Annotated in this window: 92 protein-coding genes and 4 pseudogenes (2 of these 96 running past the window's edge); 45 read left to right on the top strand and 51 right to left on the bottom strand. The window is 68.5% G+C overall.

Annotation, left to right across the window (positions count from 1 at the left end; translation table 11 throughout):
• The 8 genes from HNR40_RS05925 to HNR40_RS05890 form a co-directional block, all read left to right on the top strand.
• A protein-coding gene (locus HNR40_RS05925; RefSeq protein WP_184958901.1) for a glycosyltransferase crosses the window boundary here: on the top strand, window positions 1–104 show its end. 985 nt of this gene lie to the left of the window's left edge; only the last 104 of its 1089 coding nucleotides appear in the window; the start codon falls outside the window, past its left edge; the stop codon is at window positions 102–104.
• 49 nt (window positions 105–153) lie between these two features.
• Window positions 154–1950, top strand: coding sequence for a DUF4434 domain-containing protein (locus HNR40_RS05920; RefSeq protein WP_184958900.1), 1797 nt, complete (start codon window positions 154–156; stop codon window positions 1948–1950).
• Between the two features lie 10 nt (window positions 1951–1960).
• On the top strand, window positions 1961–2617 hold the full coding sequence (locus tag HNR40_RS05915; RefSeq protein WP_184958899.1) for an NUDIX hydrolase: 657 nt from the start codon (window positions 1961–1963) through the stop codon (window positions 2615–2617).
• 461 nt (window positions 2618–3078) lie between these two features.
• Window positions 3079–4350, top strand: a complete 1272-nt coding sequence (locus tag HNR40_RS05910; protein WP_184958898.1) for an AAA family ATPase — start codon at window positions 3079–3081, stop codon at window positions 4348–4350.
• Window positions 4350–4970: an RloB family protein gene (locus tag HNR40_RS05905; protein WP_184958897.1), complete on the top strand. Its 621-nt coding sequence runs from the start codon at window positions 4350–4352 to the stop codon at window positions 4968–4970. Before HNR40_RS05910 ends, HNR40_RS05905 begins: the two co-directional genes overlap by 1 nt.
• A gap of 53 nt (window positions 4971–5023) precedes the next feature.
• The gene (locus HNR40_RS05900; protein ID WP_184958896.1) at window positions 5024–5479 is read left to right on the top strand and encodes a GNAT family N-acetyltransferase; all 456 of its coding nucleotides are present in this window, start codon (window positions 5024–5026) and stop codon (window positions 5477–5479) included.
• Window positions 5480–5502: 23 nt separating this feature from the next.
• The gene (locus HNR40_RS05895) at window positions 5503–5793 is read left to right on the top strand and encodes a hypothetical protein (protein WP_184958895.1); all 291 of its coding nucleotides are present in this window, start codon (window positions 5503–5505) and stop codon (window positions 5791–5793) included.
• Entirely contained in the window at window positions 5790–6593 is an 804-nt protein-coding gene (locus HNR40_RS05890) for a phosphotransferase family protein (protein ID WP_184958894.1), read from the top strand. The genes HNR40_RS05895 and HNR40_RS05890 overlap by 4 nt, the downstream gene beginning before the upstream one ends.
• A 154-nt stretch (window positions 6594–6747) precedes the next feature.
• On the opposite strand, the gene HNR40_RS05885 is transcribed toward HNR40_RS05890, so the two are convergent.
• The 3 genes from HNR40_RS05885 to HNR40_RS54240 are packed head-to-tail and all read right to left on the bottom strand — an operon-like array spanning window position 6748 to window position 11694.
• Window positions 6748–8481 (bottom strand): ABC transporter ATP-binding protein, encoded by a 1734-nt coding sequence (locus HNR40_RS05885; RefSeq protein WP_184958893.1) that lies wholly within the window; start codon window positions 8479–8481, stop codon window positions 6748–6750.
• The gene (locus HNR40_RS05880; protein ID WP_184958892.1) at window positions 8478–11006 is read right to left on the bottom strand and encodes an ABC transporter ATP-binding protein/permease; all 2529 of its coding nucleotides are present in this window, start codon (window positions 11004–11006) and stop codon (window positions 8478–8480) included. The genes HNR40_RS05885 and HNR40_RS05880 overlap by 4 nt, the downstream gene beginning before the upstream one ends.
• Before the next feature lies 1 nt (window position 11007).
• Window positions 11008–11694, bottom strand: a complete 687-nt coding sequence (locus tag HNR40_RS54240; protein WP_184958891.1) for a TetR/AcrR family transcriptional regulator — start codon at window positions 11692–11694, stop codon at window positions 11008–11010.
• Window positions 11695–11795: 101 nt separating this feature from the next.
• Between HNR40_RS54240 and hisC the strand changes: the two genes are divergently transcribed.
• Window positions 11796–12851 carry a histidinol-phosphate transaminase gene (gene hisC, locus HNR40_RS05870; protein WP_184958890.1) on the top strand — a complete coding sequence of 352 codons (1056 nt, stop codon included), beginning with the start codon at window positions 11796–11798 and terminating at the stop codon, window positions 12849–12851.
• Window positions 12852–13131: 280 nt separating this feature from the next.
• Here the strand turns inward: hisC and HNR40_RS05865 are convergent, their stop codons facing one another.
• Both HNR40_RS05865 and HNR40_RS05860 read right to left on the bottom strand, forming a co-directional pair.
• Entirely contained in the window at window positions 13132–13605 is a 474-nt protein-coding gene (locus HNR40_RS05865; RefSeq protein ID WP_184958889.1) for an NUDIX hydrolase, read from the bottom strand.
• 10 nt (window positions 13606–13615) lie between these two features.
• Window positions 13616–14341: a DUF5919 domain-containing protein gene (locus HNR40_RS05860; protein WP_184958888.1), complete on the bottom strand. Its 726-nt coding sequence runs from the start codon at window positions 14339–14341 to the stop codon at window positions 13616–13618.
• A 121-nt stretch (window positions 14342–14462) separates the two neighbouring features.
• On the opposite strand from HNR40_RS05860, the gene HNR40_RS05855 reads away from it, so the two are divergent.
• Both HNR40_RS05855 and HNR40_RS05850 read left to right on the top strand, forming a co-directional pair.
• The gene (locus HNR40_RS05855) at window positions 14463–14732 is read left to right on the top strand and encodes a hypothetical protein (protein WP_184958887.1); all 270 of its coding nucleotides are present in this window, start codon (window positions 14463–14465) and stop codon (window positions 14730–14732) included.
• Between the two features lie 216 nt (window positions 14733–14948).
• Window positions 14949–15641: a hypothetical protein gene (locus HNR40_RS05850; protein WP_184958886.1), complete on the top strand. Its 693-nt coding sequence runs from the start codon at window positions 14949–14951 to the stop codon at window positions 15639–15641.
• 175 nt (window positions 15642–15816) lie between these two features.
• Here HNR40_RS05850 and HNR40_RS05845 read toward each other — a convergent pair whose 3' ends face one another.
• Genes HNR40_RS05845 through HNR40_RS05825 form a run of 5 tightly spaced genes read right to left on the bottom strand, consistent with a single transcriptional unit; the run spans window position 15817 to window position 22034 of the window.
• On the bottom strand, window positions 15817–17310 hold the full coding sequence (locus HNR40_RS05845) for a hypothetical protein (protein ID WP_184958885.1): 1494 nt from the start codon (window positions 17308–17310) through the stop codon (window positions 15817–15819).
• Entirely contained in the window at window positions 17310–18860 is a 1551-nt protein-coding gene (locus HNR40_RS05840; RefSeq protein ID WP_184958884.1) for an AGE family epimerase/isomerase, read from the bottom strand. The genes HNR40_RS05845 and HNR40_RS05840 overlap by 1 nt, the downstream gene beginning before the upstream one ends.
• Window positions 18860–20353 (bottom strand): hypothetical protein, encoded by a 1494-nt coding sequence (locus HNR40_RS05835; RefSeq protein WP_184958883.1) that lies wholly within the window; start codon window positions 20351–20353, stop codon window positions 18860–18862. Before HNR40_RS05835 ends, HNR40_RS05840 begins: the two co-directional genes overlap by 1 nt.
• Before the next feature lie 5 nt (window positions 20354–20358).
• Entirely contained in the window at window positions 20359–21174 is an 816-nt protein-coding gene (locus tag HNR40_RS05830; protein WP_312896195.1) for a carbohydrate ABC transporter permease, read from the bottom strand.
• Complete coding sequence (locus HNR40_RS05825) at window positions 21171–22034, bottom strand: carbohydrate ABC transporter permease (protein WP_184958882.1); 864 nt, start codon at window positions 22032–22034, stop codon at window positions 21171–21173. The genes HNR40_RS05830 and HNR40_RS05825 overlap by 4 nt, the downstream gene beginning before the upstream one ends.
• A gap of 164 nt (window positions 22035–22198) precedes the next feature.
• Between HNR40_RS05825 and HNR40_RS05820 the strand changes: the two genes are divergently transcribed.
• The 6 genes from HNR40_RS05820 to HNR40_RS05795 are packed head-to-tail and all read left to right on the top strand — an operon-like array spanning window position 22199 to window position 28812.
• The gene (locus HNR40_RS05820) at window positions 22199–23431 is read left to right on the top strand and encodes an extracellular solute-binding protein (RefSeq protein ID WP_184958881.1); all 1233 of its coding nucleotides are present in this window, start codon (window positions 22199–22201) and stop codon (window positions 23429–23431) included.
• Window positions 23415–24407 (top strand): Gfo/Idh/MocA family protein, encoded by a 993-nt coding sequence (locus HNR40_RS05815; RefSeq protein WP_184958880.1) that lies wholly within the window; start codon window positions 23415–23417, stop codon window positions 24405–24407. The genes HNR40_RS05820 and HNR40_RS05815 overlap by 17 nt, the downstream gene beginning before the upstream one ends.
• Window positions 24404–25969, top strand: coding sequence for a heparinase II/III family protein (locus tag HNR40_RS05810; RefSeq protein WP_184958879.1), 1566 nt, complete (start codon window positions 24404–24406; stop codon window positions 25967–25969). The genes HNR40_RS05815 and HNR40_RS05810 overlap by 4 nt, the downstream gene beginning before the upstream one ends.
• Window positions 25953–26687, top strand: a complete 735-nt coding sequence (locus HNR40_RS05805; RefSeq protein WP_184958878.1) for an amidohydrolase family protein — start codon at window positions 25953–25955, stop codon at window positions 26685–26687. The genes HNR40_RS05810 and HNR40_RS05805 overlap by 17 nt, the downstream gene beginning before the upstream one ends.
• On the top strand, window positions 26684–27490 hold the full coding sequence (locus tag HNR40_RS05800) for an amidohydrolase family protein (RefSeq protein WP_184958877.1): 807 nt from the start codon (window positions 26684–26686) through the stop codon (window positions 27488–27490). Before HNR40_RS05805 ends, HNR40_RS05800 begins: the two co-directional genes overlap by 4 nt.
• A 5-nt stretch (window positions 27491–27495) precedes the next feature.
• Window positions 27496–28812 carry a GTP cyclohydrolase IIa gene (locus HNR40_RS05795; RefSeq protein ID WP_184958876.1) on the top strand — a complete coding sequence of 439 codons (1317 nt, stop codon included), beginning with the start codon at window positions 27496–27498 and terminating at the stop codon, window positions 28810–28812.
• A 267-nt stretch (window positions 28813–29079) separates the two neighbouring features.
• On the opposite strand, the gene HNR40_RS05790 is transcribed toward HNR40_RS05795, so the two are convergent.
• The 3 genes and pseudogenes from HNR40_RS05790 to map all read right to left on the bottom strand — a co-directional run bounded on the left by HNR40_RS05790 (window position 29080) and on the right by map (window position 32110).
• Entirely contained in the window at window positions 29080–29601 is a 522-nt protein-coding gene (locus tag HNR40_RS05790) for a hypothetical protein (RefSeq protein WP_184958875.1), read from the bottom strand.
• 106 nt (window positions 29602–29707) lie between these two features.
• Window positions 29708–31114, bottom strand: a complete 1407-nt coding sequence (locus HNR40_RS05785; RefSeq protein WP_184958874.1) for an AAA family ATPase — start codon at window positions 31112–31114, stop codon at window positions 29708–29710.
• A gap of 284 nt (window positions 31115–31398) precedes the next feature.
• A pseudogene (gene map / locus HNR40_RS54235) lies at window positions 31399–32110 on the bottom strand (type I methionyl aminopeptidase).
• Window positions 32111–32279: 169 nt separating this feature from the next.
• On the opposite strand from map, the gene HNR40_RS54230 reads away from it, so the two are divergent.
• Window positions 32280–32417: a hypothetical protein gene (locus HNR40_RS54230; protein WP_246508353.1), complete on the top strand. Its 138-nt coding sequence runs from the start codon at window positions 32280–32282 to the stop codon at window positions 32415–32417.
• A 126-nt stretch (window positions 32418–32543) separates the two neighbouring features.
• Window positions 32544–33483: pseudogene (locus HNR40_RS05770) on the top strand (IS5 family transposase).
• Here HNR40_RS05770 and HNR40_RS57805 read toward each other — a convergent pair.
• From HNR40_RS57805 to HNR40_RS05740, 6 genes are read right to left on the bottom strand one after another with little or no spacing between them, the layout of a single operon-like run.
• Window positions 33426–33872 carry a hypothetical protein gene (locus HNR40_RS57805; RefSeq protein WP_376773455.1) on the bottom strand — a complete coding sequence of 149 codons (447 nt, stop codon included), beginning with the start codon at window positions 33870–33872 and terminating at the stop codon, window positions 33426–33428. The pseudogene HNR40_RS05770 and the gene HNR40_RS57805 overlap by 58 nt on opposite strands.
• A 29-nt stretch (window positions 33873–33901) precedes the next feature.
• Window positions 33902–34642 (bottom strand): sugar isomerase domain-containing protein, encoded by a 741-nt coding sequence (locus HNR40_RS57070; RefSeq protein WP_184958871.1) that lies wholly within the window; start codon window positions 34640–34642, stop codon window positions 33902–33904.
• Window positions 34639–36141 carry a hypothetical protein gene (locus tag HNR40_RS57065; RefSeq protein ID WP_184958870.1) on the bottom strand — a complete coding sequence of 501 codons (1503 nt, stop codon included), beginning with the start codon at window positions 36139–36141 and terminating at the stop codon, window positions 34639–34641. Before HNR40_RS57065 ends, HNR40_RS57070 begins: the two co-directional genes overlap by 4 nt.
• Window positions 36138–37043, bottom strand: coding sequence for an N-acetylglucosamine kinase (locus HNR40_RS05750; RefSeq protein WP_184958869.1), 906 nt, complete (start codon window positions 37041–37043; stop codon window positions 36138–36140). The genes HNR40_RS57065 and HNR40_RS05750 overlap by 4 nt, the downstream gene beginning before the upstream one ends.
• 15 nt (window positions 37044–37058) lie before the next feature.
• Complete coding sequence (locus HNR40_RS05745) at window positions 37059–38141, bottom strand: helix-turn-helix transcriptional regulator (RefSeq protein ID WP_184958868.1); 1083 nt, start codon at window positions 38139–38141, stop codon at window positions 37059–37061.
• A gap of 9 nt (window positions 38142–38150) precedes the next feature.
• Window positions 38151–38993 carry a fumarylacetoacetate hydrolase family protein gene (locus tag HNR40_RS05740; protein ID WP_221339924.1) on the bottom strand — a complete coding sequence of 281 codons (843 nt, stop codon included), beginning with the start codon at window positions 38991–38993 and terminating at the stop codon, window positions 38151–38153.
• 106 nt (window positions 38994–39099) lie between these two features.
• On the opposite strand from HNR40_RS05740, the pseudogene HNR40_RS05735 reads away from it, so the two are divergent.
• Window positions 39100–40338, top strand: a pseudogene (locus tag HNR40_RS05735) (aspartate aminotransferase family protein); the annotation flags it as partial.
• On the opposite strand, the gene HNR40_RS05730 reads toward HNR40_RS05735, so the two are convergent.
• Window positions 40273–41292, bottom strand: a complete 1020-nt coding sequence (locus HNR40_RS05730; RefSeq protein ID WP_246508352.1) for an EamA family transporter — start codon at window positions 41290–41292, stop codon at window positions 40273–40275. The pseudogene HNR40_RS05735 and the gene HNR40_RS05730 overlap by 66 nt on opposite strands.
• Before the next feature lie 138 nt (window positions 41293–41430).
• On the opposite strand from HNR40_RS05730, the gene HNR40_RS05725 reads away from it, so the two are divergent.
• Window positions 41431–41889, top strand: a complete 459-nt coding sequence (locus HNR40_RS05725) for a rhodanese-like domain-containing protein (RefSeq protein ID WP_184958866.1) — start codon at window positions 41431–41433, stop codon at window positions 41887–41889.
• Between the two features lie 1082 nt (window positions 41890–42971).
• Here HNR40_RS05725 and HNR40_RS05720 read toward each other — a convergent pair.
• The 4 genes from HNR40_RS05720 to purD all read right to left on the bottom strand — a co-directional run bounded on the left by HNR40_RS05720 (window position 42972) and on the right by purD (window position 47864).
• Window positions 42972–44261, bottom strand: a complete 1290-nt coding sequence (locus tag HNR40_RS05720; protein WP_184958865.1) for a transcriptional regulator — start codon at window positions 44259–44261, stop codon at window positions 42972–42974.
• 201 nt (window positions 44262–44462) lie between these two features.
• Window positions 44463–45731 (bottom strand): UDP-N-acetylglucosamine 1-carboxyvinyltransferase, encoded by a 1269-nt coding sequence (murA, locus tag HNR40_RS05715; RefSeq protein WP_184958864.1) that lies wholly within the window; start codon window positions 45729–45731, stop codon window positions 44463–44465.
• A gap of 79 nt (window positions 45732–45810) precedes the next feature.
• Window positions 45811–46647 carry a phosphoribosylaminoimidazolesuccinocarboxamide synthase gene (locus tag HNR40_RS05710; protein WP_184958863.1) on the bottom strand — a complete coding sequence of 279 codons (837 nt, stop codon included), beginning with the start codon at window positions 46645–46647 and terminating at the stop codon, window positions 45811–45813.
• Entirely contained in the window at window positions 46644–47864 is a 1221-nt protein-coding gene (gene purD, locus HNR40_RS05705) for a phosphoribosylamine--glycine ligase (protein WP_184958862.1), read from the bottom strand. The genes HNR40_RS05710 and purD overlap by 4 nt, the downstream gene beginning before the upstream one ends.
• A 350-nt stretch (window positions 47865–48214) precedes the next feature.
• On the opposite strand from purD, the gene corA reads away from it, so the two are divergent.
• Window positions 48215–49321: a magnesium/cobalt transporter CorA gene (corA, locus tag HNR40_RS05700; RefSeq protein ID WP_184958861.1), complete on the top strand. Its 1107-nt coding sequence runs from the start codon at window positions 48215–48217 to the stop codon at window positions 49319–49321.
• 16 nt (window positions 49322–49337) lie between these two features.
• On the top strand, window positions 49338–50489 hold the full coding sequence (locus tag HNR40_RS05695) for a hypothetical protein (RefSeq protein WP_184958860.1): 1152 nt from the start codon (window positions 49338–49340) through the stop codon (window positions 50487–50489).
• Window positions 50490–50497: 8 nt separating this feature from the next.
• On the opposite strand, the gene HNR40_RS05690 is transcribed toward HNR40_RS05695, so the two are convergent.
• Window positions 50498–51418: a glycerophosphodiester phosphodiesterase family protein gene (locus HNR40_RS05690; RefSeq protein WP_184958859.1), complete on the bottom strand. Its 921-nt coding sequence runs from the start codon at window positions 51416–51418 to the stop codon at window positions 50498–50500.
• Window positions 51419–51526: 108 nt separating this feature from the next.
• Between HNR40_RS05690 and HNR40_RS05685 the strand changes: the two genes are divergently transcribed.
• On the top strand, window positions 51527–52153 hold the full coding sequence (locus tag HNR40_RS05685; RefSeq protein ID WP_184958858.1) for a GNAT family N-acetyltransferase: 627 nt from the start codon (window positions 51527–51529) through the stop codon (window positions 52151–52153).
• Here HNR40_RS05685 and HNR40_RS05680 read toward each other — a convergent pair.
• Together HNR40_RS05680 and HNR40_RS53480 are read right to left on the bottom strand one after the other, a co-directional pair.
• Window positions 52143–53138: an NADP-dependent oxidoreductase gene (locus HNR40_RS05680; protein ID WP_221340107.1), complete on the bottom strand. Its 996-nt coding sequence runs from the start codon at window positions 53136–53138 to the stop codon at window positions 52143–52145. The two genes, HNR40_RS05685 and HNR40_RS05680, sit on opposite strands and share 11 nt — an antisense overlap.
• Before the next feature lie 81 nt (window positions 53139–53219).
• Window positions 53220–53624, bottom strand: a pseudogene (locus HNR40_RS53480) (NADPH-dependent FMN reductase); the annotation flags it as partial.
• A 90-nt stretch (window positions 53625–53714) separates the two neighbouring features.
• On the opposite strand from HNR40_RS53480, the gene HNR40_RS05675 reads away from it, so the two are divergent.
• A complete protein-coding gene (locus HNR40_RS05675; RefSeq protein ID WP_184958856.1) occupies window positions 53715–56813 on the top strand; it encodes an AfsR/SARP family transcriptional regulator in 3099 nt (1032 codons plus the stop codon).
• A 73-nt stretch (window positions 56814–56886) separates the two neighbouring features.
• Here the strand turns inward: HNR40_RS05675 and HNR40_RS05670 are convergent, their stop codons facing one another.
• The 3 genes from HNR40_RS05670 to fbaA all read right to left on the bottom strand — a co-directional run bounded on the left by HNR40_RS05670 (window position 56887) and on the right by fbaA (window position 59781).
• A complete protein-coding gene (locus tag HNR40_RS05670; RefSeq protein ID WP_184958855.1) occupies window positions 56887–58170 on the bottom strand; it encodes an adenylosuccinate synthase in 1284 nt (427 codons plus the stop codon).
• A gap of 146 nt (window positions 58171–58316) precedes the next feature.
• A complete protein-coding gene (locus tag HNR40_RS05665; RefSeq protein ID WP_184958854.1) occupies window positions 58317–58724 on the bottom strand; it encodes a DUF3151 domain-containing protein in 408 nt (135 codons plus the stop codon).
• A 34-nt stretch (window positions 58725–58758) separates the two neighbouring features.
• A complete protein-coding gene (fbaA, locus tag HNR40_RS05660; protein ID WP_184958853.1) occupies window positions 58759–59781 on the bottom strand; it encodes a class II fructose-bisphosphate aldolase in 1023 nt (340 codons plus the stop codon).
• A gap of 92 nt (window positions 59782–59873) precedes the next feature.
• Here fbaA and HNR40_RS05655 point away from each other — a divergent pair, with 92 nt between their 5' ends.
• Both HNR40_RS05655 and HNR40_RS05650 read left to right on the top strand, forming a co-directional pair.
• Window positions 59874–60575: a DedA family protein gene (locus HNR40_RS05655; protein WP_184958852.1), complete on the top strand. Its 702-nt coding sequence runs from the start codon at window positions 59874–59876 to the stop codon at window positions 60573–60575.
• A gap of 115 nt (window positions 60576–60690) precedes the next feature.
• The gene (locus HNR40_RS05650; RefSeq protein ID WP_184958851.1) at window positions 60691–61086 is read left to right on the top strand and encodes a hypothetical protein; all 396 of its coding nucleotides are present in this window, start codon (window positions 60691–60693) and stop codon (window positions 61084–61086) included.
• Between the two features lies 1 nt (window position 61087).
• Here HNR40_RS05650 and HNR40_RS05645 read toward each other — a convergent pair whose 3' ends face one another.
• Both HNR40_RS05645 and HNR40_RS05640 read right to left on the bottom strand, forming a co-directional pair.
• The gene (locus tag HNR40_RS05645; RefSeq protein ID WP_184958850.1) at window positions 61088–61621 is read right to left on the bottom strand and encodes an orotate phosphoribosyltransferase; all 534 of its coding nucleotides are present in this window, start codon (window positions 61619–61621) and stop codon (window positions 61088–61090) included.
• Entirely contained in the window at window positions 61618–62304 is a 687-nt protein-coding gene (locus HNR40_RS05640; protein WP_184958849.1) for a hypothetical protein, read from the bottom strand. The genes HNR40_RS05645 and HNR40_RS05640 overlap by 4 nt, the downstream gene beginning before the upstream one ends.
• Window positions 62305–62410: 106 nt before the next feature.
• On the opposite strand from HNR40_RS05640, the gene HNR40_RS05635 reads away from it, so the two are divergent.
• Together HNR40_RS05635 and HNR40_RS05630 are read left to right on the top strand one after the other, a co-directional pair.
• Complete coding sequence (locus HNR40_RS05635) at window positions 62411–64774, top strand: sigma-70 family RNA polymerase sigma factor (RefSeq protein ID WP_184958848.1); 2364 nt, start codon at window positions 62411–62413, stop codon at window positions 64772–64774.
• A gap of 185 nt (window positions 64775–64959) precedes the next feature.
• Window positions 64960–66120 carry an NYN domain-containing protein gene (locus HNR40_RS05630; RefSeq protein ID WP_184958847.1) on the top strand — a complete coding sequence of 387 codons (1161 nt, stop codon included), beginning with the start codon at window positions 64960–64962 and terminating at the stop codon, window positions 66118–66120.
• 290 nt (window positions 66121–66410) lie between these two features.
• Here HNR40_RS05630 and HNR40_RS05625 read toward each other — a convergent pair whose 3' ends face one another.
• Window positions 66411–66878: a MarR family winged helix-turn-helix transcriptional regulator gene (locus HNR40_RS05625; RefSeq protein WP_184958846.1), complete on the bottom strand. Its 468-nt coding sequence runs from the start codon at window positions 66876–66878 to the stop codon at window positions 66411–66413.
• Window positions 66879–67047: 169 nt separating this feature from the next.
• Between HNR40_RS05625 and HNR40_RS05620 the strand changes: the two genes are divergently transcribed.
• On the top strand, window positions 67048–67695 hold the full coding sequence (locus tag HNR40_RS05620; RefSeq protein WP_184958845.1) for a TMEM175 family protein: 648 nt from the start codon (window positions 67048–67050) through the stop codon (window positions 67693–67695).
• 62 nt (window positions 67696–67757) lie between these two features.
• The gene (locus HNR40_RS05615; protein WP_184958844.1) at window positions 67758–68651 is read left to right on the top strand and encodes an aminoglycoside phosphotransferase family protein; all 894 of its coding nucleotides are present in this window, start codon (window positions 67758–67760) and stop codon (window positions 68649–68651) included.
• Window positions 68652–69021: 370 nt separating this feature from the next.
• Here HNR40_RS05615 and HNR40_RS05610 read toward each other — a convergent pair whose 3' ends face one another.
• The 3 genes from HNR40_RS05610 to HNR40_RS05600 form a co-directional block, all read right to left on the bottom strand.
• Complete coding sequence (locus tag HNR40_RS05610; protein WP_184958843.1) at window positions 69022–70170, bottom strand: VLRF1 family aeRF1-type release factor; 1149 nt, start codon at window positions 70168–70170, stop codon at window positions 69022–69024.
• Between the two features lie 614 nt (window positions 70171–70784).
• A complete protein-coding gene (locus HNR40_RS05605; protein WP_184958841.1) occupies window positions 70785–71414 on the bottom strand; it encodes a response regulator in 630 nt (209 codons plus the stop codon).
• 4 nt (window positions 71415–71418) lie between these two features.
• On the bottom strand, window positions 71419–75585 hold the full coding sequence (locus tag HNR40_RS05600) for a HAMP domain-containing protein (protein WP_184958840.1): 4167 nt from the start codon (window positions 75583–75585) through the stop codon (window positions 71419–71421).
• Window positions 75586–75705: 120 nt separating this feature from the next.
• On the opposite strand from HNR40_RS05600, the gene HNR40_RS05595 reads away from it, so the two are divergent.
• Window positions 75706–77247 (top strand): PP2C family protein-serine/threonine phosphatase, encoded by a 1542-nt coding sequence (locus HNR40_RS05595; RefSeq protein ID WP_246508350.1) that lies wholly within the window; start codon window positions 75706–75708, stop codon window positions 77245–77247.
• Between the two features lie 16 nt (window positions 77248–77263).
• Here HNR40_RS05595 and HNR40_RS05590 read toward each other — a convergent pair whose 3' ends face one another.
• The 3 genes from HNR40_RS05590 to rho form a co-directional block, all read right to left on the bottom strand.
• Window positions 77264–79027: a S9 family peptidase gene (locus HNR40_RS05590; protein WP_184958839.1), complete on the bottom strand. Its 1764-nt coding sequence runs from the start codon at window positions 79025–79027 to the stop codon at window positions 77264–77266.
• Window positions 79028–79171: 144 nt separating this feature from the next.
• A complete protein-coding gene (locus HNR40_RS05585) occupies window positions 79172–80023 on the bottom strand; it encodes a putative RNA methyltransferase (RefSeq protein WP_184958838.1) in 852 nt (283 codons plus the stop codon).
• Between the two features lie 16 nt (window positions 80024–80039).
• On the bottom strand, window positions 80040–81122 hold the full coding sequence (gene rho / locus HNR40_RS05580; RefSeq protein WP_184958837.1) for a transcription termination factor Rho: 1083 nt from the start codon (window positions 81120–81122) through the stop codon (window positions 80040–80042).
• 313 nt (window positions 81123–81435) lie between these two features.
• On the opposite strand from rho, the gene HNR40_RS05575 reads away from it, so the two are divergent.
• A complete protein-coding gene (locus HNR40_RS05575) occupies window positions 81436–81576 on the top strand; it encodes a hypothetical protein (RefSeq protein WP_184958836.1) in 141 nt (46 codons plus the stop codon).
• 15 nt (window positions 81577–81591) lie between these two features.
• Entirely contained in the window at window positions 81592–82332 is a 741-nt protein-coding gene (locus tag HNR40_RS05570) for an MBL fold metallo-hydrolase (RefSeq protein ID WP_184958835.1), read from the top strand.
• Window positions 82333–82409: 77 nt separating this feature from the next.
• Here the strand turns inward: HNR40_RS05570 and HNR40_RS05565 are convergent, their stop codons facing one another.
• Together HNR40_RS05565 and HNR40_RS05560 are read right to left on the bottom strand one after the other, a co-directional pair.
• On the bottom strand, window positions 82410–84314 hold the full coding sequence (locus HNR40_RS05565) for a sensor histidine kinase (protein WP_184958834.1): 1905 nt from the start codon (window positions 84312–84314) through the stop codon (window positions 82410–82412).
• Between the two features lie 75 nt (window positions 84315–84389).
• Window positions 84390–84764 carry a hypothetical protein gene (locus HNR40_RS05560; protein WP_184958833.1) on the bottom strand — a complete coding sequence of 125 codons (375 nt, stop codon included), beginning with the start codon at window positions 84762–84764 and terminating at the stop codon, window positions 84390–84392.
• A gap of 103 nt (window positions 84765–84867) precedes the next feature.
• Here HNR40_RS05560 and HNR40_RS05555 point away from each other — a divergent pair, with 103 nt between their 5' ends.
• The gene (locus tag HNR40_RS05555; RefSeq protein ID WP_184958832.1) at window positions 84868–85395 is read left to right on the top strand and encodes a DUF6886 family protein; all 528 of its coding nucleotides are present in this window, start codon (window positions 84868–84870) and stop codon (window positions 85393–85395) included.
• Here the strand turns inward: HNR40_RS05555 and HNR40_RS05550 are convergent.
• Both HNR40_RS05550 and HNR40_RS05545 read right to left on the bottom strand, forming a co-directional pair.
• Window positions 85361–86329 (bottom strand): ketopantoate reductase family protein, encoded by a 969-nt coding sequence (locus HNR40_RS05550; RefSeq protein ID WP_184958831.1) that lies wholly within the window; start codon window positions 86327–86329, stop codon window positions 85361–85363. The genes HNR40_RS05555 and HNR40_RS05550 overlap by 35 nt on opposite strands.
• Window positions 86314–87042 (bottom strand): glycosyltransferase family 2 protein, encoded by a 729-nt coding sequence (locus tag HNR40_RS05545; protein WP_184958830.1) that lies wholly within the window; start codon window positions 87040–87042, stop codon window positions 86314–86316. Before HNR40_RS05545 ends, HNR40_RS05550 begins: the two co-directional genes overlap by 16 nt.
• Window positions 87043–87119: 77 nt before the next feature.
• On the opposite strand from HNR40_RS05545, the gene HNR40_RS05540 reads away from it, so the two are divergent.
• The 4 genes from HNR40_RS05540 to HNR40_RS05525 are packed head-to-tail and all read left to right on the top strand — an operon-like array spanning window position 87120 to window position 91002.
• Window positions 87120–87470, top strand: a complete 351-nt coding sequence (locus tag HNR40_RS05540) for a YybH family protein (RefSeq protein WP_184958829.1) — start codon at window positions 87120–87122, stop codon at window positions 87468–87470.
• A gap of 9 nt (window positions 87471–87479) precedes the next feature.
• Entirely contained in the window at window positions 87480–88886 is a 1407-nt protein-coding gene (locus tag HNR40_RS05535; RefSeq protein ID WP_184958828.1) for a purine-cytosine permease family protein, read from the top strand.
• On the top strand, window positions 88883–90475 hold the full coding sequence (gene lysS / locus HNR40_RS05530; protein ID WP_184958827.1) for a lysine--tRNA ligase: 1593 nt from the start codon (window positions 88883–88885) through the stop codon (window positions 90473–90475). The genes HNR40_RS05535 and lysS overlap by 4 nt, the downstream gene beginning before the upstream one ends.
• Window positions 90472–91002: an AAA family ATPase gene (locus tag HNR40_RS05525; RefSeq protein ID WP_184958825.1), complete on the top strand. Its 531-nt coding sequence runs from the start codon at window positions 90472–90474 to the stop codon at window positions 91000–91002. The genes lysS and HNR40_RS05525 overlap by 4 nt, the downstream gene beginning before the upstream one ends.
• 50 nt (window positions 91003–91052) lie before the next feature.
• Here the strand turns inward: HNR40_RS05525 and HNR40_RS05520 are convergent, their stop codons facing one another.
• On the bottom strand, window positions 91053–92579 hold the full coding sequence (locus tag HNR40_RS05520; RefSeq protein WP_184958824.1) for an MFS transporter: 1527 nt from the start codon (window positions 92577–92579) through the stop codon (window positions 91053–91055).
• Window positions 92576–92950 carry an NADPH-dependent FMN reductase family protein gene (locus HNR40_RS05515; protein ID WP_184958823.1) on the bottom strand — a complete coding sequence of 125 codons (375 nt, stop codon included), beginning with the start codon at window positions 92948–92950 and terminating at the stop codon, window positions 92576–92578. The genes HNR40_RS05520 and HNR40_RS05515 overlap by 4 nt, the downstream gene beginning before the upstream one ends.
• Before the next feature lie 119 nt (window positions 92951–93069).
• Between HNR40_RS05515 and HNR40_RS05510 the strand changes: the two genes are divergently transcribed.
• Window positions 93070–96123: an AfsR/SARP family transcriptional regulator gene (locus tag HNR40_RS05510; protein ID WP_312896194.1), complete on the top strand. Its 3054-nt coding sequence runs from the start codon at window positions 93070–93072 to the stop codon at window positions 96121–96123.
• Between the two features lie 9 nt (window positions 96124–96132).
• On the opposite strand, the gene HNR40_RS05505 is transcribed toward HNR40_RS05510, so the two are convergent.
• Window positions 96133–96519: a RidA family protein gene (locus tag HNR40_RS05505; protein WP_184958819.1), complete on the bottom strand. Its 387-nt coding sequence runs from the start codon at window positions 96517–96519 to the stop codon at window positions 96133–96135.
• Window positions 96520–97098: 579 nt separating this feature from the next.
• Here HNR40_RS05505 and HNR40_RS05500 point away from each other — a divergent pair.
• Window positions 97099–97365 (top strand): hypothetical protein, encoded by a 267-nt coding sequence (locus HNR40_RS05500; protein ID WP_184958818.1) that lies wholly within the window; start codon window positions 97099–97101, stop codon window positions 97363–97365.
• A 528-nt stretch (window positions 97366–97893) separates the two neighbouring features.
• On the opposite strand, the gene HNR40_RS05495 is transcribed toward HNR40_RS05500, so the two are convergent.
• The 5 genes from HNR40_RS05495 to HNR40_RS05475 are packed head-to-tail and all read right to left on the bottom strand — an operon-like array spanning window position 97894 to window position 103842.
• Window positions 97894–98946: a DNA cytosine methyltransferase gene (locus HNR40_RS05495; RefSeq protein ID WP_184958816.1), complete on the bottom strand. Its 1053-nt coding sequence runs from the start codon at window positions 98944–98946 to the stop codon at window positions 97894–97896.
• A 10-nt stretch (window positions 98947–98956) separates the two neighbouring features.
• Entirely contained in the window at window positions 98957–99934 is a 978-nt protein-coding gene (locus HNR40_RS05490) for a DNA cytosine methyltransferase (protein WP_184958814.1), read from the bottom strand.
• 49 nt (window positions 99935–99983) lie between these two features.
• Window positions 99984–100826 carry a DUF6339 family protein gene (locus tag HNR40_RS05485; protein WP_184958812.1) on the bottom strand — a complete coding sequence of 281 codons (843 nt, stop codon included), beginning with the start codon at window positions 100824–100826 and terminating at the stop codon, window positions 99984–99986.
• On the bottom strand, window positions 100823–101755 hold the full coding sequence (locus HNR40_RS05480; protein ID WP_184958810.1) for a hypothetical protein: 933 nt from the start codon (window positions 101753–101755) through the stop codon (window positions 100823–100825). The genes HNR40_RS05485 and HNR40_RS05480 overlap by 4 nt, the downstream gene beginning before the upstream one ends.
• On the bottom strand, window positions 101752–103842 hold the full coding sequence (locus HNR40_RS05475) for a helix-turn-helix transcriptional regulator (protein ID WP_184958808.1): 2091 nt from the start codon (window positions 103840–103842) through the stop codon (window positions 101752–101754). The genes HNR40_RS05480 and HNR40_RS05475 overlap by 4 nt, the downstream gene beginning before the upstream one ends.
• 448 nt (window positions 103843–104290) lie before the next feature.
• Between HNR40_RS05475 and HNR40_RS05470 the strand changes: the two genes are divergently transcribed.
• The 4 genes in view from HNR40_RS05470 to drmB are tightly spaced (at most 2 nt apart) and all read left to right on the top strand, a layout consistent with a single transcriptional unit that may run on beyond the window.
• A complete protein-coding gene (locus HNR40_RS05470) occupies window positions 104291–108985 on the top strand; it encodes a DEAD/DEAH box helicase (protein ID WP_184958807.1) in 4695 nt (1564 codons plus the stop codon).
• Entirely contained in the window at window positions 108982–110856 is a 1875-nt protein-coding gene (locus HNR40_RS05465; RefSeq protein ID WP_184958805.1) for a UvrD-helicase domain-containing protein, read from the top strand. Before HNR40_RS05470 ends, HNR40_RS05465 begins: the two co-directional genes overlap by 4 nt.
• Window positions 110840–114040, top strand: coding sequence for a helicase-related protein (locus HNR40_RS05460; RefSeq protein ID WP_184958803.1), 3201 nt, complete (start codon window positions 110840–110842; stop codon window positions 114038–114040). Before HNR40_RS05465 ends, HNR40_RS05460 begins: the two co-directional genes overlap by 17 nt.
• A 2-nt stretch (window positions 114041–114042) precedes the next feature.
• Window positions 114043–115343 carry the 5' portion of an MrfA Zn-binding domain-containing protein gene (gene drmB, locus HNR40_RS05455; protein WP_184958801.1) on the top strand. The gene runs 565 nt beyond the window's last position, so only the first 1301 of its 1866 coding nucleotides appear in the window; it begins with the start codon at window positions 114043–114045; the stop codon falls past the right edge of the window.

Raw genomic sequence — 115343 nt, 5'->3', positions numbered from 1 at the left:
AGGGCGCCCGAGGCTACGCGGCGGCCCGCGCCAACCACCACTGGCCGAACTCCGCCAAGCGGTTCGTCGCCCAGCTTGAGGCGTGGGCCGGGGTGAAGAAGTAGCTCTGGCTGTTTATTTCCGGCACATCACGAGGGCGGTAGGTTCCTGAACGTGCGCTGGCTCCTCGTACTCCTGGGCGTAGCGATACTCGCCGCTGTCGCGGCTGTGGTCATCGTGCTGCCCTCCTCCTCGGAGAAACCGATCAAGACCAGCAGCAAGCCGGTCGCGAGCCCCACCAAGGAGCAGCCGACCCCACAGGTCTCCGAGTTCAGCGACCCGTGCGGCACCTTCGACACCGACGAGAAGTACACCTACGCCGTCACCGGCTACTGGATCATGCCGAAGTCGAACCCGTGCACCTGGCGCCACCAGTTCCAGGAGATCCACCGGGTCGGCGGCGACACCGTCATCAGGATCGGGTACGGCATGCAGTACCGGCCGATCGACGACCAGGGCCGCATCCTGCGCCGCGACAACAACCAGGTCGACGACCTCTACGCCGGATGCGTCGAGAACGGCAGGACCTGCCGCCAGGCGGCGGAGGACGACCTCAAGAAGTTCAACCCGGGCAACCGGATCGCCAGGACCTTCGTCTACCGGACCGACGAGTCGTACAGCACCAGCATTTTCCGCTGCACCGACGTGGAACGGACCATCGAGGTCGACAAGCGCGTCTACTTCCGCCTCATCGCGCCCATGGACGGCTCCGACGACGCGAGCTGCAACTTCGACGGGGCGGGCAAGTACGACCTGATCCTCGTCGCAGCGTCGAAGATGGACAGCCTCACCCAGCTGCTCAAGCTGGGCGACCAGTTCGGCGTCCGCGTCTTCCCCGCGCTGCCGCTGGCCCCGCGCGACCAGAAGACCCCGACCAGGGCCAACCCCGCCCACATCGGCGCACTGACCACGCTCACCCGCCGCATCCTGCAGGACTACGGCGCCCGCTTCGAGGGCCGCGCCGCGCTCGGCGGCGTCTACCAGCCCTTCGAAGTGCAGATGGGCGCCACGCTGACCAGCAACCCCACGCTCCACGTCTACGCCGACCAGCACGAGATCGTCGAACAGGAGCTTCCCGACAAGCCCATCCTGATCAGCCCCTACCTGGACGCCAGAAAGCGGGTCGGCTTCGGCCAGACACCGCTGCAGGTGGCCGAGGCGTTCAAGGCGCTGGCCAGGACCGGCGTCGGCATCATCGCCCCGCAGGACAGCCGGGGCACCGGCAAGGTCGGCCTCTTCTGGCCCGACCAGCGCGACGACGACGTCGACCCCCGCCTGCGGTCGCTCGTGGGCGAGAGCACGTACGGCGACGCCTACCACGGCTCCACCCGCGACTACTACCGCGAGATGTCCATCGCCCGCGAGCAGATGCTCGCGGAAGGCTTCAAAGTGGACCTCTGGGCCAACGTCGAAGCCTTCGAACCCTCCGGCGACCAGCCCTGCACCCCGCAGGGCACCCGCGGCAAGACCGACAAGAAGCGCCTCGACCAGGCCGTGACGATGGCCGGCCGCTACGTGCAGAAAGTCGTCTCCTACATGTGGAGCGACTACATGACCTGCGGCGACCCGTCCCTGGAGAAGGAGATCATCAAGGACTACGCCCGCCCCATCGCCGTGGACGCCATCCGCCGCAACCGCGACATCCAGGACGGCATGGAAATACGCGGCTACAACCTCGAAGGCGGCAGCATCACCGTCGAATGGAGCGGCGGCACCAAGGACCTCGACATCGCGGGCGTGGGCTGGCTGGACAAGGCCCCCCAGGACGCCAGCCTCGCCGAAGGCCTGCAGACCGCATGGGTGCCCTTCGACTGGTCACAGGTGCCGCCCGGGGAATGGATCCGCATCGGGGTGAAGCTCCCCTCTGGACAGGCGGCGACGGAACCGCTTCGGGTCCGGATCAGCGTGTAACGTGCGGAGCATGGTGCCGAGCGTCCCGGTGAGCGTGGACCTGGTCGTGCTCACGGTGCGCTGCCAGGCACTGAGCGCGCTGGTCTGGCGCCGGGACAACCCGCCGTTTCTCCGGCGATGGTCGCTGTCGGGTGGCTTCATCCAGCTGGACGAGGACCTGCCGGACGCGGCCCGCCGGATCTTGGCCGAACGAGCGGGCTTGCCGGGCGCGCCCGTGCACTTGGAGCAGTTGCAGACGTACGGTTACCCGGATCGTGACCCGAGGCAACGCGTGCTGAGCGTGGCCTATTTGGGATTGGCCCCTGATTTGCCGGCGTCGGAGAAGGCGCACATGGCGTGGATCCCGGCGGCGGAACTGACCGTGATGGCCTTCGACCACAGACGCATCATGCTGGATGCCATCGAACGGGCACGGGCGAAGCTGGAGTACACGTCACTGGGCGCCGCCTTCTGCCCACCGGAGTTCACGGTGGCGGATTTGAGGCGGGTGTACGAGATCGTGTGGGGCAGACTCCTGGACCCCCGCAACTTCCACAGAAAGGTAACGAAGGCAGAGGGCTTCCTGGTGGAAACCGGAGCCACCACCACCCGGGACGGCGGCCGCCCAGCCAAACTCTACAAACGCGGCCCCGCCGAACTCCTCCACCCCCCGATGCTCCGCTCCTAAGGGCAAGGACTTCGCTGTCGCTCAGACGTTTTTCCACGACCCACCCGTTGCCCGGTTGGAGTGTTAGCCAGCTGATGCCCACCCCGCCACAAAGGACTTCGCTCCGCTCAGGCGCCCTCCCAGGCCCACCCGTTGCCCAGTTGGGGTGTTAACCAGCTGATGCCCACCCCGCCACAGATGTGGTCGCTTCGCTCCCGCGCTTCTCCAGTCGGGCCGAGGGCCCGACCCCTGTAGGGCTTCGCTCCGCTCAGGCGCCTCCCCCAAGGGGCAAGCCCAGGCACAGCCGGAGGGGTCGCCGAACCTCGACACCCCAGCCACGTGTATCCACCATCCAAGTCCTCAAAAAAGAGGTCAGCCAACCAAGTAAACTGCAGCAAGCCTGCCAACTGAGCCACGTTTTCGTGAGATCCTTACGATTCCGGCCCTGTGTCGAAGCCAATGACGCAAGGTAAGGTCTGAACGTGTTGATCAGGTTCTCGGCTGCCAACTACCGTTCGATCAGCGAACCCATCGAGCTCTCCATGGTCGCGATCGATCGTGATCGAGAGGAGGCACGTCCGGTCTCCCTGCTCGGAGAGAGCCTTCTGCCGATAGCGGCGATCTACGGCCCGAATGCCTCAGGTAAGTCGAACGTGATCGACGCGCTGGTCTGGTTGCGCGATGCCGTACGGCACTCTCTACGCATCTGGGATGACGAGATCCCCATCGAGCCTTTCGCTTTCGGAGACGGCCCGGCCACCCCGAGCAGCTTCAGCGTCGAGATCGCGATCAAGGGTGTGCGATTCGAGTACTTGCTTGAACTGGATCGTGAACAGGTCGTCTACGAAGGGCTCTTCCACTACCCGGAGAAGAAGCGGCGGAGAGTCTTCGAGCGAGAGGAATTGGAGCTGAAGCTCCAGCGTGGACTCGGGGGTCTGTCCGGCACGCGGGAACTGATGACGCAACGCACCTTGGCGCTCTCGGTCGCGCGGAGGTTCGACGAGCCGCTCGTGACGGACTTCACCACGAGCCTCATGAGAATGCACGTGCTTGGGCAAACGGCCAAGCGCCGAATGCGTGGCATGCCACCCGGTGCGGCTCCGCTCTCGACCCTTCGCTGGTTCGAGCAGCCGGGGGATCAGCTCTCGTTGTTCGGGGAGAGCGAGCTTGACGTCGGCGTCATCGGGGGCCGCGAACAAGCGCTGTCGCTGCTGCGGCTCGCCGATCTCGGCATCGAGGACGTGATCATAGAGGACCAGGACTATTCCGACGCCGGTGGCCGAGCTCGACGCCGGTTTCGCCTGCTCCACAAAACGCTGAATGAAACCATGCCGTTCGAATGGAACGCCGAATCAGAAGGAACCAGGACATGGTTCGCACTCATCGGTCCGGTTCTGACCGCGCTCAGGGCGGGCACTGCCGTTCTGTTTGACGAACTGGATGCGAGTCTGCATCCGACCTTGTCTGCCGAGTTGCTCCGCATCTTCCACAGCCCGGTGACCAATCCGCGCGGCGCCCAGCTTGTCTTCACGTCCCATGATGCCAGCCTGTTGAATTCTCTCAACAGAGACGAGGTATGGCTGACGGAAAAACGCCCGGACGGTTCCACTCGTCTCGGCGCGCTGGCCGACTTCGCGGGAGAGCGGGTCCGGAAGTCGCAGAACCTGGAAAATGCCTATCTTCATGGCAGGTTTGGCGCGCTTCCCCAAGTGGAACAGCACGCGCTGTTGCGGGCGCTCGGGCTGGTCGGCTGATGGCCGCGAAGGGCCGCCAAAGGGGTGGCAGGCCACTGCGGCGGCAGGCGGAAAAGCGCCTTGAGCTCCGCACCATCGTGGTCTTCTGCGAAGGCCGGAACTCGGAGCCCGACTACATCAATGGGCTGAAGAAGCTGGCGCACATAGCCGAGAACACCGCGCTGAGCATCCACATCCATCCCGATCACGGCGTTCCGCTCACGCTGGTTCGCAGAGCCGTAGAGTACAACAAGGATCCGGAGGTGGATGAAATGCTGGTGCCTTTTGATGTTGAGTGGCCACTGAATCATCCGAACCTCGCGCAGGCGGTCAATCTCGCGCAGTCCAACGACACCAACCTCGCGATATCCAACCCGTGCTTCGAGATCTGGTTAATGCTGCACCATCAGGCTTGCGGCGCCTTCATGGACACCGAGTCGGCGGAACGGTTATCGCGCAGGTTGGATGGGAGACCCGGCAAGAGTATCGACGCCGAAACGTACATGCCCATGCGGAAGAAGGCGGCGCGTCATGCCGAGAGACTCGACGTCCGGCATGATCAGAACGGAACAGTCTTTCCTCACGACAATCCGTCTTCTGGGATGTACACGTTCCTGTGGAGCCTGGAGGGCAAGGGCTGAGATGTCATCCGCCGAAATCCTGGTGTAACGGGGCGGTCGTACAGTGGGGTGGCATGAGGATTGTGGTGGATGATCTGTCTGGGGTGCGGATCGCCGAGTTTCTTGAGGAGCATGTGCGGCAGTTGCGGGCCATTTCGCCGCCGGAGAGTACGCATGCTCTTGATCTTGATGGGCTTCGTCGGCCGGGGATCACCTTTTGGTCCATGCTCGACGGTGAAACCGTGGTCGGGTGTGGGGCGGTCAAGAGGTTGGACGCCGGGCATGCCGAGTTGAAGTCGATGCGGACCGCGGTGGATCGGCAGCGTGGTGGCATCGCGTCTCGGTTGCTGGAGCACATTCTTGGCGAGGCCAGGGGCATGGGGTTCGGGAGGGTGAGCCTGGAGACGGGGTCGGAGGAGTTCTTTCTGCCGGCGCGCAGGCTCTACGAGCGGTTCGGATTCGGCTATTGTGATCCGTTCGGTGGTTACCGGCCTGATCCCAACAGCGTGTTCATGACCAGGCTTCTCTGAGGAATGATCGGGGAGGGCGGTGTATGAGACAGCGAACGCCGCAGGAGAAGAAGCTGCTGAGCTACGCCAAGGACCGGCGCAACGCTTATGGCGAGAATGACAAGAGTTCTCGCAAGAACATCCGGCGCAACAAGCGCGTCCCGCACCGCGCCAACAGGCACCGGGCGCACCAGATCCTGGAAGCCGCCATCGGTGTTGTGGACGAGGCGGTGGAGGAGCAGGTCGAGCAGTGGGTCGGGCGGCGGCGTCCCAAGCGGTGGCGGAAGGTGGCGGACGTTCCGCTGGGGGAGATCGTGCGGGCCAAGCTGTCGTGAGGAGTACGCACGCGATCGAGCTGGGGCCTGGCGTGGTCGTCAAGCGCTACCGGTCCGTCGAGCACGGGCAGCCGGAGCGGGAGTGGCGGGCGCTGGGGTTGCTCGATCGGTACGCGCCTGGGCTGGCGCCCGCGCCGGTGAGCGCCGATCTGGACGGCGAACCGCCGAGTGTGGTGATGTCGCGAGTCGCGGGCTCGCCTGTGGACGAAGCTGTCCAAGGTGTTCTGGCTGACGCGGTGGCTGAGGCTGTGGACAGGGTGCAGCGGTCGGTGCCGCGGGCCGTACTGGAGAAGATGCCCGCGCGGGCGGGTGATCCGGGCGCGTTGCTTGAGCAGGTGCGGGGCTGGTTCGCGAAAGGCCAGGAAGAGGGGACAGCCGCGGACGGGCTTCACCAAGTGGGCGCGGACGGGCTCCGCCAAGGGGTCGCGGGCGCGCTTCATCAAGCGGGCGCGTGGGCGGGGCAGCAGGGCTTGGCGGAACGGCTGGCGCGGCCGGGCACCCCGGTGTTCGGCACCGGTGACGGAAACCTGGCCAACTACCTCTGGGATGGACGCCGCATCCGTCTGGTCGACTTCGAGTACGCGGGACGCAGTGACCGGGCCTTCGAGCTGGCCGAGGTGCTGGAGCACATCTCGGTCTGGCGCGACGACTCCAACGGGATGGGTGCTGTTCTGGAGCGGTTGGAGCTGACGGCCGAGGAGACCGCCAGGCTCACCGAGTGCCGTCGGCTACTTGCGCTGTTCTGGCTGCTGCGCACGCGCGCGGCAGCGCCGGCGGAGCGGATGCTCGCCCTGCTGTAACAACACCGGACAGGCCCTGCTCTGAGAACAAGAACACCTGACAGGCCCCGCTCTAACAACACCGGACAGGCTCTGCTCTGAGAAACATCTGACAGAAGGACCTCCCTCACCTCTACGAAGAGGTGGGAGGACGCTAGAGGTTCGAAGCGGCGGGTCAGGGGACGAGGGTCCAGCCGGCCGCCTGTTCGCGTTGGCGCCAGTAGCCGGCGAAGCGGCCGTTCAGGGCCAGGAGTTCGGGCAGGGTGCCGGACTCCACCACGCGGCCCGCCTCCAGGAACACGATCTGGTCGGCGCGGGCGATCGTGCTGAGGCGGTGGGCGATGATGAGCGTCGCGCGGTCCTGGCCGGTGGATTCCAGGGCCCCGATGATGGCGCGTTCGTTGTTGGTGTCCAGGGCGGCGGTGGCCTCATCCAGCAGGAGCAGGGGGGCGTTCTTGAGGAGGGCGCGGGCGATGCTGACGCGCTGGCGTTCGCCGCCGGACAGGGAGGTGCCGCGTTCGCCGACGCGGGTTTCCCAGCCGTTCGGGAGGCGGACGATGATCTCGTCGAGCTGGGCGGCCGTGGCGGCGGCGCGGATCTCGTCCTCGGTGGCGGCGGGGTTGCCGAGGCGGACGTTGTCGTACAGGCTCGCGTCGAACAGGTACACGTCCTGGAAGACGATGCCCAACTGGCCCATCAGCACGGCGGGGTCGTAGTGGCGGACGTCGTGGCCGCGGACGTGGACGGCGCCGGCGGCCACGTCGTGGAAGCGGGCGATGAGCGCCAGCAGGGTGCTCTTGCCGGCGCCGGAGGGGCCGACCACCGCGGTGGTGGTGCCGCGTTCGACGGTGAGGGAGACGCCAGCGATGGTGTCGTGGCCGGGCTCGTAGCCGAAGTGGACGTCGCGCAGTTCCAGTGCGGCGGCGTCTCGGCGGGGGAGGATCTCCTCGTCGCCTTGGGCGGGGTCCAGGGCGGGGGCGTCGAGGATGGCGTGGACGCGGGCGAGGGTGCCGCGCATGTTCTGCAGCGCGGGGGACAGGTCGGCCAGCGTCGTGAACGGTTCGATGAACCGGACGATCACGATGATCACCGCGACCACCTCGGCCGCGTTCAGCTCGCCGGAGACGCCCAGGGTGACGGCGGTGGCGGCCAGCCCGAGGAGCGCCGCCTGGGTGGCGAATCCGAAGACCAGCTGGCCGGGGATGCCCAGTCCGATCAGGCGCAGCGCGGCCTTGCGCTGGCGGGTGAGTGCCCGTCCGATCGCGGTTCCTTCCACGCCGGTACGGCCGGCCGTACGCAATGCCGGTTGTGACTGCGCCAGCTCGATGACGCGCTGAGCGAGCTCACCGGAGGCGGCGTCGTAGGAGGAGTCGGCGGCGCGCAGCCAGCGCCCGCTCAGCCACAGCGCTCCCAGCAGCAGCGGGACGGCGGCCAGCGCGACCAGACCCAGCGGCCATGCGACGAACAGCAGTCCGGCCCCGATCAGCGCCGGCAGGGCGAGGGCGTTGACGGTCGGGGTGAGCAGGTGCGTGATGCCCTGGCAGAGTTCGCGGCCGGAGGAGGTGAGGGTGCGCTGCGCGCCGGTGCGGCGCTCGCTGGTGAACCAGCCCAGCGGGATGCGCTGCAGCCGGTCCACGATCTGCGTTTCCAGGTTGTTGAGCAGGCCGAAGCCGATGGCGAAACCGGCCCCGGTGACGGCGTAGTCGCTTGCCCATCCGGCGGCGACTAGCGCGGCCAGGACGGCGATCCACGGGAGCGCGTCGGCGGGGGTCGCGGAGAACAGGGCGGACAGCAGCGGCACCAGGCTCAGCATGGCGCCGGCCCGCAGGATGGTGCTCAGCGTGAGCAAGCTGGCGTAGCGGACGGCGGCGCCACGGTCGCCGGCCAGGCGGAGGGTCTGGAAGATCATGCGGAGGCCTTCGGCTGCTCGATGATGGATGTGGCCTGCCACAGCTCGCGGTAGAGCCCGGGTTCGGTGATGAGGCGCGCGTGCGCGCCCTGCTGGACGATCCGCCCGCCGTCCAGCACGACGATGGTGTCGGCGCCGGCCACGGTGTGCAGACGGTGCGCGATCACCAGCACGGTACGGCCGGCCACCAGGTGACTCAGCGCCTCCTGAACCTGGTGCTCCGATTCCGGGTCGGCGTAGGCGGTGGCCTCGTCGAGCACGAGCACGCCCGGGTCGGCCAGCAGCGCCCGCGCGATCGTGAGGCGTTGCGCCTCGCCGCCGGACAGCCGGGCCTCGTCGCCGAGCATGGTGTCGTACCCGCTGGGCAGCCGGATGATCCGGTCGTGGATCTGGGCGGCGCGGGCCACCCGTTCCACTTCCTCGCGGGTGGCGTCGGGGCGGGCGAGCGCGATGTTGTCGTGGACGCTGCCGCGGATCAGCGCGACGTCCTGGAAGACGAAGCCGACCGTCCGGTACAGGTCGGTGAGGGGGAGTTCGCGCAGGTCCACGCCGTCGATGGTGATACGGCCGGCCGTGACGTCGTGGAAGCGGGCCAGCAGCGCGGCGAGCGTGGACTTCCCGGCGCCGCTCGGGCCGACGAGGGCGGTGACGGTGCCCGGCCGGAGTTCGAGGTCGATGCCGGACAGGACCTCGTGTTCCGGGGTGTAGCCGAACGAGACGCCGGAGAAGCGCACCGGGCGGCCTTCGCCGGCCGGGAGTGGCCGGGGCGCGTCGGGTTCGGGGAGCTCGGGCTCGTCGAGGAGCAGTCCGATCCGCTGGGCGGCGTCGAGGGCCTCGCGGGCCGAGCCGAGCCCGTACCCCGCGGCGAGGAGTTGCGCCCCGAACGTGACCCCCAGCAGCAGGAACGGCAGCAGATCCGCGGCGCTCAGCACCCCGCCGGCCACCATCAGGCCGCCCGTCACGATGATCAGCAGGAGCGATGTCAGCGGCCTGGTGACCAGGTCGACCACGGTTTTGCGGCCGCCGAGCGGGCGTTGCCACGCGTCGAGGAAGCGGGCGCGCTCCTCCAGCGTGGCGCGGAAGCCGCCGGCGGGCCCGGCGTCGTAGGCGCGCACGACGGCCAGCCCGTCCACGTACGCGACCGCCTCCGAGGCGACCCGCGTCTCCCAGACCGAGAACTTCGGCAGCGCCGCGCTGGAGGCGGCCACCATGCGCCCGGTCAGGACGCCGTAGAAGGCCAGCGGCACCAGCAGGATCGCGGCCAGCCCCGCCGAGACGGTGAACAGGTAGCCCAGCACGGCCAGCGGCGTGACCACCGCCGCCACGATGTCGAGCACCGCGTGCGTGACCAGGTAGTGCACGCTGGCCGCGTCGTCCTGCACGGCCTGCTTGATCTTGCCGGAGGTGCGGTCGGTGAACCAGCCCAGCGGCACCCGGGCGAGCTTGCGCACCACGCTCGCCCTGACGTGGTGGCCGAACCCGGCGTCGAGCACGTGCATGGCCGCCACCAGCACCCCGGCCAGCGTCGTGCCCACGCCGAGCAGTACCACCGCGAGCAGCCCGAGCTCCGTCACGCCCGCGGCCACCGCGCCGCCGGCCAGCAGGCGGCGGCACAGCTCGGCCAGGATGAGGTACGGCGCGAGCTGCAGCAGCGAGACCACGGCCTGGAAGACACCGGCCAGGATGAGCCGCGACTTCAGCGGCGCCAGCAGCCGGGCGCCGGCCCGCGAACGCCACTGCCCGGTCCGCTTGGGGGTCTCCGGCCGCTCCTCGCTCTCGGTGGGGCGGTCCACGCCCATGGCCTTGCCCTTGATCCAGTACGCCCGCGACTTCACGTCCGCCTTCGGGAAGCCGAGCTCCTTCAGCCGTTCGCGCACCCGCTTGGTGGCGGCGGACTCGGCGGTCACCCACGCGTACCAGTCGGACCAGTCGCGATCCTCCACCGCGCGGGCGAGCACGGAGTCGTCGCCGGTCGCCGGCACCCACGTGACCCGGGCGCGGGGGTGGGCGGTGAGCGGGATGTGCAGGTCGTCGTCGTGGAAGCGCTCCAGGATGACCTCGACCGGGGTCGTCTCTGGCACCGCCGCCAGGATCGCGTTGATCCCGGGCAGCGCGGCCGCGTCGCCGACCAGGAGGTATCCGTCGGGCTCCGGTGTGGGTGCGGTGAACTGGCCGGATGACCACCGGCTCACCTGGACGGTGTCGCCGACCTTCACCCCGCGCGCCCAGATGCAGGCGGGACCGGCCGGCTCGTGCAGGACGAACTCCAGGCTGACCTCGCACGCGTCACTGTCCGGGGCGACCAGGGTGTAGCCGCGCTGGTGCTCGCGGCCTGCGCGTTCCGGGTCGGGGGCCCACATGCGTACCCAGCTCGCCGGCTCGATCGGCGGGCCGTCGAACAACGTCGGCGCGTGGAAGGTGATGCGCCGGAAGTGCGGGGTGATGTCGGTGTACGACACGACGGTGAGCGTGTGCTCGTCGGCGCCGAACGCCTTCATCACCACCCCGCCGTAGCCGCGGGCCATCTCAGTGTTCCTCTCGTAGTGCGGCGGCCAGGTCGGCCACGTCGCGCCCGGGCGGGAGCTTGGCCACCAGCCCTTCGGCGAGCGAGGTCAGGACCAGCTCGAAGTAGTCGTCGGCGGTGTGGGCGGGGATGCCCAGGCTGGCTGCCTGCACCAGCGGCGAACCGGCCATCGCGGCCAGGGCCTCGCGGGTGTTCTCCTCGGCGCCGGGAGGGTCGATCCGGGCCTGGGCGTCCTGAGCCTGTTCGGCGGCGACGATCCCGATGGTGACCGTGGCCACGGCGGAGCTAAGCACGGTGGCGGCCGCGGGGGCGTACCCGCGCCCGGCCAGGGTCCTGATCTGCGTTTCGAGCAGCCGGACGCCGGACGGGCCGCGTGGGAACAGCCGCTGCAGGTATTGGGCGGTGCCCGGATGGGCGAGCGTGAACCGCCGCAACTGGCGGCCGAACGCCACGAGGTGCGCGGCGGTGGGGTGCTCCGGGTCGTCGTGGAGCGTGAGCTCGTTCAGGATGGCTTCGCCGACCAGGGTCTCCAGCGCCGCGCGGCTCGGCACGTGCCGGTAGACGGCGGTGGGGGTGACGCCGAGCGCATCCGCGACCGCCTGGACCGTCAGGTCCTGCAGCCCGATGCGTACGCCCGCGGCGACCACGTCCTCGTGGCTGAACGTGGCTGTCCGCCCACCAGTCCGCACCGCTCGCTCCTATAGGTAAGGCTAACCTTAGTTATGGCCCATAACTTAGGAGACGGGCGGGCGTAGCGCAAGAGGCGCGGACCGGGGATTACAGTGTGGCCATGCCTCGTTTCCGCGCCATTTTGGACACCATGCCCGCGTACAAGGCGGGCAAGGCCGTCGTCAGCGCCGACGGCCGGTCCCACAAGCTGTCCTCGAACGAATCCCCCTATGACCCGCTGCCTTCGGTCGTCGAGGCGATCGCGGAAGGCGCGCGGCAGATCAACCGCTACCCCGACCCGGCATCAGTGCGGCTCACCGAGGCGCTAGCCGCCCGCTTCGGCGTGCCCGCCGAGCACGTCGCCCTGGGACCGGGCTCGGTGACGGTGGCGCAGCAACTGTTCGAGACCGTGAGCGAACCGGGCGCCGAGGTGATCTACGCCTGGCGTTCGTTCGAGGCCTACCCGCTGCTGGCCGACCTGGCCGGTGCGGTCTCGGTACGGGTGCCGCTGGTGAACGAGGAACACGACCTGGACGCGATGGCCGACGCCATCACCGACCGGACCCGGATGATCTTCGTCTGCACCCCGAACAATCCCACAGGCGTGCCCATTGGGCGGGACCGGCTCACGGCATTCCTGGACCGGGTGCCCGCCAACGTGCTCGTGGTGCTCGACGAGGCCTACCGCGAGTACGTGCGCGACGAAGACGTCCCCGACGGCCTCGACATCTATCGCGAGCGCCCCAACGTCTGCGTGCTGCGCACCTTCTCCAAGGCGTACGGCCTGGCCGGGCTGCGGGTCGGCTACCTGATCGGACACGAGCCGGTGGCCGCGGCCGTGCGCAAGGTCACCATCCCCTTCGCCGTCAACAGCCTCGCCCAGATCGCCGCCCTCGCCTCGCTGGAGGCGGAGGACGAGTTGCTGGCCAGGGTGGATGCCGTAGTCAAGGAACGCACGCGGGTCCGGGAGGCGCTCATCGCCCAGGGATGGGAGGTGCCGCCCACCGAGGCGAACTTCGTCTGGCTGCGGCTGGGGGACCGTACGTTGGAGTTCGCTTCTGCGTGTGGGATGGAGGGCGTGGCCGTGCGTCCCTTCGCCGGTGAGGGGGCACGCGTGTCCATCGGCGACCCCGAGGCCAACGACACCTTCCTCAAGGCGGCCGCCGCGTTCCGCTAAAGGCTAAGGCGCTTCGCGCGTCTTTTGGGGCCCGCCCGTTGCCCAGCTAAGTGGTTGGGCAGTTGGAGCCTGCCCGGGATGCGAGGTGCTCCGCTTCGCTCCGCGCGTGTCTCCAGCCGGGCCGTGGCTCCGGCCCCTGGAGGTCATCGCTCCGCTCGGGCCGCCTGCCTTTGCGTGCGCCTCCGGCACACGGCTTGCGCTGTGCGGAGAGCGATTGCTGGGCGGGGAGCGACTCCGGTTGGCCGGGGCGGCCCCGGTTCATTGGCCGGGCGGCCACGTTTCAGCCGATGTAGGGTTCCCGCCGCTCTGGATCGAGGGCATGCTCCAGCCGTAGCCGCTGCGTCGGATGAAGGGCCAGCTCGTCGAGTTCGCCGCGGGTGACCCAGCGGACCTCTCGCGCCTCGTCGGTGGCCTGCGGCGTACCGCTCACCGGCCGGGCGCTGAAGCACACGTTGAACTGCTGACGTACCTCACCGTCGCTGTAGGCGATCACATGCCGGGGGTCGCTGTAGATGCCGACGAGGCCCGTGATCTGGACCGCAATCCCCGTTTCCTCCAGGACCTCGCGCACCACTGCGGCAGCGATCGTCTCGCCGACATCCATCACGCCGCTCGGTAGTGACCACAGCCCGCTGTCGCGCCGTTCATGCAGAAGCACACGGCCCTTTTCGTCGACGACGACCGCCGAGCCACCGGGCACGATCGAGTTCGGGGCCGGCGCTGCTGGGTCGTTGTAGTAATCGGTGCGCGCCACGCCGACGGCCCTACCCCGCCGTGACGGACTCCAGTCTCTTGGTTGTGCCCCAGATCTGCTCGAACTGGTCGGCGTATCGTGTGAAGACGCCATGCGGAGAAAGCTCACGGAGGTGGAGGGCCGGGTGCTGGTAGCCGCGGGCCCGGTAAAGATACGGGGTGACGATCATCTCGCAGTCGAACCGGTAGATTGCCGAGTAGAGGTGCACTTGATGGAGGCCAATGTGCACGCCGGGCACCTCGCGCAACTCTCGGATGTGGTTGAGGGCGTTGCGGATACGGCCGGGCAGAGTGCCGCCGAGCTGCTCGAGTTCGTCCCGCTCCCGGACGTGCTCGTAATCGGGGTCGGCGAGAGCGATCCGAACTCGGGCACCCGCCGCGCATTTCGCGGCGATGAGCTTCGGGAGGTCGATGTGCTGCTCCCAGATGAACAGGAAGCAATAACCCACGATATCGATGGTCTCGTGGGCACCGACCAGGAGGGATTCCCAGAGCGAAGCGGGAACATCGACGCGATGCGCGTAGGCGCCGACGACTTCGCTTGTCACCACACCGCCGGGGGTTTGGTCCGACCGGGTCATGGGCCACAACGTGGCTTCATCCTCATTGACGGTCGCTGCGATGGCGAGCCGATTGGCGCGATGGGGAACGCGGCCGTTCATCCATCTGGTCACCGTCTTGACGTCGACACCTGCGGCGTCGGCGAGAGCGGCTCTGGTCACGCCTGATCGCAGCATTGCGGTATGTAGTCGGTCGTTCGCTGGGAGAGGCATGGGGCCTTTATACGACTCCAGGACGTCCCTGTAATGTCCTTCTGGACGTTCCGGCGTCCCCTCGCTCTTTCGCACCATGTATGACATGCGTTCAGACATGGATGGCTTGTACGCCTGGTACGTCGGGAACGGCGATAGCTGCGCATCGCTTGGTATCACCGACGAGTTCCAGCGTGCCGATGCGCATATGGCCGAGGCGATCGAGAGCCTGCCCGGTAAATCGATTGTTGGGGTCATCCGGCAGGCTTGGCTCAACAGCGCGGCGCTCAACTCCTCGTATGTGTACGGCAGAGTGTTGGTCCAATTCCGGCGCGACAGAGAGACCGGCGTCGCGCGCGGGGTCGCTGATGCGTAGCGAGCCGACGAATGGGCGTGGCGGTTGCACCGCTGCCCCTGTGGCCGTCCTCGCGCCGCCGTCCCCGGCGTCCGCAGTCAAGCAGGCGCATGTGGAATCGGCTGTGGTGTGGGCGTCGCGGTCCCGCCGGTCGGGGTGCCGTCCAGGAGTTGCATCGCCCGTCCAGCACCTGCGACGGGCATGGACCGGTAAGCCGTGCGGGGCTGGTGATCCGGGATGAGCCACCGTGCGCCTCCCGAATGGGAAGTCAGGCGGACGATGCGGACCAGGCGCGGCCTGCGCATACCCGATCAGAACCTTTGGACGGGCGAGCTCCATGCCTTGCCGCTGGTGTTCGGCTGGGATCCTGCGGTAGGGGACATCCGCTTGTCCTACCTTGATCCCTCTGACGATGACTTTGAGCACGGCGTTGTGTGGGTTCGCCACAAGCAAGACAGATCAGGGCTATATCGGTGGAAGGCGATCAACACACCGCGCACCCGTGTCATGCTGCGCGAGCACCTGTGCATGGTGGACTCCGCACCGTGTGTCCGCGACGACGGCCGGATCTCGTGGCTCTTCCGGGACAATCCTGTGCTCTCACCGGACGGCACACCCATCACGAATCTGCCGCCGACGTGCCTGGACTGCATTCCGGAGGCGCTGAAGACGTGCCCACGGTTGGTGGATCGCTTCCACAGCGTCACCGTGGCCGCCACTAAGCCGTACGCCGTGACCGCGGACCTGTACATGCCCGGTGAACTGGACGCGACGCCGGTGAAGTTCGCCCACGAGGTCAGCATCCCGTACGGCCACGGCCACGATCGGCTGCTGCGACTGGCCCTGGGCAAGCAGCCCTGGGTGCGGCTGATCGACATGCGTGATGAAGAGTTCGGCTTCCCGAGTCAGGGGACTGGGCGTGAGGGGTAGCGCCCTTCACGGTAGAGCGCTGGGTTGGCGAATCGTCAGGGCATTCCGGCCCAAGTTGAAGCGAGGGTGGGGAAGGGCTGCACGACGGGCAGGGTGGGCTCCAACTGCTCAACCACTTAGCCGGGTAAGGGGTGGGGCCGCAGGAGGAACGCCCCGGAGGGAGGACCTTGCCTGTTCACTCCCACTTCAGCAAGCGGGACAACGTGATCAGGTGCGAGGAATTGGCGGACGTGAAGTTGGTGTACTTGGCCGCCACCAGGGCCTTGATCTGCGCGTCCCACTCCGCGAGCTCGATCCACGAGTGCAGGTAGTAGTCGGTCCCGTTGGCCGCACCGGTCCCGTCCACGCGGAGGCTGAACATGGGGGCGGTGGCGGAGCCGTTCCACATCTTGAGTTTGAGGGTGTTCTTGAGGGCGATCATGTCGGCGGCGGTCATCACCTGCCCGCGCCGGTACGACTCCAGGAACGCCGACAGGTCCACGTTCGCGTGGGAGAGGTCCTCCTTCATGGTGGTGTAGGTGCCGTAGTTCCAGATGTAGGCCCCGCCGGAGTTGACCAGGTTCGACTTGGCCCACTGGGTGACGGAGTTCGCTCGGGACAGGTACGTGGTGTCGCCGTTGAGGCCGTGCAGGACCGTCAGGAGGTTGGCCATGCCGAGGGCCATGTTGAAGGGCAGGTCGTTGGTGGTGCCGGTGTGGGAGAGGGTGTCGATGTTCGGGGGCTGGCGGTAGGTGGTGCCGTTCCACGTGTTGCCGAGGTAGGTGCTCTGCTCCCAGCGGGGCACGATCTCGGTCTCCAGAAAGCTGCGATACGCCGCCGCTTTCGCGCTATATCCGGATAAAGCGGGGGTCTGGGCGACAAGTCGCGAGAACTCGGCCATCGGGATGCCGATCATCGCGTCGTGCACCATGTACGGGAAGCGGCCGCTCAGCTTCACCTCGTCGAACGACGCCGATCCGGCCACCGTGTAGGAGGCGTGCTCCAGCCACACCCGAAGCTGCGGTCCACCGGTCGGCAGCTTGCACTCGACCTGTTTGAACGTCCAGCTCGTCGAGGTGTAGTCGAGCGCGCAGATCGTCGTGGACCCGTTGCGCAGCACGATCCGCCCGGTCACCGACCCGGCCTTCTTGCCCCATCCGCGCAGAACGTAGGTGGATCCGCCCTCGTAGGCGCTGTTGACGTTCTGGTAGAGCTTCTTCCACTTGGTCTGATCGGAGACCACCCGCACCGACTGGGTCCCCTCGACCGTGTCGGTCGTGCGATGGACGTGGCTGCCGGTGTCCTGAAAGCGAGTCCACGAAGCGGGCAGGGTGGCGTCCCCGGAGGTCGAGCTCTCGAAGCCCGTGTTGGCGATCTCGACCGGCGAGTACCTCTCGGTGCTCCACCCGAGGAACCCGTCACCGTCCACGTCGTCGGCGTTGGCGATCACCGTGTCGGCGTGGGTGACGAGCTTGTCCAGCCAGGCGGTGTCCTGGGTGACCTGGTAGACGTCGAGGTAGCTGCGCATGATGTAGCTCTCGCCCCAGGCGAGGGTCGCGCTGCTGCGGTCGTTGTAGACGGAAGCGCCGATCTGCGCCTCAAGCGCCCTGTACTTGGCGAGCCAGGGGCTGTCCAGGGAGTGCGCGCCGCCAAGCGCCAGTGCCCCGGCGACGACCAGGTTGAGTAACACTACGACCCCCTTCGGGCATGCCAGTTGAGATAGGCCACAGAGCCCAGATAAGACCCGAGCTGCGGTTGTACGGCGCGGCCGTCATAGATGGCCCGCGAGTGTGTGAACACGGTCTCGTCCCACTGCGCCACGGCCATCCACCGCGGCGCCTGCAAATACTGCCCGGCGGTGGTGGTGCTGCCGGTGCCGTCGACGCGCTGGTAGGCGGTGGCGATGCCGTCCGCGCCGGGCGGCGCCACGAGGTTCTTGCTGTAGGTACGCGCGAAGCGCGCCAGGTCCACGCCCTTGTAGAACAGCCGGTTGCGGAAGACGGCGGCGGCGAACTCCACGTCGATCGCCCCATGGCTGAGGTCCTCGATCTGCCGCGCGGGCCCGCCGGAAGGCGTGAACTCCGAGACGCCGTCGGCCTTGGCGAACCCGTTGTAGGTCCGCCCGAACGCCGGCCAGTACGACCACACGTAGGCGTCGTCGGCGTCGGCCCTGACCTCGCGCAGGAAGGTCCTGGCCATGCGCCGCGCCCGGTCGGCGTAGAAGGGGTCGCCGGTGGCCGCGGCGAGTTCGGCGTAGGTCTGGCCGAGCGCGAGGCTCTGGTTCGTGGGCTGCTCGGTGCCGTCGTAGGCGAGCGGTGTGCCCTTGTTCCACACGAAATACCCGTGGCCGTCCTCGGTCTGCCGCCACTCGTCGTCGTGGATGGCCGCCGCCTCCCGCGCCGCCTTCAGGTACTCCACCGCCTTGTGCCGATATTTCGGTACGGCCCGCAGCCGCGGACTCCGCAGCACGAGCTTGGCGAACGACGCCATCGGATAAGTGATCATGCCGGTGTGCACCGTGAAGATCACCGGCTGGGACACGAACGGCGTGGCCCCGAGCGCGGGCACGGCGTTCCCCGAGGGCGCGGCCCGCAGTTCCCGCGCCGTCACCAGCGTCGGCGTCGGATAGGCGTCGAGGATCCGGCTGACCGCGTAGTCGGGCGCCGCCGGGTCCAGCGACAGGTCGGTGAAGGTCGCCACCAGGTTCGTCCGGTTGTTGCGCACCTCCAGCGTGAACCGGTCGGCCGAACTGCCCGCCCGCACGGTCGCCACCGCGTTGTCGGCGTAGGTGAGGGCGGTGCGGATCTCGACCAGCGCCTTCCCGCCCGCGTCCTTCAGCGTCACCAGGCCGACGGTGTAGGGCGCCATGGCCCGCCAGCCGGGCAGCGAGCGGCCCCGGTGGTCGGTGACGCCGCGGGCCGAGTCGCGTCCGGCCAGCACCAGGTCGATGTTGTGGATGAGCCGGTCGAGGTAGTGGGTGTCCTTGTACGCCTCATACATCCGGATGAACCCGGCCAGCACGTACGACTGGCCCCAGGCCAGGCCGCCGTGCTCGTTGGTGTCGGTCGGCTGGCCGGCGCTGCCGCTGTCGTGGAAGATCCGGTCGAACAGGTCGAAGGTCTCGCGGGCGGTGTAGTCGTGGGCGGTGGCGGCGCGTGCCGTGCCGGAAAAGACAGGGAGGGCAGCCGTGCCGGAGAGGGCGAGGGCGCCGAGCGTGAACTGGCGGCGGGACAGACGCATCAGGACCTCCGGGCGAACCAGTTGAGATAGGCGACGTTCAGCAGCGTGGAGCCCGCCTGGGACTCCACGGCGTGGTCGTCGTAGACCTTGCGGGCGTGCGTGAAGAGGTCGGGGTCCCACGGCGCGACGGGCATGAAGCGGGGCGCCTGCAGATATTGCCCGGCCGGGGCGAGGCCGCCGCCGCCGTCGACGTAGAGGAAGGTGGTGGCGACGCCGTTGTCGCTGGTGGCGAGGTTGCGGGTGTAGGTGCGGGCGAGGCGGGCCATGTCGTGGCCGCGGAATCCGAGTCCGGCGCGGCGGGCGGCGGCGGCGAACTCGACGTCGATTCCGGCGTGGCTGAGGTCCTCCATCTGCTGCGCGCCCACGGGCGGCCGGCCGTACGACGGCGTCCATTCCGAGACGTCGTCGGCCTTGGTGTAACCGCGGTACATCACCCCCGAGGATGGCCAGTAGGGCCAGACGTAGGCGTCCTTGTCGTTGGCGCGCAGGTCACGGCCGAATGCGCCGGCCATGGCCCGGGTGCGCTCGCGGTAACGGCGCTCGCCGGTGGCGACGGCGAGCTCCGCGTAGGTCTGGCCGAGTCCGAGCGACTGGTTGTGGGGCTGCTCGGTGCCGTCGTAGGGGACCGGCATGTGCTTGGGCCAGATGAAGTAGCCGTCGTCGTGCCACTCGCGGTCGTGGATGGCCGCGGCCTCGCGGACGGCCTGCAGGTACTCACGCGCCTTGTCCCGATATTTCGGGATGCGTTGGAGTCTGGGGCTCTGACGGACGAGGCGGACGAAGGCGGCCATCGGGTAGGTGATCATGCCGGTGTGCACGGAGAAGTGCACCGGCGCCGCCGCCATCGGGAACGTGCCGTGCGCGGGCGCGCCGGCGGCGAGCCGTTTGGCGGTGACCATGTTGGGGGTGGGGTAGGCGGCCAGGACGCGCTCGACGGCGTTGTCCACGGTGTCGTCCACGGTCAGGTCGGTGAAGGTGGAGACGCGCTTCTTCTTCGGGTTGTCCACCACGATCGTGAAACGTTCGGCCGAACTGCCCGCCTTCACCGTGACGACGGCGTCGCTGACGTTGGTGAGCGCGCTGCGCACCTCCAGCACCGGCGTGCCGGCGGCGTCGAGCAGGGTCACCCCGCCCGCGGTGTAGCTGGTGTTGCGCCAGCCCGGCAGCGACAGCCCCCGGTAGTCCGTCACGCCGCGCACCGAGTCGCGCCCGGCCAGCACCAGGTCGGCGTTGTGGATGAGCCGGTCGAGGTAGTGGGTGTCCTTGTAGGCCTCATACATCCGGACGAACGCCCACAACACGTAGGACTGGCCCCAGCCGAGGGCGCCCAGCTCGTTCGTGTGCGTGGGCTGCCCGGTCAGCCCGCTGTCGTGGAAGACCTTGTCGAACAGGTCGAACGTCTCCCGGGTGGTGTAGTCGTAGCCTGCCGGGCGGACGCTGAGGGGTAACCCCAGCGCGATCGCGCCCATACCGAACTGCCTGCGGGTCAACATCGCGGTCAGCCTTTCACTGCGCCTCGCATGCCTTCGAGGACGTGGCGTTGCATGAGCATGAAAACGACGACCACCGGGATGATCGAGATGATCGTCCCGGCGGCGAGTGTCCTGACGTCGGTGCCGGTGATTCCGGCCAGGTAGGCGATCCCGAGCGCGATCGGGTACTTGGCCGAGTCCTTGAGCACGACCAGCGGCCAGATGAAGCTGTTCCAGACCGAGATGAAGCCGAAGATGGCGAGGATGGCCAGCGTGGGCCGGGCGGCGGGCAGCATCACGTGCCAGAAGATGCGCAGCTCGTGGCAGCCGTCGGTGCGGGCGGCGTCCACGATCTCGCGCGGCACCCCGGCGAACGTCTGCCGCAGCAGGAAGATCCCGAACGCCGACAGCAGGCCGGGCAGGATCACCCCGGCATAGGTGTCGGCCAGGCCGAGCTGCGAGACCACGAGGAACCGAGGGATGAGCATCACTTCGCCCGGCAGGAACATCGTGGACAGGATCGCCAGGAAGATCAGGTTCCGGCCGCGGAAGCGCAGCCGCGCCAGCGGGTACGCGCACAGCGCCGAGACCAGCACGTAAGCCGGAACCATCGCCCCCACGTAGATGACCGAGTTGAGCAGATAGCGGGGGAACGGGATCGCCGTCCACGCCTCCTTCACCCAGTCCAGGACCGGCGGCCGAGGGATGATGTCCGGCGGAAACGCGAAGACCGCCTGGTCGGAGGGTTTCAGCCCCGACGACAGCAGGATGAGGAACGGGCCGACGAAGACCAGGGCGATCGTGGTGAGCAGGACGTACATCCCGATGTTGCGTGTTCTCACGACTTCCCCCTGGTGAGGCGGTGGTTGAGTATCGCCAGCGCGATCATGACCACCCAGAGCACGAGGCCGATGGCGCTGGCGTAGCCCATCTCGTAGTGCTCGAAGCCGGCCGACCAGATGTAGTAGCCGAGGGTCAGCGTCGCGTCCTGCGGTCCGCCCCGGGTCATCACGTACACCGAGGTGAAGGCCTGCATCGCGTCGAGCATCTCCATCGTGAACGCGACCGCGATGTACGGGATCATGAGCGGCACGGTGATGCGCCGCAGCCGGTCCCAGGCGGTGGCGCCGTCGACGCGGGCCGCCTCGTAGAGCGAGGTGTCGATGGTCTGCAGCCCCGCGAGGTAGATCATCATGTAGAAGCCCATGCTCTTCCAGCCCTCGACCACGATGAGCGCGGGCAGCGCCCAGAACGGGTCGAGCAGGTACTGGATCGGCTGGTCCAGCAGGCCGGCGCCGGTGAGGATCCAGTTGAGCACGCCCTGCTGGTTGAAGACGTACTCCCAGGCCACGGCCACCGCGACCATCGAGGTGACCACCGGCAAGTAGTAGAGCATCCGGAAGGTCCTGATCCCCGGCAGCTTCTGGTTCACGAGTACGGCCAGCAGCAGCGGCAGCACGACCAGCAGCGGGAACAGCCCGATCAGGAACAGCACCGAGTTGAGCGTCGCGGTCCAGAACTTCTCGTCGCCCAGGAGGCGCACGAAGTTGTCCAGCCCGACGAAGGCCGGCGGCGAGACCACGTCGTACTTCATGAACGACAGCTGGATCGCGGTGACCGCGGGCCAGACGAAGAAGACCCCGAACAAGGCCAGGGCCGGGAGGGCGAAGAGGTAGGGGGTGTACCACCGCTGTCCGGGCATTGGTAGTCCTAAAGATGGATAACGGCGGGCCAGAATTTTCTGCAGCGTACATAGCCCAGGGATTGACGGCAAGAGCGCCTGATGTCATTGTGCCGAAAGTAGCGATTAAGGACGGCCACATGTCAAGCAGAAGCTTCTTAGTAGCGGCTCTCGCGTTCTCCCTCTTGGCGACCGGCTGCGTAGCCGGCACTTCCGGAGCGGCGGAAGGCGGCAACGACAAGCCCTTCGAGGGTGAGGTCGAGTTCTGGACGATCAACCTGAAGAAGAACTACAGCGACTACATCAACGGCCTGATCGCCGACTACCAGAAGCAGCACCCGCAGATCACGGTCAAGTGGGTCGACGTGCCCGGCCAGGAGAGCGCCACGAAGCTGCTGGCCGCCGTGGCCAGCGGCGAGGTGCCGGACGCGGTCAACGTCAGCTCGATCGAGCTGGGCCGGTTCACGCCGTCGCTCGAACCGCTCGACGCCTACTTCACCCAGGGCGACCTGGCCGACTTCCAGCCGAACCTGGTCGAGCCGCTGCGTACCGGCGGAAAGCTCTACGCCGTGCCCTGGTACAACGGCGGCGCGCCCGTCGCCATGTACCGCAAGTCGGTGATGGACAAGGTCGGCTTCGACCCCGCCAAGCCTCCGGCCAGCTACGACGAGGCGCTCGCGCTGGCCGACAAGGTCTTCGGCAAGACCAAGGTCAACGGGTTCAACGCCATCCCCGACCACAACACGCTGCGCTACTACGGCATCGAGCTGCTCAGCCCCGACAAGAAGAAGGCCGTGTTCAACACGCCGCAGGCCGTCGAGGTGCTGGAGAAGTTCAAGAAGAGCTACGCGGCCAAGGGCATCGCGCCCGGCGCCGTCTCCAAGGACATCCGCAACCTCCCCCAGACGCTGGAGAACGGCCAGGTCGCCTTCAAGGCGCACGCGAACGCCGCCGAGCTGCTCAACGTGCAGAAGAACGCGCCCGACGTCTACAAGGACCTGCAGGTCACCGCGCCCGTCCAGATGAGCACCGGTGGCAACCTGCTGCTGGCGCAGCAGGCCTTCTCCATCCCCAAGGCGTCCACGAACAAGAAGGCCGCCGCGGAGTTCATCAAGTACTTCACCAACGGCGCCAACCAGCTGGCCTTCTGCAAGATCGTGCCGATCTATCCCTCGACGGTCTCCTCGACCAAGGACGCGTTCTTCACCGACGTCTCCGGCGACGACCCGATGGCCGCGGCCAGGAGCGTGATCGTGAAGGGGCTGCCGCAGCTGAAGTACACCCCGATCGGCACCAACAAGGACGCGGAGCTGGGCGAGCTGCTCTCCGAAGAGGTGAGGGCCTTCCTCACGGGTACCAAGAGCGCGAAGGAAGCGCTCGACACTGCAGAGAAGCGATGGAATGACGCACTTGCCTAAGCTCAGAGTAGGGATCATCGGCGCCGGGATCATGGGCCGGGGGCACGCCGAGGTGCTCACCGCCCACCCGGACGTCGAGCTCACCGCGGTCTCCCGCAGCCCCCTGGGAGAGGCGGCCGTCTACTCCGACTACCGCGACCTGATCGCCTCCGGCACGGTCGACGCCGTCTCGATCACCACGCCCGACCACCTGCACGCCGACATGATGGTCGCCGCCGCGCGGGCCGGGCTGCACATCCTGGTCGAGAAGCCGTTCACGACCACGGTCGCCGACGCCGACCGCGCGGTCGCCGCCATCCGCGAGGCGGGCGTGATCGCGATGTGCCTGTTCAACCACCGCTGGGTGCCCGCGTACGCGCAGGCCAAGCAGCAGATGGAGCTGGTCGGCGAGCCCGTCGTCGGGTACGCCCGCAAGGACGACACCATCTACGTGCCCACCGAGATGATCCGCTGGGCCGACCAGACCAGCTGCGCCTGGTTCCTGTCCAGCCACGACATCGACCTGCTCAGCTGGCTCTACGACGACCGCGTGGTGGAGGTCTTCGCCACCGCCCGCCACGGCAAGCTGCGCGGCATGGGCATCGAGACCCCCGACGCGATGCAGATCCAGGCCCGCTTCAGCCGGGGCGCCGTCGCCACCTTCGAGTCGGCCTGGATCTACCCGAACACCTTCCCGACCATGGTCGACAGCTACGTCACCGTGGTCGGCGAGGACGGCGTCATCCAGCTCGACCGCCAGAAGGAGAACATCCAGGTGGCCACCGCCAAGGGCTACGCCTACCCGCGCAACATGCTCCAGCGCGTCGTGCACGGCGTGCCCGCCGGGGCCTACCGCGACGCCATCCACCACTTCGTCGACTGCGCGCGCACCGGGACCGAGCCGCTGATCAGCGTCGAGAGCTCGCGCGACGTGACCGCCGTGCTGGCCGCCGCGCACGAGTCGGCCCGCACCGGGCTTCCGGTGAGGCTCGCATGACCGCCTATGTGGAGAAGCCGCCGCATGTGCACCCGACCCGGATGCGCCACATTCCCGACGAGGATCTCCCGGAGCTGGGCCGTACCTGGAGATGGCGGGCGCCCGTCCCCGCGGGCATGCCCGCGGACGCCGCGGACGACCTGATCGGCATCGAGGTCGACTTCCTGGACAAGGGCCACGGCCGCTCCCGCCTGTACGGTTTCCACTACCTGCGCTGGATGACCCCGCTGATCGCCGCCTACTCCGAGACCGGCGACCAGCGCTACGCCGACACCTGGGAACGCCTGTTCCTGCAGTGGTACGCCGACCGCGACCGGGTGGAGGGCGACTGGCCCGGCCTCGACGTGGTCTGGTACTCGCTCGGCGTGTGCGCCCGCGGCATGTACGTCACCCACGCCCTGCACGTCTTCGGCACCGCTCTGGGCGAGCAGTGCCGCAGGGAGATGCTGAAGACCGTCATCGGCGGCGCGCGCTGGTCGGCCGAGGAGCACGACGAGTTCCGCCACGGCAACTGGCAGTTCGCGACCGTCTGCGAGCTCCTGCACCTGGCCCGCGTCTTCGCCGACCTGCCGGAGGCCGGATCCTGGGCCGAGGTCGCGCTGGCCCGCATCCACGAGCATCTGGAGCGCGACGTACGCGCCGACGGCGGCCACCACGAGCGCTCGCCCGGCTATCACGGCATGTGCCTGGACGCGCTCAAGCGGGCCGCCGCGGTCGAGCCGACGCTGGCCGCCCACCCCCGCTACCCGCTCATGCACGACTGGCTGGCCGCGCTGACCACGTCGGGCGGATGGGTGCCGCACCTGCAGGACAGCGGTGTGGTCTGGCCGGTGGACGTCGAGCCGCTGACGGGCCCGGTCAACCTGGAGGCCAGCGGATACGCGGTGCTGCGGGGCGGCGGCTTCCACACGGTAATCAACTATGGGCCGTATGTCGGGCACGAGCTGGAGCCGCACAGCCATCACGCGGCGCTCGACTTCGTGATCGAGGGGTGGGGGGTGCCGCTGGCGTGGGAGGGCGGCGGGCCGCCGTCGTACGACGACCCGGGCTACTACGACTGGTTCCAGGCGACCAGGGCGCACAACACGTTGCTGGTTCCGGGCCAGGAGTATGTAGAGGATCGGAGGGCTTCATGCGACTTGTTCCAGATTTTTCCCGATAAGCAGGTCTTTGAGGGACATCATCATGGCTACGAGCAGCGCCACGACCGGCGGATCGTCTTCGTGCCCGACCCCGGCTACTGGGTGATCTCCGACCGCATCGGCACCGAGGCGATCTGGCAGCTCCACGGCCTGTCGCCCTGGCGCCGCCACGGGGACGGGTTCGTGACGGAGAAGGGTCCCGGGCTGCTGGCCGTACCCCTGGAGGCGCCCGACGAGGTCCTGCACGGGAACGGTCCCGCGCGCATCCCCGACCCCGAGGCCAGAACCGCCGAGTACGGCGAGATCCACACCCTCGGACTGCGCCGCGCCGACGGCCGGTTCACCGTCGGCCTCTTCCCCTTCCGCGACCAGCCCCCCACGATCCCCGACGGATGGACGGTTCATGCTGATCGACGCTGACGCCATGCTCGGCCGGCACCCCCGCAGGGACGTCGGCCAGGGCACGGTCACGCAGGCGCTGGCCAGAATGGACCGCTTCGGCATCGCCGAGGCGCTGGTGAGCCACAGCTGGTCGTGGCTGCACGACCCGCACCAGGGAAATCTCAAGATCATCAGGCTGACGGAGGGACAGCCCAGGCTGCGTCCCTGCTGGGTGATGCTTCCCGACACCTGCGACGAGACCGCGAGCTTCGTCACCTCCGCCCTGGACAACGGCGTCGCCGCCGTCCGCGCCTACCCCGCCGACCACGGCTACGACCTCGCCGGCAAGGACACCGCCCGCCTGCTCGACGCCGTCGCCGAGGCCGGGCTGCCGCTCCTGCTCGACGCGCCGCAGATCGGCTGGCCCGCCGTCGAAGCCATCGCCGCCGCCCGCCCCAGCCTCGCCGTCGTCGTCGGCGGCCTCGGATACCGCCTGCTCAGGCAGGCCGCGGGCGTGCTCGCCCGCACCCCCAACATCCATCTCGGGCTGGCCAACCTCTCCTCCCACTGCGGCCTCGAATGGCTCGTCGAGAGGTACGGCCCGCGCCGCCTCCTCTTCGGCACCGGCGCCCCAGCCAGAGACCCCGCCGAGGCGCTCACCCGGCTCCTCTGGTCGGAGCTGGACGACGAGAGCGTGGCCGCCATCGGCTCCGGCAACGTGCTGGGCCTGCTGCGCCAGGAAGCGAGGGCCGCGTGAGCATCGAGACCGCCGTGTGGAGCCGCCGCCCCCAGACAGGGGTACGGATCGTGGACGCGCACGCGCACGCCGGGCCGTACAGCCTGTTCTTCATCCCCGAGGCCGGACCCGAGGCGATGGTACGCGTCATGGACCGGTGCGGCGTCGCGCACGCCGTCCTGTCCAGCCACCTCGCCATCCAGCTCGACGCCACCGAGGGCAACGCGCAGACCGCCGAGATCGTCCGCGGCGCGCCCGACCGGTTCACCGGGTACCTGACCGTCAACCCGTGGCAGGACCCCGTCGGCGAGCTGGGGCGATGGGGGGACGATCCGTGCTTCGGGGGCATCAAGCTCCATCCTGACCTGCACGACTATCCGCTCACCGGGCGGAGGTACGCGCCGGTGTGGGAGTTCGCGCAGAGGACCGGGTGCCCGGTGCTGACGCACAGCTATGACGGCTCGCCGTACAACGACCTCGCGCAGGTGGAGGAAGTGGCCGTCCGGCACCCCGGGGCGACCATCCTCGCCGGACACGCCGGAGCCACGCCACTCGGCTTCGACCTCGCGATCGAGGCGGCACAGCGACAGCCCGGACTCATGCTGGAAGTCTGCGGTTCCTTCAACACCGGGCCCGACATCGTCAGAATGGTGACGGAGGTCGGAGCGGGCCGGGTCGTCTACGGCTCCGACTTCCCGTTCATCGATCTTCGCATGTCGCTCGGCCGGGTAATCTTCAGTGGCCTCGCCGAGGAGGACCGTGCGGCGGTCCTCGGCGGGACGATGACGCGACTCCTGCAGTGGCGATCCGGACTGGAGAGATAACGATCATGGATCGGTTGCGATCCGAAACACGGTCGAGGGTGGCCATCGGGGTCGTCGGGCCGCCCGACCTGGTCGAGCAGATCATGATGATCGGCGCCGACCTGCCCGCCGCGGCCGACTGGCGGCTGGTGGGCGCGCCGTTGGCCGGCGAGCACGAGACCTACGAGAAGTTCTCCAAGATCGCCGAGAGTATTGACGTGGCTTTGTTTACCGGGCCGCTTCAGTACGACCTTGCTCGGCAGGGTGGCGAGTTTCCCATGCCTGCCACCTTCGTGCCGATGAGTGGGGCCAGTCTTTATGCGGCTCTGTTGCGTGGGGTGCTTGCCGACGGTATTGATCCGGCCCGGGTCAGTATTGACTCCTTGCCTGCGGCTGATGTCGACGAGGCTTATGGGGAGATCGGGGTCGGTACCGCTGGGGTGCATCTTTCCGAGTACGACCAGCCTGAGTCTGCTCGTGGGTTCATCGGCTTTCATGAGCAGCTTTATCGGCAGGGGGCTACTACTGCTGCGCTCACCACGATAAGGAGTGTGGCCAAGGCGCTTACCTCCGCCGGGGTGCCGGTGTTGCGGATGCTGCCTACCTCGCATACTTTGCGGCTGGCGCTGAACACCGCTGCTCTGCTTGGGACGGGGAGCCGGCTGGAAGAGGGGCAGATTGCCATTGCCGTTGTTGAGCTGGCCGCTTCTGCTCGGCCCAGTTATTCGGGGCCCGGTAACTATTGGCAGCAGGAGTTGAAGCTCTCCCTTCACCAGTCGCTTCTGGCTGATGCCCGGGTGATGGGGGCCACTGTGGTGGCGCGTGATGAGAACAGTTATGTGGTTACCGCTACGGTGGGGGCGCTTGCGCAGGCCACTGACGGGTTTCGGGTCGCGCCGTTCATGGATCGGGTGCGGTCGGAGGCTGGGGTGCCTGTTGAGGTGGGGATCGGGCTCGGTACCACTGCTCGGGATGCTGACGCCAATGCGCTGGTTGCCGTCGAAAAGGCGCGGAATGCTGGGGCGGCGGCGGCCTACATGGTCAGTGGGGATGGGACCGTGCTTTCCCTGCCGCTGCGTCAGCGTCGACGTGCCGAGAGCGAGCCGGTGACGGCCACCAAGGGGGCCAAGCTCCTGGAACGGCTGGTCGCCGGGCTGGGTGATGGGCCGGAGGCATTGGTGGTGGATGCGGAGATCGTGGCCGACGTGCTGGCTGTGGCGCCCCGATCAGCGCGCCGGGTTCTGCAGAGCTTGGCGGAAGAGGGGCTGGCTTGGCCGATGCCCCCGGTAAAGGGCTCACAGGCCGGCCGCCCCCGCCAGCCGTACCGGTTGGTCCGCCCCTAAAGGCAGGGATCTCGCTGTCGCCCGGGCGTCCTGCCTGGGCCCACCCGTTGCCCGTTTGGGTGGTCAGCCAGCTGGATCCCACCCCGGACAAAGGTCCTCGCTTCGCTCGGGCGCCTTTGATCGAGCGCGCCTTCGGCGCGCGGCTTGCGCGTTCTGTTGAGCACGGGAGCTTGAGGCGTGGCCTCGGCCGAAATCCGGCTGACTCTCCCCGACCGAACCACCATGGGGTCCACGAGTGGTCAACATTACCGCCATTGGCATAACGCTCTAGCTGGAGACCTTGCGTAGTCCGGAAAGCAGGTCTTCGTTGAAGTCCTTCCAGGAAGAAACTTCGCAAATAGGTCCCAGGGGGTTAATGCGGTCGAGCAGTTGTCGCCGGTGCTCAGGAAATCGTTTCTTGAATTTATCCAGCTTGCGGCCAGAGAGGCCCGAGGCGAGAGCGAGCTTCTCAGCGAGAGCCGCCTTGGGGTCCGGAATCGACTCGACAGCCTTCGGTTTGGGCAGTCCCAGGTCTGTTCGGCCATTGGGATTTCCTGCCACCACTCGCAGGTTTTGCTCGTCCAGCATTAGCCATGCTTCCGTCATACGGATCGGAATCACGCCGACGAAGGACACGCTGGGCATGACAGCGGTGACAGCGCCATCTATCTCTTGTAGGCGGGACCCCCGGCCGTCTCGGTCGGCATCGCGATGGACCACGACAAGCTCGTATTCTCCACCAAGCTCCTTGATGGCTTCAAGCCTCGACTTGATGGTCTTCTGGCGAGACGGGGGCAGCCTTTCGATCATGGGTCGGTGATGACTACGTCGTGCCCATTCTCAATGGCTATACGTCGAATATGGGTTGTGATACCACTATCGCTGGTTCCTTCGCCCAGAAACAGAACACGTAGGATCATATAATGTCCAAGGTGGTTTGAGCCCCTGGTGGCGTTGTGAGGTAGGGGAGGATATCCGCTTTGGTGACCGCTCTACTCCTCGGCCCTTCATCGCGCCATGATCCGGCAAGAGGGCGCAACTGAAGCGCGCGCCTCATGGTGCCGTCGGGGGCTCGACGCATGTCTGCCTCTGCGAAAAGGAGATCTGGCGGATCGACGAGCTGAACCACGGCTGGCGAATGAGTGTTCACGATTATCTGCCGAAATGGGTTGGCAGGGCCTGGAGCATCGTGAGCATCGACCGCCAGGTCCGTGGCCAGTTGGACCATGGCGTTCACGTTGGCGGGATGGATGCCGTTCTCCGGCTCCTCCATGCATAGAAGGCCCTCGACGGTCGGGTCTTCGAGTAGAACGCACAAGGCAAGGAAACGGAGCGTGCCTCCGGACAAACTCCGCGCGGGAAGAGCAAGTCCGCCACTTTCGACAAGTTGCACTGTAAAAAGTTCGCGAACGTCGTCTTGCTCGACTTGGAGTTCTCGCACATCCACGCCCGACAGGTCGGCCAGGCGACCGGCGACGCGCGCATAGACGCGCTCGGGATCGCCGTCCTCGTAAGCGATGCGAAAGAGCGTAGACGCGAGATGGCGGCCGGTTGGATCCATCTGACGCGGGTCGACATATCGATCCGCGGCTCGCAGCGCAGATGGTTCAAGGGCCAGCCGCCGCCAGGACTGCATTTCTCTTCGTGCTGCGAGAACAGTCGGATCGTCACTGCTCGTGACAGTGCTCACAACCGTTGCGGGAGCTCGGGACGCTGCGGCGGGTTTGGGCTGGCCGCGGCTTCCGCCATCCTGATGAATGCTGATGATCGGCTCTCCGCCTGCATCCTTGGTGGTGGAGATGAACGCGACTCCGGCCCGGCGGCCGTGCAGGACGGCATTGCGAAAATGAGCCGAGCTGTGCTTGAAGCGGAGCTTGCTGGGGGCATCGCCCAACTTGATGTGTCGAAGGTTCTCCGCAAGGAGGCTCAGGCGGCCGATCTTTTCTATTCCTCTGGGCGGTACGTATCCCAGTTCAAGCTCGTATCGCAGGAATGTGATCGAGGGAGCCGCTGGGCGCCCGAAGTCGTCTTCGACTTCTCCTGGCACGATCATTTCTGCTGCGAAACGCATGGTATGGGCAGCGCCGGAATGTCCATTCCAAAAGAGATCGCGAGGGTCGCCGAAGCGTTCGCCATGAACTCCGCGGACCTCCTGGGCAGCTTCGATGAGCGATCTGTCAGTCAAAAGGCTGAGAAATTGGATGGCATCAAAAACGTTTGATTTACCGGTTCCGTTGACGCCGGCGATGCAAGTGAAAGGGCCAAGATCCACTTCGAAATTCAGGAGGTTCTTGAACCCGTCAACTTCTAGTCTAGTAAGCATCAGAGCCTTCCCACAGGCACCATCGTAGCGGTGGCGGAAGGATTCTTCCCAGCTTCGGGTTCGGCATGGCGACCGCCAGGTCCTGTTTACGGGGGACCTGGAAGGGCCACCGCGGAAGAGGTTCTGAGCCTGTCGGCATCGAGGTCCCATCTATGCTGCGAAGGCGGAGGTTGTTGCCGCCGCCGTACGACTTCGGCTTGATATTGCTTGCCGATTCTGAGCGGCCGCCCGCATCGTCGAGAGGCCGGAAGCTCTGTGGCTGTCGCCGCGCCAGCTGAAAGCCCCTACTTGGGCAAGGTGAGGATTTCGGCGCTGTCGTCGGTGATGGCGATCGTGTTCGCTGCGCGCCGTACGGCAGCCTGTCACGCTTCGGAGGGTCCAGCCGTCCGCGTCGGTGACGAGTTCGGCGGTGTCGGCCATCACCCACGGCTCCCATGCCTGCAGCAACCCCGGCCGCAGCTTGTAGCCACGGCCGGGCCGTCCTGTGATGGAGATGTGCGGGCTCTGGTGCATCGTCGACCCGATCCCGTGCCCCCGAACTCGGTGTTGATCGAGTACCCCGCCTCGCTGAGCACGGAGCCGATGGCATGAGAGATGCCGCCGATGCGAACTTCGGGGTGGGCGGAGGCTATCCCCCGGGGCGGCGCGCTCGGTCGCGTCGATCACCGGGACACTCTCCGGCGGCTTCGCGTCGCCCACGATGAAGCTGATGGCGGAGTCTGCGGGCCACTCCGCCCTTGGAGACAGCGAGGTCGAGCGTCAGTAGGTCGCCGTTGGTGAGCTTGTAGTCGTTCGGCATCCCGTGAGTGGTGCGTCGTTGACCGCCGTACAGATGCAGTGAGCGAACGGCCCGCGTTCGAAGGACGACGCGTACTCCACGTAGCAAGACTTCGCTCCGGCCTCGACGATCATGGCCTCGGTCTACTGGTCGATGTCCAGGAGGCTCTTGCCTGCCGTGCTCCGGGTCTTCAGCATCTGCAAGGTGTCAGCGACCATGACCCCGGTGTTCTTGGCCCGGGCCACCTCGGTGGGGTTCAGTATCGCGCCTTGTTCGAGGACCAATAACTATACCGGTATTATAATTGGAGCAATGGCTGGGTTGCCGCACTCTCCTGCCGAGGTCGAGCGCGGGCAGTACCTCCGCCGTGCCAGGGGAGAGCGTTCAATGCTCGACACCGTACTGAACACCAGTGTCTTCCCGGAGACCCTTCGGAAGATCGAGCCCGGCCAGGTCGCCACCCCCGCCGTTCCGGCGATCGCCGCGCTCGCCGATGTCCTTGGCCTCTTCCTCAATGAGGTGTAGGTAGAAATCAGCTGGCCCGGCGGCGAGACCAATCCCGGCACCCACGCCCGGTTGGCTTCGTAAGACGTCTAGGAGCTGTTTCTTAGATCTGCTGACCATTCGTGCCTGGCCTATCACGATGAGTGCATGGGTCGAGGTGACTTAACGAACGCGGAGTGGGCGCGGCTCGAGCTGCTGCTACCCGAGGCGGGCCAGCGGGGCGGTCGATGGAATGATCACCGCAGGACGATCAACGGCGTGTTGTATCGGGCCCGCACCGGGTTGCCGTGGCGTGACCTGCCCGAACGATTCGGTCCGTGGATCACGGTCTACAAACGGCATCGCCGCTGGTCGGCCGATGGCACCTGGCAGATGCTGCTGAGTGCGGTCCAGGCCGAGCAAGATGCTGAGGGCCGGGTGGACTGGGACATTGCGGTGGACTCCACCACCGTCCGGGCGCACCAGCACGCTGCCGGCGCGCCCCGCACACCACCCCCGCCGCCCGCACCGGGGCGGCAAAAGGGGGAGGCCGCCGGGACAAACCGGGGCGATCCGGTGCTGGTCGCGCTGGCCGCCCGGCTGGCGGAGGTGGTCAGGCTGGGGAGTGCCTAGGCCGCTCCCGGGGCGGGTTCACCACCAAGATCCACCTGTCCGCGGACGGCCGCTGCCGGGTGTTGTCACTGGTCCTGACACCGGGCCAGCACGGCGACAGTCCACAATTGCAGCCGGTGCTGGGCGCCATCCGGATACCCGACGGGGACCAGGACGTCCGCGCACCCGGCCCGACAGCCTGGCCGCAGACAAGGCCTATTCCTCCCGCGCCAACCGCGCCTACCTGCGCCGTCGCAAGATCCGCCACACCATCCCCACGCCACGTGATCAACACGCCCATCGCCGCCGGCGCGGTTCGGCGGGCGGACGCCCCACCGGCTTCGACGCCGACCGCTACAAGGCACGCAACGTCGTGGAACGGGCGATCAACCGGCTGAAGAACTTCCGAGCCGTGGCCACACGCTATGACAAGCGCGCCTACATCTTCCTCGGCACCGTCACCCTGGCCACCCTGATCATCTGGCTTCGAACCTGATCCAAGAAACAGCTTCCTAGTCGAGCTGGTGGTCGGCCCAGACGTAGCCCGCGGGCAGGAGCTCGGTGATGGGCATTGCCCGCAAGCGGTCCCCGTCGCCGACGATCACCTTGATACCCGGGGAAGTAGTCGAGGAGGACCTGACGGCACCGGCCGCATGGGGGCACGACGCCGCGCTCGCGGTCGCCGACCGCGACGATGGTGTCCAGCTCGTGCGCGCCCTGAGCGGCCGCCGCCCCGATGACGACCAGCTCAGCACACGGTCCGCCGGTGAAGTGGTAGGCGTTCACTGCGGTGATGATCCGGCCGTTCCGGGCACGGGCCGCAGCGGCCATGGTGTGGTTGTCGCCCCGGCAGTGCGTGCGGGCCACGTGCGCGGCGGCCTGGATGAGTTCGTCGTCGATGCCGTGAGTCTAGGTCAGGCGTCGCCTAGGCGGACGCGGGGGCCGTACTTCTGCAGGAGCGCGGCGTTGTGCTCGTCGCCGCCCGGGGTGTTGGCGGAGCGGAAGATCGGGGGAGTCAGTCCGGCGGTCAGGTGGTGGCTGACGACTTCGGCTACCAGCAGCTGGGCGGCCAGTACGCCGGTGAGGTTGGAGATTGGGCAGATCGTGGTGCCGTCGGGCAGGGGGAGGGCGGCGTCGCCGTATGGGGCGCCGTTGTCGATGGTGACGTGTGCGAGGTCGGCGAGGCGCGGGCCGGACGGCACGCGGGACGTGTGCGCGCGGGAGGTGATCGCGATGACCTGGTGCCCGTGGTCCACGGCGAGCTGGGCCATTTCGACGATGGCCGCGTTGCCGCCGGAGTTGGAGATGATGACGAAGACGTCCTCGGGGTGGATGGGGGCGAGGGCCCAGATGCGGGCGGCGAGGCCGGGTTCGCGTTCGATTTTCGGGTCGAGGATGTCGGTGGGGGTGGCGTCGCCGTAATAGGCCACGTCGCGGATGCCGAGCTGGTTGGCGGGGACCAGGCCGCCGGCCCGGCCGACGAGTTCGAGGGCGATGGAGCGGGAGTGGCCGGTGCCGAACGCCTGGAGCACGCCGCCCGCCCTCAGCGACTCGAAGATCAGGGTTCCGGCGCGGGCGATCGCGTCCCGTTCCTTGGTCACCAGTCGTTCGACCGCCGACCTGGCGACCTCCGCGTACGCGTCCTGATCGATCACGCTTCCTCCAAAAGCTGTCGTGCGGTGTCGGCCAATGTCTCGGCGCTGCCGGGGGCGACGGCGCTGACCAGAACCTCGTAGTCCGAACGCTGGTACGCCTCGGCGGTGGGCAGGTAGCCGGGGTAGCCGTTGACGTAGCCGAGCACGGCGATGGGGCCGAGACCGTTCGTGATGCGCTCCGCCACTTCGAGGAACGGCTCGCCCGGTAGGCCGACCAGGCCCAGCGACCCCACTCTGGCCACGCTCACGTCCACAGGGATGGTGTCGGTGAATGGCGGGGTACCGAGGGCTCTGGCGCGTACGCCTTCCAGCCTGCTGCGCGCCAGCCGGGCGGCCACCGGGTCGCCCGTGGCGGTGGCGGTGGCGTAGTCGGCGGCGAGGGAGCCGTGGTCGGCGTCCGTCTGGGCTCGGCGCAGGTCGCGTCGTGCCCGGACTGTCCTGATCTGGTCGGTGCCCGTCCAGGCCCGTTCGCCGGGCTGGGCCAGCAGTTCGACGCAACGGTCGGCGACCAGGCCGCCGAGCCGGTCCAGTTCGGCGGCGTCCTGGCCGAGGCGGGTGAAGCGGGTGCTGACGTTTCCGGCCGCGCCGGTCGCCACCACCGCCCACACACCGTCCCCGAGGCGCGCCCGCAACGCCCTCCGCACCGCCCCCGCCAGGTCCGCGCTGACCAGGAGGTTGCTCGCGGGCAGCACGGTCGGATGCACCGGCAGCACCACGACCACCCCGGCCAGCCCGCTGTCCCCCCACACCGCGACGACGTCCAGCGGCACCGTCCTGGCCGCGTTCGGCCGGCTGCGGTCGGCGCCGACGCCGAGCAACTCACCGCGATGAGCCGTCCCGTCCGCCGCCCGCTCACTATCCACAGCCCTGTGTACGGCGGCGCGCACCGCACCCGAAACCCGCTCCAACCACGGCCCAGGCGTGACCCCACCCCCGGGCACACACCCGGTCTCGGGACCCGCATGGGTATGACTGGCCGCCAGCCACAGCTCACACACCGGTTCGACATCCCCGACCTCTGCAGGGCGCCCCGCGTGTCCGCCCCGCGCCGTGGTCGCGGAGGCGGGCTCGTCCTGTGCCGTCCGTCGTGCGTGCTCGTCCTGCGGCGTGATCGTGGAGGCGGGCTTGGACTCGCCTGCCGTTCGTCCTGCGGGCTCGTCCTGTCCCATCGGCCAGGTCGCGGGCTTGTCCTGGTCTGCGGTTCGTCGTGCGGGCTCGTCCTGCCGCGTCGGCCGGGTCGCTGACGTGCCCTGGTTTGTGGTTCTTGGTGCGTGTTCGTCCAGGTTTACGGCCTGGCGGGCGTACTCGGCCAGGTCGGTGTTGACGCAGATCACGTCGGCCACGGCCAGGGCGAAGCGACGTTCGCCGTCGGACCAGGTGACCGCGCTGACCCGGAGCGGGTCGAGGGTGCCGGTGGAGGGGCCTGGGCGGTCGATGTAGCCGCCCATCGGGGTGCCGTTGGGCACGGGTAGTTCGGCGGAGCCGTATCCCACTCTCACTGAGCTGCCTCGCGGTGGGTCACCGTGGCCAGGGGCGCGTAGAGGCCGAGGTCGGGGGCGGCGGCCAGGCGGGCGGCGCCGGTCAGGCTGTCACCTGCCGCCGGGCATATGCGGGCCTGGGGCAGCCGGGACTTCAGCGCCGACTCGAACCCGGCTCGCAACCGTTCGTCGCGGAGCAGGCGGCCGGTCCAGGCGACGGGTACCTCGCCGGTGAAGTGACGTGCGGCGGCGGCCACGGTGCCCGCCAGCTCCGTGGCCGCCGCGTCTACGATCTCGCCGGCCGCCGCGTCGGTGGCGGCCAGCTCGAACACATGCGGGGCGAAGCGAGCGATCCGCGCCACCGCGTCTTGGGCGAGGTAGAGCCGGTGGGGCAGCGTGGCGAGGTCACCGAAGACCTCCCGCGCCCGCGCCGTCAACGACCCCTCCGGCCCCCGCCCGTCAAAGCCCCGGTAAGCGACATCCAACCCCCGGCGCCCGATCCAGAACCCGCTCCCGGCATCCCCGAACAGAAACCCCCACCCGTCCACCTGAACCGGCGGGGATTCCGCAGCCGCGATGCCGAGGGCGATCGCGCCGGTCCCCGCGGCCAAGACCACGCCGTTCCCGGAAGGAAAGGCGCCCGCGTGCGAGGTGACCACGTCGGTGGTGATGACGACCCGTCGGGTGTGCTCCAGGAGGAGCCGCGCGAGCCGTTCAGGATCGTCGAGGAGCGTGGTGAGTCCGAGGCAGACGGTGTCCACCCCCTTGGGCAACTCCAGGGGGGAAAGCCGCGCGAGCACGGCGTCAGCGGGCGACCCTTCGGCATACGACAGCCCGGCCAACTCTCTGACCTCGCGCACCTGCCCACGAAATGAGAGAGCGACCCGCAGTCCGGTCTGTCCGCCGTCGATCGCCAAGTCCATGACACCCCACCCTAGTTACGGTCCGGGCCGAAATCTAGCCCTGCGATACTCCGTAGGCGAACACCCCACATGCCGCCGAAAAGCGCTACGCAAGGCTTTGGTGCTCGGATACCCGGTATGCGCAGCGATGACATCGACAGGCAGCCCGGAACTGGTCAGCAACCGCCGCGCATGCCGTAGCCGCAACCCGGTCAGATGCCGCAGAAACGTGGTCTGCCGCTCCTCGGCGAACAGATGCGAGATATAGAACGGGCTGGCGCAAACAGCGGCCGCGACGTCAGCCAGCCGCAGCCCGGGATCGGTGTAGTGGTCGGCGAGGTAGGCCTCGGCCAGCCCGAGGATGTCGCGCCTCGGGCTGGAGGGCAGAAGTCGGCCGAGCCGTTCCTTCAGCCAGATGTGCAGGTAGGAGCGCTCGTGGATGTCGCCGACCGTCACGATGTCCTCGATCGGCAGCCGCGCGCTGGCCTCCACCCAGTCGGTCGAGCCGTCGGCCAGCCGCGCCGGCCCCGCCACGTCCACCACGAACAGCAACTGCCCGATGAGCCAGTTGCGCAGAATGCGGGGGTCCACGCCGGGTTCGCGGGCGCACCGGTCGATCCATCCGGCCAGCAGCCCGGCGGCCCCGTCGCGGTCGCCGGCCCGGACGCGGCGGGTGAGCTCCTGCTCGATGCGTACCGGCGGTGTGGGGGCGGTGGGGAGGGCGTGCGCGCCGGGGAGTTCGATGACGCGGTCGCCGCCGAGCACGAGCTTGTAGTCGTTCGCGAGCCTGGCCTCGCGTTCGGCCTCCAGCGGGCCCGATCGGGGCGGGCCGATGCTCACCGTCGCGGTCCAGGCCGTTTCGCGGACGATCCGCGCGCGTACCTCCTCGGCGAGTGTCGCCGCCTCGGACATCAGCGCGGCGGGGTCCGCGCCGGTGAGCAGGACCAGCCACTCCTCAGGTGGCTCCGGGCGCCACGTGACGCCCGGACGGCAGGTCGCCGCCTCGGCCACGGCCCGCGAGGCCCGCCTGAGCTGGCCCTGCGCCCATGGCCGGCCCTGGGCCTGCTCGGAGGCGATGTAGTCGTCGATGTCCACCAGGGCTGCGACGGCGTAGGTCATGCCCCTACTTTAGGCGGACCGAAATTTGACCGTATTGACGAGCGTGCCGACGCCCTCCACCGTGGCCCGCATGGTGTCGCCGTCCTTGAGCGGGGCGATGCCGGCGATCGTTCCGGTGGCGATGAGGTCGCCGGGCATGAGCGTCATCCCGTCCGACAGGTCGGCGATGAGCCGCGGGATGCCGAACACCATCTGCTTGGTGTTGGCCCGCTGCCTGACCTGGCCGTCCACCTCAAGCGTCAGTTCCAGCGCCTGCGGGTCCGGCACCTCGTCCACGGTCGCGAGGTACGGCCCCGCCGGCGCGAACGTGTCGAAGCCCTTGGACTGGTCCCAGGGGACGTTCCTGGAGATGTTGGCCAGCTGGAGGTCACGCGCGGTCATGTCGTTGATCACGGTGTATCCGGCGACCGCCTCCTTCCAGCGCTCCGCGGGCAGGTCGCGGGTCCGGCGGCCGATGACGACGGCCAGCTCCACCTCGTGTTCGAGGTGCCGGGTGCGGGCGGGCGCGATCACCGGCTGGTTGTGCCCGGTCAGCGCGGAGGGCGGCTTCAGGAACAACACCGGCTCCGGCGGCACCTCCATGTTGCTCTCCTCGGCGTGCGCCGCGTAGTTGAGCGCCAGGCAGCAGATCTTGGTGCAGGTGGCCACGGGCGGCTCGAACAGCACGCCGGCCTCGTCCAGGACCGGCCGGCGCCGGGCCACCTCCTCGGTGAGGCGGTCGAGGCCATAGGAGTCCAGGAGCGCGACGGGGTCGTCGGTGCCGAGGTCGGCCAGGCTGATCAGGGCGCCGTCGCGCTGGGCGACCAGCTCGACGGGGGCGGAGGCGGTCCGCCGGATGCGTCCAAGGAACATGGTGTTTACCCCATCAAGCCCGCTGGCCGCCCACAAGAACCGAAATTTGCGGTGACGACCCGCTTCTTGCCCTCTTGCTGGTGGTCCGAGGGAAGTATCCCGTTTGATGGTCGGCATGAGCCGCACCCTGGACGCCAGCCGCGACCTCTACGCCACCGCCCGGAAGTACATCGCCGGAGGTGTCTCCAGCGACGCCCGCCGTACCTCGGGAGTGCCCCTTTACGTCGAGCGCGCGGCCGGCTCGCGGCTGTGGGACGTGGACGGCAACGAGTACGTCGACTACGTCCTCGGCCAGGGCCCCGCCCTGCTCGGCCACTGCCCGCCGGAGGTCGTCGAGGCCGTCAGCGCCCAGGTCGCCCGCGGCATCGTCTACTCCGCGCAGCACGCCGCCGAGGTCCGTGTGGCCGAGCGGCTGTGCGCGATGATCCCCTCGGCCGAGCGCGTCCGCTTCAACACCGTGGGCTCGGAGGCCGCGCACGCCGCCTGGCGCCTGGCGCGCGGCCACACCGGCCGCCGTAAGATCCTCAAGTTCGAGGGCCACTACCACGGCTGGCTGGACCCGGTCCTCTACAGCGTGCACCCCGCCGTGGATCTCGCCGGCCCCGCCGACGCGCCCGTCCCAGTCTCCGGTACGGCAGGCCAGCCCGAAGCCGCGGACCTGGTCATCGCCCCCTGGAACGACCTGGCGACCCTGACCAGGATCATGGAAGCGCACGCCGGCCAGATCGCCGCCGTGGTCTGCGAGCCGGTGCTCTGCAACACCGGCGCCATCGCGCCCGAGCCCGGCTACCTGGAGGCCGTACGCGAGCTGTGCGACCGGCACGGCAGCCTGCTCATCTTCGACGAGATCATCACCGGCTTCCGCCTGGCGCCCGGCGGCGCGCAGGAGTACCTGGGCGTCACCCCCGACCTGTCGGTCTTCGGCAAGGCGATGGCCGGCGGCATGCAGGTCTCCGCGCTGGCCGGGCGCGCCTTCGTCATGGACTCCATCTCCGGCGGCAAGGTCGCGCACGCCGGCACGTTCAACTCCCAGCCCGTCGGCATCGCCGCCGCCGAGGCCACCCTGCGCATCCTGGACGAACGGCGCGAGGAGGTCTACGGCACCTTGTACGCGAGGGGCCGGGCGTTGATGGAGGGCATCCGCGAGGTCGCGGAGAAGGCGGGCGTCCCGCTGCTGGTGGACGGGCCCGGCCCGGTGTTCCAGACGTACTTCACGGACGCGCCGGCCGTACGGGACTATCGCGATTTCGCCCGCACGGACCGCGCCAGAATGGCGCTCCTACACGCGGCGCTGCTCGAGCGGGGGGTCAACATGGTCCCCAGGGGGCTGTGGTTCCTGTCCACCGCGCACACCGAGGCCGACCTCGCCTTCACCGTCGAGGCCTTCGACGGCGCGCTGCGTTCGCTTCCGCTCGGTTGAGATCACCAGCGCGACGCCGACCAGGATGACCAGGCCGCCGATCATGATCTGGGGCGTGATCACCTCGCCCAGCACGAGCGCGCCGAGCGCGACGGCCACGGCCGGGTTGACGTAGGCGTAGGTGGCGACGAGCGAGATCGGCGCGTTGCCCAGCAGCCACGAGAACGCCGTGAACCCGATCAGCGACCCCACCAGGATCAGGTAGACCAGCGCCAGCCACGACCGGGAGCTGACCGCGGTCACGTCGAGCCGCTCGCCGAGCCCGGTGCCGAGGATCGCGAGTCCGACCCCGCCGACGAGCATCTCCACGGTGGAGGTGGCGAAGGCGTTGGCGGGCATCGCGATCCGGCTGGACAGGAACGACCCGATCGCCCACGACACCGAGGCCAGCAGCACGATCACGATGCCGCCCGTGGCGGCCGCCTCGCCGCCGGTCAGCGAGAGCGCCGCCACGCCGCCCAGACCCACGAGCACGCCCGCGAGCGTCAGCGCCTTGGGCCGGTCGCGCACCACGAACCTGAAAACCACCAGCCACAACGGCACAGAAGCGACGAGCAGCGCCGCGAGTCCGGTCGAGATGTACTGCTCGGCCACGGCCAGCATGCCGTTGCCCAGCGTGAGCAGCAGCAGGCCGGCGACCGCGGCGCCGACGAACTCCCGCCCGGTCATCCGGAACGCGCTCTTGCCCTTGCGCAGAAGCAGGAACCCGCCCAGAAGCACCGCAGCGCTGATGAACCGCATGGAGCCGCTCAACATGGGCGGAAGCGACTCGACCGCGATGCCGATGCCGAGGTAGGTGGATCCCCATACCACGTAGACGATCGCGAGTGCGCCCCACACCAGGAGCGAGGCGCGCCGGTCAGTGGCGTTTGCTTGCATAGCTCATGACAATAGCGCCGCCGACCGACATTTCCGGCCTTGGCGGGATATTAGCGGTAGGAGGCATCTACGCCACTCGTCGGGTCGCGCGCTGACCGGCAGGATTTCGGACATCAGCCCGAGAAAGGAACCCCGGAGATGTCCGCCGTCACCAGCGTCGCCCCCGCCCCGAACGCCGCCGCCCTCGCCCACTTCGCCGCCCGCCTGACCTTCGAGACCGACGTCTCCGACGTGGCAGCCGACCTGGAGTCAGACGCCCCGGGAGTAGTGGTGATCGACTCCCGCAGCGGGGAAAGCTGGAACCAGGGCCACATCCACGGCGCCCTCCACCTGCCGACCGCCGAGATCGCCACCCGGGCCCGCACCCTGATCCCGGACGACGCGACGGTCGTGACCTACTGCTGGGGACCCGGCTGCAACGGCGCGACCCGGGCGGCACTGGAGTTCGCCAAGCTCGGTTACCGGGTCAAGGAGATGATCGGCGGCTTCGAGTACTGGTCCCGGGAAGGCTTCCCCGTGGAAACCGCCGATGGGGTGGTCCGCAACCCCATGGACGCACTGACCGCACCGGTCTCGGGCATCGCCTGCGCCTGCTGAGACGGGCGGAGAAAGATTGGTGCCCCCGTCCGAATCAGTCGATCGGGGGCGAAGAAAACATACCCCACCCGGCCGCAATCAACCCCGATCATCCCCTCGGCGAGTCGCCAAAACCCTCCCCCCAACCCCTCAAACCCCACAAGCACCCAAGACCCCACCCCACCCACAGACCAGGCTCCACCCCCGAGACAAGCCCGTGGGCCCGGCTCCGTCCTCTGCCAGCCCTGGGCCAGGCTCCGGCCCTGCCAGGCTTGGACCGGGTTCCGGCCCTGCCAGGCTTGGACCGGGTTCCGGCCCTGCCAGGCTTGGACCGGGTTCCGGCCCTGCCAGCCCTGGACCGGGTTCCGTCTCCCGGCAAGCCCGGCCGGGCTCCGCCTCGTCGCCGACCATGGGCCTGCCTGCGCGTCATGGAAGCGGCGAGGCGCGAGCTCTGCGTCCTGGCATCAGCCGCAGGAGCGGGGATCCGCCTCCCGGCACCGCCAAAGGAGCGGGGCTCTGCCTAGTGGCGTCGGCCGGAGGCCGCGCCAGGCCTCTGCGTCCGGGGAAGCGGCGATGGGCGAGCTGCGCCTCCCGGCAAGCCCGCGGGCCGAGCGCCGTCGCCCGGCAAACCCTGGCTGGGCTCCGCCTCGTCTCCGACCCAGGGCAGGCCGCCGTGTCCCGGGAGTCGCGCCTTACCTCGGGGCGGTGGTCAGAGGTGGGCGAGAGGTAAAGGCGGTCGGAGGTGGGCGAGAGGCAGGGGCGGGGTGTTGTGGGGGTTAAAAGGCCGATCCCGCCTCCTGGCACTTGGGCCGGGAGGCGGGATCGGGTTAGGGCCGGGTCCGCTGGTTGACGGGGGCCGTTGCGGTGGGGACCACGTCCGACGTGAGAAGCGATCCCCCCGATCGGCGCCCGCCGACGTCGGCGGGTGGCGTGGGCGGTGGCGGCGCCGTAACGGAAAAGCCCGTCACGAACAGCACACCGAACGGGCGGCCGCAGCATCACGAGCAGACCGCACCAAACAACACCTCACAGAAGAAAAAGCCACCTCCAGAAGAAGTCGGGGTCCGCCGTCCGCGAAAGGGGAAGGGGGGACGGCGGACCGTTCAGCGGGGACCGAGTTTTTCCACGATCAGCCGATACAGCTGGCGGGGACGGCCAGGCTGTGGAGTGCGGTTGGGCGGGAGCGGCCACGCAAGCCCCTCGTCAACCAACGTGCGCAGCAACCGCCGGGCGGTACGCGGCGTGACGCCGAGCATGCGCCCGGCCCCTTCCGCGTCCACCACTGTGTCCCCGCCCTCCAGCTTGGCCGCCAGCCGCGCCAAGACCTCCACGCCCTTGGGTTTGAGCGTGGTGGATCCCTGCGGCGGCATCCTGGGCGCCGGGATCAGCGCGCGGCCCTCGCGGTCCACGGCGAATCCCTGTGCCTGTTTGCCCGCCTGTGTGCGCGCCAGGGCTGCCCTGGCGTGCGACTCGGCGTCATGCGTGGTGCGCCCCATCCCGACGCCCACCTCGACCGCCAGCCCCAGTTCCTCGCGGATCCTGGAGGCGAACGGCAGCACCCTGAATCCGTCTGTCGCGGCCGTGATCGAGCCTCTGGTGGCAGTCACCAGGTAGGCGTGATCGTCGATCGGCCAGACGGTGGCGTTGATCCGGTTCGCTTCCTGGACCAGCAGCCGGTGCAGTGACAGGCGTAGCTCGTCGCGCCAGTAGCGTGGTGCCGCGCGCCGCACGGGTTCGCGCAGCGTAGGCACCTCCACCAGCACCACGGTCAGTTGCGACTCCTCGAGGCGGTGGTGCGCGCCGAGGAGTGCGGCGGTGTGCAACGCTGTGCGCACCGCGCCCGAGGTGGGCCTGATCCTGATGACCGGGACGCCTGCTGTCTGCAGGCGTTCGGCCACTGTGGGCAGGCAGGTCAGGGCGCCTGTGGTGGCGCCCTGCCGCAGCAGACGCTCGTGGTAGGCCGCGATCGTCCCGGTGGCTCCGGGTTCGTCGCGGCTGTGCACATCTGTGGCCGCGATGCCGAGGTCGGTGTAGGCCTCTTCGACCTCGGCCCGTGAGACCACGTCGATGCTGACCCGTTTGGGGTCGATCCGAGTGTCCAGCGCCGCCTTGGCCAAAGCAGCCACCAACGCGCTGCCGCCAAGCTGCACGTAGGTCGCCGGCATGGTCAACACGCCTGATCGCCGGGCCAGGTCATAAGGGACCGGGCTGGCGAACAGGCAAGCGTCCACACCGGGACCCAGCCGTGTCACCTTGTCGGGCGCCTCCTGCTCATCTCGATAGGCGGCGGCCACAAGGCGGCACGGCAAGGGCGCGGCTGCGTGACCCATCAGCATGACCCGCTCGACCAGATCGTGCGGGCCGACCACGCCAATGGTCAGATCCGGTGTCATGGCGCCCGGGCGTGACACTCGGGGAGTTTCTTCGGCCCTCTCGACCAATGTTCGTCCCATCCTGCCGTCCGTTGCAGTGCTCTCTTTTGGAACGATCGCTCGCGGGGGCCGTAATGTCACGCCCGACTTTTCCGGAAAGCCGTTCTGGTTGACCGCCCGGTGAGCTGTTTTAGCAGCTCACAGCGTATTTCACAGGCTTTTTCAGCGTCCTGAAATCTCTCGCGTAATGTCCGCTCCCAGGGCCCGCATTCGCTCGGCGAGATGGGCGTGGCCGCGGTCGATGAGGTATCCGGACTCGATGACCGTCTCGCCCTTCGCGGCCAGTCCGGCGAGAACCAGAGCGATACCGGAGCGCAAGTCATGGGCGGTCACCTGTGCGCCGGACAGCGGGGTGGCGCCGCGCACGATGGCTCTGCTGCCTTCGACCTCGACGTCGGCGCCCATCTTGTTGAGCTCTCCGGCCAGCGCGAAGCGGCCGTCGAAGATGCGCTCGTGGATGTAGCTGACGCCTTCGGCCAGGCACGCGACGGTCATCATCGGCGACTGCAGGTCGGTCGCGAAGCCCGGGTAGGTGTCGGTGATGATGTTGATCGGCCGCAGCGGCTGGCGGTCGCAGCGCACGTGCAGCACGGCGCCCTGGGTGGCGAACTCGACTCCCATCTGCTCCAGCTTGTAGCGCACGACGCCCAGGTCGAGGCCGGTGCCGACGAGGCTGACGTCGCCGCCGGTGAGCGCGGCGGCCATGGCGAAAACGCCCGCGTCGAGCCGGTCGGGCATGACGGTGTGCTCGACGGCGTGGAGCTCCTCGACGCCTTCGACGGTGATGAAGCCGGTGCCGCCGCCGCTGATCTTCGCGCCCATCTTGGTGAGCATGTCGATGACGTCGAGCACCTCGGGCTCCAGGGCCGCGTTCTCGATCACGGTGGTGCCCTTGGCCAGGGCGGCGGCCATGATGAGGTTCTCGGTGCCGGTGTGCGAGGGCGTGTCGAGGTAGAGGGTGGCGCCGGTCAGGCCGGAGGCCTTGACGTGGATGACGGTCTCGCCCTCGTCCACGATGGCGCCCAGGCGCTTGTAGCCCAGGTAGTGGAAGTCGAGGTTGCGGCTGCCCAGGTTGCAGCCGCCGACGCCCTCCACGATGGCCTCGCCCAGGCGGTGGAGCAGGGCCGGGGTGAACAGCACGGAGCCGCGGAAGCGCCGTGCGATCTCGGCCGGGAGCACCGGGCTGGCCAGGCTGGAGGCGTCGATGACGAGGGTGCGCTCGGACTCGTGCAGCTCGACGTAGGCGCCGATGGCCTCCGCGAGCTCCACGGCCCGGCGTACGTCCTCGATGATCGGCACGTTGCGCAGGACCGTACGGCCCTTGGGGGCGAGAAGAGCCGCACCGATCATCGGCAGCACGGCGTTCTTCGCGCCCTGGATGAAGGCGGTTCCACGCAAAGCGTTGCCACCGCGCACGCGGTATCGGACCATCCGTGCGGCTCCTCGGGAAGTTATGGGTCGGGCTTGAACGGGCCAACAGTAGCCGCTCGCCACGCCTGCCCCGGCCGAATCACCCGCTAAATGGCGTACCAGTGAGCCGCTCGTATGCCTCGAGATAACGCGCTCTGGTGCGATTGACTACTTCGTCCGGCAATGCGGGGGGAGGGTTTCCAGAGGATTTGTCCCAGCTTGAATCGGGTGACGTCAACCAATCACGGACATACTGCTTGTCAAAGGACGGTTGAGGACCACCGGGCTTCCATTCAGAGGCCGGCCAAAACCGCGAGGAATCGGGTGTCAGGACCTCGTCGGCGAGCATGAGAACACCGTCGTGGTCACGGCCGAGCTCGATCTTGGTGTCGGCCACGATGATGCCCCGCTCGCGGGCGATCTCGGCGCCGCGCGTGTAGACGTCGAGCGTGATCCGGCGCAACTCGTGCGCGGTCTCCTCGCCGACCTTCTCCACGACCTGCTCGAAGGTCATCGGCTCGTCGTGCTCGCCGACCGGCGCCTTCGTGGTGGGGGTGAAGATGGGCTCGGGGAGCTTGGAGCCGTCCTCCAGGCCGGGCGGCAGCCGTACGCCGGAGATCTCGCCCGTGCGCTGATAGTCGAGCAGGCCCGAGCCCGTCAGGTAGCCGCGCGCCACGCACTCGACCGGCACCATCTCCAGCGGCCTGCACACCACGCTGCGCGCGTCCGGGCCGTGGGTGACCAGGTGGTTGGGCACGACGTCCTTGAGCTGGTCGAACCACCACAGCGAGAGCTGCGTCAGGATCGCGCCCTTGTCCGGGATCTCGGGTTCGAGTATGTGGTCGTAGGCGGAGATCCGGTCGGAGGCGACCATCATCAGCAGGCCTTCGTCGGTGACGTAGAGGTCGCGTACCTTGCCGGAGTGCACGTGCTTCATCGGGCGATGTCCGTCCTGTAGTGCGAGCCGCGCAGGTTCACCCGCGCGACCAGGTCGTAGGCGTGGGCCCTGGCGCTGGCCTGGTCGGGGCCGGTGCCGACCACGCTGAGCACCCGGCCGCCCGCGGAGACCACGTGGCCGTCGACGAGTTCGGTGCCGGCGTGGATCACGTAGGCGTCGGCCGTCGGCTCCAGCCCGGTGATCACGTCGCCCTTGACCGGGTCGGCGGGGTAGTTCTCGGCGGCGACGACCACGGTCACCGCCGCGCCCTCGCGCCAGGCGAGCTCGCCGGCCGCGCCGAGCCCGCCGGTCGCGCAGCTGAGCAGCAGCCCGCCCAGCGGCGTGGCCAGCCGGTCGAGGATCACCTGGGTCTCCGGGTCGCCGAAGCGCGCGTTGAACTCGATGACCTTCGGCCCCTTGGCCGTCAGGGCCAGACCCACATAAAGCACTCCGATGTACGGCAGGCCGCGCCGCCCCAACTCCGCGATCGTCGGGTGCACCACCTCCCGCATGACCTGCTCGGTGAGGTCGTCGGGCGCCCAGGGCAGCGGCGTGTAGGCGCCCATGCCGCCGGTGTTGGGCCCTTCGTCGCCGTCGTAGGCGCGCTTGAAGTCCTGAGCCGGACGCAAGGCCACCGCGTCGCGCCCGTCGCACAGCGCGAACAGCGAGACCTCGGGCCCGTCGAGGAACTCCTCGATCACCACCCGCTCGCACGAGGCCGCGTGCTCCAGGGCCGCCTCCAGCGAGCCGGTCACCACCACGCCCTTGCCCGCGGCCAGCCCGTCGTCCTTGACCACGTACGGCGCGCCGAACTCGGCCAGCGCGGCGGCCGCCTCCCCGGGCGTGGAGCAGGCGCGCGAGCGGGCCGTGGGCACCCCGGCCGCGGCCATGATCTCCTTGGCGAACGCCTTCGATCCCTCGATCATCGCCGCCTCGCCGGACGGCCCGAAAACGGGGATGCCCGCCGCCCTGACGGCGTCGCCGACGCCCGCGACCAGCGGCGCCTCCGGCCCGATCACGACGAGGTCGGCGCCGAGGCGGACCGCCAGCGCGGTGACGGCCGCCGGATCGGTCGCGGCGACGGGATGGATGGTGGCGACCTGCCCGATGCCCGCGTTGCCGGGGGCACAGTGAAGGTCGCTGACCTGGGGATCGAGGCTGAGTGAGCGGCACAGGGCGTGCTCACGCCCGCCGGAGCCGATGACTAGAACGCGCACGAACCCCATTGTCCCAGGCCCGCGCCGCCCTGACCGCCGAGGGCAGACTTAGGCGGCAGCATGGGGAAGTTTTGTGGAGTTCTGCCGGTTCTCCTGGGCTGTTGGCGAGTATCGTCAGCTGAGTTGACCCCCCTGTGGTAAGTTAGGGCGGCTTTGTGGCGTCTCTTGTGATTGGAGGTGGTCCGGGATGAATCCTGGTGATCCCAGCAGTACGTGCTCGTCCACGTACGCCGTGCATACCCCCGACCACTCCAATCCGGCAGCCTGATCGTGCCACCACGCCATTTCCTTGATTGAGGTGACTCTTCACTACGCGTGGGCAGGCCCAGGTCGGGCGGAAAGGGACTGCCATGCGCTCGTCCACCCTTTTCCGTCGTATCAACCGCCACCCCGTCAAGAAGCCCCACGTAGCGCGCCAGCTCACCAAGCCCGTGCGTGAGGCCTGTGTGCCACCGGTCGACTCCATCGTCGAGTACGGCGCCTACATAGGCGGCGAGAAGGTCGTCGCCCCGGGCATCGTCGAGTCCCTTGAGCTGGTGCGCGAGCACAACAAGACCGGGTCCAGGGCGTTCGTCTGGGTGGGACTGCACGAGCCGGAGGCTCCCGAGGTGGAGTGGCTGGCCGAGGTCTTCGGCCTGCACCCCCTGGCCGTGGAGGACGCCGTCAAGGCGCACCAGCGGCCCAAGGTCGAGCGCTACGGCGACTCGCTGTTCCTGGTGCTCAAGACCATCGCCTACCTCGACCACGACGAGCTGACCGCGACCAGCGAGATCATCGCCACCGGCGAGATCATGGTCTTCCTCGGCGCCGACTTCGTGGTCACCGTCCGCCACGGCGAGCACTGCCCGCTGACCGAGGTACGCGAGAAGCTGGAGAGCCGCCCCGACCTCCTGGACCGCGGCCCGGCCGGTGTGGTGCACGCCATCTCCGACTACGTCGTGGACCGCTACCTGCAGGTGGCCGACCTCATGCAGCTGGAGCTGGAGGAGGTCGAGGCCACGGTCTTCGCCGACGTCAGCTCCCGCGACATCAACCGGATCTACCAGCTCAAGCGGGAGATGCTGGAGATGAAGCGGGCGGTCACCCCGCTGCAGTCGCCCATGGCGGCGCTGCCCCAGCGGCGGGTGATCCCCTCGGAGATGCGCGAGTACTTCCGCGACGTCAGCGACCACCTCGCCCGCGTGTGCGAGCAGGTGGAGTCCTCCAACGAGCTCGCCAACTCCATCCTCCAGGCCGCCCTGGCCCGATCGAACACCCTCGCCAACGAGGACATGCGCAAGATCTCCTCGTGGGTGGCCATACTGACGGTGCCCACGATGATCGCCGGGATCTACGGCATGAACTTCGACTTCCTGCCGGGCTCGGACCAGATCTGGGGCTACCCGGCGATCGTGGCCCTCATGATCACCGTCTGCACGTTCCTCTACCGCGGCTTCCGCCGTAACGGCTGGTTGTAGAGCTACCCTGTTGCCAGTGTCAGTGCAGCGAGTCCAGACCGAGCGCTGGTTCGTCCGCCACGGTGTCCCCACGATGATCGAGGGCTACGCCTTCAGGCGTGACGTGCTGCCGAGGATGGTGCCGCCGCTGGCGTTCGTGGCCCTGGTCTCGCTGCTGTGGCTGGTGCCGCTCAAGAGCATGGGGTCGGGCCTCTGGCTGCTGCTCGGCTGGGTGATCGTCGTGGCGGTGGTCGTACGCCTGGTCGGGGTGGTCTCGGCCAGGAGGCTGACGCTCTTCTCACCCAGGACCACGGTCGTGGTCCTGGTCGTCTACATGCTGATGCCGGTCGCGGTGCCGCTGCTTCAGGTGGCCGTGGACGGCGACGTCACGCCGCCCGCCGGGCGGTGGCTGGGCGTGCTCGGGTTCGTGCTTTTCTTCGCCGCCGCCTTCGCCGCGACCGTGCTGGGCACGACGTACGGCTTCGGCGCGCTGCTGGGCCGGGCGATCCGGCGTACCCTCTCCGACCTGAGCAACAGCGTCCAGTTGCTGGGACGGGCGCTGCCCGCGCTGTTGTTCGTCACGCTGTTCCTGTTCTTCACCGGTGAGCTGTGGCAGGCCGTCAACCGGCTGGAGTGGTGGCGCATCGCCCTGGTCGTCGTCCTGTTCGCCTCGGTCGCGGTGCTCGCGTCCGCCTCACGGCTGCGGGAGGAGATCGGCCGGGTCGAGCAGGACTTCAGCGCGTCCAGGCTGGCGTCGGCCTGCCGGAACACGCCGCTGGCCGGGGCGCCGTTCGAGGAGCTGACGCGGGACGGGCCGCTGCGCGCGGTGCCGCTCAGCGGCCGTCAGGTGCGCAACGTGGCGCTGATGCTGGCCGTCCGCCAGCTCGTGCAGGCGGCGGTGCTGGGCGTGGTGCTGTTCGGCTTCTTTCTCATTCTCGGCCTGCTCATGGTCACCCCGGAGACGGCCGAGCAGTGGATCGGCTCGCGGCCCGTTCCCTCGCCGCTGATTCCCGTGCTGCCGGTGGCGCTGCTGCGGATCGCGACGTTGTTCGCCGGGTTCGGCAGCATGTACTTCGTCGTCACCTCGATGAGCGACCGCGACCACCGCCGGCAGTTCTTCGCGCCGATCATCGACAAGATCGAGCGGGCGCTGGCAGTGCGCGCGGTCTACCTGGCCATCGGCCGCTGAGCTGCTGGTCAGACGGCTACGGGCTTGAGCGGGCGGACCGGCTTCGGCAGGTCCAGGCCGCGCTCGGCCCACAGCTTCCGCATCCTGTCGGGGTAGTCGGTCACCACACCGGCGACCCCCAGGTCGAGCATGCGCGCGGCCAGGGCGGGGTCGTTGACGGTCCAGACTGCCGCGTCGAGTCCGGCGGCGGCGCACTGGGCCATCAGCGCCTCGTCCACCATCACGTGCTCGGGCGAGAGCGTCGTCGCGCCGGCCGCCGCGGCCGCCGCGGGGATGTCGTCGCCCAGGCAGCCGTGCCAGTGGAGCGTGTCGAGTTCGATCAGCGCGAAGCGCCTGGTGTCCCGCGCCTTCTTCGCCGCGTGGGCGATGATGCGCCAGTCGAAGCTCAGGATCGCCGCGTTGTCCAGGCGGCCGTGCCGGTCGAGCTCGTCCAGGACCAGGTCGGTGAACAGCTCGGGGTCGGGGGTCAGCTCGGGGCGCGTCGGGTCGGACTTCAGCTCCACGTGGAGCCGGACGCCGTCGGCCTCGTAGGCGTTGACCAGGCCGAGGACCGCGCCCAGCGTGGGCATCCTGGTGTCGGGGACGGCCACCTGGGTCAGCGCGAAGGGGTCGTCGGGGTGGCGCGGCAGCCGTACTCCGACGTCGAGCATGCGCAGCTGGGCCAGGTTGAGGCCGTTGATGGGCTTGCCCACGTACGGGAAGTCGGGGTCGCCGGCCGTCAGCGGCCGGGTGTCGGCGCTGGTCACGGCGGAGACGGTGAGATCGTGGGTGAGCACCAGCCGCCGGTCGGAGGTGAGCGCCACGTCGAGCTCCAGGGCATGGACCCCGAGCTCCATCGTGCGGCTCAATCCCGGCAGGGTGTTCTCGGGCCAGAGTCCCCTGGCTCCCCGGTGTCCATGAATCTCGACGCGCAGCACACCGGGGACCATACCGTCCGCCCGTGCCGGGCAGGCGGTGCCACGCCGCGCTGGTGAGATTGCTCGCACCCGGATATTCCGAGCCAGAAAAGCGGATATATCAACCTAAGCTGGTCTGTCATGAGCGTAGACATCGTACGGGCCTGGGCACGGGGCTGGGCCGTCTCACGCGCCACGAAGCAGCCGGTCGAGGAGCTCTGGGGTCTCCGCGTCGACGTCGGCCTGCCGGGACACCTCGTACGCCACATCCTCCCGAAAGCCTCACCAGCGGTTCTGCGTCACCTGGCGGGCACACTCGACACGCCCGGCACGTGGCTCAAGGTGTGCGCGCCCGCCGAGCAGGTGGCTCCCTCGCTCACCCCGGCCTGGTCGATCCAGACGCCGGAGTTCATGATGACGGCGCGGCTGCGCCGTACCGAGGTGGCCGCACCCGGCGGCTACACGCTCGCCGTCGTCCAGCGCGGTCAGGTCGTCACCGCCCGGCTGCTGACCGGCGACGGAGAGGTCGCCGCCCGCGGCCAGCTCGCGCTCACCGGCGTCACCGGCGTCGTCGACAAGGTGGAGACCGCGGCCGGCCACCGCCGCCGCGGGCTCGGCAGCGTCGTGATGAAGGCCCTGTCGTCCGCGGGGGCCGAGCGGGGCGCCGCGACGGGCGTCCTGCTGGCCACCGCCGACGGCAGGGCCCTCTACTCCACACTCGGCTGGCGTCTTCACACCGTGGTCACCGCCGCCGTGGTCACAGCCTGACCAGCATCTTGCCGACGTTCCCGCCGCCCAGCACGTCCAGGAACGCCTGCGGAGCCCGCTCGATGCCCTCGGCCACCGTCGACTCGGTACGCAGCGAGCCGTCGGCCAGCCAGCCCGCCGCCTTGCCGATCCACTCGGGGAAACGGTCGAGGTAGTGGCTGACCAGCATGCCGCGCAGCGTCGCGCTCTTGTGCGCCAGGCTGAACAGGTTCGCCGGGCCGGGCACCGGCTCGGTCGCGTTGTAGGCGCTGATGGCGCCCACCATCGCGATCCGGCCGCCGACCTTGAGCGCGTCGATCGCGGCCACGAGGTGGTCGCCGCCGACGTTGTCGAGGTAGACGTCGATGCCGTCGGGCGCGGCCTGCGCCAGCTGCTCCGCCACCGAGCCGGCCCGGTAGTCGATCCCGACGTCGTACCCGAAGTCGGTCACCAGCCGCTTGGCCTTGAACGGCCCGCCCGCCGAGCCGATCACCCTGGCCGCGCCCAGCTTGCGGGCCAGCTGGCCGGCGACGCTGCCCACCGCCCCGGCTGCCGAGGAGATGAAGACGGTGTCGCCGGGCCGTACCGGGGCGACCTCGGTGAGCGAGACGTAGGCGGTCAGGCCCGTGGTGCCCAGCGCGCCCAGGTAGGCCTCCTCAGGGGCCAGGTACGGGTCCACGACCGTCGCCTGCGCGGCGTCGACCACGGCGTATTCACGCCAGCCCAGGAAGTGCACCACGGTGGCGCCCACCGGGATCTCCGGGACGCGTGAGTCCACCACCTCGCCCACGGCCGAGCCGTCCAGCGGCTGCCCGATCTGGAACGGCGGGATGTAGGACTCCACGTCGTCCATGCGGCCCCGCATGTAGGGGTCCACGGACATCCACGTGTTGCGCACCAGGACCTGGCCCTCGCCGATCCGCGGGACGTCGGTCGTGGCCAGCTCGAAGTCACGCAGCTCCGGCTCACCGGAGGGACGGACGGCCAGGCGGATTTCGCGGTTCATGACATTCTCCTCAAGGGTGTCGAGCAGTCGCTCGGCTTCGCTGTCTTCAGGGTTCTCGTGGTTGCGGAAGAGCACCGGCTCACCGGCGCGGACGGCGCCGAGGCAGGCGAACACCGGCTCCAGGTGCTCGACGGCCCGCCGTCCGCCCGACTCGCCGCCGTAGGCCACGAACGCGACGGGCTTGCCCCGCCACTCCTCGCGGTACCAGTCGATGGCGTTCTTGAGCGAGGCGGGATAGCTGTGGTTGTACTCGGGCGTGACGATCACGAACGCTTCCGCCCGTGCGAGCCAAGGCCGCAGATCCCGTACGGCCGGCGGCTCCGGACCCCCTTCCTCGGGCAGCACCGTGGGCAGCCACGCCTCCGCGAGGTCGATCACGTCGACCTCCAGGCCGGACCGCCGCCCGGCGCGCTCCTGGATCCACTTCGCCGCAGTGGGCCCGAACCGGCCCTGCCGCACACTCCCGATGATGATCGTGACCCGCATCCCCGCCTCCTCTCCCGTGGCGCTGTGGGTCCCACTGTGCGCCGGGGCCCGCACGGACGGCTGGGGGTCCGCTGGGGGTACCGTGACCTGGTGCGATTTGGTGTGCTTGGCCCGCTCTCGGTGTGGTCCGACGACGGTGAACCGGTCCGCGTACCCGAGCTGAAGGTGCGCGCGCTCTTGGCCGACCTGCTGGTCCACGAGGGCCGCCCGGTCCCCGCCGACCGCCTGGCCGACGACCTGTGGGGCGAGGACCCGCCCGGCAACCCGGCCAACACCCTGCAGACCAAGGTCTCCCAGCTACGCCGCGTCGTAGGCCGCGACCTCGTCCGGTACGAGCCCGCCGGCTACGTCCTGCCCGCCCGCGACGTGGACGCCCTCGCCTTCGCCCGCCTGCTCACCCGCGCCCGCGCCGAAGACGACCCGCGCGCCCGCGCCGCCCTGCTCGCCGACGCCCTGTCCCTGTGGCGCGGACCCGCCTACGCCGACTTCCGCGACGAGGAGTTCGCCCGCGCCGCCGCCGCCCGCCTCGACGAACAGCGCCTGACCGCCCTGGAAGAGCACGCCGAGGTACGGCTGGCGCTGGGCGAGCACACGCGGCTGGCCGACGAGCTGTCCGAGCCGGTCGCCGACCATCCGCTGCGTGAGCGGCTGCGTGCCGTACACCTGCGTGCCCTGTACCGGGCCGGCCGCCAGACCGAGGCGCTGGCCGGATACACGGCGCTGCGGGAGCGGCTGGCGGACGAGCTGGGCGTGGACCCGGGGCCTGAGCTGGTGGAGCTCTACCAGTCCATCCTCCGCCAGGACCCGTCCCTGGCCCCCGCCCCCACCCCCGCCACGTCCTCAGCCCGCCCCCGCACCAACCTCCCCACCCCCCTCACCCCCCTGATCGGCCGAGAGACAGCCGTGGCCCAGGTCAGAGCCCTCCTCGGCACCGGGTCGTCGTCCGAGGGCGCCGGGTCTCCCGCGCCGCTCGAAGACACCGGCTCCCCTGAAGAGGCCGGGTCCCTTGGAAGCGCCGGGTCCCCTGGACGGGCCGGGTTGCCCGGGAGTGCCGGGTCCTCAGGAGGTGCCGGGTCTTCGGGGCCGCTTGGAGGCGTCGGGTCGTCCGGGGGCGCTGGATCCTCTGGGGGTGCCGGGTCTTCCGGGTCTTCCGGCGGGTCTCGGCTGGTTACGTTGACGGGGCCTGGTGGGGTGGGGAAGACGCGGCTCGCGCTGGCCGCCGCCTCCCTTCTGGAGAACGCCTGGCTGGTGGAGCTGGCCGGGCTGAGCGCCGAGGACGCGGCGACCGTCGCCGAGGTGGTGGCCGACGTGCTGGACGTGCGGGACGAGGCGGTGGCCCGTTCCGGGAGGGCGGCGTTGCCGGAGCGGCTGGCCCATGCCCTGAGCGGGCGTGAGCTTCTCCTGGTCCTGGACAACTGCGAGCACCTCGTCGAGCCGGTGGCGGAGCTGGTGAACCTGCTGCTGCGTACCGCTCCGGGGCTCCGGGTGCTGGCCACCAGCCAGGAGCCGCTGGCCATCCCCGGCGAGGCCGTGTACCCGGTCGCCCCGCTGGCCACGCCCGACGCCCTGAGCCTGTTCGCCGCCCGCGCGGGCGTGACGCTGGACGCGGACGCCATGCCGTGGGCCGAGGCGATCTGCCGCCGTCTGGACGGTCTGCCCCTGGCCCTCGAACTGGCCGCGGCCCGCGTGCGCGCGCTCGGCGTCCAGGGGGTGGCCGAACATCTCGACGACCGGTTCCGGCTGCTCTCGGGGACCACGCGCGGCCTGCCGGTCCGTCAGCGGACCCTGCGCGCGGTGATCGACTGGAGCTGGGAGCAGCTCGCCCCGCCACAGCAGGAGGCGCTGTGCGCGCTGGCCGTCCACCCGGGCGGCTGCACGCTGGAGGCCGCCGGGATCGACGCCGAGCTGGTCGACCAGCTCGTCAACCGGTCGATGGTCGTCGCCGAGCCGCCGCGCTACCGGCTGCTGGAGAGCATCGCCGCCTACTGCCTGGAGCGCCTGGCGCCGGACGACCCGCTGTTCGCGCGGCGCGACGCCTACTACACCGACCTCGCCGACCGCGCCCGCCCCCACCTGTACGGCCACGCCCAGCGCGAATGGCTGGCCAGGCTCGACGAGGAGATGACCAACCTGCGCGCGGTGGACACGGGCGATCGGCTGGCCTGGTACCTGTACCTGCGCGGGCGGCATACCGAGGCCTACCGCCTGACCAGGGGGACCGCCTGGGAGCCGGGGTTCGCGATGCTGCTCGGCCTGCCGTACCAGGAAGTGGACGGCGAGCCGGATGCCCGGTCGCGGTGGTTCATCGCGCACGCCCACCTGCACCTGGGCGACGTGGGCAAGGCCGGGCCGCTGCTCGACGGGGCGCTGGCCGACTTCCGCGCCTCGGGCGACCGGTGGGGTGAGGCCGCGGCGCTGATGGGACGGGCGAAGCAGGCGATCTTCCAGGGGGAGTTCGCGCGGGCTGAGCGCAGTGGCGTGGAGAGCCTGGAGATCTTCACCGAGCTGGGGGACCAGTGGGGCCGGCTTCAAGCCAACGACCAGCTCGGCTATCTGGCCGAGATCGGCGGCGACTACGAACGTGCCGCGGCCCTGCACCGGGAGGGGTTGCGGATCGCCGAGGACCTGCGGTTGTGGACGGACGTGTCCTACCGGCTGTCCAGCTTGGGACGGATCGCGTTGCTGACGGGGGAACTGGAGCGGTCGCGGGAGTTCCACGAGCGGGGGATGCGGCTGGCGGCGGAGCAGTCGAACCGGTTCGCGGAGGAGTTCGCGCGGGTGGGGCTGGGGTTGGTGGCGCGGCGCTCCGGTGACCTGGACGAGGCCGAGAGGCTGTTCCGGGCCTCGCTGGAGTGGAACCGCTGCCTGGAGGCCGACTACGACGTGCCCTTCTACGGGGTGACGCTGATCCTGGCCGAGCTGGGGTTCGCCGCCGAGTCGCGGGGCGCCGCCGTACCGGCGAGGGAGTTGCACGAGGAGGGGCTGCGGGCGGCACGCGCGCTCGGCGACCCGCGCTCGATGGCGCTCGCGCTGGAAGGACTGGCCGGTGTGGCCGTCCTGGAGGGCGACTCCACGCGGGCCCTGGAACTGCTGGACGAGGCGGCGGAACTACGCGCCTCGGTCGGCGCACCACTCCCACCGGCAGAGCGCGGCGACGTGGACCGCATCAGAAAGGCCGCCACGCGCTGACGGAAAGCCGCGTCAGCAAGGCCGCGGGAAAGCGACCGTGAAGGGGGCGCGGGAAGCGCGCCCCCTTGCGGTGTCAGACCAGGGAGCGCAGCGAGATCGTCTGGTCGCGGCCGGGGCCGACGCCGATCGCGGAGATGGGCGCGCCGCTCATCTCCTCCAGCGTGCGCACGTACGCCTGAGCGTTCGGCGGCAGGTCGTCGAACGACTTGGCCCCCGTGATGTCCTCCTGCCAGCCGGGGAACTCCTCGTAGATCGGCTTGGCATGGTGGAAGTCGGTCTGCGTCATCGGGATCTCGTCGTGGCGCTCGCCGTCCACGTCGTAGGCGACGCAGACCGGGATGCGCTCCAGGCCCGACAGCACGTCGAGCTTGGTGAGGAAGAAGTCGGTGACGCCGTTGATGCGGGTGGCGTAGCGGGCGATGACCGCGTCGAACCAGCCGGTGCGGCGGTTGCGGCCGGTGGTGACGCCGTACTCGCCGCCGGTGGTGCGCAGCCAGTCGCCCATCGCGTCCTCGAGCTCGGTCGGGAACGGCCCGGAGCCGACGCGCGTGGTGTACGCCTTGAGGATGCCGATGACCTTGGTCAGGCGCTGCGGCGGGATGCCGGAGCCGGCGCACGCGCCGCCGCTCGTCGGCGAGGAGGAGGTCACGAACGGGTAGGTGCCGTGGTCGATGTCCAGGAGCGTGCCCTGACCGCCCTCCAGCAGCACGAACTTGCCCTCGTCGAGCGCCTTCGACAACACGAGAGAGGTGTCGGCGATGTGCGGCTTGAGGCGCTCGGCGTAACCGAGGTACTCCTCCAGCACCTGCGCGTGGTCGAGCCCGCGCCGGTTGTAGATCTTGGTGAGGATCTGGTTCTTCTCGTTGAGCGCGACCTCGATCTTCGCCGACAGGATGCCCGGGTCGAGCAGGTCCTGGACCCGGATGCCCACCCGGTAGATCTTGTCCCCGTACGCGGGCCCGATGCCGCGGCCGGTCGTGCCGATCTTGGCCTTGCCGAGGTAGCGCTCGCTCACCTTGTCCAGGGCCTTGTGGTGGGGCATGATCAGGTGCGCGTTCGCCGAGATCAGCAGGCGTTCGGCGGACACGCCCCGCTCCGCGAGCGCGTCGATCTCCTGGAGCAGCACTCCCGGGTCGATCACCACGCCGTTGCCGATGACCGGCACCACGTTCGGCGACAGGATGCCCGTGGGCACCAGGTGGAGCGCGTACTTCTGGTCGCCGATGACGATCGTGTGGCCCGCGTTGTTGCCGCCCTGGTAGCGGACGACATACTCAACGGCGTCGCCGAGCAGGTCAGTGGCCTTTCCCTTGCCCTCATCGCCCCACTGGGCGCCCAAGACAACGACAGCCGGCATGGTTCTATCTCCCCAGCACACGGCGATGGATCCGCGGCGCAGGGACTGCGAGCGGGCACGCCAATAGACACGGAAACCCCTGGCGCAAGCGCGACAGGGGCTCTTGCGTAGAGAGACTACCCGATTGGGCTATTCGTCCCCAAGGCTCACTTGGCCAGCGCGTCGTAAGCGGCGGGGTCGCTGTCCTTGAGGAACTGCATGCACCGCTCGGCCTCGTCCTTCTCGCCGATCGACTGGGCGGCACGTGCGAGCGAATACAGGCAGCGCAGGAAGCCCTGGTTGGGCTCATGCTCCCAAGGAATCGGGCCGTGGCCCTTCCAGCCGTTGCGGCGCAACTGGTCGAGACCGCGATGGTAGCCGGTCCTGGCAAAGGCGTAGGAGGTGACCGCGTGACCCTTTGCGAAGTATTCCTCCGCGAGCGCCGCCCATGCCGCCGGGTAGGCGGGGAAACGGGCGGCCACGTCGGCGGCCTTGGCACCGGCCTCGAGTGCCTGCCTGGCCTCGGTCAGATCGGGCAGGAGGGTCGGGGGCGGCCCGGCGAGAAGGTTATCCATACAAACAGTCATACCCGCCGGGCCACTCGTGTGACTAGGCGATCTTCGTGCCGGCGGACTTCAGGTCCTGGCACGCCTGCGCCACCCGGGCCGCCATGGCCGCCTCGGCCGACTTGCCGTAGGAGCGCGGGTCGTAGACCTTCTTGTTGCCGACGTCGCCGTCGACCTTGAGCACGCCGTCGTAGTTGGTGAACATGTGGGCGGCGATCGGGCGGGTGAAGGCGTACTGCGTGTCGGTGTCGATGTTCATCTTCACCACGCCGTAGGTGATCGCCTCGTGGATCTCCTCCAGCGCCGAGCCGGAGCCGCCGTGGAAGACCAGGTCGAACGGCTTGTCCTTGCCGTACTTCGCGCCGACCGCGTCCTGGATGTCCTTCAGCACCGGCGGGCGCAGCTTCACGTGGCCGGGCTTGTAGACGCCGTGGACGTTGCCGAAGGTCGCGGCCAGCATGTAGCGGCCCTGCTCGCCGATGCCGACCGCCTCGGCCGTGGCCAGCGCGTCGTCGGTCGTGGTGTAGAGCTTCTCGTTGATCTCGCCGACGACGCCGTCCTCCTCGCCGCCGACCACGCCGATCTCCATCTCCATGATGATGTTGGCGCGGTGGCACTTGTCGAGGAGCTCCTTGGCGATCTCCAGGTTCTCCTCCAGAGGTACGGCGGAGCCGTCCCACATGTGCGACTGGAACAGCGGGTCCAGGCCCTTGGACACGCGCTCCAGCGAGATGTCGACCAGCGGCCGCATGAAGCCGTCGAGCTTGTCCTTCGGGCAGTGGTCGGTGTGCAGGGCAATCGTCACCGGGTACTTGGCGGCGACCACGCGGGCGTACTCCGCCAGGGCGCTCGCGCCGATGACCATGTCCTTCACGGTGGCGCCGGACAAGAACTCGGCGCCGCCGGTGGACACCTGGACGATGCCGTCGCTCTCCGCCTCGGCGAAGCCGCGCAACGCGGCGTTCAACGTCTGGGAAGAGGTCACATTGATCGCCGGGTAGGCGAATCCGCCTGCTTTGGCCCGGTCGAGCATCTGCGCGTAGACCTCTGGGGTGGCGATGGGCATGATTCATCTCCTAGAACGTTCGGCTTCGCGGTGCCCAGTATCGCGGCTCGCCAACCCCCGTGGTAGTGACACCGCCCGGTAAGCTCCACTGCGTGGACTGGCTTCTCAATCTCCTCGACCCGACATGGTGGCTGACCATTCTCGGGGCGTTCGCCACGGTCGGCGTGCTGGCGATCATTTTCGCCGAGACCGGCCTGCTGCTCGGCTTCTTCCTGCCGGGCGACTCTCTGCTGGTGGCCGCCGGGATCTTCAGCTCAGCCTCCGTGGCCGTGGGGATGGGCATCGAGCCGATCTCGCTGCCGGTCCTGCTGATCGGGACGCCGCTGTGCGCGGTCGCGGGCGCGCAGATCGGCCACTTCCTGGGCATGAAGTTCGGCAGGAAGATGTTCGACAAGCCCAACTCACGGCTCTTCAAGAAGGAGCACGTGCTCAGGGCCGAGGAGTTCTTCGAGAAGTTCGGCCCCGCGAAGGCCGTGGTGCTGGCGCGGTTCGTGCCGATCGTGCGCACGTTCATGAACCCGGTCGCCGGCGTGCTGGAGATGAGCCCCAAGCGGTTCTTCATGTGGAACGTCATCGGCGGCGTCGTCTGGACCGAGGGCCTGATCCTGCTCGGCTACTTCCTGGGCAGCAAGGTCGACCCCAAGCAGATCGACAGGTACATCCTGCCGGGCGTGTTCCTGATCGTCTTCATCTCCCTGATCCCGATCATCGTCGAGTTCGTGAAGGGCCGGCGGGCGGCGAAGGCCCTGCCCACGCCCAACGGCAAGCACCACAGGGTCAACACGAAGCAGTAAGAACACCTGACAAAGGATCTCCCCCACCTCGGTGCGGACGTTAGGTGTTCGGGAGGGCAAGACGAGGTTACCAACGGGTACGCTCCGGTGTGTGGGACGCCACAGGACAGACCCGATGGGCCTCGCGAGGCTCGCGCTCGCCGTGCTCGCGGTCGCGCTCGTGGTGGCGCTGGTCGTGATCGGCGCGCGGGCCCTGATCGGCGCGCTCGACACCCCGGAGCCCGTCTCGGCCGCGTCCGGCACGGCCACGCCCACCGCCAGCGCGCAGGTGCCGACGGTGCGCATCGAGTGCGTGGCCGAGACCTGCCCGCTCGTCACGGTCCGGGTGCCCGGCGGCGACGTGCTCCAGTACCGCGACATGAGCAGGGGCGAAGAGGTCAGCTACTTCGAGCCTGAGCTGTCGGTCGTGCTCTCCGACGCGGGCACCGTACGCGTGGCGGAGAACGGCAAGGCGCGCGCCCCCGGAAAGGCGGGCGAGCGCGAGGCGTTCACCGTCCGCGGCGGCACGTGAGTCAGATGCCGCACTCCGCGGCCGTGTAGGCGTAGCGGTACTCCAGGCCCTCCTGGGCCAGCCGGGGGGCCGCGCCGCGCTCGACGATCGTGACCACGGCCACGACCTCGGCGCCCTCCTCGCGCAGCGCCTCGACCGCGGTCATGACCGAGCCGCCGGTGGTCGAGGTGTCCTCAAGTGCCAGCACCCGCCGGCCCTTGACGTCCGGCCCCTCGACGCGGCGCTGCAGCCCGTGCACCTTCTGCGCCTTGCGCACCACGAACGCGTCCAGCGTGCGTCCCTGCGCGGCGGCGGCGTGCAGCATCGCGGCGGCCACCGGGTCGGCGCCCAGCGTCAGCCCGCCCACGGCGTCGTAGCCGAGGTCCGAGGTCAGCTCCAGCAGCACCCGGCCGACCAGCGGCGCGGCGACGCCGTCGAGCGTGATCCGGCGCAGGTCGAGATAGCTGTCGGCCTCCTGTCCCGACGACAGGATGACCTTGCCGTGCACCACGGCCTTGTTCTTGATCTCGGCAAGCAGCTTCTCGCGATCCGTCATGGGTCCAAGCTTAAGGTTCGCAGCAGGGTGAGAGCCTGCTCGTAACCGTCGGGCAGCCGGTTGACCGAGACCCTGAACACCTCCAGCGGGGTCAGCCGCGGGACCAGCGCGGGCCCCACCCTGGCCAGCGCGCCCACCCGGGCGGGCGCGAGCTGCGCCAGCGTCTCGTCGCCGGCGAAGGCCTGCCGCGCCGCTCCCGCCAGCGCGAGCATCGCCGCCAGCCGTCCCGCCAGATCTCCCGGCCGCTCGTACGGCTCCGCCACCACCAGCCGGTGCTGCGCGGCGAGCGAGCCCCGGTAGACCTCGGCCAGCCGGGTGCGCAGGTAGGTCAGCGTGGCCAGCCCGGTGAACGGGTCCTCGCAGCAGAGCCCGTTCACCGGCGCGAAGCTCGCCTCGGTCCAGCCCACGGCGAAGGATCGCGCGGCGGTGAACGGCGGCTCGCCGAGCCCGAGCGCGGTGAAGAGCGCGGCGAGGTCGTTCATGCCCTCGCCGATGCCCACCCCCGCCCGTGCCCGTGCTCCCCCGAGTGCGGCGCACGCGCGAATCAGGTCGTGGCCCCTGTTCACGGCCTTGATCGCGTGTTCGACCGCCGGCGTCCACCAGTCCTCGGGCAGGGACCAGCCGGCCTCCAGGCTCCTCTTGCGCCAGCGCGAGCGCAGTGATCCTGGAATGTCCTCGTCCATCTGTCCTCCGAAAGGGTTTCAAAGGCAAAGACGAGCTTTCGGGTTAGTCATGACGCGGAATGCGGAATGATTCGCCGGGGCAACCCCGCGTAATCGTGAGGTCACTATGAGTGTCGAATCGCCGCAAAGCGATGCAGATCTACTCGAAGCGGTACGAGGCGGCAACGCCGCCGCCTATGGCGTGCTCTACGAACGCCACGTCGTCGCCGCCCGAGCCCTCGCCCGCCAGCTGGTGCGGGGGGAAACCGACGTCGAGGACGTGGTCGCCGAGTCCTTCACCAAGATCCTCGACTTGGTGGGGCGCGGCGGCGGTCCCGACGCCGGGTTCCGGCCGTACCTGCTGACGGTCGTGCGCCGGACCGTCTACGACCGCGGCCGGGTCGAGAGCCGCCAGGTGACCACCGGCGAGATCGAGCTGTTCGACCCGGGGGTGCCCTTCGTCGACCCCGCCCTCACCGGGCTGGAGAAGTCGCTGATCTCCCGAGCGTTCCTGTCGCTGCCCGACCGCTGGCGCACGGTCCTGTGGCACACCGAGGTGGAAGACTCCAAGGCCGCCGAGGTCGGCCCGCTGCTCGGGCTGTCGGCCAACGGCGTCGCCGCCCTGGCCTACCGGGCCCGCGAGGGGCTACGGCAGGCGTACCTGCAGATGCATCTGGCCGCCTCGCCCCAGCAGGCCTGCCGTCCTGTGCTCGGCAAGATGGGCGCGTACGTCAGGGGAGGCCTGGCCAGGCGCGACTCCAAGTCGGTCGACGACCACGTCAGCGACTGCGCCGAGTGCAACTCGGTGCTGCTGGAGCTCACCGACGTCAACCGCGGGCTGCGCGTCATCGTCGGACCGCTCTTCGTCGGCCCGGTCTTCGCCGGGTACCTGACCGCGCTGGCCAAGGCGAGCGCGGCGGCGGGCGGCGCCGGCGCGGGCGTCATCCACGCGCTCGGCTGGATCCGCCGCGCGCCCAAGAGCCAGCAGGCGGCCGTCGCCGGCACGGTGGCGGCCGGGGTGGCGGTCGCCGCGTTCCTCCTGGTCTCGGGGGAGGAGCCGATCAAGAAGCCCCCGGTGGCCGCCGCGCCGAGCCCCACCCGCCAGGAGCCCCCGGCCGTCGAGCCGCCCAGCGAGAAGCCGGCCAGGAAGCCCGAGCCCAAACCCACCCCCACACCCACGCCGACCACGTCCAAGCCCGGCAAGGCCAGGCTGTCGGCGACCATCGGGGCCCTCGGTTCCCTGGTACGCGCCCAGCCCGGCATCATCGGCATCCGCCTGCGCAACGCCGGCCGGGGACCCAGCGACGAACTCGCCGCCACCGTCGCCCTGCCCGAAGGCGTCACGCTCATCACCGGCGGGAGCAAGGGCAGCTCGGTCGCCGCGGTCAAACCGGTCGGCACGGTCGACGGCTGGTCGTGCAAGGTCGCCCAGCGCGGCGCCCAATGCGTACGGCGGCCGCTCAAGGGCGGTTCGGCGACGGCGGTGTTCCTGCGCGTACGCGTGGCCGCCTCGGCCCCGGAAGGCGCCGGCCCCGCGGTCCGGATCAAGGCGGGCGGCGTGCAGGTGAAGGCGGTCTCGCCGATCGGGGTGCGCGAGGACGGCGCGCCCGCGCGCTTCGCCACCGACGGCAAGGTCGTGGTCAGGGCGGTCGGCAACTCACTGCTCACCTGCCCGCCCACCCGCCAGGGCTGCCCGGAGGCGCTGCGCAGGCAGGGACAGCGGCGCGACAACGACCTGTGGACCATGCAGCCGCTCGACCGCGACCGGGTGGCCAGCACCAAGGCGTCCAGCGCGGCCAGGCTCGACCTGCCCGCGGGCGGGCAGATCGTGTGGGCCGGGCTCTACTGGTCGGCCAGCACCCAGACGGCGGGGCCGATCAAGTTCCGGCCGGCCGGGCGGGACGGTTACGTGAAGATCCGGCCCAACCAGGTCATGGCGCGCGAGTTGCCCGTGGGGCCCGCCTACCAGGCGTTCGCGGACGTGACCGGGCTGGTCAGCAGCAGCAAGAAGAGGGGGATGTGGTGGGCGGCGGACGCACCCATGAAGCCGGGGATCTCGCAGCATGCCGGGTGGAGCCTCGTGGTGATCGCCACCGATCCCGCGCAGCCGTACAGTCAGGCTGTGGTGCTCGACACGGCCACGCAGATCGGCGGGGAGGAGAACGCGGCGGGACGGCTCGACGTGCCTCTCGGCGGACTGATCCCGGCGGCGGCACCCGCGCGGCTGGAACTCGTCACCTGGGAGGGCGACGCGGACCTGTCCGGCGACAAGGTCTCGCTCGGCGGCGCGGCCATGCGGCCGGAGGCGGGCGGACGAGACTCGGGCAACACGTTCGACGGGTCGTCGAACGGGGCGAGCGGGCTCACGTTCGGTGTCGACGTGGACACCTTCAGTGCCGAACTGGGGGAGCGGCCACGGCTGAGCATCGTCTCCAGAAGGGATGCGGTGTTGTTCGGTGTCGCGGCGGTGAGTGTACGCGCACGGTCGTGACCGTTGAACGGGACAAACTGGTACGGTTCGCGTAAATCCTCTGGCGTAACGTCGGGCGAGGGCGGAATCGTCGGGATTAACCCTCGCACGATCATTGGCTTCATTACCCTGGTAAAGGGCCGCCGAGTCCGGCTCTGACGGTGCAGAGCCAGAAGGTCGGGCCACCTAGAAAGGGGCGGTGTCGCGTGGATCGCTGCGCGCTGTTCGTGGACGCTGGCTACTTGCTGGCAGACGGCGCGATGGCCGTTCATGGGACCCGCCATCGCGAAGCGGTCGCCTGGGACTATCCCGGCCTGCTGCAGCTCATGACCAACCTGTCACGCGAGCGCACAGGACTGCCGCTGCTGCGTTGCTATTGGTACGAGGCGACCGTAGAAGGCCGCCGCACGCCCGAGCACGACGCGCTCGCCGACATCCCCGGCCTGAAGCTGCGCCTGTCGCGCATCAGGCCGGGCCGCCGCGAGGGCGTCGACGCGCAGGTCCACCGCGACCTGATGACGCTGGCCCGCAACAGCGCGATCTGCGACGCCGTCGTGGTCAGCGGCGACGAGGACCTCGCGCAGGTCGTCTGCGACGCCCAGGACCTGGGCATCCGGGTGACCGTCGTGCACATCACCGCCGACGGCGGCTGGGCGGTCTCCCGGACGCTGCGCCAGGAGAGCGACGACCTCATCGAGATCGGCGGCGGCCACCTGCGCCCGTACGTCAACCTGGTCACCGGTGCCGCCGAGGCCGCCAACGGCCACCAGCCGGTCAGCAACGGCCAGGCCGCCCACGCCTCCCTGCCCCCGTCCCCGCCCCCGTCGCTCCCCCCGGCCCAGATCCCCGCACAGCCGTCACCCCCGCCGCAGCCCAGCCCGGCCGCGCCCGCCTCACCCGGCAACCGCCCGCCGTCGCTGCCCACCTACACCTACCAGCCCGAACCCCCGTCCCCACCCCAGCAGCCCCCGTCCTCGGCTCCCGTCACCGGCCCCATCCAGGCTCAACCGCCGTCCGCCGGCCAGTACGGAACGCCGTCGTCCTACCAGCCGTCCCAGCTCGGCCCCTACACGGGCCCGCAGCCCGCCCCGACCCCCACCCCGGCCGCGACCGGCGCCGCTACCACGCTGGCCGACGCGGTGAAGGCCGCGCACCGAGAGGGGCACGACTTCGGCGAGTCGGTGGCCAGGGACGCGCCCGCGTTGTGGCTGGAGGCGGTGCTGGCCCGCAAGCCCCGCATGCCGTCCGACCTGGAGGCGCGGCTGCTGCAGGGCTCGTCCCTCCCGATCGACTTCCTGCTGCACGACGAGGTCCGCCACGCACTCCGCCGCGGCTTCTGGGACGCCCTCGAACGCGCCCGCCACTGACTTTTTCCGAACATTCCCGCTCGGCCCTGCCAGCCCCCCGACGCCCGCACTCTCGTGCGGGCCTTTTGCATCTTCGTGCGCCGCTCTCTTCTCCGTGCTGGCCTGGCTTCTTCTTGCTGGTCTTGCTTTTCCGTTACGGCCAGCCCGCCCACGCCACCCACCGACGTGGGCTCGCGCAGGTCGGGGGGATCGCTTCTCACGTCGGACGTGGTCCCCACCGTCACGGCCCATCGTCAGCCCCCTGCCCCGGCAGGCTCACCCGCTACGGTCCGCCTTGGCCGGTCCACCGGCTACTCGGCCTTGCTGGTCTGCCGGTTGGGTCTGCGTGGGCGGGGTTCTCGGTCGGAGGCGAGGAGTTCGGCCAGGCGGAGGGTGTCCTCTAGATAGCGTTCGTAGGGGAAGCCTGCCGCTACCAGCCCGGCGCGCAGCTCGTCGTAGAGCGGTTTCCCGGCTGTGTGGAAGGCCTTCCGGCCGGCGTCGGTGAGGCGGACCAGTCGCCGTCGTGCGTGTTCGGGATCGATGGTGATCCGCACCAGGCCGTCCGCTTCGAGTGGTCGCAGCGCCCGGCTGATCGCCGGGTCGGACACCGACAGCGCCTGCGCGAGCCGATGCTGCGTCACCGGCTCGATCTCCTCCAACGTGCCCAGAAGCCGTATCTGGCTGTACGTCACACCGTCACGGCCGTCGGTGCGCCGCCGGGCCGCCTCGCCCAGCAGCATGACCACGCGGTGCAGCAAGTCTGCGAGTCCGTCATCCACCACGCCACCCTACCTGAGTGTTGACCAGTTAATGTTAACAGGATAAGACTAATGGCATGGATAACGTCTCCTACCTCGCTCAGTCCGCCTTCCCGCTGGTCTGGATCCTGGCGCCGGCCATCGGAGCCATGGGGTTCCGGACGGCCTCGGCGCGGGAGCTGTCCTCACTATGACCACTCATGCCGGCCACACACCTGACCACGAGATCGGCGAGGCACGGGCGGTCGCCGCCGAGCGGCTCAGCATGTTCGTCGACGCGGTGATCGCGATCGCACTCACCTTGCTGGCACTGGATCTCCCCATCCCCACCGGCGACACCACCGAGGCGATGCTGAGTTCGGTGTCGGCCCACGGCCACGAGTACCTGGCCTTCGCGCTCAGCTTCGTGGTGATCGCCGCCCACTGGCGCGCCCACCACGAGATCTTCAGCCACGTCCGCTCGCTGGGCGGCCGACTGACCAGCCTCACCCTGGCGTGGCTGTTCATGCAGGTCCTGATGCCGTTCGCGACCCGGGTGCTCACCGCGGACGGCGCCTTCGCGCCCCGGTTCAGTCTGTACGCGCTCGTGCAGGTCCTGGCGTCCGCGTCGTTCGCGCTGATCATCCGGGAGATCCGGCGCGCACACCTCTACCGGAGCGACGTCCCGCCCCAGGTGTTCGCCGAGAGCCTGGTGCGCAGCATCTGCCTGGCCGCGGTTTTCGCGGTGTCCATTCCGGTGTCGTTCCTGACCACGGGCACCGGCGCGTACCTGTGCTGGCTCACGGCGCCGATCGTGCTCGCCATCGCCCGCCGCGTCCAACGCCGCACCGTCCGGTAGCTGAGGGTCACGGTGATTGTTCAGGTGTCGGCCCGCTTGTCCTGTCGCTACTGTGATTGCGCATGACCGACACTGAGCTCAAGATCACCGCAGACTTGGTCCGGGACTTGCTGCGGGAGCAGCATCCGGACCTCGCAGGGCTGGCCATCCGCGAGGTGGCGGGCGGTTGGGGCAACCAGATGTGGCGCCTCGGGGACGAGTTGGCCGTGCGCATGCAGCGCATGGACCCCACCCCGGAACTCCAGCTCAAGGAGCGGCGATGGCTACCCGTGCTGGCCCCGCGCCTGCCGCTCCCGGTGCCGACCCCGGTGCGGTTCGGCGAACCGTCTGAGCGCTTTCCCAAGCACTGGACCGTGATGACGTGGGTTCCCGGCGAGCCGCTGGACCACGGCTCGATCAGCCGCGGCGCCCACGCCGCCGACACGCTGGCCGCCTTCCTCCAGGCGCTCCACGTGGAGGCGCCCGCCGACGCGCCCCTTTCTATCGACCGCGGAGCCCATCCCCGGGACTGCACGCTCGGCTTCGAACGTTTCCTCCAGGCCGTCGCCCCCGACGACATCGCCGACGTCCGGGACGTCTGGAACGACGCCGTCGCGGCCCCCGCGTGGGAGGGCCCGCCGATGTGGGTGCACGGCGACCTCCACCCCGCGAACGTCGTCGTCTCCGACGGAACACTCTCCGGCATCATCGACTTCGGCGACCTGTTCACCGGCGACCCGGCGTGGGACCTCGCCGCCGCCTGGGTGCTGCTACCCGCCGGCACCGCCACCCGCTTCTTCGACACGTACGGTCGCGCGGACGATGCGTCGATCCGCCGCGCCCGCGGGCTGGCCGCCATGAAGAGCCTCTTCCTGATGCTCATGGGACAGAACGGCGACCGCGGCCTCCCCGGCGGCAAACCCCACTGGGGCCCCGCCGGCCACGCCGCCCTCAACCGCGTCCTCAAGCCCGCCTAACCCACACCCCTCTTCTCCATACGACCCTTGCTTTTCCGTTACGGCCAGCCCCCGCCCACGCCACCCACCGACGTGGGCTGACGCAGGTCGGGGGGATCGCTTCTCACGTCGGACGTGGTCCCCACCGTCACGACCCTTCGTAAGCCCCCTGCCCCGGCAGACCCACCGGCTACCGTCTGCCCCGGCAGACCCACCGGGTACCGTCTGCCACGGCAGACCCACCGGGTACCGTCTGCCACGGCAGGGTCACCGGCTACCCCCGCCCTGGCCGGTCCTCGGCTACGGTCTGCCTCGGCTGGTCCTCGGTTACCGTCTGCCTCGGCCGGTCTACCGGCTACCGCCGCCTCGGCTGGTCCACCGGTTGGCTCTGTTACCAGCGGAGGAGGGCCGCTACTCCGTTGTAGTTGGCCAGGGCTTCGGCGCCGGTTGTTGTGAGGATGGTCAGGGTTACGCCGGTGTTCAGGGCGGCTTCGATCATGCGTTCGCCCAGGTCGGGTTCTGGGTCGGAAGGGACGCCTGCCGGTGCGTGGTCGTACAGGTAGCCGTCCAGGCCCTTGAAGCCCGACCACTTCGCCGACTCCTCCAGCAGCAGGTGGTCCACCCGGCCTTCGTTGAGCAGGGCGAGGGTCTGGTTGAGGCCCAGGGAGCCGCGGCCGCCGGATTTGGCCGCGTCCACGGCCCTGGTCGCCAGGGCGGCGTCGCGGCATTCGCGGGTGGCGGCCAGTTCCGGGGCCACGTGCTTGGCGGCCTCGGCGGGCGGGAGTGTGTCGACGATGGTGTCCACCTGGACGACGTCCAGGGGGTGTACTGCCCCGGCGAGCACCTCCGTCAGTTCCACGTCGCCGATCAGCAGGACGTCCGTCCAGCCGCGGGACCTGGCCTGGCGGGCGATCTCCGGGGCGCTGGCGTGGAGGTTGCGGCGCAGGTGGTCCTCGACGCGGCGTTGGAACCGGTCCGTCTGGGTGGAGCTGGACTGCGCGGTTCCGCCCGGGCCGGGGCCGCGCATGGGGCGCCAGTCCTCGGTGTCGATCTCGTAGGTCTCGTGCTCGATCTCCTCGGCGACGCCGTACCGGAGGTCGATGAGGCGCACGCCGTCCCGTGAGACGAGCACCAGACCGGCGGGCGCGCTCGTGGCCATGGCGGTGAGCAGCGGGCGGACGTAGGTGGTGGATTCGAGCACGGCGCAGTCCTCGATCGGGACCTGCAGCTTGATCGTGCGGACGTCGTCGTCACTGACCGAGGCGAACAGCGCCCGCCCGATCCCGGATTCGGCGGCGTCGAGAAGTTCGAGGATGTCGGGTTCCAGCCCTTCCAGCCGGCGGAACACAGCCTCCCGGCGTTCGCGATCCGGCCAGGTGTTGACGTGATCCCGGATCGCGGACAGCTCATTCCTGAGCCGGATCCCGCGGGCGGGCCGGGTGGAGGCCTCCTCGCGAGGATCGGAGGTGGTGTATAGCGACACCACGCCCACCTCGTCCTTCATGGCGACGAGCTCGCGGAGGAAGGTCTGATCGAACACGGCAGTTCTCCGTTCTCCGGCATCGAATCACTACCGACTCTAAAAACCCCAACCCACCCCAAACCCCACCTCTACCGGATATTTCCCCGCGTTTTACCTCACCAAGATCCCCACCACCCATCACCAACGCGCCCCGGGCACCCGACCAAGGGGACGCCTCCTGGTCCTCGGAGTGGCGCCCCAGCCAAAGCCAGCACCTCAGGCAGCGCCACCAAAGCCGCCACCCCCGGGAAGCGCCTCCAAGCCCACGCCGCGCCCCGCATCAGGACGCGCGGGCCCAGGTGACAACCCCCGGGAGGTTGTGCCTGGGCGGGGCCTCAGGGGCTTGGGGCGTGGGTGGTGCAGGAGTGGCTGCCGCCCACCACTGTGGTGCTGCCCAGGGCGAACCGCTGGCCGAGGCGGGGCCGCGGGAGGGGGCCGGCGAAGGGCCGTGACGGCGGGGACCACGTCCGACGTGAGAAGCGATCCCCCCGATCTGCGCCCGCCCACGTCGGCGGGTGGCGTGGGCGGTGGCGGAGCCGTAACGGAAAGGCGGGGGAAGGGCCGGACAGACGAGAAAGAAGGCGGGGGAAGGGCCGGACGGACGCAAGAAAGGCGAGTTATCCAGAAAGCCTCTACGAGAGGGCGTCAAAGCCCGCGCGCAGGTTGGCGAGGCGTTCGGTGAGGTCGGTGAGGGGGGCGGAGAGAACCGAGTCCTGGGACTTGCGGGCCAGTTCGCGCACTCTGGCCAGTTCGTCCTCCACCGCGGACAGGCGGCGGGAGAGTTCGGGCAGGACCGAGCCCTGGACGGAGGCGCCGGGCGGGAGTTCGGCGGCCATGCGGTCGCGCAGCAGCGACGCCTGCTCGGCCAGCCGCTTGTTCATGTTGTAGAGCTCGGCGAACACCGACACCTTCGCCCGCAGCACCCACGGGTCGAACGGCTTGGTGAGGTAGTCGACGGCGCCGGCCGCATAGCCGCGGAAGGCGTAGTCGGGGGCGCTGTCGACCACGGTCAGGAAGATGATCGGGATGTTCCGGGTACGCTCGCGCCGCTTGATGTGGGCGGCCGTTTCGAAGCCGTCCATGCCGGGCATCCGCACGTCCAGCAGGATGAGCGCGAACTCGGTGTTGAGCAGCGCCTTCAGGGCCTCCTCACCCGATCTGGCCCGCACGGGCACCAGGTCGAGGGAGCTGAGGATGGCCTCCAAGGCGATGAGGTTCTCCTCCCGGTCGTCGACCAGGAGGATCTTCGCTCGGTCCGGCACTCGATCACGATCCTTCTGCTGAGTCGGTCGTGCTCACCCGCCCACGGCTGAGCCAACCGCGCAGCCGTTCGAGCAGGCGGTCCACGTCGACCGGCTTGGGCACGTAGTCGGAGGCACCTGAGGCGATGCTCTTCTCACGATCGCCCCGCATGACCTTAGCGGTCAACGCGATGATCGGCAGGTCTGCGAACTGTGGCATGCGGCGGATGGCCGAGGTCGTGGCCCAACCATCCATCTCGGGCATCATGATGTCCATCAGGACGAGAGCCACATCCTCATTGCGCTCCAGCTGCTCGATGCCCTCGCGGCCGTTCTCGGCGTAGACGACGGTGGAGCCGTAGCGTTCGAGGACGCTGGTCAGGGCGAAGACGTTGCGGATGTCGTCGTCCACGATGAGGATCTTGGCACCGGACAGCGGGTCGTCGCCCTTCCACTTGCTGGTCTCGACCTGCTCCGACAGCTCGGGCAGCTGGAGGTCCATGGGCAGCGGAGGCTCGGGCATCGTCACCGTGGGCTCCTCCACCGGCATCGCCAGCACCTGGCGCCGGGCCGCGCCGCCGTCGCCGGCGGGGAGCGGGCCGTTGTAGGCGGCGGGCAGGTAGAGGGTGAAGGTGCTGCCCCTGCCGAGCTCGCTGTCGACGTGGATCTCGCCGCCGAGCAGGCGGGCGATCTCGCGGCAGATCGACAGGCCGAGGCCGGTGCCGCCGTACTTGCGGCTGGTGGTGCCGTCGGCCTGGCGGAACGCCTCGAAGATGACCTCGCGCTTGTCCGGCGCGATGCCGATGCCGGTGTCGACGACCTCGAAGGCGAGCAGGTCGTGGGCCTGGCGCAGGATCGCGTCGTCGTACTCGACGCCGGACGGCGCGCGCACCACGCGCATCTTGACCTCGCCCTTGGGCGTGAACTTCACCGCGTTGGACAGCAGGTTGCGCAGCACCTGCTGCAGCCGCTGCTCGTCGGTGTGAAGCTCCTGCGGGACGCCCTCGTCGACCTCGACGCTGAAGGCCAGCCCCTTGTCCTGGGCCAGCGGCGCGAACGCCGCGTCGACGTAGTCGACCAGCTTCGGCGTGGAGAGCGTGGCCGGGTGGATGTCCATCCGGCCCGCCTCCACCTTGGACAGGTCGAGCATGTCGTTGATCAGCTGCAGCAGGGCCGAGCCGGCGCCGTGGATCGTGCGGGCGAACTCCACCTGCTGCGAGGTCAGGTTGCCCTCGGCGTTCTCGGTGAGCAGCTTGGCCAGCACGAGCAGACTGTTGAGCGGGGTACGCAGCTCGTGCGACATGTTGGCCAGGAACTCCGACCGGTAGCGGTTGGAGACCGCGAGCTGCTCGGCCCGCTCCTCCAGAGTTCGCCTGGCCTGCTCGATCTGGAAGTTCTGGATCTCGATGGCGCGGTTTTGCTTGGCGAGGAGGCCCGCCTTGTCCTCCAGCTCGGAGTTGGACCTGCGCAGCTCCTCCTGCTGGCGCTGCAGCTCGTCGGAGCGCTCCTGCAGCTCACGGGTGAGGCGCTGGGAGTCGGTGAGGAGGTCCTCGGTGCGGGAGTTGGCGATGATGGTGTTCATCGTGACGCCGATGGTCTCGACGAGCTGGGTGAGGAAGTCGAGGTGGACCTCGCCGAACGGGGTGAAGGAGGCCAGCTCCAGCACGCCCAGCACCCGGCTCTCGAACAGGATCGGCAGCACCACGATCTGCGCTGGCGTGGAGGAGCTCAGGCCGCTGTCGATGGTGATGAAGGCGGCCGGCACGTTGTCGAGGATGATGTGCCTGCCCTCGGCCGCCGCCTGGCCGACCATGCCCTCGCCGATGGCGAACTTCTGCCTCGGGCCGCGGTCGGGGCGGACGCCGTAGCCGCCGATGAGGACGAGGTCGTGCTCGCCTTCCGGGGCGCGGCCGTAGAAGGCGCCGTAGCGGGCGGAGACGAGCGGCGTCAGCTCGCTCATGATCAGCTTGGCCACCTCGAACAGGTCGCGGTGACCCTGCATGAGCCGGGAGATGCGGGCCAGGTTCGACTTGAGCCAGTCCTGCTCCTGGTTGGCCTGGGTGGTCTCGCGGAGGTTGGCCACCATGTAGTTGACGTTGTCCTTGAGCTCGGCCAGCTCGCCCTGCGCCTCGACGGCGATGGAGCGGGTCAGGTCCCCCTGGGCCACGGCGCTGGTCACGGTGGCGATGGCGCGTACCTGCGTGGTGAGGTTCCCGGCCAGCTCGTTCACGGACTCGGTCAGCCGCTTCCAGGTGCCTTCGACGCCTTCGACGCGGGCCTGGCCGCCGAGGCGGCCTTCCGAGCCGACTTCTCGGGCGACTCGGGTGACCTCGGAGGCGAAAGACGAGAGCTGGTCGACCATCCGGTTGATGGTGGTCTTGAGCGCGAGGATCTCGCCCTGGGCGTCCACGTCGATCTTGCGGGTCAGGTCGCCGTTGGCGACGGCGGTGGTGACCTCGGCGATGTTGCGCACCTGGTAGGTCAGGTTGTTGGCCATGAAGTTGACGTTGTCGGTGAGGTCCTTCCACACACCGGACACGCCCTGCACCCGCGCCTGACCGCCCAGCTGGCCCTGCGTGCCGACCTCGCGGGCGACTCGCGTCACCTCGTCGGCGAAGGACGAGAGCTGGTCGACCATCGTGTTGAGGGTGTCCTTGAGCTGGAGGATCTCGCCCTGCGCGTCGACGGTGATCTTCTTGGACAGGTTGCCCTGGGCAACAGCGGAGGAAACGGCGGCGATCTGCCGCACCTGGGAGGTCAGGTTGTTGGCCATGAAGTTGACGTTCTCGGTGAGGTCCTTCCAGACCCCGGACACGCCGCGTACCTGGGCCTGGCCGCCGAGTTGGCCCTCGGTGCCGACTTCTCGGGCGACTCGGGTGACCTCGGAGGCGAAGGACGAGAGCTGGTCGACCATCGTGTTCATGGTCGACTTCAGCTCCAGGATCTCGCCCTGGGCGTCCACGTCGATCTTGCGGGTCAGGTCGCCGTTGGCGACGGCCGTGGTGACCTGGGCGATGTTGCGCACCTGGTAGGTCAGGTTGTTGGCCATCGAGTTGACGTTGTCGGTGAGGTCCTTCCAGACGCCGGAGACGCCCTTGACCTCGGCCCGGCCGCCCAGCTTGCCTTCGGTGCCGACCTCGCGGGCGACTCTGGTCACCTCGTCGGCGAAGGACGAGAGCTGGTCGACCATGGTGTTCATGGTCTCCTTGAGCTCCAGGATCTCGCCCTCGGCGTCGACGGTGATCTTCTTGGACAGGTTGCCCTGCGCCACCGCCGTCGCCACGGTCGCGATGCTGCGGACCTGGGAGGTCAGGTTGTTGGCCATGAAGTTGACGTTGTCCGTGAGGTCCTTCCAGACCCCGGACACGCCGCTCACCTGCGCCTGGCCGCCCAGCTGACCCTCGGTGCCGACCTCGCGGGCGACTCGGGTCACCTCTTCGGCGAACGCCGAGAGCTGGTCGACCATCGTGTTGACGGTGTTCTTCAGCTCGAACATCTCGCCGACCGCGTCGACCGTCACCTTGCGGCTCAGGTCGCCCTTGGCCACCGCGGTGGTCACCACCGCGATGTCGCGCACCTGCGCTGCCACGCGCGAGGACATCGTGTTCACGGCCTCGGTGAGGTCGCGCCAGCTTCCCGACATGCCGCGCAGGTTCGCGCTGCCGCCCAGCCGGCCCTCGGTGCCCGCCTCGCGGGCCACCCTGGTCACCTCGGAGTTGAACAGCGCGAGCTGGTCGACCATGCCGTTGATGGCCTTGCCCAGCCTGCGCACCTCGCCTCTGGCCGAGCGGTCGAGGTCGATGCGCCGCGACAGGTCACCCTTGGCGACGGCGTCGATCACGTCGGCGGCGCCGCTGACCGGGCTCACCAGCGCGTCGATCAGCATGTTGACGGACTCAACGCTCTCGGCCCAGGCCCCGACGCCGGGGCCCGGCGTCAGCCGTTCCCCGAACCGGCCCTCCTTGACCACTTCCTTGCGGACGCGCACGAGCTCGTTGGCCAGATGCTCGCGCCGGTCGGCCACCTCGTTGAGCAGCAGCCGCACCTCACTGAGGATGCCCGCGGGAGCATGCGGGACACGACGTCGGAAGTCGCCGTCGCGCCAGGAGAAGAGGGTCTCCAAGATCGGTACTAGGTCCGACTCGGTGTAGGTCCTCTCCTCCGGATTCGGCGCGATCTTGGCCGTGGTCATGGGGCCTCCTTCACTCCCGGGGTGCCGCCGCGAGTGATTCAAGTCTGTCACGATGAGTAGCTCGTAGTCCTGTCCTTGGATTTACCCCATGTCAACGGTAATTGTGGTAGGCACGGTGGGATGACTTCATCTCCCCACGCGCTGCTCGCCGCGACGTTCGCGCCGGGTGAGTCAGCCGTGCCCGCGGCCAGGAGGTTCACTCTCGAGGTGATGACCGCCTGGGCGGTCGCCGCCGTGCTCCCGGACGCGGAGCAGATCGCCGGTGAGCTGGCAGCTCAGGTCGCGGACGAGCCGTTCGAGGTCATCTGGAAACATTTCGGCGACGCGGTGCAGGTCGAGCTGCGGCAGCGCACGGCTCCCCAGGCCGACCCGAAGGGTCCTTCGGTCGAGGTGGAGGAGTGGGGGATCACCTTCGCGGGCGATTCCCGTATCCATTGGGCAAGGCTCACGCTACCGGGTTCCTCGGAGAGAGTCGCGGCCGAATGGTCGGAGGACACCTCCCGGGGCCCCCACTGGCTGGGTTTCCTGGCCGACGCCAGCGACCTTCTCGCCGGCACGCTCGACCCCGACATGGTGCCCGCGATCATCGCCCAGATCGTCGTGCCGAGATTGGCGAGCTGGTGCGGCGTCTACACCACCGACGGGGCGGTCGGGCCGCTGCGGCTGGCGTACCTGTGGCACGCCGACGAGGCCCGCATCGACGGGCTGCGCGAGGAGCTCGCCGGGATCGGCATCGACGAGGCCGACACGCGCGCCACCTCGACCGTGCACCTCGACGGCTCGCAGGTGCTCGCCGTCCCGCTCACCGCGCGTGGCCGCCAGCTCGGCATGATGTGCCTGGGCCGTTCCGACCGCTTCACCGACGAGGTCGTGCAGTTCGCCGACGACATCGCCCGCCGCGCCGCGCTCGCGATGGACAACGCCCGCCTTTACGCCCAGCAGGCCGCAGCCAACCGGGCCCTGCAGCGCAGCCTCCTGCCGCCCAACGAGCCCGAGGTGCCCGGCCTCGACTACGGCGTCGTCTACGAGCCCGCCGGCGAGGCCAACGAGGTCGGCGGCGACTTCTACGACCTGTTCGCGGCCGAGGACTCCTGGCGCTTCGCCATCGGCGACGTCTGCGGCACCGGCCCCGAGGCGGCAGCGGTCACCGGCCTGGCCCGCCACACGCTGCGCCTGCTCGCCCGCGAAGGCTACGGCGTGGCCGCCGTCCTGGGCCGGCTCAACCAGGCGATCCTGGAGGAGGGGGAGCGGGCCCGCTTCCTCACGCTGCTCCACGGCGACATCTCGCCGACGCCGAGCGGCCTGGAGGTACGCCTGGTCTCGGCCGGCCACCCCGAGGCGCTGCGCCTCAAGCCGAGCGGCGTCGTGGAGTCGGTGACCACGCCGCAGTCGCTGCTAGGCGTCTTCCCCGAGGTGCAGTTCGAGGCCGACCTGATCCACCTCGACCACGGCGACGTGCTGCTGGCGGTCACGGACGGGGTGACGGAGCGCCGCAGCGGCGGACGGCTGCTGGACGACGGCGGCGGGCTGGCCAAGCTGCTGGCGGAGTGCGTGGGGCTGTCGGCGCGGGCGGTGGCCGAGCGCATTCGCCGCGCGGCGGCGGACTACGCCCCGGAGCCCAGCGCCGACGACTTGGCCATCCTGGTCCTGCGTGCGCGCTGACTCTTTTATGTCAGGCCTAATGCTGAGTGTGTTTCCGGGCGAAATCCAACTGGAGTGCCATTTGCGCAATGCGCTCCGACACCACGAGTGAGCCGCGCACCGCGTCATAGGTGTAGATCTCGTGTTCGCGCCCGTGCTCGGCGAGTTTCGCCACGTACTTCTCTATCTGCCGCAAAGGGCAGCGGGTGTCGTTCTCGCCCGCGAGGATCAGCACGGGCCCCTTCACCCGGTCCACGTAGGTGATGGGCGAGCTGGCCGTGTAGCGTTCCGGCTGCTCGTCGGGGGAGCCGCCGAACAGCGAGCGCTGGTAGGCGCGCAGACTCTCCGTCTCGTCCTCGTAGCAGGTCTGGTGGCAGGCGATCGGGACCGCGGCGATGCCGGCCCGCCAGTGGTCGGGCTGGATGCCCATGCCGAGCAGCGCCAGGAAGCCGCCCCACGCGGTGCCGGAGAGCACCAGCCGCTCCGGGTCGGCTACGCCGCGCGTCACCACCCACTCGCGCACGGCCGCGACGTCGGCCAGTTCGATGTGCCCGACGTCGCCGTGCAGGGCGTCGCGCCAGGCGGTGCCGTAGCCGGTGGAGCCGCGGAAGTTGACCCGCACCACCGCGTAGCCCGAGTCCACCCACGCGGCGACCTCGGGCGAGTAGGAGTCGCGGTCCTGCGCGGTCGGGCCGCCGTGCAGAAGGAACACGGTCGGGTACGGCGCGGCGCCGTTCTCCGGGCGGGAGATGAGCGCGTGGATGCGGCCGCCGGGGCCGTCGACGTCGATGTCCTCGACCGGGACGCTGGGCGGCGCGGGAGGACCGGCGGGGTTCATCACGACCTGCCCGTTGCTGGAACGCACCACGGGCGGACGTGAGCCGCTCGACCATGAGTACTCCACGTGGCCGCCGGGGCGCGGTGCCGCCTCGTCGATCACGCCGTGCGGCGTCTCGATCGGGGTGAGCCCGCCGCCGCCCAGGTCGTAGCGGTGGAGGTAGCTGCGGGCGCGTTCCTCGCGGGTGATGAGCAGGGCGCGGCCGTCGGCGTACCACTCGGCGTTGAGGTCGCCCGGGTCCTTGAGCCAGATCTCGCGCTGCTCGCCGGAGGCCGGGTCCCAGACCAGGGGCTCGTGGCGGCTGCGGCGCTCGTGGAGCGTGAGCAGGCGGCGATCGCCCATGATGGGCGCGAACCTGAGGCCGACCACGCCCTTGTCGGGGCCGTCGTAGAGTTCGGCGACCGTGTCGCCGCAGGGGCGCACCACGCGCAGGGCCGGGCGGCGGAAGTCGCCGTACTCGCCGTGGTTGATGGCGATGAGGGAGCCGTCGAGTGAGATGTCGGCGACCCAGCCGGCCTCGGTGTGCTCGTAGAGGAGCGTGGTGGGTTCGCCGGGCTGGACCAGGTGGATGCGGAACGATCCCTCGCCGGCGAGGCTGATGGCGGCGGCGCCGGTGGCCGAGAGCATGATGCCGCCGGGGTGGCCCGCGCGGATGGACGGGTCGACGGGCTCGTCGGGCCCGCCGTTGAACGGCTGCCGCATCCACCCGCCGAGCTCGTCGCCCTCGGGGTCGGCGAACCAGTAGATCCACTGGCCGGTGGGGTCGATGGCGGCGTGGGCGGTGCCTTTGGGCTGCTCGGTGACCTGGCGGGTGACTCCGGCGGTGCGGTCCCAGGCGTAGAGCTCCCAGGTTCCGGTGGCGTTGCTCCTGTAGATCGAGCGGTTCGGGGCCTGGCGCGCCCACGTGGGCAACGTCATTCTCGGCGCCCGGAACCTGGCCTGCCAGCGTTCCTCCGCCTTCATCCGGTGCGTCCCCTCCCTCTGGCACCGCGCGCTTCCCGGGCGCGGTTGGCGTCCAGTATTGCGCCTGTGTCGCGGAAATACTTGAGGAATGTGGGGGAATTTCGGACTAAATACCCCATCAGTAACACGGGTCGCATATGTCCGTCAAGGAACGGCCCTTGATCGTGGTCCTGTCACGAAGATAGACAGTTCAAATGCCACTTGGGTTGACACTTTCCCCAGGTTTTTCTCAGCGAAGAGCCGGGAAATCCTGGCCCGGAGAACATCATCCTCCAGATGCCAGGCACTCGGGCCCATGCGGACGACTTCCGCGACCTCGTCCGGGCCCAGCTCAAGATCGTAGGCGAGCGTGCTCTGTCCGGCCAGAGTGAAATCCGGAAGACTGCGCGCCACCCGCTCGCGCTTGTCCTCGTCGACCGTGAGCAGCCCCAGCTCCTCCACCAGCGGCCGCAGATGCCCGCTCGCCGGTGTCACCACGACCAGCCGGCCGTCCGGGCGCAGGACGCGGGCGAACTCCGGCCCGTTGCGCGGCGCGAACACGTCCAGCACCACGTCGGCGACGCCGTCGGCGATCGGCAGCGGCTGCCACACGTCACCGACGAACGCCCCGGCCCGCTCGTGCGCGCGGGCGGCCCGCTTCACCGCGTGCTTGGAGACGTCGAAGGCGATCCCGATCGCGGAGGGGCCCAGCGCCCGTGCGAGGTAGTAGCCGGTCCCGGCCCCCGCGTCCACGACTACCGAGGCGCCGGAGCAGATCGAGGCCAGTTCGCCGGCGAGCGGCGCGTAGTGGCCCGCGCCCAGGAACGCCTCCCGGGAGGCGACCATCTGGGGCGTGTCGGCGGTGCCCGGCGGCTTCGAGCCGGTCAGCAGGCTCACGTACCCCTGGCGGGCGATGTCGAAGGCGTGACCGGAGGCGCACCGCACCGTGCCCGGCAGCAGTTCGAAGGCGCCCCTGCAGACGGGGCAGACGAGGTACGGGACGGCGTCGGCGAGCATCCGTCCATTGTGGACCTCAGGAGGCGGCGGCCTGGAGGAGGAAGGCCGCGTTGGAGGGCGTCTCGCGGAGCTTGTCGATGAGCAGTTCCGTGCCCTTGCCGCGGTCGAGCGAGGTGAGCATGCGGCGCAGCTTCCACACGATCTGCCGCTCCCGGCCGTCGAGCAGGATCTCCTCGCGGCGTGTGCCGGAGGCGTCGAGGTCGACCGCGGGGAACAGGCGCTTCTCGGCCAGGTCCCTGGTCAGGTGGATCTCGCTGTTGCCGGTGCCCTTGAACTCCTCGTACAGGCTGTCGTCCAGCCTGGAGCCGGTGCCGACCAGGGCGGTGGCGAGGATGGTGAGCGAGCCGCCGTCGAGCACGTTGCGCGCGGCGCCGAAGAAGCGCTTGGGCGGGTAGAGGGCGGCGGCGGCCAGCCCGCCGGTCAGCACGCGCCCGGTGCCGGGCGAGAGGTTGTTGTACGCCCGCCCGAGCCGCGTCAGCGAGTCGAGCAGCACGACCACGTCCCGGCCCTGCTCCACCAGGCGCTTGGCGCGCTCGATGGCGAGTTCGGCCACCGCGGTGTGCTCGCGGTCGGGATGGTCGAAGGTCGAGGAGTAGACCTCGCCGGCGATCGTGGCGCGCATCTCGGTCACCTCTTCCGGGCGCTCGCCGACGAGCAGCACGATGAGGTGGACCTCGGGGTGGTTGGCGGTGACGGCCGCGGCCAGCGCCTGCAGGACCATGGTCTTGCCGGCCTTGGGCGGCGCCACGATGAGCCCGCGCTGCCCCTTGCCGATGGGCGCGAACAGGTCGATGACGCGGGTGGTCAGGGAGTCGGTCTCGATGGCGAGCCGTTCCGTGGGATGGATGGGGGTGAGGTCGGCGAAGTGCGGACGCTCGCGCCAGTCGGCGCGGCCGTTGACGCTCTCGACGGAGGTCAGCTTGCCGCCGGACGACACGGCGACGACCTGGTCACCGTGGCGCAGTCCGAGCTGATGAGCCCGGTCGGCGGCGATGCGCAGATCGCCGATGTGGGCGGTCTTCCCGCGGATGTCGAGCAGGCCGGTGACCTGTCGTGCGGGGGCTTGAGACCGCTGCTGGGGGATGGTTTGAACAGACATGATGACCCTCCTTGAGGGCATGCCGACGCAGGGTCGGCTAAGGTGTTGATAGACGGTGGGCCGGACCCTCAACACGGGCGGGGCCACCGAAAGGGGAGTGCAGCGGAGCCATGAGCTCGACGCTGCTCGAAACGTATCACACGCTTCGGTCCCCAGAACGTCTAGCCCTTCGGTGCTATTCCCGGGGGGTCTTCGCTTGTTCGCCCCCCAGGTGTGAAGCACAACGGCGTAGAACGTGTCAAGCGGGCTGCAGGGCCGCTGCAATCCGCTGAGGCTTACATAGATGTGAGAGAACGTCCTAGGGGGACCCATCATGACCAGCACCCAGTGCCCGAGGTGTCAGACCGAGCTCGACGAGGGCCCGATCATGTACCGCTGCTCCACATGCTGCCGCGCCGTCTACGCCGCGGACCTGGAGAACGACTACGTCACCCGGCACCCGGTGGCCGCTTAGCCCTAATCTGGGCGGATGCCTCACCCATCGACGACCGTGGCAGGCGTCGAGATCACACCGCTGTGCGACGCGATCGGCCCCATGGGCCCGGCTCTCCGCCTGCCGTTCCTGGAGACCTTCCTCGGCGCTCCCGCCGACGAGGGCCTGTGGACCCTGCACTTCCACTGCTACCTGCTGCGTGGGCGGGACGGCAAGCTCACGCTCGTGGACACGGGCATCGGCGCGGCAGACTCGCCCGCCGCGGTCTGGGCGCCGGTGCCCGGCCGCCTGCTTGCCGAACTGTCCGCCGCGGGCGCCGCGCCCGAGGACGTGGACACGGTCGTCATCACGCACCTGCACAGCGACCACTGTGGCGGCTCGGTGAACGGCGGCACGCCCGTCTTCCCCAACGCCCGTCACGTGGTCCAGCGCGCCGAGGTCGAGGCCGTCTCCGACACGATCAGGGCCGCCGTGCTCGATCCGCTCGGTGACGGCCTGCACGTCGTCGACGGCGACACACAGCTCTCACCCGGCCAGTGGGTACGGCTGACGCCCGGCCACACCGCCGGCCACCAGATCGTCGAGACCGAAGGCGTCACCGTGTTCGGCGACATCCTCCACCACCCGGTGCAGCTCGCCGACCCGTCGATCCGCTACGTCTACGACGACGACTCCGACCTGGCGGCCGAGACCCGGCTGGAGCAGGTGGCCCGGGTCCGCGCGGAGCACAGGCTGCTCGCCACGTCGCACTTCCCCGACCCGTTCGTCCAGCTGTGACATCGAACGACGCGAAGACCGGCAGGGCGGCCAAGGTCACCGGCTTGACGCTCCGGGTCAGCGGCTGACGTTCAAGGTCAGCGGCTGACCAGTGGCGCGTGCTCGTGCAGCAGCCCGGAGGGCAGGGCGACGAGGGCGGTCAGGCCGCCGTACGGCGAGGGCCCGAGCCGGACCCTGATGTCGTGCCTGGCCGCCAGCCGAGCCACCACGAACAGCCCGAGCCGGTCGCTCTGCGCCAGGTCGAACTCGGGCGTCTCCTCCAGCCGCGCGTTGAGCTCGTCGATCTCGGCGCGCGGCAGGCCGAGGCCGCGGTCCTCGATCTCGATGGTCAGCCCGTGCGGCGTGGTCGTGCTGCGCAGGTCCACGCGGGTCTGCGGCGGGGAGAAGAGCGTGGCGTTCTCGACCAGTTCGGCGACGAGGTGGGCGACGTCGGTGACCGCGGCGCCGGACAGCGCGAGCGGCGGCGGCTGGAGGATCTCCACCCGCTGGTACTCCTCCACCTCGGCGACGGCGGCGCGCAGCACGTCGAGGATCGGGACCGGGTTGCGCCAGCCGCGTCCCGGCGCCTGTCCCGACAGGATGATCAGGCTCTCGGCGTGCCTGCGCATGCGCGTGGTCAGGTGGTCGAGCTTGAACAGGTCGGCCAGCGCCTCGGGGTCCTCCGCGCCGCGCTCCATGCCGTCGAGCTGGAGGAGCTGGCGGTGCAGCAGCGACTGGTTGCGCCGGGCGAGGTTGACGAAGACCTGGTTGACGCCGTGGCGGAGCCTGGCCTGGCCGACGGCGGCCTCCACCGCGGTGGACTGCACGCTGTTGAACGCCTGCATGATGTCGCGCACCTCTGAGGTGTTGGCCGCGACCTCCAGCGGGATGACCTGGACCGGTTCCGGCGCCTGGGTCGTGGTGGCCTTCAGCCGCTGGACGAGGCCGCGCAGCCGTACCTCTGCCAGCTCCGCGGCGGCGGCGCGGAGGGCGGCGAGCTCGCGCACGAGGCGGCGGCGGAAGCGCAGGGACAGCGCGATGGAGGCGATGACGGCGAGCAGCCCGACGCCGCCGGCGATGCCGATCTTGAGCAGGATGGCGTTGGCGGCCGGGTTGACGCGGGCCACGATGCCCTGGACGGCGAAGGTCTGGTTGCGCTCGACCGCGGCCCACAGGTTGTCGGCGTCTGTGGGCCAGGTGGCCGCGCCCGCCGGCAGGCCGTTGACGGTGGCCTGGCCGCGCAGGAGGTCCTCGAGTTCGAGGAACTCACGGTAGGCGGGGCCCTGGGTCAGGCTCTGGTACGGCAGCCGCAGCCCGGGATCGAGCTGGGCCAGCGCCTGGGTGTAGAGCAGCCGCCGGGTCGCCACCATCCCGGTGAACGCCTCGCGCTCGGCGTCGCCGACCTTGCCGGCGGCCAGGACGACCACGACCATGGCCCGTTCGCGGGCGAGCAGTTCCTTGGCCTCGCCGAGCATGGTGACGGCGTGCGCCTGCCGGTAGAGCGAGGTGTCGGGGACCAGGACCATGGCGTCGTGCAGACGGTAGAGCGCGTCCACGATCCGGTTGTAGCCGATGATCACGTCGAGGGCGCGGGGGGCGCCGCCTGAGGTGATGCGCCGGATGTCGGGCAGCTGCTCCAGCGCGGTGTTGAGGCCGCGCAGCTGGGTGTCCATCTCGGGGGACAGGTCCCGCTGCTCGGCGGCGAGCCGGTGGAAGCGGGTCAGCGCCCGGTCGGTCAGCCCCCGCTGCTTGGCCACCTGCGCGCTCTGCCGTTCGCCCGAGACGTGCTGGACGGAGAGGTGCCGCTCCTGCTGGAGCTGGACGACGACCTGCTCGGCCGGGTCGGACAGGTTGGTGACCAGTTTGTTGATCTCCAGGAGGCGTAGACCGTCGCCACCGGTCAGTCCCGCCGCGAACGCCCACAGGCCCACCAGCGAGATGAGCGGGACGAAAAGCAGGATGAGGAGCTTGAGCGCAATGGGGCGGCCACGCTGGGGGGGCATCCGACCTCCGGGTGCACGATGAGAGCGCCTCGCACGATACACCGAACACCCGGATAAATCCCTGGATAAATGGGGCTATGCCGGACGATCCTCCGGCCTGCGCTGGGCCGGTGCCCCGGCGACCAACTGGTCCTCGGAGCTGCGCTCGCGCTCCAGCTTGCGTTCGAGCTCGCGCTTCTCCTCCTCCAGCCGGACGGCCTCGGAGCGGTTGTGCCGCAGCGCCCTGCGGCGCTTGGCCGCGCGGCGGGAGCCGGAGTTGACCATCGCGATGCCCAGCAGCAGGACGGCCGCGACGGCGGCCCCCGCGACGAACATCTCCAGATGGTTCGGCGCGAAGCCGTAGCCGAAGACGCTGAAGGAGGCGTCGGTGGCGGTCGCGCTCGGCTCCATCGACGCGACCACGATCGCGCCCGTTGCGATCAGGACTAGGACAAGACCCAAAACGATCATGTGAACTCACCTCGACCGTCGCACTGCCCCGACAGGGCGGGGATATGCGGGCCCCCTGCCGTGTCGCGAGGCTTTCGGCCGGTCAGACCATCAGGATGGTTACATGAGACCCGGACCAGGACAGGTGTTGCACTTCTCGGAAGACCCGACAATCAAGCAGTTCGTGCCGCATGTCGCGAAGACCTCGACACAACGGGAGTCATACGTCTGGGCCGTCGGCCCGGAGCGCTGTCCCGACTACTGGTTCCCGCGCGACTGCCCGAGGGCGATGGCGTGGAAGGGCGAGCGCACGACCGAGCGCGACGCCGAGCGGATCATCGGCGTGGGCAGCGGCGATCGGGTGCACGCGATCGAGTACGCCTGGCTCAAGGCGATCATGGAGGTCCGGCTGTTCGCCTACCGCCTGCCCGCCGACCCCTTCCAGCCCATCGGCGACCCGCCGCACGCGGTCGTGGCCCAGGTCCCCGTGTTGCCACTCGGCCCGCCCGAGCCGGTCACCGACCTCATCGACCTGCACGAGGAGGCGGGGATCCAGCTACGCGTGCTGGACAACCTCTGGCCGTTCTGGAACGAGGTCACCGCCAGCACGCTGGAGTTCAGCGGGATACGGCTGCGGAACGCTCGTCGATGAGCGCCTGAAGCTTGGCCACGGGCATCGAGCCGGGCGGCAGCTTCTCGCGGGCCGCCCGGTTGGCCTCGCGCTGCAGCACCTCGTTCACCGGCGCGGGCCGGCCGAGCTCGCGCGCCAGCAGCACGATCTCGCCGTTGAGGTAGTCGGCCTCGATGCTGCCCGCGCCTCTGGCCAGGCTCTGCCACGAGGAGCCGCCGCCTCTGACGACGCCGTCGATCGGGGCGAGGTCCACGAGGTGGCCGCGCAGGCGCCGTTCGTCGTCCTGGGTGGTGAAGGCGATCCCGGCCGCGTCGAGCAGGTCCATCGCCTCGGTCCTGGCCTGCTGCCGGATGTCGCCGAAGCCGCCGGGCTCGCACAGGGCCTCGGCCGCGTTGCCGAGGTTGCCGAGCAGTTTGCCGTGCTTCCAGCGCATCACATCCGGTACGGCCCGCGCCACGAACCCGCTCTGGGTCAGATCGTCGGTCACCCGGGTCGCCAGCTCGTCCACACCCTGTGGATAACGGCCGACGTGCAGCATGCCGGGGTGCGGCGTGCCGTACGAGATGACGACGCCCGGCTCCAGGTGCAGGGCGGGCAGCCAGACGCACATGCCATAAACGTTCTCGAACCTCCGCAGTGCGACAGGTTCGTTGCAGACGCCGTTCTGGGCCAGCACGACCGGCAGGTCGCGCGACCACGGGTCCAGGGCGGCGACGGTGTCCTGCGACTTGGTCGCCAGGACGATCACGTCGTCGTCGCCGGTGGGGACGGGGCCGTCGGACACCGGGATGTTCAGCGTCTCGGAGCCGGACGGGGAGATCAGCTTCATGCCGCTCGCGCGGAGGGACTCGTAGTGGGCGCCGCGGGCGATCAGCAGCACATCATGGCCGCCCTGGAAGAGCTTGGCCCCGATGGTGCCGCCAACGGCGCCGGCGCCGATCACGATATAGCGCATGATCCGAGGCTACTAGGCGCCGGAGCGGCGACCAGACCCCGGTTGCGCTCGCGCAGGATCGTCTTCAGCACGCGCCAGCCGTCGCGCACGGCGTGCAGATTGCTCTCGCCGTGGATGCGGCAGTGCTCGTGGCTCGGCACTTCCTGGATGAGCAGACCGGCCTGGGAGGCCCGCACGTTCATCAGCGTCTCGATCTCGAAACCGTCGCAGTCGAGCGCCATCGCGTCGAGGTGCCTGGCCCAGAACGCGTTGTAGCCGTAGCAGAGGTCGGTGTAGCGCGTTCCATAGAGCATGTTGGTCAGGCCGGTCAGGACCCGGTTGCCGAACGAGCGCACCACGCTGATGTCGCTGGAGCCGCCGCCGGGCACGTAGCGCGAGCCCTTGGCGAAGTCGGCGCCCTCGATCAGGGCCTCGACGAACAGGCCGATCTCGCGGCCGTCGGTCGAGCCATCGGCGTCGATCATGACGATGATGTCGCCCTTGGCGGCGGCGAACCCGGCGATGAGGGCGTTGCCCTTGCCTCGGCCGGTCTGGGTGACGACGTGAAGGTCGGGACGGAGCCTGCGGGCGACCGCGACGGTGTCGTCGGTCGAGTTGCCGTCCACCAGGATGACCTCGTCGATCCAGGAGGGCAGCGTCGCGAAGACGTGGGGCAGGTTCTCGGCTTCGTTCATTGCCGGGACCACGACGGTGATGCTGGCGGAGAGCTTCATGTGAGCAAGGTCTCCCCAGGTGCCTGCAGGCGGCTTGACATTGCCTTGCACGTGCAAAGGATCTATAACCTTAGATCATGATTTCTGCCCAGAAAACGATAGAAGCGCACCTGGCAGCCATCGCCGGCCGTGATCTGGAGGCATACGCGGAGACCCTGCACGACGACGTGATCGTGGTCCTCCCCAACGGCAAGACGCTCGAAGGCCGCGAGGCCGTCCTGGAGTTCCACCGCGAGTGGTTTTCCGAGCTTGACTGGACACAGAAAATGTGCCGGATTTGGGAAAAGGAGACCGAGGGCACCCTGGTCTCGGTCTACGAGGCCGACTACCACGAGGGCGACTACCACGCCCGCAACCTCGTCAGCCTGGTCTTCACCCGTGTCGGCGACGCCTGGCTCCTCCTGCACGACCAGAACACGCGGTTGTAATCTCCGCCTATGACGATGACCGTCGAGCGCAACGGCATCAACGCGGTGCCGCCGGAAGAGCGGCACGGCAAACCCTTCGACCTGGTCTGGCCCTGGGCGGCCGCCAACCTGTCCCTGTTCGGCATCGCCTTCGGCGTCTACATCGTCGGGCTCGGGCTCGGCGTGGTGCCCGCGATCGCCGCCGGGGCGCTCGGCTACCTTCTCTCGTTCGGGCTGGTCGGCCTCGTGGCCATCGGCGGAGCCCGGTCCGGGGTGCCGACGATGACGCTCGGCCGCGCCGCGTTCGGCGTGCAGGGCAACAAGCTGCCCGCGCTGCTGTCCTACGTCTCGAACGTCGGCTGGGAGACCGTACTGGTCACGCTCTCCGCGCAGGGCGGCGCCGCCATCCTGACCCGGCTCGCGCCGGGTCTCGGCCAGACGAGCGCGCTGGCGATCTGCTTCGTGGTCGCCGCCCTGGTCACGATCGCCGTCGGCGTGTACGGCCACGCCATGATCATGACCGTCCAGAAATACCTGACCTATGCCTTCATCGTGCTGACGGTCGTCTACATGGCGCTCATGCTGCCCAAGCTGGGCGTCTCGCTGCCCTCGACCGGCGGACCCGGAGCCTGGGCGGGCGGCGTGATCTTCGCGATGACCCTGCTGGGACTCGGCTGGGTCAACTGCGGCGCCGACTACTCCCGCTACCTGCCCGCCCGCTCCAAGGGCTCGGCCATCACGCTCTGGACCACGCTGGGCGGCGCGCTGCCGCCGATGGTCCTGCTGGTGTTCGGCGTGCTGCTTGCCGGTGGCGACCCCAAGCTGGCCGAAGCGGCCGCCGCCGATCCCGTGGGAGCGCTGGCCGCCGCGCTGCCGACGTGGTTCCTGCTGCCGTACCTGCTGGCCGCGATCGGCGGATTCCTGGCGGGGGCGATCATGGACATCTACTCGTCGGGGCTGTCCATGCTGGCGCTGGGCGTACCGGTGAAGCGGCACTTCGCGGTGCTGTTCGACGGCGTGCTGATGATCCTCGGCGGCTATTACCTGCTGTTCGTCTCGGGCAACTTCCTGGCCACCTTCCAGGCGTTCCTGTCGATCATCGGGGTGGTCATGGCCGCATGGGTCGCGGTCTTCCTGGTCGACATGTGGCGCCGGGGCAGCCGCTACGACGAAGGGCTGCTGCGCGCCGGCGGGCCGGCCTTCAACTGGCCCGGCCTGATCGCGCTCGTCGCCGCCTCGGTCACCGGGCTCGGCCTGATCACCTCAGCCGACCCGAACATCGCCAACGCCGTCGGCTTCCTCATGAGCGAGTCGATGCGGGCGGGCACGTTCGGCGCGGCCAACGTGGGCGTCGTCGTCGCGCTCGTGCTCGGCGGCCTGCTGTACTTCCTGATCACGCTCGTGTGGCGGCCCCCGGCTGCCAGAATGGGACGATGATCGCAGACTGGGTCGCCAAGTTCGCAGACGATGTCATCGCCGAGGCGGATCGTCGCGCACCGGGCAAACCGATCGTCTGCGCCTCCGGCCTGAGCCCGTCCGGCCCGATCCACCTGGGCAACCTGCGCGAGGTCATGACCCCGCACCTGGTCGCCGACGAGATCCGCCGCCGCGGGCGTGACTGCGTGCACCTGCTGTCCTGGGACGACTACGACCGCTTCCGCCGGGTGCCGGCCGGCGTCGACCCGTCCTGGGCCGAGCACGTCGGCAAGCCGCTGACCTCCGTGCCCGCGCCGCCCGGCAGCGAGCACGCCAGCTGGGCCGAGCACTTCAAGGCGCCGCTGACCGCCGCGCTGGCCGAGCTCGGCATCGAGGTCGAGGCCATCAGCCAGACCGAGCGCTACACCGCCGGCGCCTACCGCAAGCAGATCCTGCGCGCGATGGAGCACCGGGTCAAGATCGACGCGATCCTGGAGCAATACCGGACCAAGGCCGTCGAGCGCTACTCGCCGTACAAGCCCTACTGCGCGCTCTGCGAGCGCGACCTCACCACCGTCACGGCCTACGACGACGAGAGCACCGAACTGGCCTACACGTGCGCGTGCGGATTCGGCGAGAGTGTACGGCTGGCCGAGCACGACCGGGGCAAGCTGGTGTGGAAGGTCGACTGGCCGATGCGCTGGGCGTACGAGGGAGTGGTCTTCGAGCCTTCCGGCGTCGACCACCACTCGCCCGGCTCGGCGTGGATCGTGGGCGAGCAGATCGTCGGCGAGGTCTTCGGCGGCGCGCAGCCCATCGGCCCCATGTACGCCTTCGTCGGCATCACCGGCATGGCCAAGATGAGCAGTTCCAAGGGCGGCGTGCCCACCCCGGCCGACGCCCTGGAGATCATGGAGGCCCCGGTCCTGCGCTGGCTGTACGCCCGCCGCAAGCCCGAGCAGTCCTTCAAGATCGCCTTCGACCAGGAGATCCAGCGCCTCTACGACGAGTGGGACGCGCTCGGCCGCAAGATCACCGGCGGCGGCGGCCTGCCGGCAGAGAAGGCCGCCCACACCCGGGCCACCTCCACCGCCGCCGCGGCGCTGCCCGCCACGCCCCACCCGGTCGCCTACCGCACGCTGGCCTCGATCGCCGACATCACCACGGGCGACGAGCGCCAGACCCTGCGCATCCTGGCCGACGTCGACGGCGTCGCCGCCCTGGAGGAGGTGCGGCCCCGGCTCGACCGCGCCCAGCGCTGGGTGGACACGCAGGTGCCCGCCGAGCAGCGCACCCGCGTACGCGACAGCGCCGACGCCGAACGCCTCGACGCGCTCGACGACGACAGCGCCGCGTCGGTGCGCCTGCTGCTCGACGGCCTCGACGAGCACTGGTCGGTCGAGGGCCTCACCACGCTGGTGTACGGCGTGCCGAAGCTCGTGGCCGGACTTCCGGTGGACGCCAAGCCGACTCCCGAGCTGAAGCAGGCGCAGCGGGCCTTCTTCGCGCTGCTCTACCACCTGCTGATCGGGCGTGACACGGGGCCGAGGCTGCCGACCCTCCTGCTGGCCGTGGGGGCCGACCGGGTGCGTACCCTTCTGTCCCCATGAGAGCGGTCATTCTGATCACCGGCATCTCCGCTTCGGGCAAGTCCACGGTCGCCCAGGCGCTGGCCGAGCGGCTGCCGAGGTCGGCGCACGTGCGCGGCGACGTCTTCCGCAAGATGGTGGTCGGCGGCCGCGTCGAGATGTCTTCCGAACCGTCGGATGAGGCGCGCCGCCAGCTCCGCCTGCGCTACACGATCGCGGCCGAGGTGGCCGACCGCTACTTCGAGGCGGGGTTCACGCCGGTGCTGCAGGACGTGGTGCTGGGGCCGGAGCTGGAGACCGTCACCAAGCTGATCCGCAGCCGCCCGCTGCACGTCGTGGTGCTCGCGCCTTCGGGGGAGTCCGTCGAGCGGCGCGAGCGCGAACGGCCCAAGACGGGCTACGGCGACTGGACGGTCGCCCAGCTCGACCACGTGCTGAGGACGCAGACGCCGCGCATCGGGCACTGGATCGACTCCAGCGAGCTGAGCGTGGACGAGACCGTGGGGGAGATCCTGGCGGTCCTGGACAGCGGTGAAGCCCGGAGCTGACGGCTCCGGGCTTCATGAGCTTTCCGGGATTTATCCCGATTTATCCCGATTTATACGGCCAGTGCCTCCTCGCGCTCGGCGGACGCGGGCTTGGGGTCGGCGGCCGGGGCGTTCGAGGCCGGAACCTTCCTGAGCATCGTCAGCGACAGGACGATCGCCCCGGCCACCAGGACGGCCGCGATCGCGCCCGCCACGTTGAGCCCGTCGGTGTAGGCGGCCCGCGCCGCCGCCACCAATGCCTCGCCGGTCTGGCCCGGCAGGCTCTCGGCGGCCGTCAGCGCCCCTGAGAGCGTGTCTGGGGCCCCGGCGGGCATCGCCGCACGGTAGACGGCCGTGCCCACGCTGCCGAGCACTGCGACGCCCAGAGAGGTGCCCAGGTCGCTGGCGGTGGTGTTCACCGCGGAGGCGGCCCCGGCCTTCTCCGGCGGCGCCGAGCCGATCACCAGGGCGGTGTTCAGCGCCATCGCCGGGGCGATGCCCGGGTAGAGCACGAAGAAGCCGGTGAGCAGCATCGGCAGGCCGGCGACGCTGCCGACCTGGGTCATCAGCAGGTAGCCGATCACCGACAGGAACGCGCCGCCGCTGATCACGTACGCCGGCCGTACCCTGCGGGCGATGACCGGCGACAACGTCGAGACGGCCACCAGCGCGAGCGCCGCCGGCAGGATCCACAGCCCCGCCTCCAGCGGCGAGAGCCCGGCCACGAGCTGCAGGTACTGCGTGAACAGCAGGTACACGCCGCCCAGCGCGACCGCGCTCAGCATGAACACGCCCAGCGCCCCGCTGAAGACCTTGTCGGCGAACAGCCGCACGTCCAGGAGCGGGTTCTCCAGCCGCAGCTGCCTGCGCACGAAGATCACGCCGAACAGGAGGCCGGCCGCGAGCGTGCCCAGCGAGATCACGCCCGGACCGGCCTTGGCCAGCTCCTTCACCCCGTACACGATCGGCAGCAGCGTCGCCATCGACAGCACCACGCTCAGCGGGTCCAGCCCGCCGGTCTTCGGCGCGCGGTACTCCGGGATCAGGAACGGCGCGCCCACCAGCACGAGCACCATCACCGGCACGCCCGCAAGCAGGGCCGCGCCCCACCAGAACGCCTCCAGCAGCAACCCGCCCACCAGCGGGCCGATCGCCACGCCGACGGAGATCGAGGCCGCCCACAGCCCGATCGCGGTGCCACGCTGCCTGTCGTCCTTGAACATGTTGCTGATCAGCGACAACGTCGACGGCATCACCGCCGCCGCGCCCACGCCCATCACCGCGCGGGCCGCGATCAGCAGCTCCGCGTTCGGCGCCAGCGCCGCCAGCAACGAGGCCACGCCGAAGGCCGCCGCGCCGAACAACAGCACCTTCCTGCGTCCTATGCGGTCGCCCACGGTGCCCATCGCCACGAGCAGGCCCGCCATCATAAAGCCGTAGATGTCATTGATCCACAACAGCTGCGCGCCGCTCGGGTCCAGGTCCGCCGCGATCTGCGGCGTGGCCAGGAAGAGCACCGTCATCGCCAGGAACAGCAACACGGTGGGCAGCAGAAGTATCGAGAGCCCGAACCACTGCCGGGGTCCAGCCTTGTTCATGAGAATTCCTGTCTGAGAAGTCTGAGAAGCATGCGATCAACGGCCGACGGGATCAGCAGCGCCGGATCGCTCACGAGCGCGACCGGCTTGCCCCGCCACGCCCCGGCGCACCAGAACACCGCCTTGCGCAACGACCAGGTCCGTACCGCGACCACCATGAACCCCTCCGCCGCGGCGAGCCAAGGCATCAGATCGTGTACGGCCGGCGGCACCAACGCCCGGCCCGGCGCCGGATCCGGCAGGCACGCGGCCTCAAGATCGATCACGTCGACCTCCAGGCCGTGGCGCACACAGGCTCGCTCAGCGATCAACATGGCCGCCGAGTGGTCAGAGCCTGTGACCACCGCCAGCCGCGGGTGTCCGTCGTTCATGTCGTGGACTGTGCCTGCGGGCGCTCCAGGTTTTCTCCAGCTCCACTACCGTGAGGCTCATGCGTTTCGGGGTACTTGGTCCGCTCGCGGTGTGGGGACCGGAAGGTGCGCAGGTCAGAGTGCCTGAGGTGAAGGTCCGCGCCCTCCTGGCCCACCTGCTCATCGACCCCGGCAAGGTGGTGCCCGCCGACCGCCTCATCGACTCGCTCTGGAGCGGCGCGCTGCCCGCCAACCCCGCCGGAGCCCTGCAGACCCGCGTCTCCCAGCTACGCAGGATCGTCGGCAAGGAGAGCGTCGTGTCCGGCGCCTCCGGATACCGGCTCCAGGTGGAGCCCGGCGACGTCGACACCGGACGTTTCCAGGCGCTGCTGTCCGAAGCCCGCACCGGCGCGCCCGAGGCCAAGGCGGCCCTGCTGGCCGACGCGCTGGCCCTGTGGCGCGGGCCCGCGCTGATCGACTTCGCCGACGAGGAGTTCGCCAGGCCCGAGATCGCCCGCCTGGAGGAGCTGCGGCTGACCGCGCTGGAGGACCACGCCGAGACCCGGCTGGAACTGGGCGAGCACGCCCTGCTCGCCGACGAGCTCGGTGACCTGGTCGGCCGGCATCCCCTTCGGGAACGGCTCCGCGCCTCCCACATGCGGGCCCTCTACCGGGCTGGGCGGCAGAAGGAGGCGCTGGACAGCTACGCGGCGCTTCGGGCTCGGCTCGACGAGGATCTTGGGCTGGAGCCCGGGCCTGAGCTTGCCGGGCTCTACCAGGCCATTCTGCGGCAGGATGCTTCGCTGGACGCGCCTGTGCGGGCGGCGCGCCGTACCAACCTGCCTGCCGCGCTGACCGACCTCATCGGGCGTGACGACGCGGTGGCCGCCGTCGTCGGGCTGCTTCGGGAAGCCAGGCTGGTGACGCTGACCGGGCCTGGTGGTGTCGGCAAGACGCGGCTGGCGATGGAGACCGCCGGCCGGTTGACCTCTTCCGAGCCTGACGGGGTCTGGCTCGTCGAACTGGCCGGTGCCACCTCCGTGACCGAGGTGGTCGCTGCCACGCTGGGTGTGCGTGACGAAGGGCCTGATCTGGCTGGGCGGCTGGCTGAGGCTCTGCGTGGCAAGCGGATGCTGCTTGTGCTGGACAACTGTGAGCACGTGACTTCGTCCGTCGCCCGGCTCGCTGCTCTGCTGCTGCGGACTGCGCCTGAGTTGCGCATCCTGGCTACTGGGCAGGAGCCGCTTGGGGTTGCCGGTGAGCAACTGTTCAGTGTGCCCACCTTGCCGCAGGAGGATGCCGAGCGGTTGTTCGTCGCTCGTGCCGCTGCTGCCGCGCCTGGTGTTGCCTTGGATGGTGAGGCTGTCGCTGCCATCTGCCGGCGGCTTGACGGGATTCCGCTGGCTTTGGAGCTGGCTGCCACTCGGGTGCGGGCTCTTGGTGTGCGGGAGCTGGCTGCCCGGTTGAATGATCGGTTTCGGGTGCTGGAGGGTTCCAGGAACGATGTGCCTCCTCGGCAGCGGACGCTCCGGGCGATGATCGACTGGAGCTGGGAGCTGCTCGGGGCTGCTGAGCAGGTGGTTTTGCGGCGGCTGGCCGTACATGCTGACGGGTGCACTTTGGAGGCGGCCGAGGCTGTTTGCGGCGATGACGCTCTCTCCGTGCTGCCCCGGCTGGTGGACCGGTCGCTGGTCGTGGTGGGCGACGGGCCTCGATACCGGCTGCTGGAGTCCGTGGCCGCGTACTGCCAGGAACGGCTTCGGGAGGCGGGGGAGTTCGAGGAGGTCCTTGCCCGGCATCGGGCTTACTACCTCATGCTGGCCGAGCGGGCCGAGCCGTACCTGCGGGGGCCGGAGCAGCGCCAGTGGTTGCTGCGACTGGACGCCGAGGCGGCCAACTTCGGTGCCGCCCTCACACCGCTGCCCCAGGGCTCTCCCAGGACCGGCTTCTTGCGGGCGCCCGCCACTTCCCAAGGACCGGCCACTTCCCAAGGACCGGCCACTCCTCCCGGTTTGGCTAGTTCGCTTGGGTTGGCTAGTTCGCCCGACGAGACCTCTGAGCGGCTGGTCAACGCGCTGGCCTGGTACTGGGTGCTGCGTGGACGGCTCGGTGAGGGACGCAGGTGGCTGGCCCAGATCCCCGACGCCGGTGACATCACCCGGACGTGGCTGGCCGCCTTCACCCTGCGTACCGGCGAGGCCGTCACGTCGGTCCCCGTGGCGCGCCCCAAAACCGACCTCGCCGCACTCACCGGCCTCGCCCGCGCCCAGGCCTTCCTCGCCTCCGCCCAACTGGGCATCGGCAACCTGGAGCCCGCGGAAGAGCTCGCCGACCGCGCCCTCGCCTCCTTCGCCGCCATGGGCGACCAATGGGGAACGGCGTTCGCCCGCTCAGTCCAGGCCCGCCAGGCTTTGCTCCGCAGCGACCTCGACCGCGCCCGAGCCCACGGCCGAGAAAGCCTGGACCTGTTCGCCGAGCTGGGCGACCGCTGGGGCCAGTCCCACGCCGGGTTCGCCGTCGCCTGGCACGCGGAAATCGTCGGCGACTACGCCGAGGCGGCCCGCGTACACCGAGACGGCCTCCGCATGTCCGAAGAGCTCGGCCTATGGACCGAAGTAGCCGACAAAATGTCCCTCCTAGGCCGCCTGGCCCTCCTCAAGGGCACCTTCGACCAAGCAGACTCACTCCACACCCGAGCCATGGCCCTGTCCGCCGAGCAGGGCTACACGGTAGGGGAGGAGTTCGCCGCCCTGGGCCTGGCCCTGAGCGCCCGCCGCCAGGGCCGCCTGGACGAGGCGGAGGCGCACCTACTGGCCTGGATCGACTGGGACCACGCCCTGGACTCCGACGCGGCCCTGGCATTGATCTTCGCCGAACTGGGCTTCATCGAAGAGATGCGCGGCGCGTACCCGGCCGCCGAAGCCCGCCACAAGGAAAGCCTGACCCGAGCCCGAGCAGTAGGCGACCCCAGAGCCATAGCCCTGGCCCTGGAGGGCCTGGCCGGAGCCGCCGAGACCCCCACCGAAGGAGCCCACCTCCTGGGCCAGGCCGCAGCCCTGCGCCTATCGGTGGACGCCCCCCTCCCCGAGGCCGAACGCTTCGACGTCAACCGCATCACCGAGCGCCTACGCACAACGTTGGGCCCCAAGTTCACCGTCGCCTACAACGAAGGCCTCACCAACCCGCCGCAGTAACGCACAGCGTTAACCCGCGGCGATCACCTCGACCTCCACCAGCCACTCATCAGCCAGCGTCCGCGCGACAATCGCGGTGGTAGCCACAGCCCGCCCACGGAGCGCCTCCACCCGCGCCGCAGCATTGGCCTCCGCATAGGCCGAATCGCGCAGATAACTGGTGACCCGAACGATGTTGTCCACCGTCATACCAGCACTGCCGAGAATCGCCCGAATATTAGACCATATAAGCCCCAACTGCTCCTCCAGCGTGCCCCCAGGCCGCCCCTCGATATCCAACCCCATAGTCCCCGCCACAAACAGCAACCGCTCAGCCCCACGAACCTCGACCGCGTGCACATAGTCCCCCGTGGCCGGATACACGCCATGGCCCGGATCCCACGCCCTGATCTCCATAACCCGCACGTTACCCGCACAACCCCGCCGTTAGCCCCCACCAATTGGCCGCTTAATTGGCCATGCGCAGGTGGAGATTTCCATAACCGGTTGCGACGAAATTTATACGGAGAGTAGTCTCCCTTATGCGGGGCGGCGCCCAAGTCGGGGGACAGGCGCTACCATCCGCGGTTGCCGCAACCAGAAGTACCCTCGCCAGGCGCTCTACCGAGCGCCTGGTGAGGCGCTCCCGAAGCTCAGGCCGCCCGGCTGATAGCCGCCGAACTCCGAAGTCTGCTCGGATAGCCAGAATTGTCCCGAATTCCACTATCGCAACCGGCATCGCGCCCTAGTTAGGGACAAGGGTCGGGCTTATGACGTGAGGCACGTCCGCCCATAACCCCACCCGCGCTGCGCACCCAAACCGCCCAGTTCTTCCTCGAACTAATCCGCACAGTCCGACAAACCACGCGATAGCGACCCACGGATTATGAGTCCGATGCTCTGAGGGAACTGTTACCCGCGGAAACTTGGCGCACCACCCCATGACCTGGCATGTTCGCCTCCCACAACCCCCTCCGGCAGCGGAGAATGATGGTTGTGACCCAGAGCGTGATCCCCCAGCCGGGCATGTGGTTCGAGCATGCCTTGAACTCCCAGAACGACCTTCCGGCACGGTATGTGATCACTCAGATCGCTGACCCAGGTCCAACAGCCCTTCCCCAGGTTCACTATCAGCGCCTTGGCGCTGCCCCCGACGACATTGACGAGAGCATCGACGCAGACCTGTTCGACGACATCGTCCTACGGTGGCTAACTCCCGAGGAGGCAGCGCGGGCGAAGATCGAGGCCGAGTATCACCCCTGATCAGTGGTGCTTTAGGCACTCATGGACAAGATCTTGCGGCTCTGAATAGCCGATCACATAGAAGACCTCCGGGTGTATGGAGTTGGCCGCTTCACCAACGCGCGGAGGTCTTCGATGGGCTATACCGAGGCCCGGCTGACGCTACGGCAGACGCCTTCTGGGTTGACGTGTGGGGTTCGAAGGCCGAATAGACGCTCGCGTCGCCACCGAGCTGGGCATCTCGGGCCGGTGTCGGCGTAAGTGGGCGCGGCGCTACGTGCCGGCGCCTCGGGTTAGAAGAGACCGTCGAGTCCGACACTCGCCGGCAGGTGATGGTACGGCGCGCCAGACTAGCGAAGGATCGGCTCCGTCGTGCAGGTCAAAGGCGACGTTCGGGCCAAACTCGACCAGGCGAGTCGAGCCCCATTCTGGCAAGTAGGGGCAAGCTCTCGGCGCGTTCCGGCGGCCCATCCGGGAGATCATCCGCCTTGGAGTCGAAGACCGGTGTTGACTTCATTCACATGCAGGATTCGTATCGGTCGACAACCTTCAGTGGGAAACGCCCCTAAGCGCCTTCGTCCATGGAGGCAGGCAGACGGCTGACCAGCGTTCGAGGTCGGTGCCCAGTTGGAGGGCGGCCTCCAGGATGTGAAGCGCAAGTAAGGGCGGCACGGCATTGCCGATTTGCTGGGAGATATCGCCACCGTCCCAGGGGTAGTCGGAAGGGAAGGTTTGAAGTTGCCCCGCCTCATGCCAACCCCAACGCGACCCGTCTCCCTCGATGCGATTGCGAGAGATCTTTCCGGTCACGGTGGCAGATGGCTCCGCGTGAGTCCGCTTTCCCCGGGCCTTGGGATCGCCGCCAGTGCCGTAATTGGAGACGACGGTGAATGTCTGCCCACCCCGAACAACCTCGCCCATCGGCACCCACGGCTTCAGCATCAAGTCGCCTTGTTCGCGGGCGACTCTTTTGTTGAAGGCGCGATGGGTGGGTTGTGGAAGCGCAACCTCGGTGGTGCCCCAGCGCGCGATCAGAACAGCACGCCGACGCGTTTGCGGGACGCCGAACTGCTCGGTGCGGAGAACTCCGGTGGCTACGCCGTAACCCCTGGTTCTGAGGATTTTGGCCATGGCGTCCCAGATCGGAAGGACCGCAGGCACCTGCTCAAGGACGATCACTTCGTATGGGCGATCCAGGTCTATTGCCTCCAGCGCCCACCGAAGAGGTTCCAGCACCAGGCCGGTGCGTACATCGGGCATCCTCGCGAGTTCGGTGCGGACGTCCTCGCCCTCATCCATCCGCCGGGCGAAGGCCAGGACCTTGTCGAGTGCTTGACGCCCCGTCCCGGATCCGGCCACGGTATAGGTCTGACACGGTGGCCCGCCGGCGAGGACGTTCTCGTCGGGAAAGTCCTTGGGGCCGAAGTCCCGGACGTCGCCGGGATTCGTCCGCAAACCTGCCTTCTTGCGGGTGCGACAGGCATTGTCGTCGATCTCGATTCCGATCACGGGGAGCCCCAACCACGTCGCCGCCACATCCAGCCCTCCGGGGCCTGCGAAGAGGTCAATGATGCGGTAGGGACTGGATGTGCCGGAGGTCATGGGCGTCACCTTATCGAGGTCCGCGCGCTAATGCGGCGGAGATCTTCTTGCCCACAGCCTCGGCCAGTTGGGGAGGGAATGCCTGCGCGACCTGCTTGTAACGGGCGGTTTTGCCACCAGTGACGATCCAATCGGCAGGCAGACCCTGCAGAGTCATCACCTGCTCGACGGTCAGTTTGGGGACTCCATCTCGTTCGAGCGAGGGGTCGAACACGAAGTCGGGCGCGGGGACGTCGTTGCCGAGGCCGTGTCCGTTGACCGCCAACTCCATCCACAGCCGTTTGGTTCGTGTGGGACCGAGGTCGGCACCGCCGTGGTTCTTGGAACCGCCCACGATGGTGGGCGCGACCCGGTTGGCCAGCGAGGCCCACGCGTCCGCGTAGGGCCAGCCACGGCTCGCCATGGAATCCCTCAGGGTTTCACCGACGGTCGCGCCTGCCTCTGCCTCGGGTGAGGGCCACTCGAAGAAGACGAAGTCGTCCGGCCTCATCGTCACGAGCAGACAACTCTTTCGGGTCTGGGGGACACCGAAGTTCTGGGCGTCCAGCACCATCCACGACCAGACGTAGTCGAGGTGCTTCAACTCTTCTTCGACGTCCGTCCGGACTCTCACGAACTTGGGCATGAGCAGTGAGGGTGTGGTCTCCAGCAGGATGGCGCGTGGTTGTAGCTCCGTTGCGAGCCAGACTGCCGCCCGGAGCAGGTCTCGGCGATCTTCGGTGCCCTGCTGCTTGCCCGCGACCGAGTAGGGCTGCGAGGGCAAGCCTCCGGAGATCAGATCTACGGTGTGCAGACCGTAGTCGGCGCCGACGAAGTCGTTGAAATCGAGTTCCAGGACATTCCACTCGGGCCTGTTCTGGTGGAGAGAACGACAGGCGTGCGGATCGTTGTCGATCACCATGACCGGATCGAAGCCGGCCCGCTCCAAGCCAAGCGCCTGCCCACCGACTCCGGCGCCGATTTCCAGGCTGGTGAACCGCTCACTCATGCGCTACCCCCAGTCCGGATTCGCCGAGAATGTGCGATCTCCTGGCGAATCACATGCTCGGAACTATGTCTGTATCTTCTCCGGCACCCGGGCTCTCGGCATAGATCTGCCTGAAGAGCGTGGTCAGGGCGACCACCGACGTTGCACGGGTCGTGCCGTCAGACGGGCCGATCGGCAAGGAATCGTAGGAGACCAAATCGTTGTCCATGTCCTCGATCCAGTCCCGATAGGCGTCCGGATCTCGAAAGTTGTCCGGAGCCAGTGCCTCATACGAGAGCGTGCTTCCTGCGGTGTTCGCGGCCCGGGCAAGCGCATTGACCTGGCGGCCGGTCCGAACTATGCCGGTGTGCAGCAATCGGACAATCGCCTGTGCGGTTGGCCGATGGAGAATCACGTCCAAGCGCAGAACCGTGTTGAGTATGTCCTGATTACCGCAGGCCACGACGACCGGTAGGTAATCCGATCCGTCGCGGAAAAGTTCGGCCGCCCACCACAGTCGAGCGAATGCCTGCGAATGGAATGGGCCGGAGAATCTGACTCGCGACACAGTCGGCGGATTCCCGCGGCTCAAGTGTCGCCAGTAGACATAATCATGGGCGAGCCGTACTGCCAAATAGTTCCAAATCCGGGAGTCCGCTGCCTCTCGGCGGGTCAGCCGCAATGTCGAGTGGAGCACGGGAGCAACCCAGGCGTCGGCAGAGGTTCGTTCGGCTGGGGTGAAGCGCTTCATGGCTTCGTTCACGAGCTGCCGGATCGGCTCCGCGTCCCAGCGCGCAGGCTCAGCAGCTCGGTCAATCGCGGAAAACGGCAACGGTTCGCTGTTCTCCAGTACGCCGGAGGTCAAAAATGCTGCTGCGGACTCATCCGGCAGCAGTCCCAGCTTCGTGCTCATTCTTCCTCCCGTCCGGCCTTCTGCAGCGATCGAATCAATCCACCCAGGCTGCGCGGCAACCGCGCCTGCTTGGCAGCGGCGTGCTGAACCCGGGGCTGGATGCCGCCCACTCCTCGGTTGAGGATCTCCCTGAGCGCGTCCTCCTGAGAATGATGGGGGAAAAGGTCGGGAAGCATGCGCCGGAGCACAAGTCCACGCCATCCATTCGGCAATTCGGTGCCATCCACATGTTGGGCTGCTTCGCTGAACAAGGCCGTCCACATGCCCGCGGCTATCTGGGAGGCCAGCACATCGCGCGTGGGACGATCCACAGCCTTGGTGCTTTCCAGTACGGCACGCAAGCCGTCAAAGCCGCTGTTCAAGTACAGGGTCGCCACGTGATCCGTGGTGGTGACCGTCCAGGGGTCGTTGCGACACCACGCCAGCTCCGGATCGTCGGCGAAGTTGGTCCATCGGGTCTCGATGGAGTCCTCCCGAGTCGCGGCACGAGTGCGAAGATCGACTGTCCAGGGCCGTTCAACGGTAGCGATCACGCGGCCGGGGATGTCGTCCACCGTCGCCACGAGTTGTCCGGAGAGTTGTACGCGACCACGGTGGTTGTCATGGTGAAGTTCGATCTCGCCGGACCACTCGCCCGGCTGGCCCATCATGAACTTGACCGCCGTTTGGGTGTTGGTGGCTCGCTCCGAGGCGATGCCAAGGAACGCCACGCTGTACCAGGGATTGGCGTCCAACTCATGCCGCGGAGCGACGACCTGCAGCCCAAGCCGGATGGCAGACCAGTTCTCGCCGTCGTGTGCATGAAGTCCGACGGAATGGTCTTGTTCCGAGATCACGCCATACGGCAGAGCCACGTCGTCGAGCCGCACTTCGCGGACGGTCATTATGACCGCTCCGGCCAGCACCGGATAGGGCATGATCTGCTTCATCGGCCGACGTCCTTGGCCTGGACCAGGTCCACCTCGACGATCAGCATTCGGCCGGCGGTGGGATGGCTGGCCACATCACTGACCCCGGTGAAGATGGCGTTGCGTTCCTTCGCCGAGCAGACCAGGATGTCGCCGCTGATCTCGCAGTTCGTCTCAGCCGAGAGCGATGCCCAACGAGCTTCGGGTTTGGGTCCCGAACGCGTGACGAAGCGTAACAGCGGACGAAGCACCCACGGATCGTCCCGTTCCGGCAGCTTCACCTCGACCCTGACTCGCCAGGCGCCGCTCTCGTCGACCCCGCCTGTGGCGCTCCTGACTGTTGGGTAGCCCTTGCTCCGGGGAACCGGGGCGAGGCCGAGGCTGGTCAGGTCACGCAGCGCAGTCGGAGCGCCGTTCGACTCAACCGGGTCGACGGGCTTCACCGCCATCCGGATCGTGGCGAGGATTGTCTTGCGGAACTCCTTCAACCTCGTGGTGGCGCCACGCGCATAGGTCGAGGTCAAGTCCTCAGTCGGCTTCCAGTCGTTGTGCTCGGGTGGCTCGGCGGCACGGAGGAAGGACTCGGCCGCTTCATCGGCACCCACCTCGGAGCCGGCGGCTGTGCCTGCGAGCAGCACCGCCTGGAACTCTGGTGAACCGATTGCGATACCGGTCACCGGGCGATCCAGGACGGTCATCCTGTTGCCCCGCATGCCGATCAGCCGGTTCGCCTTCTCGTCACTCTCAGCCGCAGGTGTAACCAACAGCACTGCGCGATGTTCAACGGGTTGACCATGGATTTCGGTCTTGAGCGGGAGCACGGTCAAAGGAACTGACAGCTCGACGACATCGTCGGATCTGCTGAGTCGGGGCACAGTGGTTCGATCAAGGAAAGCCCGAACGGCTCGCGCTCGCGCCGGCTCGTATGCGTGGGGGTCCACGCGTTCCTCGGCGACCACTTCCTGGTCATTTCGCAGCGCCCTGACGGAAGCTTCGAGCATGGGTGCCCGCCCGCGCCCGGAGACCATCGAGGCCCAGAATCCGGAGGCGAGTCCGTGTACCAGGACCCGGTGCATCTCCTCCAGGGTCGTCGCCTCGCCCGCCGGGTCGTGCGCGCCGACGATGAGGAAGCTGGTGCCAGGGTCGGAGCTCTGTCGTTGGAGGTGAAGCTCCTCGATGGTTCGTTCGCCCGCCCACCACGATCTGGCGGCGGGTTCGCGAAGTGGGTCTCGGTTTCCCAGCCAGGCAGGTCCGGCGTACTGGATGCCGTTGAGCTCGTGCCATGGCAGATCAATCCGGCCGATCACGCGGCGATCTCGCAGACCTTCGAAAGGTTCGGAGAGAGTGCTGTTGACGATGACCAGGCCGAATCGGCTGGCTCCCCAGATGGTCGCCTTGCCGAGACCGAAGGAACCACCGGCTGCCGCGTCGGACTTGCGGCTTTCGAGCTGCCTGCGGACGACGGCGGCAAACCGGCCGTCGTCGTACTCGGGTCCGGTCAGACCATTGGCGTTGAAGTCGTCGATGCGTAACAGGAGGAGCTCGCCGGTCTCGCGGAGTTCGTGGAGGCCATCGGCGAGAGTACGGCCGACCTTGTGCTTGGCGTCACCGGCCGCCTCGATGTGGGGGGCCAGGTCGTCCCAAAGGATGGCTTCCTGGAGCCGGCGGAGCCGTTCGCCGGAGATCTCGTGCAGGGTGAAGCGGACTCGAACCGGCCTGGTACGGTCCCATCGTTCGTCCAGGCTGTTCTGGGTCGCCTCTCTGGCGGTTATGGCGAGGGAAGCGTCGAAGGCGAAGGCCGCGGCGTTGCCGAGTTCCCGGCCGCCATCGGAATGGGCGAGGCGATGGTGCCAGGAGACGTAACCGCTGGACTCGGGTGTCTCATCCCGGGTGACCGAGGCGCCGGCGGCCAGGTCGAGAATCTCCTCGATCTGATGGATCTTTTCGACCCTGGGCATGGCTCGGCCCGTGATCCACGCCGAGACGGCGGCTCGGGTGACGTCGAGGGCTGAGGCCAAGTCGGACTGGCTCATGCTCTTGCGCCTGAGCTGTCTCCCCAACCAGGCGCCGAACGCCTCGGCGTCCCGTGAGCTGTCATCCTGCGTCATCGCGGAGTCCCCAGGTGAGACGTGCTTCGTTTGACGCCACACGGTACCGCTTAACAGCGATTGACATCAGTCCCTTGGTGTCAACTTCTATATGAGCGGGTACCTTCGGCTTCGCATGGGACGCCTTTGATACTTGCGGGCGATGGGACACCCGAGTTGTAGGCAAAAGTTGGGGATTCTTACTTCTTGTGGGTCAGGGAGTAGCTATGGCAGCCTATTCTTCTCTCCAAGGGAGAGTCGGTATCGAGACTCTGCTCAAAGGGCGATTTGTGTCCAAAAGCACCCAATCGTCCCGTGTCTGCTTGGTAGGTATAAAGCTGTATTTTGTCATGCCTAAACCGGGATGACAGTAATACGTCATCCGTGCTCTCATTGGCGTGCGCGAATGGCCTTCTTGTCCTAGCTCCATCCCCTCACGGTCATTTTCGATCACCGGGAGCTGACTGCCATGAGCAGCGAAGAGCCAAGCGTCCTCGAAGTCGTCCTCCAGCAGACCGCCCGCGTACTCGAGACCTACAGGGTCGACGCCGGTCTTGTTCAGGAGCATGCCAACGGCGAGCGTCGAATTTCCGAGGGCGGGTACGGCGACCGCCAGATCTATGAGCTTGTTCAGAACGGCGCGGACGAACTGCGTAACGAGCCGGAAGGTGAGATCGCGGTCGTCCTCACCGGTACTCACCTCTATTGTGCCAACCAGGGAAGCGCCATGACCCCCGAGGGCGCGGACACAATCCTTCGTATGGGCGTTTCACGTAAGCGTGGTGGTCAGATCGGCCGCTTCGGTGTCGGCGTGAAGTCTGTCCTCAGCGTCTCGGACGTTCCCGAGTTTTTCGGTCGAGAGGATGACCAGAGCTTTGGATTTGACCGGGACTGGGCGGAGCAGGAGATCAGGAGGGCTCAACCCGACGCGGCGGCGATGGATATGCCCGTCCTGCGGATGGCTCGTCCTTTGGACCGTGACAGACAAGCAGCTGCCGACCCCGTACTCAAGGAACTGCTGATCTGGGCCACCACGGTGGTACGGCTTCCGCTAAAGCCCGGCATGGTCAAGAGACTCGCCAAGGACATCGACGCGTTCCCCGCCGAGTTCTCGCTGTTCTCTCCCCACGTGGGCACGGTCACCTTGGAGAAGCGGCTGTCCGATCAGGTGGCCAGGCGGCGTGTCGTCCAGCAGGTCGACGGTAGCCGTCGCAAGCTTCGGAAGGTGCTGACGGTCGGTGAGCACGAGGTGGAGGAGAACGAGAACTGGCGCGTCTTCACCCGGATCTACCGCCCATCATCCATGGCGTTGACCAATGCGGGCGAACTCCACAACCGTCCCGAAATAGATCTTGCTTGGGCCGTGCCCGAGGATCAGCGGCGTGTTGGGGGGCGAGGGCAGTTTTGGGCCTACTTCCCGACCAACTACACCACCACCTTGCGCGGCATCATCAACGCGCCCTGGAAGACGAGCGAGGACCGGCAGAACCTCTACGCCAGCAACGCGTTCAATGAGGAGTTGATCTCAGAGGCAGCGGAGTTGGTCGTCTCCTCCTTCCCTCTGTTGGCCACTCCGGCGGAGCCCTGCGCGTTCCTGGACTTTGCTCCGGCACGAGGTCGTGAGGAGCCCCAGTGGGCGGCCACGGATCTTGTCGCCAAGATCTGGAAGTTGGCTGGTGTCCACCCCACACTTCCGAACCAGGACGGAGAGTTCGGCACCCCGGAGATGGTCCGGGTTCACCCGGCCGAGTTCCGTCCGGAGTGGCTCCAGCTGTGGCGGGACTACCCTGGCCGGCCGTCCAACTGGCTTCACCATTCCGTCGACAAGGCCAAGCACCGCCGGGACGGTGTGAACCTGATCCTGGGGCACGCCCGCGGGATTGAGGCGGCGACGGCGAAGGAATGGCTCGAGGCCCTGGTTTCCGATGGCTCTCCGGAGGCATCCGCGCGGGCGATCTTGATCGTGGCCGACATGAAGCGATTGAGTCATCCACTCGTGGATGATGCGTTGAGGGCCAAAATCGTGCTCACCGAAAGCCTTGGCCTGGTTGCGCCCTCGAACTCGGTGTTTCGGCGTTCCACTGCCGACGGACTCGCGGACAACACGATCTATGTCGATGAGCGGGTCTATACAGAGCGGGAGCCCGTCATCCGGGCGCTGGACTCTCTCGGCATCCACGAAGCTCACCATGTGGGTCGGTTCGCGTCGGTGGTGGAACGCGGGTTCGCCGGCTACAACGAGCGGGACTGGACGGCCTTTTGGGATCTGGCCAGGTTGGCCGGGCTCAATGGGGTCCGCGCTGCCTTCGAAAGCCGCGACATCAATATCGGTAGGGAAATCAAGGTCAAAACCCTGCCCGGGGGCTTCCGGCACATTCGGGACTGCTTTCTGCCCGGACGGATCGTCCCTGCCGACGGGGCACGGGATTCGATGGTCACCGTGGATATGAACTTCCACCAGGATGAGCGGCCGATTCTCGCCGAGCTCGGTCTCCAGGATGTGCCCGCCGCCAACGTGCCGCCGGAGGGGGACGGTTGGTTCGAGGAGTACCGGAACGTGTGCTGGGAGCAGTATGTCGCCCAGCTCCCGGCCAAAGAGGCCCGCCCCACGCTGGCCAAGATGCACTTCGAGGGGACCCGCCTTCCCGGACATCTGCACCTGTTCACTGTGCTGTCTCCGGAGGGGCGGGCGGCATTCCTCAAGGCGATCCCCGCCGGGTCGGCCGTGCCCACCTGGACCATGCAGGCGGTCAACAAGGGCCTGGCGAGCCGGCGGCAGGTTGCGTCGCCATTGCGGTGGCTGACGCGCAAGTATGGCTATGTTCACACCTCGCGCGGACTGCGAAGGGTGGTCGACAGCGTTTCCCCCGAGCTGGGCGCTCACCGGGACGTCCTGCCCATCGCCGATGTGTCGACCGGGGTGGCCGCGATGCTGGGCCTGCCGTACCGGTTGGAGGACTTGAGGGAGTCGACCTGGGCCGAACTGGTGGGGGAAGCCTCTGCTTCCACCGATGACGCTTTCCCCGGCAAGGTCTATGACCTGATGTTCGACGTCGGCGTCGACTTTCCCGAGGGTGCCATGACCCGGTGTCGGGTGGGTGATGAATGGCGCATCGATGTCGAAGACAAGGACATCGCGGTGACTGCGGTGCGTTCCGAGTACGACTCCCTGATCCGGGAACGGGTGCCCGCACTCCTGGTGCCGACCGACTCCCTGGCCAAAGCGATGCGCGAGGGCTGGGGGATGTTGGCCCCCGCCGATGCGATCCAGAAGGACATCAGGTCCGCAGGTGAGTCCGACCCCATCGTCATCCTGGAGGAGTTCCCGTATCTGAAGATATTGCGAGGTGCCCAGTTGGATGGATGGTCCACGGTTCGATGTGACGAACTGGAGGAGATCATCCGGACGCCGAACGGCAGGCGAACCCGCTCGATGCCGGCAGCGGTGGTGTCAGGTGAGCGAAGGGTGCTCATTCGTACTCCTGCGGATGACCTCACGGTCCTCAACGCGATCGACCGTGTGTTGAAGCTCGCGCTCGGTTCGGTGACCTGTCAGGGAGTGCTCGACCGGCGCGTGGCCGAGCGAAACAACGAGCGCATTCGGGAGGTCAGAGTCGCCGAAAGCATTGCCGACAAGCTTCTGCTGTTGGTGGGCGCCGAGGCCTTGAAGCAGCGGCTGCCCGAGGGGCTGTTGGAGAGCGACGAGGCCGAGAGGAACACTCCCGCGAACGAGCGTCGCATCGCCGAGTTGGCCCACAACGCGTACCTGACGGATGTGTTGCGGGAGTACCGCAAGGACATCGAGGCCGCCTTCCCCCAACTGGCCGCGAGCTTCCGCGGCGAGGCGAAGGCCCTGCAGGTCGTTAACGACCTTCGCTTCCCGGGCGAGTACGCGGGTACAAGGGCAGAACCAGTGGCTCCCCTGGAAAAGGTCGGTGGGCCGAGGGACTTCCCACGCCTCCACGACTACCAGGAGCGGCTGGCGCAGAAGGCGGTCGAACTGCTGACCAAGTACGACGCGCCGCGTGCGATGCTCTGCCTTCCCACGGGCGCGGGCAAGACCCGTGTCGCGGCCGAAGCGGTCATCCGGGTGATCAAGGAGCGGGGTCTCAAAGGGCGACCGGTCCTGTGGATCGCGCAGAGCGACGAGCTCTGTGAGCAGGCAGTCCAAAGCTGGGCGTTCGTCTGGTCCAAGGTCGGCCCGCAAGAGCAACTGACCATCAATCGGCTGTGGGCCTCTCGGGAGGCGGCGCCCATCAAGGATGGCCCTCAACTGGTCGTGGCCACAGATGCCCAGTTGGAGTCCTGTCTTGACACTCCGCCATACACCTGGCTGCGTGACCCGGCACTGGTCATCATCGACGAAGCCCACACATCCATCACGCCGCGCTACACCCGGCTCCTGACTTCCATGGGGTTGACGTTCCGCGAGACCAGCCGTCCGTTGATCGGACTGACGGCTACGCCGTTCCGAGGGTTCAACGAGGCGGAGACCCGCCGACTGGTGGAGCGTTATGGCGGAAACCGCCTTGATGATGGTCTCTTCGAGACGGGTGACCCGTACGCCGAACTTCAGGACCTGGAGGTCCTCGCACGAGTGGACCACCGACAGCTGAAGGGCATGACGCTCACTCTGTCCGAAGAGGATCTGCAGCAGGTCAGCACCTTCGAGGGGGCAGGCCTACCCTCAACCGTCGAGGCGAAGCTCGCGCTCAACAATGCGCGCAATGAGATGCTCATTCAAGCAATCGAAGCGCTCCCGGAAGACAGTCCCGTCCTGCTCTTTGCGATCTCCGTGAACCACGCCAAGACGTTGGCGGCGAAACTCAACGGTCGAGGCATCCGCTCGGCGGCCATCGAATCGGGAACCCCGGATGCCAACAGACGATCCCTGATCGAGCAGTTCCGAAGCAAGCAGATCAGGGTTCTGACCAACTTCGGCGTCCTTGCCCAAGGGTTCGACGCCCCGGCCACCGAAGTAGTCATCGTGGCCCGCCCGACGTACAGCCCGAACATCTACCAGCAGATGATCGGGCGTGGTCTTCGAGGGCCGAAGAACGGCGGCAACGAAACCTGCCTGATCCTCGACGTCGCGGACAACATCGTCAACTACGACCGTCAGTTGGCCTTCACCCAGTTCGAATACCTCTGGAGCAAGAAGTGAGCGACGCCTACGAAGGCTCTCCCCCGCTCACCGCGGAGCAGCGGGCTGTCGTTGAGCAGCCCGCTGCGGCTCGGGTCCTGGTTACGGCCGAGGCCGGTGCGGGCAAGACCCACACTCTGATTCGTCGCCTGGACTGGCTGGTGACCGAAGAAGACCTGAGTGCCGGCGAGATCCTGGTGCTCACCTTTTCCCGCGCCGCCGTGCGCGAACTCAAGAACCGCCTCTCCCGCTACGGCGAAGCCGCAAGGTTTGTCCGGGTGCAGACTTTCGACTCCTGGGCACTCGACGTGCTCACCCAGGTGGATGCCATGGGGGAGTGGGCCACAAAATCGTTTGAGGCGCGCATCGCCGGCGCGAGGGATGCGATCGACGCAGCGAAATCCGACGAGTTGTATGAGCACAATCTGAGTCATGTGGTCATCGACGAGGTCCAAGACCTTGTCGGGGAGCGCAGGGACTTGGTGGAAGCGATCCTCGATCGGTATGACTGCGGGTTTACCGTGGTCGGAGACCCCGCGCAGTCCATCTACGGCTTCACCGTCCGTGATCCCGGGGAGCGCACCAAGGAGATCAACCGATTCTTCGAGTGGCTTCGTGGCACCTTCGGTGAGGATCTGACCGAGCTGTCGCTGACCAAGAACTTCCGCGCCCAGGCTGACGATGCCATGGTCGCCCTCGACTTCGGGCCGCGGCTACGGCGGCTGGCGGAGTCGGACAACGCGGCCGGTGAAAGGGTGTACGAGGAACTGCGTGCATCCCTCCATGGCGTCCTGGACTTGGGAGGGTTCGACGAACTGGCCGCGGCCGCGCTGACCAGTTTCGACGGGTCGGCCGCGATCTTGTGCCGAACAAACGGACAAGCGCTGCTGATCTCCGAGAAGCTGCACGCGATCGGGGTGGAGCATCGCCTGCAGCGGTCGGATCGGGATCGGGCGGTCCCCGCATGGCTGGGCCAGTTAATGGCCCGGCGGAGCTCCTCCACGATCAGCCGGGAGAAGTTCGACGAACTGGTGGCACGTTCCGACGCGGACCAGCTCTGGCGGCTGCTCCGGCGCACGGGCTCGGGTCGGGGATCCGATCGGATGCTGGACCTGTCCAAGGTGCGTACGGCTATCGCCGCTGGTCGCCTGCCCGACGAATTGACTGCGCAGCCTCCGGCCAAGCTTGTGGTGTCCTCCTTCCACAGGGCCAAGGGCCTTGAGTTCGACCGGGTCCTCGTGCTGGATCCCGGGCCCATCCGCGAGGGGCGGAGTGGCGACGAGCGGGGTGCGGCCGAGGAAGCCCGGCTGCTGTACGTGGCCATGACGAGACCGCGCCGGGAGCTCTATCGGCTGGACGGCACGGCTCTGCGGTTCGTCAAGGTGGACAAGCGCACCTTCCGATGGTCCCGGCCCGGCTACAAGGGCTGGATGCGGATGGGGTTGGAACTACGGGGCGAGGACGTGCAAACCGAGTACCCGGCGGGCACAGTCGACTTCCATGCCGACGCGGTCGAGTTGCAGGAGTACCTGTCGACGGCGGTACGGCCGGGGGACGCGGTGAGACTGGAGCGGCTCCATTCGGAGCCGATCGGGCTTCTGGAGAGCCCGCCCTACCTGCTCCTGCACAACGACCGGCCCATCGGGACGGCCTCGGAGGAGTTCCGCCAAGACCTCTACAAGCATCTGAAGAACGGCAACAACTACATTCCGCGGAACTTCCCGGCGAGTATCTCCGGGGTCCGCGTCGATGTTGTGGAAACCGTGACGGGAAACGCGGCGGCGGGGGTTCGGGCCGGCCTCAATGAGCACGGTGTATGGCTTGCGCCTCGCCTGGTCGGCCTGTCCGTCTTCACCTGGGACAAGAAGGAACTCGATGGCGAATCACACTGAGCATTACGCCTTCCGAGGTGAGCTGGTCAGGCGCCTCAGGCTCGACACGGTCGGCCCAGTGGGTGGCGATGACGAGATTCTCAAGGACTCGCCGGCGACCACCTACGCTTCGGGAGTGCTCTACCCGCAGCGTCGTGACCGGGAGGTAATGTTCGAAGAGGCCATTGAGCGCGACAACGATCTTGGCGCGGAGAACAACGCCACGGATGATGCTCCGGACACCGGAGTTTCCCTCGCCAACAACCAGGCTCCCTCGTCGATGGGTCTGACCTTCGCGGTCAACCCGGAGATCTCACGCACGATCACGGTGACGGTCGCCGCCGCCGTGTACGAACCAGTGGACGAGTCCGGACGACCGGTGAAAGCCCATCGAGCCGAGCGTCGCGCCACTGAGGAGCTGACTCTTCGCTGGCGACGTCGACGGCTCGACCTGAACCCGGTCACCGTGGACGTACTCGCGCCCAGTCCGATGCCTGACCCTCTAGTTCCAGGGCTGCAGCTTCGCGTGCGGGTGCGCAAGCCCGTGAACGGTGCGGTCGCTGTCACGGTGGCATTGGTCAATGTCCACGAGCTTGAGCCGACCGGCATCTGGGACGCCTACGCGTTCTTCCAGCCGGAGATCCGCGTCTCCGGAGCCGAGGGGCTCGCTCCGTTCGTGGAGCGTCCCGTACCCGTGGGGGCGGACGAAGAAGAGATCAAGACCAATCGCCTCCTCTACCGCTACGCGCCCAACTTCGCCGTGGGTCACGGCTGCGCCGCCGACTGGGCCTGGACACCACCTGTTCCGCGCGACGAGGCGCTGCTCTCGCCGACGCCGGCAGGGGTTTCGGCGATCTGGAGCGAGTTCGTGCCAACTCGCGAGGTACTGCTTACCGCCTCCAACCCAGACATCGACAGGTCGGCCCTGCGCATGATCGACCTGGCGAGAGGGTCCGATGAAGAGATCCTCAATGGGCTGCGTGGGGTGGTCGAGGGGTACCGGGCCTGGATCGCGGAGCGAGCCGAGGAGTCCCGACTGCTTGGTGACACCGATTTCGCTCAGGCCGCACGGGAGCAGATCAAGTTGTGCGAGGCAGCCTGTGACCGGATGGTCGCCGGTATCGAAACCCTGCAGCGAGACCCACACACCATGACCGCGTTCCGCTACGCGAACGAGGCCATGGCGGTCCAGCGGGCCCGGACCAGTTGGATCAAGGGCGGGAGGAAAGGAGAGCCGAAACCTGCCGAGGGCGTCTGGTACCCGTTCCAGATCGCCTTCCTACTGCTCTGCCTGAACGGCGTCGTAGACCCGGACCATCCGGACCGGCGGAAGGCGGACCTGCTCTGGTTTCCCACCGGTGGTGGCAAGACCGAGGCGTACCTGGGCATCATCGCGTTCACGATCTTCCTTCGGCGGCTTCGTAAGGGGGAGGAGGGCGGCGGCGTCACTGCGATCATGCGGTACACCCTTCGGCTGCTGACCCTTCAGCAGTTCGAGCGCGCAGCCGCCCTGATCTGTGCAATGGAGATCATCCGCGACGAGCGGCCGAAGGAACTCGGCGACGAGGTCATCTCCATCGGCATGTGGGTGGGCGCGGCCGCCACCCCGAACAAGCTCAAGGACGCCGCCGTCAGTCTCGAGAAGCTTCGAGATGGCCAGGAATTGCACAAGGAAAACCCGGTCCAGCTGCGATTCTGCCCCTGGTGCGGCACTGCCATGGGGCCGAACGAGTACGAGGTGGACGTCGAGACGTCCCGGATGCGTATCCACTGCGCCGACGTGGATTGCTGGTTCCACAACGAGCTCCCCGTGCACGTGGTGGACGAAAAGATCTACAGGGTCCGACCGACGCTGATCATCGCGACTGTCGACAAGTTCGCACAGATCACCTGGCGTCCGGAGGTCGCCGCGCTCTTCAACCGGGACCGGAAGGGAACCCTGCCGCCGGAGCTGATCGTCCAGGACGAACTGCATCTGATCTCAGGTCCCCTCGGTAGCCTCACCGGTCTCTACGAGGCTGCGATCGACGTGGCGGCCGACACCCCCAAGGTCATCGCCTCGACCGCCACCATCAGGCGCGCGAAGGAGCAGGTCAAGCGGCTCTTCGACCGAGAGGTCGCTCAGTTCCCGCCGGCCGGTCTCGACGCCCGAGACTCCTGGTTCGCGGTCGAGACCCCCGCTGAGGTCAAGGCCTCGAGGTACTACGTGGGACTACTCGCACCCAACCTCAGCCAGGCGAGTCTCCTGATCCGGGCCTACGCGGCGTTGCTGCACCATGCCGGGAACATCGATGGCTCCGAAGCGGTCCGTGATGCCTACTGGACGCTGGTGGGCTACTTCAGCAGTCTCCGAATCCTGGCCGCGGCTGACCTACAGGTGGCCGACGACGTTCAGGACCGGTTGAAGGTGCTCGCCAAGCGGCACGAGGAAACGACGCGGCGGGCCGATCGAAACACGGAGCTGACCAGCCGGGTCAGGTCCAGCGATATTCCGACAAGGCTGAAGGACCTGGAGACCAGGCATCCCGATGACAGTGTCTTCGACACCGTGCTCGCGACCAACATGATCTCGGTCGGTGTGGACGTGGACCGGCTTGGCCTGGTGGCGCTCATGGGTCAGCCTCAGACCACAGCCGAATACATCCAGTCGAGCAGTCGGGTCGGGCGTCAGCACCCGGGGCTGGTCGTGATGCTCTACAACGCGAACCGTTCGCGTGACCGTTCGCACTACGAGAGCTTTGTGCCTTACCACTCGGCGCTCTACCGACAGGTCGAGTCGACCAGCGTTACGCCGTTCTCGCCGCGGGCCAGGGACCGGGCGCTTCACGCCGTGCTCGTGGGTATGGCCAGGCTTATCCACCCGGAGCTTCGACTCAATAGCGCGGCGGCGGCCGTGAACAAGCATATGAACCGGATCGAAGAGCTGAGGGACCTGATCCTGGCACGAGTGCGGGCGGTGGCGGAAGAGGAGCTGGCCGGGACCGAAACAGACCTCAACGACATCGTCGCCCATTGGGTGCGACTGGCCGATGGCAACGACGAGTTGGTCTATGCGGCCAAGCATCGGTTCAAGCGAAGCGAACGTCGCGATCCAGATACGGCCTTGCTTCGCGCCCACACCGATACGGACCTTGCCCGGGCGATCCCCACTCTGTGGAGCCTGCGCGATGTTGATGCCGAATCCGACCTGTACCGGGAGCAGTGACAATGGGACTTCGTAGTACGCGGACTCGGCAGACCGCGGCAAATGGCGAGGCTGAGGTCACCAAGAAGCCTCTGGGCGCGGTTCGGCGGGCACAGACGATCACCACGTATGGCGTTGGGTCGATGATCGCGATCGAGGATCAGTCGTATGTTGTCAGTGGAATCGACAGCTGGCGGGTATGGCCCTCCGACGTTATCTACGAGCCTCGGCTTCAGCACTGGCTCGGCGTGGCGAAGTTCCAGCTGCCCCCCGCTGACGAGCCGCCTTCGGGGAACGGAATCAAAGTTCGACTGTTCCCGGAGATGTACTCCTGCGCTTCCTGTAAGAAGCTTCAGGCCTTCAGAAGATTCGGCTCGCCCCATGGCCAGAGCCAATGCGGCGACTGTGCCAGACCGTTGACCCCCTCCCGATTCGTCATTGCCTGCGAGGACGGACACCTGGACGACTTTCCGTACTCAGCTTGGCTGCACCGGAAGAGCGATCGGACCGGCGAAGAGAACGAGGGGGCCGAGCACGAGCTCAGGCTGGAGACTACCGGCCAGACCGCGTCTCTCCGATCGGTCGTGATCAAGTGCTCCTGCGGAGTTCGGCCGGCGTCCTTGGAAGGAGCGTTCGGACGCAACGCCATGAAGGAGCTGGGCATCAAGTGCGGTGGACGGCGTCCCTGGCTCGGCTGGAAGGCCGATGAGTCAGGTTGTTCGGCGACGCCCCGAACGCTTCAGCGAGGCGCCTCGGCCGCCTGGTTCGGAATCACACGTTCGGCGTTGTCGATTCCGCCATGGTCGGAGACGCTGCAGCAGCGGCTCAACCCGCGCTTCGGCGAGTGGAGTGAGTTGCTCGACGAAGTACCGGAGCAGGTCATCCTCAAGATGATCGCGAAGAGTGACATCGTAAACGATGGCCAATTCACGCCCGAGCAGGTGCTGGACGCCCTCCACCGCAGGTGGGCACTGGAGGCCAGCGCATTGCCCGACTCTGATGAGCAGCCAATGCTGGAGTCGGCCAACGAGCTACGTCGAGAGGAGTACGCACAGCTCTCCGACGGCACCGGTAATGCGGATCGCGATTTCGAATGTGTCTCTGCGCTCACGGACGATATGCCTCTGCCCTATGGGCTCAAGCGTTCCATGCTCGTCAAACGCCTTCGCGAGGTTCGGGCCCTGGAGTCGTTCACTCGGGTAGATCTTCCTGATCCCGCAGGTGGAGACAAGCGTCGATCCGCGATGGCCAAGAAGACCATGGACTGGCTACCTGCCATCGAGGTCAGTGGCGAAGGTGTCTTCATCGCCGTCAACGACGATCT

It is taken from the genome of Nonomuraea endophytica (genome assembly GCF_014203235.1).
Taxonomy (GTDB): Bacteria; Actinomycetota; Actinomycetes; order Streptosporangiales; family Streptosporangiaceae; genus Nonomuraea; species Nonomuraea endophytica.
The sequence above is the reverse complement of the archived record's forward strand: the minus strand, read 5'-3'. Positions and strand labels throughout refer to the sequence as shown.

Excerpts from the sequence above, each read along its gene's own strand:
- HNR40_RS05535 (WP_184958828.1), top strand. The coding sequence starts at position 87,480 with ATGACGATGACCGTCGAGCGCAACGGCATCAACGCGGTGCCGCCGGAA.
- HNR40_RS05470 (WP_184958807.1), top strand. The coding sequence starts at position 104,291 with ATGAGCAGCGAAGAGCCAAGCGTCCTCGAAGTCGTCCTCCAGCAGACC.
- HNR40_RS05555 (WP_184958832.1), top strand. The coding sequence starts at position 84,868 with ATGAGACCCGGACCAGGACAGGTGTTGCACTTCTCGGAAGACCCGACA.
- HNR40_RS05600 (WP_184958840.1), bottom strand. The coding sequence starts at position 75,585 with ATGACCACGGCCAAGATCGCGCCGAATCCGGAGGAGAGGACCTACACC.
- HNR40_RS05650 (WP_184958851.1), top strand. The coding sequence starts at position 60,691 with ATGGGCCTCGCGAGGCTCGCGCTCGCCGTGCTCGCGGTCGCGCTCGTG.
- HNR40_RS05515 (WP_184958823.1), bottom strand. The coding sequence starts at position 92,950 with ATGAACGACGGACACCCGCGGCTGGCGGTGGTCACAGGCTCTGACCAC.
- HNR40_RS05710 (WP_184958863.1), bottom strand. The coding sequence starts at position 46,647 with ATGAAGCACGTGCACTCCGGCAAGGTACGCGACCTCTACGTCACCGAC.
- HNR40_RS05640 (WP_184958849.1), bottom strand. The coding sequence starts at position 62,304 with ATGGACGAGGACATTCCAGGATCACTGCGCTCGCGCTGGCGCAAGAGG.
- HNR40_RS05475 (WP_184958808.1), bottom strand. The coding sequence starts at position 103,842 with ATGACGCAGGATGACAGCTCACGGGACGCCGAGGCGTTCGGCGCCTGG.
- HNR40_RS05900 (WP_184958896.1), top strand. The coding sequence starts at position 5,024 with ATGAGGATTGTGGTGGATGATCTGTCTGGGGTGCGGATCGCCGAGTTT.
- HNR40_RS05645 (WP_184958850.1), bottom strand. The coding sequence starts at position 61,621 with ATGACGGATCGCGAGAAGCTGCTTGCCGAGATCAAGAACAAGGCCGTG.
- HNR40_RS05880 (WP_184958892.1), bottom strand. The coding sequence starts at position 11,006 with ATGGCCCGCGGCTACGGCGGGGTGGTGATGAAGGCGTTCGGCGCCGAC.
- HNR40_RS05885 (WP_184958893.1), bottom strand. The coding sequence starts at position 8,481 with ATGATCTTCCAGACCCTCCGCCTGGCCGGCGACCGTGGCGCCGCCGTC.
- HNR40_RS05590 (WP_184958839.1), bottom strand. The coding sequence starts at position 79,027 with ATGAAGGCGGAGGAACGCTGGCAGGCCAGGTTCCGGGCGCCGAGAATG.
- HNR40_RS05855 (WP_184958887.1), top strand. The coding sequence starts at position 14,463 with ATGCGTTCAGACATGGATGGCTTGTACGCCTGGTACGTCGGGAACGGC.
- HNR40_RS05565 (WP_184958834.1), bottom strand. The coding sequence starts at position 84,314 with ATGCCCCCCCAGCGTGGCCGCCCCATTGCGCTCAAGCTCCTCATCCTG.
- HNR40_RS05545 (WP_184958830.1), bottom strand. The coding sequence starts at position 87,042 with ATGAAGCTCTCCGCCAGCATCACCGTCGTGGTCCCGGCAATGAACGAA.
- HNR40_RS05840 (WP_184958884.1), bottom strand. The coding sequence starts at position 18,860 with ATGCGTCTGTCCCGCCGCCAGTTCACGCTCGGCGCCCTCGCCCTCTCC.
- HNR40_RS05835 (WP_184958883.1), bottom strand. The coding sequence starts at position 20,353 with ATGTTGACCCGCAGGCAGTTCGGTATGGGCGCGATCGCGCTGGGGTTA.
- HNR40_RS05860 (WP_184958888.1), bottom strand. The coding sequence starts at position 14,341 with ATGCTGCGATCAGGCGTGACCAGAGCCGCTCTCGCCGACGCCGCAGGT.
- rho (WP_184958837.1), bottom strand. The coding sequence starts at position 81,122 with ATGTCTGTTCAAACCATCCCCCAGCAGCGGTCTCAAGCCCCCGCACGA.
- HNR40_RS05725 (WP_184958866.1), top strand. The coding sequence starts at position 41,431 with ATGTCCGCCGTCACCAGCGTCGCCCCCGCCCCGAACGCCGCCGCCCTC.
- HNR40_RS05795 (WP_184958876.1), top strand. The coding sequence starts at position 27,496 with ATGGATCGGTTGCGATCCGAAACACGGTCGAGGGTGGCCATCGGGGTC.
- HNR40_RS05575 (WP_184958836.1), top strand. The coding sequence starts at position 81,436 with ATGACCAGCACCCAGTGCCCGAGGTGTCAGACCGAGCTCGACGAGGGC.
- HNR40_RS05895 (WP_184958895.1), top strand. The coding sequence starts at position 5,503 with ATGAGACAGCGAACGCCGCAGGAGAAGAAGCTGCTGAGCTACGCCAAG.
- HNR40_RS05720 (WP_184958865.1), bottom strand. The coding sequence starts at position 44,261 with ATGACACCGGATCTGACCATTGGCGTGGTCGGCCCGCACGATCTGGTC.
- HNR40_RS05680 (WP_221340107.1), bottom strand. The coding sequence starts at position 53,138 with ATGAACCGCGAAATCCGCCTGGCCGTCCGTCCCTCCGGTGAGCCGGAG.
- murA (WP_184958864.1), bottom strand. The coding sequence starts at position 45,731 with ATGGTCCGATACCGCGTGCGCGGTGGCAACGCTTTGCGTGGAACCGCC.
- HNR40_RS05685 (WP_184958858.1), top strand. The coding sequence starts at position 51,527 with ATGAGCGTAGACATCGTACGGGCCTGGGCACGGGGCTGGGCCGTCTCA.
- HNR40_RS05805 (WP_184958878.1), top strand. The coding sequence starts at position 25,953 with ATGCTGATCGACGCTGACGCCATGCTCGGCCGGCACCCCCGCAGGGAC.
- HNR40_RS05750 (WP_184958869.1), bottom strand. The coding sequence starts at position 37,043 with ATGGACTTGGCGATCGACGGCGGACAGACCGGACTGCGGGTCGCTCTC.
- lysS (WP_184958827.1), top strand. The coding sequence starts at position 88,883 with ATGATCGCAGACTGGGTCGCCAAGTTCGCAGACGATGTCATCGCCGAG.
- HNR40_RS05815 (WP_184958880.1), top strand. The coding sequence starts at position 23,415 with ATGACGCACTTGCCTAAGCTCAGAGTAGGGATCATCGGCGCCGGGATC.
- HNR40_RS05670 (WP_184958855.1), bottom strand. The coding sequence starts at position 58,170 with ATGCCGGCTGTCGTTGTCTTGGGCGCCCAGTGGGGCGATGAGGGCAAG.
- HNR40_RS05850 (WP_184958886.1), top strand. The coding sequence starts at position 14,949 with ATGAGCCACCGTGCGCCTCCCGAATGGGAAGTCAGGCGGACGATGCGG.
- HNR40_RS05495 (WP_184958816.1), bottom strand. The coding sequence starts at position 98,946 with ATGACCTCCGGCACATCCAGTCCCTACCGCATCATTGACCTCTTCGCA.
- HNR40_RS05665 (WP_184958854.1), bottom strand. The coding sequence starts at position 58,724 with ATGGATAACCTTCTCGCCGGGCCGCCCCCGACCCTCCTGCCCGATCTG.
- HNR40_RS05525 (WP_184958825.1), top strand. The coding sequence starts at position 90,472 with ATGAGAGCGGTCATTCTGATCACCGGCATCTCCGCTTCGGGCAAGTCC.
- HNR40_RS05585 (WP_184958838.1), bottom strand. The coding sequence starts at position 80,023 with ATGCTCGCCGACGCCGTCCCGTACCTCGTCTGCCCCGTCTGCAGGGGC.
- HNR40_RS05635 (WP_184958848.1), top strand. The coding sequence starts at position 62,411 with ATGAGTGTCGAATCGCCGCAAAGCGATGCAGATCTACTCGAAGCGGTA.
- HNR40_RS05595 (WP_246508350.1), top strand. The coding sequence starts at position 75,706 with ATGACTTCATCTCCCCACGCGCTGCTCGCCGCGACGTTCGCGCCGGGT.
- corA (WP_184958861.1), top strand. The coding sequence starts at position 48,215 with ATGCGCTCGTCCACCCTTTTCCGTCGTATCAACCGCCACCCCGTCAAG.
- HNR40_RS05615 (WP_184958844.1), top strand. The coding sequence starts at position 67,758 with ATGACCGACACTGAGCTCAAGATCACCGCAGACTTGGTCCGGGACTTG.
- hisC (WP_184958890.1), top strand. The coding sequence starts at position 11,796 with ATGCCTCGTTTCCGCGCCATTTTGGACACCATGCCCGCGTACAAGGCG.
- HNR40_RS05740 (WP_221339924.1), bottom strand. The coding sequence starts at position 38,993 with ATGTTCCTTGGACGCATCCGGCGGACCGCCTCCGCCCCCGTCGAGCTG.
- HNR40_RS05540 (WP_184958829.1), top strand. The coding sequence starts at position 87,120 with ATGATTTCTGCCCAGAAAACGATAGAAGCGCACCTGGCAGCCATCGCC.
- HNR40_RS05730 (WP_246508352.1), bottom strand. The coding sequence starts at position 41,292 with ATGCAAGCAAACGCCACTGACCGGCGCGCCTCGCTCCTGGTGTGGGGC.
- HNR40_RS05505 (WP_184958819.1), bottom strand. The coding sequence starts at position 96,519 with ATGGAGATCAGGGCGTGGGATCCGGGCCATGGCGTGTATCCGGCCACG.
- HNR40_RS05570 (WP_184958835.1), top strand. The coding sequence starts at position 81,592 with ATGCCTCACCCATCGACGACCGTGGCAGGCGTCGAGATCACACCGCTG.
- HNR40_RS05620 (WP_184958845.1), top strand. The coding sequence starts at position 67,048 with ATGACCACTCATGCCGGCCACACACCTGACCACGAGATCGGCGAGGCA.
- HNR40_RS05520 (WP_184958824.1), bottom strand. The coding sequence starts at position 92,579 with ATGAACAAGGCTGGACCCCGGCAGTGGTTCGGGCTCTCGATACTTCTG.
- HNR40_RS05460 (WP_184958803.1), top strand. The coding sequence starts at position 110,840 with ATGGCGAATCACACTGAGCATTACGCCTTCCGAGGTGAGCTGGTCAGG.
- HNR40_RS05690 (WP_184958859.1), bottom strand. The coding sequence starts at position 51,418 with ATGGTCCCCGGTGTGCTGCGCGTCGAGATTCATGGACACCGGGGAGCC.
- HNR40_RS05550 (WP_184958831.1), bottom strand. The coding sequence starts at position 86,329 with ATGCGCTATATCGTGATCGGCGCCGGCGCCGTTGGCGGCACCATCGGG.
- HNR40_RS05485 (WP_184958812.1), bottom strand. The coding sequence starts at position 100,826 with ATGAGCACGAAGCTGGGACTGCTGCCGGATGAGTCCGCAGCAGCATTT.
- HNR40_RS05825 (WP_184958882.1), bottom strand. The coding sequence starts at position 22,034 with ATGCCCGGACAGCGGTGGTACACCCCCTACCTCTTCGCCCTCCCGGCC.
- HNR40_RS05785 (WP_184958874.1), bottom strand. The coding sequence starts at position 31,114 with ATGCTTACTAGACTAGAAGTTGACGGGTTCAAGAACCTCCTGAATTTC.
- HNR40_RS05905 (WP_184958897.1), top strand. The coding sequence starts at position 4,350 with ATGGCCGCGAAGGGCCGCCAAAGGGGTGGCAGGCCACTGCGGCGGCAG.
- fbaA (WP_184958853.1), bottom strand. The coding sequence starts at position 59,781 with ATGCCCATCGCCACCCCAGAGGTCTACGCGCAGATGCTCGACCGGGCC.
- HNR40_RS05915 (WP_184958899.1), top strand. The coding sequence starts at position 1,961 with ATGGTGCCGAGCGTCCCGGTGAGCGTGGACCTGGTCGTGCTCACGGTG.
- HNR40_RS05745 (WP_184958868.1), bottom strand. The coding sequence starts at position 38,141 with ATGACCTACGCCGTCGCAGCCCTGGTGGACATCGACGACTACATCGCC.
- HNR40_RS05490 (WP_184958814.1), bottom strand. The coding sequence starts at position 99,934 with ATGAGTGAGCGGTTCACCAGCCTGGAAATCGGCGCCGGAGTCGGTGGG.
- HNR40_RS05480 (WP_184958810.1), bottom strand. The coding sequence starts at position 101,755 with ATGAAGCAGATCATGCCCTATCCGGTGCTGGCCGGAGCGGTCATAATG.
- HNR40_RS54230 (WP_246508353.1), top strand. The coding sequence starts at position 32,280 with ATGCTCGACACCGTACTGAACACCAGTGTCTTCCCGGAGACCCTTCGG.
- HNR40_RS05790 (WP_184958875.1), bottom strand. The coding sequence starts at position 29,601 with ATGATCGAAAGGCTGCCCCCGTCTCGCCAGAAGACCATCAAGTCGAGG.
- HNR40_RS05560 (WP_184958833.1), bottom strand. The coding sequence starts at position 84,764 with ATGATCGTTTTGGGTCTTGTCCTAGTCCTGATCGCAACGGGCGCGATC.
- HNR40_RS05810 (WP_184958879.1), top strand. The coding sequence starts at position 24,404 with ATGACCGCCTATGTGGAGAAGCCGCCGCATGTGCACCCGACCCGGATG.